The sequence below is a fragment of the Candidatus Omnitrophota bacterium genome, from assembly GCA_030695905.1.
GTDB lineage: Bacteria > Omnitrophota > Gorgyraeia > 2-01-FULL-45-10 > 2-01-FULL-45-10 > CAZHPY01.
The window spans coordinates 57672-173014 of record JAUYOL010000036.1 but is presented as its reverse complement, the minus strand read 5'-3'; the positions used below and the strand labels follow the sequence as shown (position 1 = coordinate 173014).

103 protein-coding genes and 1 pseudogene (2 of these 104 cut by a window edge) are annotated in these 115343 nt (G+C 42.9%); all 104 read left to right on the top strand.

Translation table 11 applies throughout. The annotated features are described in order from the left end of the window. Positions 1-86: the 3' portion of an asparagine synthase (glutamine-hydrolyzing) gene (gene asnB / locus Q8R38_06175; protein ID MDP3791610.1), read on the top strand. 1876 nt of this gene lie to the left of the window's left edge; the window shows 86 of its 1962 coding nt (coding positions 1877-1962); the start codon falls outside the window, past its left edge; the stop codon is at positions 84-86. A gap of 14 nt (positions 87-100) precedes the next feature. Then, positions 101-814, top strand: a complete 714-nt coding sequence (locus Q8R38_06170) for a hypothetical protein (GenBank protein ID MDP3791609.1) — start codon at positions 101-103, stop codon at positions 812-814. Continuing rightward, positions 811-1773 (top strand): GDP-L-fucose synthase, encoded by a 963-nt coding sequence (locus Q8R38_06165; protein ID MDP3791608.1) that lies wholly within the window; start codon positions 811-813, stop codon positions 1771-1773. Before Q8R38_06170 ends, Q8R38_06165 begins: the two co-directional genes overlap by 4 nt. Then, positions 1770-3095, top strand: coding sequence for a glycosyltransferase family 2 protein (locus Q8R38_06160; protein MDP3791607.1), 1326 nt, complete (start codon positions 1770-1772; stop codon positions 3093-3095). Before Q8R38_06165 ends, Q8R38_06160 begins: the two co-directional genes overlap by 4 nt. Positions 3096-3114: 19 nt before the next feature. After that, positions 3115-4578, top strand: a complete 1464-nt coding sequence (locus tag Q8R38_06155; GenBank protein ID MDP3791606.1) for a radical SAM protein — start codon at positions 3115-3117, stop codon at positions 4576-4578. A 47-nt stretch (positions 4579-4625) separates the two neighbouring features. Next, on the top strand, positions 4626-5354 hold the full coding sequence (locus Q8R38_06150) for a class I SAM-dependent methyltransferase (protein MDP3791605.1): 729 nt from the start codon (positions 4626-4628) through the stop codon (positions 5352-5354). Between the two features lie 6 nt (positions 5355-5360). Then, positions 5361-6047 carry a class I SAM-dependent methyltransferase gene (locus tag Q8R38_06145; GenBank protein ID MDP3791604.1) on the top strand — a complete coding sequence of 229 codons (687 nt, stop codon included), beginning with the start codon at positions 5361-5363 and terminating at the stop codon, positions 6045-6047. Further along, a complete protein-coding gene (locus Q8R38_06140) occupies positions 6022-7323 on the top strand; it encodes a glycosyltransferase family 39 protein (GenBank protein ID MDP3791603.1) in 1302 nt (433 codons plus the stop codon). Before Q8R38_06145 ends, Q8R38_06140 begins: the two co-directional genes overlap by 26 nt. Further along, the gene (locus Q8R38_06135) at positions 7320-9479 is read left to right on the top strand and encodes a hypothetical protein (protein MDP3791602.1); all 2160 of its coding nucleotides are present in this window, start codon (positions 7320-7322) and stop codon (positions 9477-9479) included. The genes Q8R38_06140 and Q8R38_06135 overlap by 4 nt, the downstream gene beginning before the upstream one ends. Next, positions 9476-10981: a radical SAM protein gene (locus tag Q8R38_06130; GenBank protein ID MDP3791601.1), complete on the top strand. Its 1506-nt coding sequence runs from the start codon at positions 9476-9478 to the stop codon at positions 10979-10981. Before Q8R38_06135 ends, Q8R38_06130 begins: the two co-directional genes overlap by 4 nt. Then, complete coding sequence (locus Q8R38_06125; GenBank protein ID MDP3791600.1) at positions 10978-11901, top strand: class I SAM-dependent methyltransferase; 924 nt, start codon at positions 10978-10980, stop codon at positions 11899-11901. Before Q8R38_06130 ends, Q8R38_06125 begins: the two co-directional genes overlap by 4 nt. A gap of 24 nt (positions 11902-11925) precedes the next feature. Further along, on the top strand, positions 11926-13029 hold the full coding sequence (locus Q8R38_06120) for a radical SAM protein (GenBank protein ID MDP3791599.1): 1104 nt from the start codon (positions 11926-11928) through the stop codon (positions 13027-13029). 26 nt (positions 13030-13055) lie between these two features. Continuing rightward, positions 13056-13949: a glycosyltransferase family 2 protein gene (locus Q8R38_06115; protein MDP3791598.1), complete on the top strand. Its 894-nt coding sequence runs from the start codon at positions 13056-13058 to the stop codon at positions 13947-13949. Between the two features lie 4 nt (positions 13950-13953). Continuing rightward, a complete protein-coding gene (locus Q8R38_06110) occupies positions 13954-14949 on the top strand; it encodes a hypothetical protein (GenBank protein ID MDP3791597.1) in 996 nt (331 codons plus the stop codon). A gap of 30 nt (positions 14950-14979) precedes the next feature. Next, entirely contained in the window at positions 14980-16224 is a 1245-nt protein-coding gene (locus tag Q8R38_06105; protein MDP3791596.1) for a DegT/DnrJ/EryC1/StrS aminotransferase family protein, read from the top strand. A gap of 1 nt (position 16225) precedes the next feature. Further along, positions 16226-17341 (top strand): radical SAM protein, encoded by a 1116-nt coding sequence (locus tag Q8R38_06100; protein MDP3791595.1) that lies wholly within the window; start codon positions 16226-16228, stop codon positions 17339-17341. Beyond that, the gene (locus Q8R38_06095) at positions 17338-19185 is read left to right on the top strand and encodes a hypothetical protein (GenBank protein MDP3791594.1); all 1848 of its coding nucleotides are present in this window, start codon (positions 17338-17340) and stop codon (positions 19183-19185) included. The genes Q8R38_06100 and Q8R38_06095 overlap by 4 nt, the downstream gene beginning before the upstream one ends. Positions 19186-19199: 14 nt before the next feature. Continuing rightward, positions 19200-21089 carry an asparagine synthase (glutamine-hydrolyzing) gene (asnB, locus tag Q8R38_06090; GenBank protein MDP3791593.1) on the top strand — a complete coding sequence of 630 codons (1890 nt, stop codon included), beginning with the start codon at positions 19200-19202 and terminating at the stop codon, positions 21087-21089. Then, positions 21086-22945, top strand: coding sequence for a methyltransferase domain-containing protein (locus tag Q8R38_06085; protein MDP3791592.1), 1860 nt, complete (start codon positions 21086-21088; stop codon positions 22943-22945). The genes asnB (Q8R38_06090) and Q8R38_06085 overlap by 4 nt, the downstream gene beginning before the upstream one ends. 6 nt (positions 22946-22951) lie before the next feature. Further along, on the top strand, positions 22952-24439 hold the full coding sequence (locus Q8R38_06080; GenBank protein ID MDP3791591.1) for a radical SAM protein: 1488 nt from the start codon (positions 22952-22954) through the stop codon (positions 24437-24439). Beyond that, positions 24436-25485, top strand: a complete 1050-nt coding sequence (locus tag Q8R38_06075) for an N-acetylneuraminate synthase family protein (protein ID MDP3791590.1) — start codon at positions 24436-24438, stop codon at positions 25483-25485. Before Q8R38_06080 ends, Q8R38_06075 begins: the two co-directional genes overlap by 4 nt. Continuing rightward, positions 25475-26647, top strand: coding sequence for a UDP-N-acetylglucosamine 2-epimerase (neuC, locus tag Q8R38_06070; protein MDP3791589.1), 1173 nt, complete (start codon positions 25475-25477; stop codon positions 26645-26647). Before Q8R38_06075 ends, neuC begins: the two co-directional genes overlap by 11 nt. A gap of 5 nt (positions 26648-26652) precedes the next feature. Continuing rightward, complete coding sequence (locus tag Q8R38_06065) at positions 26653-27351, top strand: acylneuraminate cytidylyltransferase family protein (GenBank protein ID MDP3791588.1); 699 nt, start codon at positions 26653-26655, stop codon at positions 27349-27351. Between the two features lie 5 nt (positions 27352-27356). Then, positions 27357-28478 (top strand): N-acetyl sugar amidotransferase, encoded by a 1122-nt coding sequence (locus Q8R38_06060; protein ID MDP3791587.1) that lies wholly within the window; start codon positions 27357-27359, stop codon positions 28476-28478. A 4-nt stretch (positions 28479-28482) separates the two neighbouring features. Further along, on the top strand, positions 28483-29601 hold the full coding sequence (locus tag Q8R38_06055) for an SPASM domain-containing protein (GenBank protein MDP3791586.1): 1119 nt from the start codon (positions 28483-28485) through the stop codon (positions 29599-29601). Then, positions 29573-30331: an SDR family oxidoreductase gene (locus tag Q8R38_06050; protein MDP3791585.1), complete on the top strand. Its 759-nt coding sequence runs from the start codon at positions 29573-29575 to the stop codon at positions 30329-30331. Before Q8R38_06055 ends, Q8R38_06050 begins: the two co-directional genes overlap by 29 nt. Positions 30332-30349: 18 nt before the next feature. Then, entirely contained in the window at positions 30350-31882 is a 1533-nt protein-coding gene (locus Q8R38_06045) for an oligosaccharide flippase family protein (protein MDP3791584.1), read from the top strand. After that, complete coding sequence (locus tag Q8R38_06040; protein ID MDP3791583.1) at positions 31873-33633, top strand: LIC12162 family protein; 1761 nt, start codon at positions 31873-31875, stop codon at positions 33631-33633. Before Q8R38_06045 ends, Q8R38_06040 begins: the two co-directional genes overlap by 10 nt. Further along, on the top strand, positions 33620-34636 hold the full coding sequence (locus tag Q8R38_06035; GenBank protein MDP3791582.1) for a class I SAM-dependent methyltransferase: 1017 nt from the start codon (positions 33620-33622) through the stop codon (positions 34634-34636). The genes Q8R38_06040 and Q8R38_06035 overlap by 14 nt, the downstream gene beginning before the upstream one ends. 5 nt (positions 34637-34641) lie before the next feature. Further along, entirely contained in the window at positions 34642-35379 is a 738-nt protein-coding gene (locus Q8R38_06030) for a hypothetical protein (protein ID MDP3791581.1), read from the top strand. Continuing rightward, positions 35376-36875, top strand: coding sequence for a radical SAM protein (locus Q8R38_06025; protein ID MDP3791580.1), 1500 nt, complete (start codon positions 35376-35378; stop codon positions 36873-36875). Before Q8R38_06030 ends, Q8R38_06025 begins: the two co-directional genes overlap by 4 nt. Next, on the top strand, positions 36872-37621 hold the full coding sequence (locus Q8R38_06020) for a class I SAM-dependent methyltransferase (protein ID MDP3791579.1): 750 nt from the start codon (positions 36872-36874) through the stop codon (positions 37619-37621). Before Q8R38_06025 ends, Q8R38_06020 begins: the two co-directional genes overlap by 4 nt. A 12-nt stretch (positions 37622-37633) precedes the next feature. Then, positions 37634-38749 (top strand): DegT/DnrJ/EryC1/StrS family aminotransferase, encoded by a 1116-nt coding sequence (locus tag Q8R38_06015; protein MDP3791578.1) that lies wholly within the window; start codon positions 37634-37636, stop codon positions 38747-38749. A gap of 59 nt (positions 38750-38808) precedes the next feature. After that, a complete protein-coding gene (gene rfbG, locus Q8R38_06010) occupies positions 38809-39933 on the top strand; it encodes a CDP-glucose 4,6-dehydratase (GenBank protein MDP3791577.1) in 1125 nt (374 codons plus the stop codon). A gap of 4 nt (positions 39934-39937) precedes the next feature. Beyond that, entirely contained in the window at positions 39938-40375 is a 438-nt protein-coding gene (locus Q8R38_06005) for a dTDP-4-dehydrorhamnose 3,5-epimerase family protein (protein MDP3791576.1), read from the top strand. A 4-nt stretch (positions 40376-40379) separates the two neighbouring features. Next, a complete protein-coding gene (locus tag Q8R38_06000) occupies positions 40380-41336 on the top strand; it encodes a glycosyltransferase (protein MDP3791575.1) in 957 nt (318 codons plus the stop codon). Beyond that, complete coding sequence (locus Q8R38_05995) at positions 41324-42742, top strand: hypothetical protein (protein MDP3791574.1); 1419 nt, start codon at positions 41324-41326, stop codon at positions 42740-42742. Before Q8R38_06000 ends, Q8R38_05995 begins: the two co-directional genes overlap by 13 nt. Then, complete coding sequence (locus Q8R38_05990; protein MDP3791573.1) at positions 42739-43857, top strand: glycosyltransferase family 4 protein; 1119 nt, start codon at positions 42739-42741, stop codon at positions 43855-43857. The genes Q8R38_05995 and Q8R38_05990 overlap by 4 nt, the downstream gene beginning before the upstream one ends. Positions 43858-43861: 4 nt before the next feature. Continuing rightward, entirely contained in the window at positions 43862-44803 is a 942-nt protein-coding gene (locus Q8R38_05985; protein MDP3791572.1) for an NAD-dependent epimerase/dehydratase family protein, read from the top strand. After that, positions 44800-46254 carry a radical SAM protein gene (locus tag Q8R38_05980; protein ID MDP3791571.1) on the top strand — a complete coding sequence of 485 codons (1455 nt, stop codon included), beginning with the start codon at positions 44800-44802 and terminating at the stop codon, positions 46252-46254. Before Q8R38_05985 ends, Q8R38_05980 begins: the two co-directional genes overlap by 4 nt. Further along, positions 46238-46798 carry a sugar transferase gene (locus Q8R38_05975; GenBank protein ID MDP3791570.1) on the top strand — a complete coding sequence of 187 codons (561 nt, stop codon included), beginning with the start codon at positions 46238-46240 and terminating at the stop codon, positions 46796-46798. The genes Q8R38_05980 and Q8R38_05975 overlap by 17 nt, the downstream gene beginning before the upstream one ends. A 54-nt stretch (positions 46799-46852) precedes the next feature. Continuing rightward, positions 46853-48712 carry a nucleoside-diphosphate sugar epimerase/dehydratase gene (locus tag Q8R38_05970; protein MDP3791569.1) on the top strand — a complete coding sequence of 620 codons (1860 nt, stop codon included), beginning with the start codon at positions 46853-46855 and terminating at the stop codon, positions 48710-48712. Further along, a complete protein-coding gene (locus Q8R38_05965) occupies positions 48699-50000 on the top strand; it encodes an O-antigen ligase family protein (protein MDP3791568.1) in 1302 nt (433 codons plus the stop codon). Before Q8R38_05970 ends, Q8R38_05965 begins: the two co-directional genes overlap by 14 nt. Next, positions 49993-50781, top strand: coding sequence for a C1 family peptidase (locus Q8R38_05960; GenBank protein MDP3791567.1), 789 nt, complete (start codon positions 49993-49995; stop codon positions 50779-50781). Before Q8R38_05965 ends, Q8R38_05960 begins: the two co-directional genes overlap by 8 nt. Before the next feature lie 30 nt (positions 50782-50811). Then, positions 50812-51765, top strand: coding sequence for an NAD(P)-dependent oxidoreductase (locus Q8R38_05955; protein MDP3791566.1), 954 nt, complete (start codon positions 50812-50814; stop codon positions 51763-51765). Then, positions 51755-52582, top strand: coding sequence for a transketolase (locus Q8R38_05950; protein MDP3791565.1), 828 nt, complete (start codon positions 51755-51757; stop codon positions 52580-52582). Before Q8R38_05955 ends, Q8R38_05950 begins: the two co-directional genes overlap by 11 nt. Further along, complete coding sequence (locus tag Q8R38_05945; protein ID MDP3791564.1) at positions 52579-53535, top strand: transketolase C-terminal domain-containing protein; 957 nt, start codon at positions 52579-52581, stop codon at positions 53533-53535. Before Q8R38_05950 ends, Q8R38_05945 begins: the two co-directional genes overlap by 4 nt. After that, the gene (locus tag Q8R38_05940) at positions 53535-55004 is read left to right on the top strand and encodes a radical SAM protein (GenBank protein ID MDP3791563.1); all 1470 of its coding nucleotides are present in this window, start codon (positions 53535-53537) and stop codon (positions 55002-55004) included. Before Q8R38_05945 ends, Q8R38_05940 begins: the two co-directional genes overlap by 1 nt. After that, positions 55001-55993: a kinase gene (locus Q8R38_05935; GenBank protein ID MDP3791562.1), complete on the top strand. Its 993-nt coding sequence runs from the start codon at positions 55001-55003 to the stop codon at positions 55991-55993. The genes Q8R38_05940 and Q8R38_05935 overlap by 4 nt, the downstream gene beginning before the upstream one ends. Continuing rightward, complete coding sequence (locus Q8R38_05930) at positions 55990-56724, top strand: sugar phosphate nucleotidyltransferase (protein MDP3791561.1); 735 nt, start codon at positions 55990-55992, stop codon at positions 56722-56724. The genes Q8R38_05935 and Q8R38_05930 overlap by 4 nt, the downstream gene beginning before the upstream one ends. Then, positions 56681-57877 carry a DegT/DnrJ/EryC1/StrS family aminotransferase gene (locus Q8R38_05925; protein MDP3791560.1) on the top strand — a complete coding sequence of 399 codons (1197 nt, stop codon included), beginning with the start codon at positions 56681-56683 and terminating at the stop codon, positions 57875-57877. Before Q8R38_05930 ends, Q8R38_05925 begins: the two co-directional genes overlap by 44 nt. 3 nt (positions 57878-57880) lie before the next feature. Continuing rightward, positions 57881-58810 (top strand): GDP-L-fucose synthase, encoded by a 930-nt coding sequence (locus tag Q8R38_05920; GenBank protein MDP3791559.1) that lies wholly within the window; start codon positions 57881-57883, stop codon positions 58808-58810. Continuing rightward, a pseudogene (locus Q8R38_05915) lies at positions 58803-60397 on the top strand (carbamoyltransferase). The gene Q8R38_05920 and the pseudogene Q8R38_05915 overlap by 8 nt, the downstream one beginning before the upstream one ends. Before the next feature lies 1 nt (position 60398). Then, on the top strand, positions 60399-62147 hold the full coding sequence (locus tag Q8R38_05910; protein MDP3791558.1) for a glycosyltransferase family 39 protein: 1749 nt from the start codon (positions 60399-60401) through the stop codon (positions 62145-62147). A 10-nt stretch (positions 62148-62157) separates the two neighbouring features. Continuing rightward, positions 62158-63492, top strand: coding sequence for a radical SAM protein (locus Q8R38_05905; GenBank protein ID MDP3791557.1), 1335 nt, complete (start codon positions 62158-62160; stop codon positions 63490-63492). 55 nt (positions 63493-63547) lie between these two features. Beyond that, positions 63548-64534 carry a GDP-mannose 4,6-dehydratase gene (locus Q8R38_05900; GenBank protein ID MDP3791556.1) on the top strand — a complete coding sequence of 329 codons (987 nt, stop codon included), beginning with the start codon at positions 63548-63550 and terminating at the stop codon, positions 64532-64534. A gap of 3 nt (positions 64535-64537) precedes the next feature. Further along, positions 64538-65236 (top strand): glycosyltransferase, encoded by a 699-nt coding sequence (locus Q8R38_05895; GenBank protein ID MDP3791555.1) that lies wholly within the window; start codon positions 64538-64540, stop codon positions 65234-65236. An 18-nt stretch (positions 65237-65254) separates the two neighbouring features. Then, entirely contained in the window at positions 65255-65671 is a 417-nt protein-coding gene (locus Q8R38_05890) for a hypothetical protein (protein ID MDP3791554.1), read from the top strand. Continuing rightward, positions 65668-66798: a DegT/DnrJ/EryC1/StrS family aminotransferase gene (locus Q8R38_05885; GenBank protein ID MDP3791553.1), complete on the top strand. Its 1131-nt coding sequence runs from the start codon at positions 65668-65670 to the stop codon at positions 66796-66798. The genes Q8R38_05890 and Q8R38_05885 overlap by 4 nt, the downstream gene beginning before the upstream one ends. Before the next feature lie 103 nt (positions 66799-66901). Next, a complete protein-coding gene (locus Q8R38_05880; GenBank protein ID MDP3791552.1) occupies positions 66902-68182 on the top strand; it encodes a glycosyltransferase family 87 protein in 1281 nt (426 codons plus the stop codon). Between the two features lie 7 nt (positions 68183-68189). Next, entirely contained in the window at positions 68190-69563 is a 1374-nt protein-coding gene (locus Q8R38_05875; GenBank protein ID MDP3791551.1) for a glycosyltransferase family 39 protein, read from the top strand. A 2-nt stretch (positions 69564-69565) separates the two neighbouring features. After that, entirely contained in the window at positions 69566-70279 is a 714-nt protein-coding gene (locus tag Q8R38_05870; GenBank protein ID MDP3791550.1) for a glycosyltransferase family 2 protein, read from the top strand. Then, entirely contained in the window at positions 70276-71961 is a 1686-nt protein-coding gene (locus tag Q8R38_05865) for a glycosyltransferase family 39 protein (GenBank protein MDP3791549.1), read from the top strand. Before Q8R38_05870 ends, Q8R38_05865 begins: the two co-directional genes overlap by 4 nt. Beyond that, entirely contained in the window at positions 71958-74141 is a 2184-nt protein-coding gene (locus Q8R38_05860; protein ID MDP3791548.1) for a YfhO family protein, read from the top strand. Before Q8R38_05865 ends, Q8R38_05860 begins: the two co-directional genes overlap by 4 nt. Then, positions 74138-75859, top strand: coding sequence for a glycosyltransferase family 39 protein (locus Q8R38_05855; GenBank protein ID MDP3791547.1), 1722 nt, complete (start codon positions 74138-74140; stop codon positions 75857-75859). Before Q8R38_05860 ends, Q8R38_05855 begins: the two co-directional genes overlap by 4 nt. After that, positions 75813-76544, top strand: a complete 732-nt coding sequence (locus Q8R38_05850; GenBank protein ID MDP3791546.1) for a glycosyltransferase family 2 protein — start codon at positions 75813-75815, stop codon at positions 76542-76544. Before Q8R38_05855 ends, Q8R38_05850 begins: the two co-directional genes overlap by 47 nt. Before the next feature lie 119 nt (positions 76545-76663). After that, a complete protein-coding gene (locus tag Q8R38_05845; GenBank protein MDP3791545.1) occupies positions 76664-76906 on the top strand; it encodes a helix-turn-helix domain-containing protein in 243 nt (80 codons plus the stop codon). 29 nt (positions 76907-76935) lie between these two features. Further along, positions 76936-77931 carry a UDP-N-acetylglucosamine 4,6-dehydratase (inverting) gene (gene pseB / locus Q8R38_05840; protein MDP3791544.1) on the top strand — a complete coding sequence of 332 codons (996 nt, stop codon included), beginning with the start codon at positions 76936-76938 and terminating at the stop codon, positions 77929-77931. Positions 77932-77933: 2 nt separating this feature from the next. Next, positions 77934-79100, top strand: a complete 1167-nt coding sequence (pseC, locus tag Q8R38_05835; GenBank protein MDP3791543.1) for a UDP-4-amino-4,6-dideoxy-N-acetyl-beta-L-altrosamine transaminase — start codon at positions 77934-77936, stop codon at positions 79098-79100. Beyond that, positions 79079-80041, top strand: a complete 963-nt coding sequence (locus tag Q8R38_05830) for an aldo/keto reductase (protein ID MDP3791542.1) — start codon at positions 79079-79081, stop codon at positions 80039-80041. The genes pseC and Q8R38_05830 overlap by 22 nt, the downstream gene beginning before the upstream one ends. After that, positions 80028-80831 carry an SDR family oxidoreductase gene (locus tag Q8R38_05825; protein MDP3791541.1) on the top strand — a complete coding sequence of 268 codons (804 nt, stop codon included), beginning with the start codon at positions 80028-80030 and terminating at the stop codon, positions 80829-80831. Before Q8R38_05830 ends, Q8R38_05825 begins: the two co-directional genes overlap by 14 nt. Further along, entirely contained in the window at positions 80825-81544 is a 720-nt protein-coding gene (locus tag Q8R38_05820) for an acylneuraminate cytidylyltransferase (protein ID MDP3791540.1), read from the top strand. The genes Q8R38_05825 and Q8R38_05820 overlap by 7 nt, the downstream gene beginning before the upstream one ends. After that, positions 81541-82773, top strand: a complete 1233-nt coding sequence (locus tag Q8R38_05815; GenBank protein ID MDP3791539.1) for a GNAT family N-acetyltransferase — start codon at positions 81541-81543, stop codon at positions 82771-82773. The genes Q8R38_05820 and Q8R38_05815 overlap by 4 nt, the downstream gene beginning before the upstream one ends. Then, the gene (gene pseI / locus Q8R38_05810; GenBank protein ID MDP3791538.1) at positions 82715-83782 is read left to right on the top strand and encodes a pseudaminic acid synthase; all 1068 of its coding nucleotides are present in this window, start codon (positions 82715-82717) and stop codon (positions 83780-83782) included. The genes Q8R38_05815 and pseI overlap by 59 nt, the downstream gene beginning before the upstream one ends. Continuing rightward, on the top strand, positions 83779-84405 hold the full coding sequence (gene hisH / locus Q8R38_05805; GenBank protein ID MDP3791537.1) for an imidazole glycerol phosphate synthase subunit HisH: 627 nt from the start codon (positions 83779-83781) through the stop codon (positions 84403-84405). Before pseI ends, hisH begins: the two co-directional genes overlap by 4 nt. Further along, entirely contained in the window at positions 84402-85226 is an 825-nt protein-coding gene (locus tag Q8R38_05800) for an imidazole glycerol phosphate synthase cyclase subunit (GenBank protein ID MDP3791536.1), read from the top strand. The genes hisH and Q8R38_05800 overlap by 4 nt, the downstream gene beginning before the upstream one ends. Then, entirely contained in the window at positions 85223-86371 is a 1149-nt protein-coding gene (locus tag Q8R38_05795; protein ID MDP3791535.1) for an N-acetyl sugar amidotransferase, read from the top strand. The genes Q8R38_05800 and Q8R38_05795 overlap by 4 nt, the downstream gene beginning before the upstream one ends. Beyond that, complete coding sequence (locus tag Q8R38_05790; protein ID MDP3791534.1) at positions 86361-88214, top strand: hypothetical protein; 1854 nt, start codon at positions 86361-86363, stop codon at positions 88212-88214. The genes Q8R38_05795 and Q8R38_05790 overlap by 11 nt, the downstream gene beginning before the upstream one ends. 2 nt (positions 88215-88216) lie before the next feature. Then, on the top strand, positions 88217-89692 hold the full coding sequence (locus tag Q8R38_05785; protein ID MDP3791533.1) for a polysaccharide biosynthesis C-terminal domain-containing protein: 1476 nt from the start codon (positions 88217-88219) through the stop codon (positions 89690-89692). Between the two features lie 64 nt (positions 89693-89756). Further along, entirely contained in the window at positions 89757-90962 is a 1206-nt protein-coding gene (locus tag Q8R38_05780; GenBank protein MDP3791532.1) for a hypothetical protein, read from the top strand. Between the two features lie 2 nt (positions 90963-90964). Then, entirely contained in the window at positions 90965-91726 is a 762-nt protein-coding gene (locus tag Q8R38_05775; GenBank protein MDP3791531.1) for an aldolase/citrate lyase family protein, read from the top strand. Continuing rightward, a complete protein-coding gene (locus Q8R38_05770; GenBank protein MDP3791530.1) occupies positions 91723-92481 on the top strand; it encodes a 3-deoxy-manno-octulosonate cytidylyltransferase in 759 nt (252 codons plus the stop codon). The genes Q8R38_05775 and Q8R38_05770 overlap by 4 nt, the downstream gene beginning before the upstream one ends. Then, positions 92478-93251, top strand: coding sequence for an SDR family oxidoreductase (locus Q8R38_05765; protein MDP3791529.1), 774 nt, complete (start codon positions 92478-92480; stop codon positions 93249-93251). Before Q8R38_05770 ends, Q8R38_05765 begins: the two co-directional genes overlap by 4 nt. A 17-nt stretch (positions 93252-93268) precedes the next feature. Continuing rightward, entirely contained in the window at positions 93269-95254 is a 1986-nt protein-coding gene (locus Q8R38_05760) for a pyruvate formate lyase family protein (GenBank protein ID MDP3791528.1), read from the top strand. Further along, positions 95251-96081 carry a glycyl-radical enzyme activating protein gene (locus Q8R38_05755; protein MDP3791527.1) on the top strand — a complete coding sequence of 277 codons (831 nt, stop codon included), beginning with the start codon at positions 95251-95253 and terminating at the stop codon, positions 96079-96081. The genes Q8R38_05760 and Q8R38_05755 overlap by 4 nt, the downstream gene beginning before the upstream one ends. Then, positions 96068-97564 (top strand): radical SAM protein, encoded by a 1497-nt coding sequence (locus Q8R38_05750; protein ID MDP3791526.1) that lies wholly within the window; start codon positions 96068-96070, stop codon positions 97562-97564. Before Q8R38_05755 ends, Q8R38_05750 begins: the two co-directional genes overlap by 14 nt. After that, positions 97561-98631, top strand: coding sequence for a Gfo/Idh/MocA family oxidoreductase (locus Q8R38_05745; protein MDP3791525.1), 1071 nt, complete (start codon positions 97561-97563; stop codon positions 98629-98631). Before Q8R38_05750 ends, Q8R38_05745 begins: the two co-directional genes overlap by 4 nt. Then, positions 98628-99635 carry a hypothetical protein gene (locus Q8R38_05740; GenBank protein MDP3791524.1) on the top strand — a complete coding sequence of 336 codons (1008 nt, stop codon included), beginning with the start codon at positions 98628-98630 and terminating at the stop codon, positions 99633-99635. Before Q8R38_05745 ends, Q8R38_05740 begins: the two co-directional genes overlap by 4 nt. 5 nt (positions 99636-99640) lie before the next feature. Further along, positions 99641-101170, top strand: a complete 1530-nt coding sequence (locus Q8R38_05735) for a radical SAM protein (protein ID MDP3791523.1) — start codon at positions 99641-99643, stop codon at positions 101168-101170. Positions 101171-101194: 24 nt separating this feature from the next. Beyond that, a complete protein-coding gene (locus tag Q8R38_05730) occupies positions 101195-101923 on the top strand; it encodes an FkbM family methyltransferase (protein ID MDP3791522.1) in 729 nt (242 codons plus the stop codon). Between the two features lie 15 nt (positions 101924-101938). Then, positions 101939-102550, top strand: coding sequence for an SIS domain-containing protein (locus Q8R38_05725; GenBank protein MDP3791521.1), 612 nt, complete (start codon positions 101939-101941; stop codon positions 102548-102550). Positions 102551-102557: 7 nt separating this feature from the next. Continuing rightward, positions 102558-103481, top strand: a complete 924-nt coding sequence (locus tag Q8R38_05720; GenBank protein MDP3791520.1) for a phosphoglycerate dehydrogenase — start codon at positions 102558-102560, stop codon at positions 103479-103481. Further along, positions 103481-104293, top strand: a complete 813-nt coding sequence (locus Q8R38_05715) for an inositol monophosphatase family protein (GenBank protein ID MDP3791519.1) — start codon at positions 103481-103483, stop codon at positions 104291-104293. Before Q8R38_05720 ends, Q8R38_05715 begins: the two co-directional genes overlap by 1 nt. Continuing rightward, positions 104260-105054: a class I SAM-dependent methyltransferase gene (locus Q8R38_05710; protein MDP3791518.1), complete on the top strand. Its 795-nt coding sequence runs from the start codon at positions 104260-104262 to the stop codon at positions 105052-105054. The genes Q8R38_05715 and Q8R38_05710 overlap by 34 nt, the downstream gene beginning before the upstream one ends. Before the next feature lie 23 nt (positions 105055-105077). Further along, on the top strand, positions 105078-106022 hold the full coding sequence (locus tag Q8R38_05705; GenBank protein ID MDP3791517.1) for a glycosyltransferase family 2 protein: 945 nt from the start codon (positions 105078-105080) through the stop codon (positions 106020-106022). Continuing rightward, positions 106023-107129, top strand: coding sequence for a glycosyltransferase family 4 protein (locus Q8R38_05700; GenBank protein MDP3791516.1), 1107 nt, complete (start codon positions 106023-106025; stop codon positions 107127-107129). It abuts the gene before it with no gap. Next, positions 107126-108610: a radical SAM protein gene (locus Q8R38_05695; GenBank protein ID MDP3791515.1), complete on the top strand. Its 1485-nt coding sequence runs from the start codon at positions 107126-107128 to the stop codon at positions 108608-108610. The genes Q8R38_05700 and Q8R38_05695 overlap by 4 nt, the downstream gene beginning before the upstream one ends. Continuing rightward, entirely contained in the window at positions 108607-109731 is a 1125-nt protein-coding gene (locus Q8R38_05690; GenBank protein ID MDP3791514.1) for a glycosyltransferase family 4 protein, read from the top strand. The genes Q8R38_05695 and Q8R38_05690 overlap by 4 nt, the downstream gene beginning before the upstream one ends. 7 nt (positions 109732-109738) lie before the next feature. After that, on the top strand, positions 109739-111226 hold the full coding sequence (locus Q8R38_05685; protein MDP3791513.1) for an RtcB family protein: 1488 nt from the start codon (positions 109739-109741) through the stop codon (positions 111224-111226). A 1-nt stretch (position 111227) separates the two neighbouring features. After that, a complete protein-coding gene (locus Q8R38_05680) occupies positions 111228-111857 on the top strand; it encodes a hypothetical protein (GenBank protein MDP3791512.1) in 630 nt (209 codons plus the stop codon). After that, positions 111850-112791 (top strand): lysylphosphatidylglycerol synthase transmembrane domain-containing protein, encoded by a 942-nt coding sequence (locus tag Q8R38_05675; protein MDP3791511.1) that lies wholly within the window; start codon positions 111850-111852, stop codon positions 112789-112791. Before Q8R38_05680 ends, Q8R38_05675 begins: the two co-directional genes overlap by 8 nt. Next, positions 112784-114346, top strand: a complete 1563-nt coding sequence (locus Q8R38_05670) for a glycosyltransferase family 39 protein (GenBank protein MDP3791510.1) — start codon at positions 112784-112786, stop codon at positions 114344-114346. Before Q8R38_05675 ends, Q8R38_05670 begins: the two co-directional genes overlap by 8 nt. A gap of 10 nt (positions 114347-114356) precedes the next feature. Further along, a complete protein-coding gene (locus Q8R38_05665; protein MDP3791509.1) occupies positions 114357-115277 on the top strand; it encodes a glycosyltransferase in 921 nt (306 codons plus the stop codon). Further along, positions 115274-115343 carry the 5' portion of a formyltransferase family protein gene (locus tag Q8R38_05660; GenBank protein ID MDP3791508.1) on the top strand. Its footprint extends 1652 nt past the window's final position, so 70 of the gene's 1722 nt are visible here — the first part of the coding sequence; the start codon lies at positions 115274-115276; its stop codon lies off the right edge, out of view. Before Q8R38_05665 ends, Q8R38_05660 begins: the two co-directional genes overlap by 4 nt.

Genomic DNA, 115343 nt, shown 5'->3' with positions numbered 1-115343 from the left:
TTTCCGGCAAACGAAATTGGCAGTATTTTCTATGGACCATCTTGATGTTTCAGGAGTGGTCTGAAAGAGCAGAAGCGACAGACTAAGGAGGCATTGACCGATGAATAAAGCCCGTACAAAACTATTATCAATCGCAACCGCGCTCATATTGATCATCTGCATCTTGAACATAAGCGTAGTCACCAAGCAGGGTGTTGACTGCCGGCTCCACGAAATAAAGCTACCATTATACCTTAAGATCCTGAATTTTGTAGACAGGCATTATAATTATAAGCATATAGTAAAAAGTATAACCGGTGACACAAAAGATGATAATGCCAAGGCAATTAAAATATTAAACTGGGTCTATACTAATGTGCGGAAAAGCCCGAAAGAGCTTCCTTCTATTGACGATCATCCGCTCCACGTATTAATCAGGGGTTATGGAGCGGGGGACCAGTTCGAGGATATCTTTACAATATTGTGTACATATGCGGGGATGGATGCTTTTTTTAAAATGTTTCTAAACAGTTCAAACCGCATTTACTACATATCGTTTGTAAAGATCCGCGGGAAATGGTGCCCTTTGTCGGCTTTTGATGGCGTTTATTTAACAAAAAACGGCTCTATCGCTTCTGTCAATGATATTTTGCTTGATAAAAAGCTTTTAGCGCCGTTTATATCGAATTTAGGTAATTTCGAAACGGATACTTTTTTGAGAGAGATTGATAATATAGATTTTAATGTATGGTCAGTCAGGGCAAAAGGTCAGAGCCCGGGGGGCAGGTTATTGTGCATTATAAGGAAATTTCTTTATCCTAATAGAGTGATATGAAAAATCGTAAGAATAGACGTATTATCGTGACCGGTGGAGCGGGCTTTTTAGGATCGCGTATCGTGGAAAAACTTCGTTTGCGGGGATATCGTAATATTTATGTCCCTTTGAGTAAAGACTATAATCTGGTCGAGATGTGTGCGATCAAAAAACTTTATACCGATGTTAAGCCGAAGATCGTGATGCATCTCGCCGCTAAAATAGGGGGAATTGGGGCTAATCTCCGGAATCCGGGGACATTCTTTTACGATAATCTGATTATGGGTGCGCAGCTTATGGAGGTCGGCCGGCAGGCAGGGATAGATAAGTTTGTCGCCATAGGCACTATCTGTTCCTATCCGAAACATGCTGTGGTTCCTTTTAAAGAAGAAGACCTATGGAATGGGTATCCTGAGGATACAAATGCTCCTTACGGATTGGCTAAGAAAATGTTACTGGTTCAATCCGTGGCATATCGTCAGCAATATGGATTCAATTCTATCTTTCTTATGCCTGTGAATTTATATGGACCCGGAGATAATTTTGACCCTGAATCATCTCATGTGATCCCAGCTTTGATCAGAAAGTGCCTTGATGCGATAAGAGAAGGAAGGAACGAGATCGTGGTTTGGGGGACAGGGAAACCGACCCGGGAGTTTCTATATGTCAATGACGCGGCGGAAGGAATAATCATGGCCATGGAAAAATATGACAAGCCGGATCCTGTAAATTTGGGCGCAGGTTTTGAGATATCCATAGAAAAACTGACTGGGATTGTCGCAAGGCTTACCGGTTTTAAGGGTAAGATAAGATGGGATAAAACCAAGCCGGATGGCCAGCCGCGAAGGCGATTAGATACTTCACGTGCTTATAAAGAATTTGGTTTTAAGGCAAAAACAAGATTTGAAGAAGGCCTTCTAGAGACAGTGAACTGGTATACGGTCGAATACGGTACGGCGGGAAAGCGCAGGAAGGCATGAAAAAACAACTAAAAGATTATTATTATAGTACCCTTTTCCGGTATTATTCGGTCTATGTCAGGCCGAATAATACCGTAGTAGAGGTAAACCCGGTATCGGACATGGCGATCAGATTTTTTAAGAACGTCCGTTTTTTATTTATAGGCAAAGATGCGCCCGCATCTTTAAGCAGGGAACATATATGTTCGATAGACCAGGCACGCAACAGCCCTCCGGATTATTTTCTTTTAAACAATATTCAGTATGAAGGTGACATACAAAAGCTTTTTTCGGAATTGCACGCAGCCTGTTCGCCCAGCACGCGCATATTGATAACATATTATAGCAGCATGTGGAAGCCGTTGATATGGCTGGCTACGATGCTGAAGTTGCGCGAAAAGACCTTTGAACAGAACTGGATTGCGCATGAAGACATGGCCAACTTCCTGCTGCTTACCGATTACGAGCCGGTATTAGTTAACACCAGAATAATCTGTCCTATGGGCATCCCTTTAGTCAGCGACCTTCTAAACCGATATTTTGCCGTCCTGCCGTTTTTTCGGTTGTTTTGCATCGCGAATATACTAATGGCACGGCCTCTGCTGAAACGGCACTCTAGCTCCTTATCGGTTTCGGTCATTGTGCCGGCAAGGAACGAAGCGGATAACATAGAAAGTGCCGTAAAAAGGATACCGCACATGGGGCCGGATGACGAGATTATCTTTGTGGAAGGACATTCTAAGGATGGTACATGGGACAGGATAATCGAAGCGCAGAAAAAATATTCAGCCGAAAGGAAGATAGCGGCCATAAAACAATCGGGCATAGGCAAGGCTGATGCGGTGCGTAAAGGATTGGAAGCAGCGTCAAAGGATGTGCTCATGATACTAGATGCGGATCTGTCGGTTGCGCCCGAGAGCCTCCGTTTATTTTATGACGCTATTGTTAAGGATAAGGGCGAGTTTGTGAATGGCAGCAGGCTAGTTTATCCGATGGATAAAAAGGCCATGCGTTTTTTAAACATAGTAGGAAACAAGTTTTTTGCGACGGCATTTTCCTATGTGCTGGGCCAAAGATTTAAAGATACCCTGTGCGGCACAAAAGTTCTTTTAAAGGAAAATTACCGCAAGATTGCCGAAACCAGGTCGTTTTTCGGCGAATTCGATCCTTTTGGCGATTTTGATCTTATATTCGGCGCGTCCCGCCTTGGTTTAAAGATCGTTGAGATACCGATTGTATACAAAGAGCGCTCATATGGTACAACAAATATACACAGATGGAGGCACGGGTTTCTTTTATTAAAAATGCTGCTTTATTCCGCCAGAAAGATAAAATTCGTTTGATGACTACGAAAGAAATAAAATGGCCAATGTCTGCTTAATCTATCCCAGGGATATAAATTTAAATTTTTTCCCTCTGGGGCTAGGGTACGTTGCTTCAAGCTTGATGAAGAACAATCATGACGTAATTTTCCTTGATATTACGGAGAAAGACCTTGGCCTTTTAAATAGGATTAGAGATCGTAAGCCAGATATCGTAGGCATAAGCGTAACTACGCCGCAGCTGAAACTGGCAAAAACCGTTATAGGGCTCATAAAAAACCTGATGCCTGGCGTTCCTATCGTAGCGGGTGGTATACATCCCTCTTATTTTAAAAGCAAGTTCATGGATGAGCTCGGAGTCGATTATATAATTTATGGGGAGGGAGAGGTTACAATGTGCGAACTGTGCGACTGTTTGAGGCACGGTTCCAGCGATCTTTCGAAAATACACGGCCTGATCTTCAGGGGCCGGGACGGCGGCATAACCGTCAACCCTCCGAGAAAACTAATAGAAGACTTGGATACACTCGCCTTCCCGGCCAGGGAGCTGGTAAACTACGAGACTTACCTGCAGCCGCCGGGTCTTATAAGAGGCGTCTGGACCAGAAGGTGTGCGAACATAACAACGAGCCGCGGGTGTCCCGGAAGATGCACGTATTGCGGCGTTAATTATCTATGGGGCAATACCTATCGGAGGAGAAGCGTCGATAACGTTTTGGAAGAGATCGATCTTATTGCATCAAAGTATAACGTAGACGGGCTCTATTTTATGGACGATACCTTTCTCATGGGTTCCAAGTGGGTTGAAGAATTTTCTGAGAAATTTATAACGAAAAAATACGATATTAAGTGGGCATGTTATAGCAGGGCTGATACTGTCAACGAACGCATGTTAAAAGCCATAAGACGGGCCGGTTGTGTTCAGGTGGAATACGGCATAGAAAGCTGCTCCGAAAGAGTGCTGAATAAAATTAAGAAAAGAACGAATTTCAAACAGGTCTCGGAATCTGTAAAGATGACCAGGGCTATCGGCATGAGAGCGCTGGGTTCATTCATATTCGGGTTTCCGGATGATTCTGCAGGGGATCTTAAGGAGACAATAAGCTCTTCTTCTAAAATGGATTTGGATTTTGTGACGTGTTATTTTGCTACACCATATCCGGGGTCGGAACTTTACGAACAGGCTGTTAAGGAGAACAGGATATTGGAGCGCGATATGTCCAATTGGTATGTCCGCAATAATAACATTTGGAAGGTCAGTTTGGATCAGAAAATCTTGTCTGACTACAGGAATACGTTTCTCAGGGCAAACAGGTATAAAAATATCCTGTTCTTTTTAAAAAACCCCGGCTTCCTCATAAAATTGGCCCTGTTCGTGATTAACAATTACAAAGCGCTGTTTAAATCGGTTGTACGGACAGTAAAAGGGAAATGTTTTGATGATTTTGGATATTATTTCTATACCTATCTATCGGCGGATCCAAATAGCAGGAATAGGCTATAGAAATACTTTTATCGTCATATCTTAACGGCAAAGGCGGATATTACATAATGCTGAAAGAGGATAGGCTGTTAAACGAAGTTAGACATGGAAAGTTTTTAGCAATGCGCGGGGCCGGATATATATGGAATTGGGACACGCCGGCCGGAAAAGAGCGTTGGAGCAGGCGCATAGGCATGCTTACGAAACACATAACTTCGTCAATGCATGTACTCGAAATAGGCTGCGGTACGGGGTACTTAACCAAGGAATTGGCAAAAACACGTGCCATGGTCACCGCAATCGACATATCTCCGGATCTTATAGATATAGCGAGATCGGCCGTTAATGAAATGAATGTCACATTCAAGATAGAAAACGCTCATTCCATTACTTTTCCAGAAAATACGTTCGACACGATTTTAGGCAGTTCCATCTTGCACCACCTGGATCCGAACGAGGCCATCAGGGAGCTGTACAGGGTGTTGAAGAAAGGCGGTTCGATATTTTTTACGGAGCCGAATATGATGAATCCCCAGGTCTTTATACAAAAAAACGTACCTCTTATAAAAAAGATGCTGGGAGATTCCGCACATGAAACAGCTTTTTTCAAATGGGACCTGAGAAAAAGATTGAGGACAGCGGGTTTTACTGATATAATCATTACTCCTTTTGATTTTCTGCACCCTCACATTCCCAAGTCTTTATTAGCATTTATTCGTCCCATATGCAACCTGGCTGAAAAAATTCCACTTGTATCGGAGATTTCAGGGTCGTTGTACATAAGAGCAAGGAAATAAATCAATATGAAGATAAAATGTCGGCTGAAGATGCTTCCCTCAGGCAGTTATATAAAAGCGGGCCCATCCGACCCGATAAAATTTTACAGATTACCGTTTATAGGCAGTCTTTACAGGAGAAGGATCGAGCTTTGTTTGTCCGAACTGACGGGCGGGAATAGGATTCTAGAGGTAGGGTTTGGTTCGGGCGTGACATTTTTAAATCTCAGCGAAAAATACGAAGAGATTCATGGGTTGGATTTAGATGCTGACATTGAGACAGTTTCCGGGGTATTCGAAAAATTAAAGATCAAAACGATCCTTAGGAACGGGAATGTCCTGAATATGCCTTATCAGGACGGCTATTTTGACAGTGTATTACTCATCTCAATACTTGAGCATCTGGGTCCGGACCAGCAAGAACAGGTGTTTAAAGAGATAGCGAGGGTAGTTAAAGACGGCGGGCAGGTCATATATGGCGCTCCGGTATACAGGCCGTTTATGAAATTTTTATTCTGGGTATTGGGTTATGATATCGGGAAGCTGCATCTTTCCACCGAAAAGCAGATTTTCGCAGCAGCGGAAAAGACGCTTAAAAAGGTTAAGATGGTAGAAATGAGGCCACCCTTGCTCAGCAGTTTATATGAGATAGGGCATTTTGTAAAATACAAAGTGTCCGGACCGTCAAATGATAGAGACTATGCTAAAAAATAATCCTATTTATAGTAAGGGTAAGGCACGCGGAGAGCTATTGGCGCTCTTCGGAATTATCTTTGTTGCGATAATCGTACGGGTCGGGTGCTTTTTATATTATCAGGCCAATTCGGAGATCCAGATATTTGAATATGAGCTTGTGGCGGAAAATATGATACTCGGGAAGGGCTTTATGTATGAAACCCTGAATACGGTCCAACGCGCAGGTGTCGCGCCTTTATATCCGGCGTTGTGCGCCCTGGCATATATTCTTTTCGGGCATCATCATGCCCTTACGATCATTCTTCAGATAGCTTTTAGTGCCGCAACCTGCGTCGTGCTATTCTTTCTGGCTAAAAGGTTTTGTGATTTGAAGTGTGCTTATCTTGCAACGACATTTGCGGCGCTGCACCCAGCTTCGATTGTATATTCTTCAACAAAGCTGCACCCGATCGCCTTCTACTCATTTCTTATTTGCAGTTCGGTTCTTCTGCTTGTTATATGCTCAGATGATTGCAAAATACGCTATAAAGTCTTACTGGGCCTGTGTACCGGTTTCTGTGTTCTGGAGAGGGCGATGTTCCTGCCATTCTTTATTCTTGCGTGGTTCTGGCTTTATTTCTTTTCCCGCAACAGGGAAGAGGCGAAAAAAATAATACTCATCAGTATAGTGTCGGTGGTCATCATAGTTTCGCCATGGGTCGTTCGCAATACGATCGTTTTTAAAAGGCCGGTCTTTATTCAATCGAACCAATGGTGGGGATTCTGGCTCGGGAATAACCCGCAAAGCTCAGGTACGGCCACTGTGGCTTTGGGAATGTCCGGGGTTGAAGCCAGTCCCGAGGCTTTTAGACAAAAGCTGCTCAGTCTTGATGAGGCAGGGCAGACAGACCTCTTCAGGGCAACGGCATTCGATTATATTCGACAGTATCCTTACCGGTTTATAGGCAGAACTGCGAAAAAATTTTATTACTTCTGGTGGTTTTCGCCTCAATCTGGATTGCGTTATCCGGCTTCTTATCTTAAGTGGTATAGGATGTATTATTCCATTATCCTTCCCGTGTCGATCATTGGTATTGTGCTGGCTATGGGTATCAGTAAATATCGGCCTATAGCGGTCCTGATGCTACTTCTTTTTTCGTCGTATTCGCTATTGCACAGTTTTTATTTTATTGATGGAAGACACCGTTGCAGCATAGAGCAGTTACTACTGGTATGTTTTTCGTTTGGCGTATTTCAGATCTTGTCAAGATTGCACATTTTGAGGCCAAAAAGCGTACAAGAGCATAAATTATGACACAACTATTATTCTTCTCAGCCGTATATTGGATTAACTTTACTATCCTGATTGCATTCAGGTGCATCGATCCATTTTCGGCAGCGTATTTTTATATTTTCCTTGTTTTCTTTGTATTTCCAATAGGCCATTCATGCTATAACCTATTGTTCGATAAAAGGTTACATATTGAAGAGACCTTCCTGTCTGTAGTCAAGATCTTACTGGCAATACCGGTAATCGCCATAGTCAATTTTATCTTTGGCATAAACTATGCAAGCAATGCTGCGCTGCTTCTTTTTTCATATGCTTACATTGCGCTGAGGCGGTCTTCGCCGGGTAAAATAGATATAAGTGGTTCAAAAGTAAGCTATGCTTTTGCGATCATCTTCTCAGGGCTCTTTACTATTATCTCCAAAAACAGCTTCAGGATCTACAGCTTCTTTTCGGACCATGTTATAATAGCTCCGTACCCTTCCGATTCGTCGCAATATTATGCCACTATTTCCAGCCTTGTCAGGCATGTCGGAAGTTTTATCCATGGTTATAAGATATCCCTGTACGGCGGGATAAACCTGTCCGCCCTTCCGTCACTATTGGAAATATTCGAAGGTATTTTTGTTAAATTCTCCGGAACGGATATCGTATTGTTCCACAGCGTGATCTTTCCCGTCTTCTTGATACTTATGTTGTTCTGTATCTCTCTTTTGCCCATTTTTAAAAGGGGAGTTCTCGCTAAAATCGAATTCACCGACCCCTGGAATACTATTTTTCTCGGTTTGATCATACTCGCGGTATTTTCCTATGCAAGGCAGCACAACTCGTTGTTAGGGAATAGTATTACCGCTCTGCATACATTTTTATCCTGGATATATCTTTTGACCGCCATGAAAATCTATTTTTCCGGCCAGACACTGTTAAAAAAAGATATTAACACCCGTTCATACATAACGCCGGTACTCCTCCTATGCCTTATCGGTTTCTCCCTGCATATCATCTCTGTAGGAATATTTTTATTATCTCTTCTCATCTGTCTCCTTTACTCCCGATTAGACCGAAGACGCAGGATATATTTCGTATCGATATGGGCATTTGCGGTCGCAGGCTCAATGGCCGTGCTGGCTACCGTATTCAAGGACTATGCGTTTGTTTTTGGAGAATTACGGATCTCAATACGCAGTTTTTACCCCAATGCGGTCGCTCTTCAGTCCTACATCAACGATCTGTCCTTCCTCAAGCTGATCTATAAGGCTGCCTCAACATTTATTCATTCCGACACTAATTTGGCAAGCATGGCAGGCGGTATTTACGCCTGTTCTTTCGTATCAAAGACAAAATCCAGGCCTTATTTTATGAATACCTTTTTGGGGATATGTGCAGCCCCTAGTATTTCCAGCAGGCCGGCCATAGCGGTGATGTGCATGCCCTACATGGTGCTTATCGCGATAGCAGGCAGCGCTTATGTTTCATTCTGTTTATTCGGATATTTTTCTATCATTCCCATTTATTATTTCTTTATATCAAAAAGCAGTTCCAAAGCTTATTTTGTGAGCGTCCTGACATGGATATACATGGCCCTGCTCCTGGTAAATTACTTTATTTCCCACAAGCCTGGCATTATAGCATTGTATATGCCTGTCGTGGCGCTTCTTGCGGTGGTCTTGATGGTGATCGACATTGTCCTATCGGGCGGGTATTTTCAATTTCAAAAAGTAAGCGCTTTATTAAAAAGTGCGACCATATCGTTCCTAACAATTATTGTGTTATGGTTCAACTATTCAATGTTTGCCGTGCCTTACGAGAAGCTTAATGTGGATAGAAAGCTCTATGACGTTATTGAGTATGTAAAGAAGGATACGCCATCCGGCTCTATGATATTGCACAACCTGGGAAGATCTCCGTATTACGCCTATTTTTCGGGGTTTGCGTATAGGGATGTAGTCATGGAAAGATATGCTTACGCGTTTGTATTTTTTAAAGATCATGACGAGAGATTTGACGATATTGTCACTTTTTATAAAAAGGACGCGCCTCCCGATTTAAGGCTGAAGATTATAGATAGATACTCCGCGACCCATATATTGTCATCGCCGGGTTGTCCGGTTGATCTACGGGGAAGGAATTTTAAGGCTGTATTTTCGAATGACGAATATACATTGTATGAGTACTTAAAATGAAGAAAATATTGCTGATATATCCGAAAATGGGTATGGCGGGGACGCTGGTTCAGCACATACCGTTAAGCCTGCTCTACGCTGCCATTGACTCGATAAAGGCGGGATTCGAGATCAATATCGTAGACGTGAGGCTGCATCCTAAAGGCTGGGAGGAAGCCATAGCTTCGAAGATCACTCCCGATACCATCCTTGCCGGTATCAGCGTTATGACCGGCGCCCCAATCAGAAGCGCCTTGGAGATAACCAGATGGATTAAAAGACGCTATCCGCGGATGAAGGTCGTCTGGGGAGGCCCGCACGCTACATTTAACGGCCGGGAGATAATGGGTGAAGAGGGTGTTGATTTCGCAATAAACGGTTATGGCTCCATGCCGTTGGCCTTGCTTGCCGGCAGCATTGCCAAGAACGGTTCGGCGGCCGAACTATCCGGTATCAAGGGGCTTGTATACAGAGACAATGACGCCGTTGTGGAGGTGCCGCCCGAAAACAACTTCGAGGCCTTTAGTTACAAAGAAATTCCATACGATTTGATAAGAAAAGATCTCGATCGTTACAGTCAGTTGGACAGTAAGGAGCGCATCTTCTCCATGTACAGCGTTATGGGCTGTCCGTATAAATGCGCCTTTTGTTCTTCGCCAGCGCAGTATAAAAATTTTAAGAAGAAATATGTTCCAATACCTTTAGATGAGATAGTCGGTCATATAGAGTACGTAAAGAATAAGTATGGCGCAACGTATATATATTTTATCGACGATGACTCATTCGTTGACCTCGATCACGTCGAAAACATCATAGATGAGATGAATAAAAGAGGTATTGTCATCCGCCTTGGATTCAGAGGCGCCAGGATAAATGAGATCAGCAAGATGAGCGACAAGTACCTAGATAAGTTGGCAGATGTCGGTACAAATATATTGCATATAGGGGCCGAATCGGGTTCCCAAAAGATCCTGGACCTTATTAATAAAAATTGCACTGTCCGAGATATAATAAACGTGAACAGGAAGATGGCAAGGCATCCCAAGATAAGAACGGCATACAATTGGATAATAGGTTTACCCGGAGAGACCCTTAATGATCTGCACGAGACCAGGAAGCTGATAATGAGGCTTATCGTGGATAACCCGAGCGCGCTCATATTTATGCCAAATAAATATCGGCCATTGCCGAGTACTGAACTATATGATCTTTCCCTGAAGTACGGATATGTTAAACCACAGAAGCTTGAAGGTTGGATTGAAATGGAATCAGAGGGAGATTATAGGCCGCCATGGTACACGAAAGAGTTGGCCGCTATGATCAATATGATGCAGATAGCATCGTTTTTTATAGACAAAAAAGTATACAAGGTAAACACGGGGGAAACGGCAAGATTTAAAATACTACGCCTTATTTCATTTTTTTACGGGCCCATAGCTAAGATTCGATTCGTGTTCGGTATAACAGCGATGCTGGTGGAATATAAACTATTTTACTGGTTTACTTCACGGTTTAGAGAATGAACCTTACATATTGTTGTAAAATATGCGGCGGAACTGATTTCATGGTCATTGTCAATAACATAAGGGACTGGGAGTACGGATTTGCCGGCTCTTACGATTACAGAAAATGCTCAAAATGTGCGTCTGTGCAAATTCATCCTTTTCCGTCAATTCAGGAATTGATGGAATCTTATGAAGTGGACTATCACGGTTTTGCCGTACCGGAACAAAAAGGCACTATCTATTCAATTTTTTACAAAATAAGCGAATGGGTTACGGCAAGAGAGATTAGGGGCATCGCAGATTATGGGTCGAGAGTGCTCGACGTGGGATGCGGTATCGGTTTATTGTTGAAAAAATTAAAGAGTATGGGTTTTTACAAGTTGGAAGGCATAGACTTTAGCGAAAAAGCGGTCAATGCTGTAAGTGAAGCAGGTATAGCCTGTCATAAAGGAGTTTTTACCGATCTTGAGAGAGAAAATCACGGCTATGATCTGATCTTTATGAATAATTATTTAGAGCATACACTGAATCCTTTAAATGAGCTGAAGAAAGCGAGGGCTCTTCTGAAAGATAAGGGAGCGCTGCTTGGCAAGGCGCCTAATTTTGATTCATTTGACAGGTTTCTGTTCGGCAGGTATTGGGGAGGGAATCATGTTCCGCGGCACACGTTTCAGTTTAATGCTTCGAATTTAAGGAGTCTGCTGAAAGAAGCCGGTTTTAAGACCATTAAAATTTTATATCCATTGGATACAAGTCATTTTGCATTGTCATTTCAAAATTTACTTCAGAGACATCGCACTGATTTAAAGAATAACACGAGTTTAGTCCATGGCCGAAATAAATACTATTCGCTATTTATGATGGGTCTCGTGCCGATCAATATGGTTTGCATGTTGCTAAAAAAAACCGGATTTGTACAATTTTATGCAATACCCTGAGTCGCTTAATCGTGGAGAAATAAAATGATGCCCCACGAATCGTTCGCTACTTTTAAAAAGGCGTGTGACAGCCCTATTGAGCGCAGGCGAATATTGTCAAGGATGAAGAGAAACAGGCTCAGACAGGGGCTGAAGATCGTAGTGAGAAATAGTTTTCTCCTTGATAGAGTGCTGAGAAATTATTTAATGAGCTTATGCGGCAAATTTCCTTTACGTTCACTTGAGATAGCAGTTGGTTATGAGTGTAACTTTTCATGCGAACAATGCTCATGCGCATTAAATAGGGATCGGGGAAGAAAAAGGCTCTCTTTGGAGCAATTTAAGGTAAGCATAGAGCAGGCTGTAGAGATGGGCGCCTTCCAGTTTAATTTAAATGGAGGCGAACCAATGTTGTATTTTGAGGAAGTAAGAGAGCTTTGTCAGTATATACGCGATAGGCGGTGCTATGTTCATATGGCAACGAATGGATTTTATTTTACACCGGAACGCATGAAGCTGATGAAAAACGCGGGTTTATCTTCGTTTGAAATGGGGCTCGACAGTTCAGTAGAATCTGTTCATGATGCCAACAGGGGGGTAGGATCATTTAAAAAAATAATGGAGAACACGAATGCCGCGAAGAAGCTCGGCCTCGTTGTTGCCTACAATACGGTGGGAAGCAGGGACAAGATATTGAGTGGAGATCTACTAAGGTTGGTTCGACTGAGTGAAGAGAAGGATGTCTTGTTAATGATTACCCCTCCTTGCGTAACTGGTCACTGGGCGGGGAAAATGGAAGTTTTATTGAATAAGGACGAGCAATGGTATATAAGGTGGGTATTAAGCACTCATGCTATGACAAGAATAGACAACTATAACGGCTTGAGAAGAATAAGCTGTCCCGCTGCCAGAGAAAAAATGGCCGTCAATCCTTATGGCGATGTTACCTCGTGCCCTCTCATACAGATCATATACGGCAATGTGTTATCAGATCGTCTCGTTGATATTCAAAAAAATATGCTTAAAGACCAATATTATTTAAAAGGCTTCAAGGATGGTTGCTTGCCAAGCCATAACCTTGAATTCATACGGGATCGTCTAATAAATTTTAGGGATTTAAAGATGAACAAGAAGCTTACCGAGAGTTAAACCTTACAGAAAGGAAAATAGCTGATATGGATAACATGCACGGGATATCGTACGTGGTTCCGGCTTATAACGAAGAGAACGGTATCGGCGAGACGACAGAGAGACTGCACAAAACTTTAAAGACGCTGGGTATATCGTATGAGATCATTGTCGTTAATGACGGCTCTCATGATAAGACCAGGGAAATCGCCGAGAGTTACAAAAACATCATCCTCGTCAATCATCCTATAAATGTCGGATACGGCAATTCATTGAAGTCCGGTATTCAACGCGCGCGCTATGACTGGATCGGGATCATCGACGCTGATGGAAGTTATCCGGTAGAGGAGATCCCGAATTTTGTTAAAGAGATGGATAGCGGATTTGACATGGTTATAGGGTCAAGAAAGAATACGGCCAAACTCGATAAACCCATCAAAAAGTTTTCCCGCTGGATATTCAAAAAGATCATCAAGATCGTCATAAAAGACGATATTGAGGATGCCAACAGCGGGTTCCGCATATTCAAGCGCGACCTTGCCATAAATTTTTTCCCGTTTTTATGCGGCACTTTTTCTTTTACGACAAGCCTGACCATTCTTGCAATGGGCAAGTCATACTTTATCAAGCATATTCCGATACAGTATAAATTTAGAAAAGGGAAGAGCAAGGTGATGCATGGCCGCGATTCTATTAGGACCATCAAATACATTGTCCAGGGAATAACCTTTTTTGACCCGATAAAGTTTTTCATAATCCTGTCGGCTTGCATGATCTTCGTTGTCTGTATCCCCGCCATGACCCTGGCCCTTTTCAGGATGCACACCCTCTCTTTATATTACATGATCTTTGGCGTAGTAGTTACGCTTTTACTGGCGATCGGCGTACTGGGAGATATCATCAGGATCTCTTCCAGCAGAAAAGAATGGTTAACGAGGTAGGCATATGAAAAAACACTTTAAATATTTTATTCAGGTTATCGCTTTTTTTCTCCCTGCTTTTCTGAAGATAGCGTTGTGGAGGTGCATGGGCTTTAAGATCGGCAAAAGAGTCAAGATAGGGGCTTTTAGTTTTATCATGGTAGATCAATTGAGTATCGGCGATGATGCCTGTATAGACCCTTTTACCATGATTGTCCTGCTAAAAGAGTTTAGGCTGGGCCAAAAGAGCAGGATCGCGGTTTTTACGAAAATTTACGGCAAAGGAACTTTTAAGTCTGAAAACAGGAATGTTGTTTCGGTGCAATGCCTTATTGAATGTTTCCCGAATTGCTCCATCACTATGAAGGATTATTCCTGTTTTGGCCCGAGAAATACTATCTATACGCACGGAGAATACCTACCGAGGGTCCAGGGATACCCCGCAAAGAAGGGCGATGTAATTATAGGAGAATGCTCCTGGACAGGTATGTCTACCGTGATATTGCCGTGTACCACGATAGGGCCGCATACGGTAATAACTCCGGGGGCGGTCTTGAGCGGTAATGTACCGGGAAACAGTTTTATCAGGGCTTCGGCCTATAAGTATGATTCAATGCCGATAGAAGAGAAGATCACAAAGCGGCTTTTGCAGGATATACTGCGCTACATAAACAACATCCTGGCCGTAATTACCGGAGGGGGGGATACCGCTTCCGGCGCTATGATGGACCGTGTCCTATCAGAGCCCGAATTGCTTTTTCAGGACCTGTCATTAAGCGCTCCCGGAAAGTATAGAGGGAAGGATATAGTGATCTACCGCGGGCAGGCCTTGTCGGCAATAACCAGAAATACGATTGTGGCGGGCTTTGGACTGCCGGCAGAGATCAGGAAAATGAAGAAAGTTTCATGGATGGATTTTAAAGACTATTTGGCCGGCCCGGAATCGGATAAGGTCCTGTTATTTTTAGTAAATCAGCTTTACTCAAAATTTATTTTGCGCTTTTTGTTCGTTAAGGACTAGGGCCGTTTAAAAGAAACGGTGGATATAATCATGAGCTCGATACCCAGGATTAGACCGACACTTCCTTTAAAGGATATTATTTCGTTCCTGGCAAATTTACTTGTATTTAAGCCGCGGCCTGAACAGCAAGGATCGGTCTCTGAATTTGAAAGCCGGTTCGGCCTGCGATACAATCTTCCTCCCGGAGTGTGTTTTTCAAAAGCTCGCGTGGCCTTCTACTTTTTGCTGAAGAACATGGGGCTTAAAGCCGGAGGAGAAGTTATTATATCGGCTATACATGTAGCGGATTTTGTCAATATGATACGTTTGGCGGGTTTTAATCCGGTGGTAGTAGACCTCCTGCCAAATGCCTATACAATCGATTGTGACGACCTTGAAAGAAAGGTTAATAGTAATACCGCGCTCATATTGATCACTCATTTGTGTGGATACGCAACGGATATGGATAAGGTCATGGAAATATCAAAACGGCGCGGCGTCCCTTTTATAGAGGATTGCTCTCAGGCGTTAAGCTCTCAATATAGTGGCCGCCCACTCGGAGTTTTTGGCCAGGCGGCTATCTTCAGCCTGAGCCTGTTGAAGCCTGTCTGCACCCTGTCAGGGGGGATGGTATTGTCGAAAGATACCGCGCTGTTGAACAGGCTGAAGGAGGAGAGTCTAAGGCTGCAACGGGCCAAAAAATTACCGCTTATACTGGAAGCGATAAAAAATATTATTATCAAGGCAGCCGTGAATCCGGCCCTGTTTCAGCGCATTGTTTTTCCTCTTATGCGCATGGCCATGCCTTTCGGAGATTATTTCTCCCTGTACCAGAAAACGAATAAGACCGTCATGTTGAGGGAATCGATGCCGGAAGACTTTCTCGTAAAATTTACATGGCAGCAGGCGGTAATGGGGTTAAGCCAGTTAACAACGCTGGAAGGCAGAGAGAAGGAACGTATAAGGCACGGTATTTATTTATACCGCAGTTTAAGATCTCATTCGAATGTTTTGCTTCCGCCCGTAACGGAGCATGCCTTAAATTCATTTTGGCTGTTTCCGCTGCTTGTTAAGGATACGGATAAATTAAAACGTTTTCTTGCCGGATACGGCATAGACAGCTCTAAAATTCTCTTAAGCCTTTTATGCGCCGAGAAGGCGTTCAGCCAATATAGTTTTGAATGTATGTCGGCGGCCCATGTTAAGGAGCAGACGCTTTTTGTCCCCATCTATTATGGTATGAGTGAGGGCCAGCTGGACTATATTGTCGGGGCAATTGAGAAGTATAATGGTTAAAATGAATTTTAAAAGAATATTTCCCGTACCGGTAAACATGAGCCTGGCGAGGGCCTTCATAACATTTGTCTACAGTATTGTCTTGACTAGGGTACTGAATCGTCCTTCGAAAAGGGGCCCGCTTTTCGTGACATGGCTTGTTACTTATGACTGTAACATGTATTGTAAATTTTGCTCGACTCACGGTTTGAAAAAACGGTTTCCGGAACAGGTCGGCGCTGAGCGCGCCAAAGAGATAGCGCGCCAAATAATCGACGCCAAAACATATTCTGTGGGGTTTACCGGGGGAGAGGTGTTGTTATGGCCGCATCTTTTTGATGTGATCAAGATCCTCAAAGAGCGCAATGTCATAGTGTATATTGTCACGAACGGGCTTTTGCTAAGAGAAAAGTCGGACGAGATCATAAAAAACAAGGTGGATTATATAGTTGTCAGTATCGACAGCGACAAACCCGATGAGCATGATAGCATCAGGAATTCGCCGGGTTTATATGAGAAACTGGAGAACGCGATAAAATATATAAAGTCAAAACGTAAAGGCAGGCGGCCGCTGATCAAGTCCACCACAGTTGTCCATAAAGGTAATATCCATAGGTTGGGCAGTATAGACGCGAGGCTGAAGTCGCTCGCGGATGTCACGAGTTTCCAGCCTATAGTCGGCGGCTATATATATGGGCCGCATAATAAAGAGGCGGAGGCAATGGAGCAATTTATGTTCAGGCCGGATGAACAAAAAAATGTAGAAAATATTTTTGATAGATTAACCGGCAAGAACAGCGAATTCAATAATGATTATTTCAGGCTTATACCGCGTTATTGGTTCAATAAGGAACAACTCGCCAGGGAGGTAAGGTGCTGGTCGCCGTTTTTACGGCTTCAGATATTGCCCAATGGCGACGTGTTTCATTGTACCGCAAATATTAATTATCCAAGCATGGGGAATATCAATAATTTATCAATACGGCAACTATGGAACAGCCCAGAAATGATCCGTCAGCGCGAAGAGATCCGCTTGCATAAAAATAATTGTATCTGTTGGGCGCAGGATACGTCTTTTAATATTTTACTGAACAGGGTGCCATGCTTCAAGATGATGCCCAGCCTGGATTTGAAATGAACAATAATACCTCTATATACAAACCTTTTGTGTTGGCCTATTTGCTGGCTGCCCTTATTATCCTTGCAATCTTATTTTTATCTTACAACCTTACGGCGGCAGCTTCTATGGCGTTATTATCACTGGTAGTATTTGCCGTTTTGGTAATAATATTAGGATTACTTCAACCGGGAAACAGGGCCCTGCCGTTAATTGCGGCTCTTGTAGCAGCGGTATCAATCATGTTCATTTCGATTTATACCAAATGCCAGGCTTACGATACATATAAATTCCTGATCATGATGTTTTTTTATTTCATGTTAGGTTATTTTCCGGCACTCCGTCTGTCCGGTGATCATTCGGGCAGCATCGTTACTATATTGGTTTCTATAATTACAGGCAGTCTTATTTTCAACGTACTGGCCGTTGCAACAGTAATATTGCTTGGCGTGACAAAAGGGGCTTTTACCGCGTTGCTGATATCGGTATTGTTTATCACGTGCTGTTATGTGTTATATAGAAGAAAAGGCGCTGATTTATGGCGGGCTGTCTGCGAGAGGCCGTCATCAGAAGAGCTGCAGGTAATCTCAGTGATACTTCTGTTGATTATCAATAACGCACTTTTCCTGAATGCCGAATATCCTCACGGCCAGCCGGACGCTTATTTTGATTTTGCCAGATTATTGTTGGCTAATGATTTCATATCTTTCGATAATCTTCCGGGCCACTCATCCGGCGGCGCGCATATCGTGTCGCTCATAGTGCCGCCCGCATGGGCCCGCCTTATTGATATAGACCTCGGGGCCTCGGTATATTTAGAGTTGCTGATAGGGCATGCGGGGTTGTATATATGCACGTATATATTTTCAAAGATGCTATTCAAAAAACATTCATACGCGCTGGGCTCTTTGATATTTGTTGCACTGCTCGGGGAGCTCTTTACTTATTTTAATGGCCTAAAACACCTTGTTATCAGCCATGGCCACATCAGGGATTTTTTCCCGCTGGATTTTAAATCATGGGCTATATTTACGATGCATTTAAGATCAAGGCTGTCTCCGCTTTATGTGCCTTGGGGGCTCACCACTTATATTGATAGCGTAAAGGGTTATGCGGCGCTTTTACTCAGCATGATCATAGTATTTACAAGGTTTAAGGATTTGCCGTTACTGATATTGGCATCATTGCTGATGATAGCGGCCGTGGGTAACGGAGAAGAATATCTGCTTTTTACATATACAGTGTTTCTGTTTTTCTACTTACTTATAGACCGGCAGAAATTGAAAATCAGAAATATAGTTATCGGCACTTCGATCGGCTTGCTTCTGGGACTGCCTATATACTTTTATTTATCTATGAGCAAGGGTGCGCTGAACCTGGTTTCTAACGGGACCGTCTATTTCAGAAGTTTAAACGATATAGGGCTGTGGCTGTACCCGGTGCGTAAAATATCGATGGATCTTACCGGATTCGGGTATCTCGTTTTGGAGTTCGCCGTGCCTGCCACGATATTTATGTTGCTGGCAGGTAAAAAATCTACATTTTGGAAAGACATGAATAGCAATGCCGAAATAAGCAAATTTTTATTCAGTTTCTTTATTGCCGCTTTAGTGATGGCATCCGCTACTCTATTTGTCGGCTCAACACGGACCACATACTGGAACCTCAATCGTTTTCTGAATCCGTTTGTTTTCTGGCTATATTTAGTCGGCGGTGCCGGATTTGTCTATCTGGTATCCAAAAGGTTTAAGGCGCATTTCGTGATCATAACGGTATTGATACTGTTGGCAATCTTTCCGACGATTCGCGTCGCATATTCATATTTCATTTCAAGCCATGAGAGGATAATCAGCGGCATAAAGTAATATAGGGCATATTTATGTGTGGAATCACAGGGATCTATTCTTATAATGACAGCCGGAGGAGCTGGTCGCAGCACGGCCTCGAAGCCATGGTTGACCGTCTCTCGTACAGGGGGCCGGATGATAAGGGAATGCACGTGGAGCCGGGTTTATTCCTGGGGCACACGCGTTTGTCCGTGCTTGATCTGACCTCGGCCGGACATCAGCCCATGTTTACTCCGGACAAAAGGTTTGTGATAAGTTATAACGGAGAGATCTATAACTTTATGGAGATTCGTAAGGAGCTCGAATCCAAGGGGCACCGTTTCGTATCAAATTCAGACACGGAGGTACTGCTCGCGGCCTGGCAGGAGTGGGGATGGGCATGCCTGGGAAAGATCGATGGTATTTTTGCTTTTGCCCTGTTTGACAGAAAGGACAAGAAGCTTTTTCTTGTCCGCGACCATTTCGGCGTAAAACCTCTTTTTTATACGGATTATCAGGGCCAGGTATTTTTTGCTTCGGAATTACCGGCGCTTTTCGGCGCATTGAACCCGTGCCCTGAATATAATCCGCAGGATCTCGATGTATATTTTACATTCAACTATCTGCCCGCGCCGAGATCGGGATTGAAGGGTGTATATCAACTTCCGCCCGGGTGCATGTTGACAGTGAGCGACGGACAGCCGAAATTAAGCTGTTATTGGAAGCCGGAATACGGTGCATGTGCGGAGCCGCTGTCATCTAAATTAACAGGCCGCTTCAATGAGTTACTTTTATCGGCAGTAAAACGGCAGCTCATTTCTGACGCGCCGCTAGGACTTTTTCTTTCGGGAGGGCTCGATTCGTATGCCGTAGCGCTGTCTGCCGTGGAGGCCGGAAAGCAACCCGCGACATTCACTCTCGGATTTAGAGATCGTAAGTTCAGCGAGATACCTGCCGCCGAACATTATGCAAGGCACCTTAAGGTGTCGAATGAATCATTGGTTTTTGCGTGGACCGAAAATGCGATAAACGAAACGCTCGGTGCTATGAAAGAACTTCTCGCGGACGCATCCTGTTTTCCGGTGTACCAGCTGTCAAAGTTTACACGCGCGAAAGTAACCGTTGCTCTTGCCGGGGACGGAGGCGATGAATTACTTGCCGGCTATGATACGTACATGGCCGGGGAGATCACGCCTTGTATGAGGATGTTACCCGGAATGATCAGAAGATCGATGAGGGCCTTATCGCGATATTTGCCGTCGGACAACAGCCGTTATGGCGCAAGAATGGCGGCAGAACGCCTTTTAGATGCTTCGGAAGAATGCGGCGGAAGGGATCACGCTACGTTTCGCCGCATCTTTTCTCCGGCTATGAAAAAACGTCTTTATGATCCTGATTTCTTCCGTGATGCGGAAAAACTCGATCCGGTGGGCGAATATGCCGAATTGATGAAAGAGGTGCCGTCCGAAAGGTCTTATCTGACCGCCCGCCAGCATGCCGACCTTAAGTTTCATCTTCCGAGTATTTTGGCAAAAGTGGACAGGATGAGCATGGCCAACGGCCTTGAGGTGCGAGTGCCTCTTCTAAACAAGCAGCTGGTGGAGTTTTGCCTGAACCTCCCGGACGAGGCAAAACGTTATCGGCTCAGGGGTAAGCGGATACTTCGCGAGGCGATCGCGGACAGGGCGCCTAAAGAATCATTTTCGAGGCCAAAGGCGGGGTTTTTACCTCCGGTCGATAAATGGTTCAGGGAAGCCGGGCCGATGAGCAATATTTTCGGGGATTATCTTTCCGGCGCTAAATCGTCGGTACCGTATCTAAAATGGGACGAAGTGAACAAGTTATGGGATGAGCATAAGCACGGGGCCGTTAACGCCGGGTTCATGCTTTTAGGGATACTCCAATTTATCAATTGGAGCCTGCAGTACAGGCGGTGCAAATGAAGCTTTCACATATATCAATGTTGGAATGTATGGAATGCGGCGGCGCCCTTAAGTTGGCTGACAATCGTATTTCACATGCAAGCGGCGACTTTATTGAAAACGGGGTTCTTCAATGCGAGCGTTGTGGCGAGTCCTATCCGGTCATTGACGGCATAGGTATATTTTTTAAAAATTCACTGCTTCCTCATTTTTTGAATGATCATGAAAAAATAATTTGTGATTCGATTAATTTTATTTTTAAGAAAACCGTCGGTAGTTTATTGGATGAATCTTTATTGACACAAAAGGCATCCAATGGTCTTGGTTACCAGCGGGGTGTTGGCGTAAAGTGGGATAAAAGTGAATTTGAAAAAGACGATTTTAACGGGCCTTCAAGCTTTAGGGAATTTATACGGATAGAACCTGAAGAGTACCGGGGCAGGAAAGTCGTTATCTGGTGCGGCGGAACCGGCCGTGAAGCATATCATGTATCAAAAAATAGTCCCGGCCTGGTTATAGTGACTGAAGCGGGCGATGAGATTTACCGAGTCAAAGAGCTCATAGATAAAAATATAGATCTTCTACTGGTCAGGTGTGATATATTGTGTAATCCGTTACGTAGCGGTATAGCCGATATTTCAATATGTGACCATGCGCTGCAACATGTTATTGATAAGCGCGGAGCTTTTTTTGCTCTCGCGAATGTTCTGGTTCAGGGAGGAACCGTCGCGGTATGTGTTTATAGCTATGAGAATAATTTCATTATGACACATGTCGTTGAGCCTCTGAAGGGCATAATTCGTCAGATACCGCTTGGTGGCCGGAAATTTATTTCTATTTTTCCGGCTATTTTTATATTTCTATTGATCAAATTGTTCTATTTGCCGGTGAATTTCCTGTTTCCCGAGCGCATCTGCAAAAAATTGCCGTTATTTGACCATATGATGTTATGGTCAAAAAGCAATTTCAAGCTTATAAAGTCATCCTGTTTCAGCCTGATAAAGTATGCGCCGGTTTCATATCATTTTAGTAGAGACGAAGTACGTAAACTCGCCGAACAGGCCGGATTATCTATCGACAAACTTGAAAATACTTATGGTACGACATGGAGCATGACAGCGAAAAGAACAAAGATGAATTTAACGGCGGGCTCAAGGCAGAAAAACTCCGAGGTGTTTTATGATTTTGCATGGCAAGAGTGGAGAGACATGGTCAAGCATTCTCCGGCGCCGCGCATGAGGAGAAAAAAGATCGTTTCATGGCTTTCTTCGGTATCGCCGGGTAGTATCCTTGACGTTGGCTGCGGAAACGCAGAATTATTGTTGGATGCGCACCGTTTAATGCCGGATGCCAGGCTGGTGGGCGCTGATATCTCTGATGCTGTCATAGCGTCAAACCGTGTTAATTTTCCGGGCATGAGTTTTTCGAAGATAGACCTCAATAAGGAAGCGCTTGGCGACAAATTCGATGCCGTGATATGTATGGAAGTCATAGAGCATTGCGACGATTACCGGGCCGCCGTCAAAAGTTTGGCATCAATGACAGGCAAGTGGCTTTTTATAACTGTTCCGTGCGGCCCTATGTTTGAAATCGACAGGCGAGTAGGGCATAAAAAGCATTTTAAACCGAAAGAGATAGAGGATGCGTTGAAGAACGAAGGCCTTGATGTGATCAGGCTCGAGGCGTGGGGCTTCCCGTTTTTTAATCTGTATAAACGCATGATTAATTTGCGTCCCGATAAAATACGTGAATCTTTTCTTTCTGGAAAAGAATACAGTTTTTCACAGAAGATACTGGCATCGGCCACGTATGCGGCATTTAATCTGTGCCTGCCTAAATGGGGCTTTCAGCTATTTGTAATGGCAGGCCGGAAATAGATAAATATGAAAAACGGCCAAAAATTAAAGACATTGTTACTTGAACCATTAAGCCCTGTTAAAGCGGCATGGGGAGACGTGTCATCCTTGCAGGGCCATCTTCCGCCGATGGGTGTTATCTCGATTTATTCCTGGCTCAAGAGCAAGAAGCACGATGTTGATTTTATTGATATGCAGTTCGGCGATTTTGTCGCCGATTCATTGAAACAATACTTAAAGAAGAGATCTTACGATGTTGTCGGATTATCTGTATATACTCCGACCGCGGATTATGCGTTCGAAACGGCAAAAATCGTTAAAGAAGCACTGCCGAGTTCAAAAGTCGTGATGGGCAATATTCATGTAACGATGCTACCGGAACTCAGCATGCAGCAGTGTCCGGAGTTGGATTTTATCATACGCCATGAAGGCGAACATGCGATGGATGAATTTTTGTCGGAACTGTCCGGAGGAAATGAATGGTCAAAGATAGCGGGATTGGTATATCGTGAAGGAGAAAAAATTATTATTAACGAACAGCGCCCGTTTGTCATGGACCTTGACAGCCTGCCGTTAGGTTTTTATTCGGACTTGGACCTCAAACGCTACGTGCCCCATATGACGCAGTATGTGGTGCTCCCGAATTATTCCGTGATGACGCAAAGGGGATGCCCATATAGCTGCACATATTGCGGCGCGTCAAAAATTCTCGGTAAAAAAATACGTTTTTACAGTCCGGAACGCATTGTAGAGGAATTGAAAATTTTAAAATTTGAGAAAAAGGCGCGCGGTGTATATTTCCAGGATTCCACTTTTACTATAAACCGTGAGTTTACGATGAAATTAATGAAAAAGATGGTTGAGGCGGATCTGGGGCTACTATGGTCATGTAATACGCGTGCCGACTGTGTTGACCCGGAGCTACTTAAAATGATGTACAAAGCCGGCGGAAGACAGATCGCCATAGGAGTAGAATCGGGCAATCAGGAGACGCTGGATTTTGTGAATAAAAATATAACTATAGACGAGCAGATGCGCGGTGTTCGATGGGTCCGCGAGGCCGGTTTCCGCTGCCTGAATAATTTCATAATCTGCCTTCCGAATGAGAACGAAGACATGGTCCGCCGCACGATCAGATGCGCGAAAAAGATGAAAGCGCCGATATCGGTATTCTGGCTGCCGGTCCCCTATCCGGGGACAGGATTAAATGAAAGCTGTAAGCGTACCGGAGGGCTGCGCAAGGTCGACAAGTGGCACGATTATCTTTCGTTGAATTTTGATAATCCCGTATATGTGAACCCCAATTTTGGACTTGATAAGATGCGTTATTGGCACAGGCGCGCGAACCTTGAATATTATTTGAGCCCTGCGATATGGTGGGAAAATATCAGGACGATACGTTCTGTTTGTGATATACGCAGGTTAATGCAGGGTGGCTGCGTAATATTCGAAATGTTTTATAAAGGCCTCGTAAAAGTATTTAAAAAAATAAAACAGGGAAATAAAAATACATGAAACCAAAAAAACCGGAAATTAATATTGCGGGCCGCAGGATCGGAGAAGATTACCCACCGCTCGTGATAGCCGAGATCGGAATTAATCACGAAGGCAGCGTCGCTAAAGCCAGGAAAATGGTCGACGATGCGGTGGCTGCAGGCTGTGAATGTGTTAAATTTCAGGCGCATGTAATAGAAGATGAAATGATCTATAACGGCGTGGTGCCAGCTAACGCAAAAGAATCGATCTGGAATATCATGGTCAGGTGCGCATTATCGGAAGAAGGGGATAAGGAACTAAAAGCATATACGGATAAAAAAGGTATGATTTATCTGTCTACGCCTTTTTCGCGCGAAGCAGCCGATCGTCTGAAGCGCATGAAGGTAGGCGCTTATAAAATCGGCTCCGGAGAATGCAATAATTATCCGCTTGTAGAATATATTGCCGGTTTCGGGAAGCCCGTGATATTAAGTACGGGCATGAACAATATCAATTCTATCAGAAAAAGCGTGAAAATTCTGGAGCAGAATAAAGTGCAGTATGCTCTCTTACATTGCACATCCATGTATCCCACACCTCCCGGCAAAATAAGGCTTGGCGCGCTGGCCGAACTCAAAAAGCATTTTCCGAATGCTGTGCTCGGGCTATCGGACCACTCATTTACCATATTTCCGTGTTTAGCGGCCGTAGCTTTGGGAGCCAGTATCCTTGAAAGACATTTTACATCCGATAAAGATTGGCCGGGGCCGGATATAGCTATCTCTATGGATCCCGGTGAACTCAGACAATTGATTACAGGCAGCCGTATAATACATTCGGCATCAGGTGGCAGCAAAACTATTTTAAAAGAGGAACAACCAACGATAGATTTTGCGTATGCCTGTGTGGTCGCGATACGTGATATCGATGCAGGAGAAAAACTGACTAAAGAAAACATCTGGGTTAAGCGCCCTGGAACAGGCGAGATAAAAGCAGGGCACTTAAGCGCGCTTCTCGGAAAAAAGGCGAAATGCTGCATTAAGAAGAACAGGCAGTTGAAATGGGAGCATGTCTATGAAAAGTAAAAAGATCATTTTTTTAACGGGTACGCGTGCCGATTTCGGCAAACTTAAGCCTTTGATGAAAGCGCTCGAACAGGAAAAGGCATTCGAAACCCATATATTCGCAACCGGCATGCACATGTTGCCTAAATACGGCAGCACTGTAGACGAAGTCATAAAAGCCGGCTTTAAAAATATATTTAGTTATTATAATCAGAAAACCGGCAATTCGATGGATGCCATACTCGGGAATACGATCCATGGCTTCGGTGATTATGTATCCGCGACGAGGCCGGACCTTATAATTGTCCATGGTGACCGCGTGGAGGCGCTTGCAGGTGCTGTTGTCGGAGCATTGAACAATATTATCGTAGGGCACATAGAGGGCGGCGAACTGTCTGGGACTATAGATGAATCAATAAGGCATTCGATATCGAAGCTTGCGCATGTACATTTCGTGTCGAATGAAGAAGCTAAGAAAAGGCTGCTTCAGATGGGCGAGAAGAAGTCAAACATATATGTGATAGGGTCCCCGGACATGGACCTTATGGATTCCGGCTACCTCCCGGCTTTATCGGCGGTCAAGAAGCACTACGAAATTGATTTTAAGGAATACGCGCTATTCATATATCATTCGGTAACTACGAATCTGCATGATTTATCCGATAATGTCCGGCAGGTCACAAAGGCGCTGGCGAGTTCCGGCAAAAAATATATAGTATTATACCCCAATAATGACAGCGGGTCAGATATTATAATAAGAGAACTCAAGCTTATGAGTAAAAACCGAAATTTCAGGATATTTCCTTCGATACGCTTCGAATCATTCCTTACGTTGCTTAAAAATTGTGAATTCATCATCGGCAATTCGAGCTCAGGTATCAGGGAGGCGCCGTATTACGGGATCCCGTCTATAAATATCGGGAACCGGCAAAGCGGGCGATTCGCTTATAAGACTATCATTAACGTCCGCGAGTCGGCAGCGGATATCACATCCGCTATAAATAAGATACCGGATGTCCCGAAGACCCCTACCACGCATTTTGGGGACGGTAAGAGCGTGAAGCGGTTCATTTCTATACTCAATGGATCCCAGATCTGGTGCACGGAAATTCAGAAGCAATTTTGCAGTGAATATCATACGGACAATAAAGGTATGTCCGGCAAAAAATATATTAGGAGATAGCGATTATGAAGATTATCGGGCTTATTACGGCACGTGGCGGTTCAAAATCCATACCGGGGAAGAACATAAAAATCCTTGCGGGCAAGCCGCTGATTGCATGGACGATAGAGGCGGCGTTGAAATGCAAGGGCTTAAGCCGTGTAATTGTATCTACTAACGACGAGAAAATCGCAAAGGTTTCGAAGCGACACGGCGCCGAAGTGCCGTTCAGGCGCCCCGGAGAACTTTCAAAAAATGAATCCCCACATATCTCAGTCGTGCTCCACGCGATCGATTGGCTGAAAAAACATGAGGCATGTTACCCGGACTATATAATGCTGCTTCAGCCGACATCTCCTTTCAGGACAACCGAAGATATGGAAAATGTCATTAAATTGGCCAAAAATCGTAATACACTCGCTGTTGTCAGTGTCTGTGAAATTATAAAATATCCTTATAAAACACACAGCATAAATAAAAAACGTTCATTGGAATATTTTATTCCTCCGAATGACGGATACATGTACAGGCAGGCGTTGCCGGAATTGTACGAACAAAATGGTGCGATCTATCTGAATACCTGCTCATCACTTCTGAAGCAACGTACTTTTGTGCCCAAGGGTGCGGTACCTTACATTATGCCGCAGGAAAGGTCGCTTGATATCGATACGGCATGGGATTTTCACGTCGCAGAGTTAGTTTTAAAAAATAAGAAAAGGAGATAATTTCGATGAAATACTGCAAAAGATGTTTGATGCCAGACACGAGGCCGGGGATAACCTTTCAAAAGGACGGTGTTTGCTCGCCGTGCCATAATTATGGCAAACAAAGAAAAACCGACTGGAATAAGCGCAAAAAAAAATTTGAAAAGGTATGCAGTAAGTACAGAGGAAAATACGGGAATAGTTATGATTGCGCGATTGCGGTATCGGGAGGGAAGGATTCTCACTTTCAGGTATGGTATATGAAAGAAGTCATGCGGATGAATCCCGTTCTTCTCGCGGTAGGCAATATAGACTGGACCGAGACCGGAAGAAAAAATCTCGCAAATTTATCCGATACATTCAATTGTGACATTATTTCGATAATACCGAATCATAATGTGACACGCATATTGGCGAAGAAGGCATTGATTGAAATCGGGTCGCCTACATGGTATGGAGATGCGTTGATTTATGCCTACCCTTACAGAATGGCGATGAAATTAGGGCTGCACCTGTTGATTTACGGCGAAAATGTGAATTATACATACGGAGGAAAATACAACGAAGAAACCCCATCGGCAAAATTGCAGTCGAAAAATGATGTAGTGAAACCGGCATGGAACCAATGGCTGAAGGACGGGGATCTGACCGAAAGAGACCTGGAATCAGCCAAACAGCCGACGCTTGAGGAATGTGAAGGGTATGGGCTCGACCCGATATATTTGAGCTATTTTGTACCATGGGACAGCCATCGAAATTATGAACTCGCGAAACGGTGGGGCTTCCGGCATCTTGCTCATGAGTATATAAGAGAAGGGACGGTAGAGCAATATAACCAGATCGACTCGATAGGATATCTGCTGAACCAGTATCTGAAATACCCAAAGTTCGGCCACGCTTCGGCCACCGAAATGGCATCGCGCTGGATCCGCGCAGGAATCGCGACACGCAAGGAAATGATACCTTATGTAAAAAAACACGACAAGATCCTTGATCAGGGTATTGTAGACGCATTCTTGAATTTTACGGGCATGAAGCCTGTTGAATTCTGGAGAATACTTGATAAATGGTACAATCCGAAACTTTTTCGTCAGGATCAATGGGGGCTCTGGCACGAGAAATTTGAAGTCGGAAAGGGGATAAAATAAACACATGTTCGATATATCCTTTTTTAGAACCACTTCGGAAATAAAAAAGAAGATCGTCGATATGAAATCCCATATCCGCCAGGCCGAAGTGTCGGCAATCCTTAGGAAGCATACAGATGAATATCCGTGTGTTTTTAATATCGAAACGACCAATGCTTGCAATATGAAATGCAAGATGTGCCCGCGTACAAGCCTGATGAGGCGTCCCGCGCAGGTTATGAAGATGGGGCTTTTTGAAAAAGTCATAAAACAGATAATGCCTCACAAAAAAGAGGCGATGGATAGCTTCTGGAAATTTATCGCAGATGAATATCGTATTCATCCATCGGATAAAAGTGAAAACGCGTTTTATTTTTATACGGTATCAAAGTCGCTGATCTTGCACGGTTATGGTGAGCCGCCGCTGGACCCTTATCTTGTAGAAAGAATTGCTTTATGTTCAAAATATAATATCCCGACCTATTTCTCCTGCGTGCCAGCAAATATAGATGTGGATAAATTTATAAAAATGATGGAAGCCGGAGTCGGAGTCATAAAATTCGCCATGGATGCGATCGACGACGAAAGCGCCAAGAAGATCAGGGGAAAGAGCAACGATTTTACGCGTTCGTATAAATTGATACGCGAGCTTATAAATGCAAAATCAAAGAACCCATCGCTTAAAACCAAGATAGTTATAACGATGCTCGACCTTTCTCGGTCAAAAAATTCCGTTAAGATGCACGATGACTTTATGGGCCTCTGGAAGGATAGGGATGTCTATGCTTATATAAAGAGCCAGGACAATCAATGGTATTATAAGGATGATGACGCGGGAAAACCAAGGTCTCATTACGAAACACAGTATTGCGAGTTTCCGTGGACATCGATGACTGTAATGGTTGACGGCTCTGTAGTCCCATGCACGCAGGATTATAATTGCGAGATGGTTTTAGGCAATGCCAACAGTCAGACCCTAAAAGAGATATGGAACAGTGTGGATTATAAAAATTTTAGAAGATGGCACATAAACGGTGATTTTCCCAAAGATCATAAATGCTATACGAGATGCGACCAAAAACTGATTTGTAAAAGGCTCAAAAAGGAGATAAATAATGAAAGATTTCCTCAATATGAAGGATAAGGTAGTTTGCGTAATAGGCGGGACCGGGCTGATCGGTACGGAGCTTGCAAATGCGTTTGACGGCTACGGCGCTAAAGTTTTTGTCGGTACCCGTGTTCCCGAGAATTTTCGGAATAAAAGTAATATAAATTATATAAAGATCGACATAACATCCTCTCAGTCTATTCGGAGATTTATATCCGATGTAATAGTTCATGATAAGAAGATAGACGTTTGGATAAACTGCGCCTGGCCCAGGCAGGACAATTCTAAGGGCAGAATCGAAGATGTGGATCCGGATATCGTAGGAAGGGATACCATGGATCATCTGTTAGGATTTTACAGATGTTGCAAAGAGATATTGATAAATATGAAAAAAGCTAAACACGGGGTGATTATAAATTTCAGTTCCACATACGGAGACTTGTCGCCGGACTTCAGGATATACAAAAATACAGAAATCGCAAGCCTCCCGTCATATCCATTAATAAAGGGCGGGATAAATACCTTTACCAAGTATCTGGCTTGTTATGCCGCTCCATTTAATATTAGAGTAAATGCCATCTGTCCGGGAGGGGTTTTGGATAAGCACAGCAGGTTATTTCAAGAACAATACAGTACAAGAGTACCATTGAGAAGAATGGCCGATAAAAAAGATATCGTAGGCCCTGTTTTGTTTCTGGCGTCCGAATCCGCCTCATATATTACCGGACATTTATTATATGTTGACGGCGGTTTGCACGCATGGTGACGGATCAGTAGAAGATATATGTCAAAAGCCAGAACGATAGGAAAGAATATAAGTTATATAGCGCTGAGCAGGTGCGTATATATGCTCATATCGTTCATGCTTTTTCCTTTTATAGTAGCGCATGTTGGCAAAGAGATATACGGTGTTTACCTTATCGTTTTGACAGTTACCGATTATTTTGGATTATTGGATTTTGGAATGATGTCCGCACTCACGAAATATGTATCTGAATATCATGGTAAAAAAGACTTTAAAGGGATAGGCCATATAATCAACGCATCCTTCACGTTCTATGTCATTATAGGCGTTTTGATTTCGTTAATGTTATTTTTAAGCTCAAAATATTTCATTTATTTTTTTAAGATCGACCCTGCAAATATTCGGGTTATGAGAGACCTCTTAATCGCGGCGGCATTATCATCATTGGTGGTATGGCCTATGGGTATATTCCGCAGGGCAATACAGGGGCTGAACATGTGGAACCTTGATGCCGCAATTAGCATAATCAATCAGATATTACTTGCGATAGTAACCTTTTTTATATTAATCAAGGGCTTCGGTATCCTGCAGCTTTTCATAGCCATGCAGATATTGAATTTTACTGCCGGCGCGGTCTTTTTTTGGTTCACGGTCAAACATGTCAATTTTCGCATAGTTTTTCCGCACAGGAACATTAATACTTTTAAATTTATATTTAATTTCAGTATCTTTATGTTTTTAAGTTCATTGTCAGCCATATTTTTATACCAGATACATAATATCATAATAGGCTATTTTGTTTCGGTGTCGGCGATATCTCTATACGCCGTGGCTTTTAACCTGCAGAATTATTTTCGCGTTATTAATTCAACGCTGGGAGGACCTGCATGGATAGCTGCGTCTGAGATGGAAGGGGCTCATGATTATGCCCGACAGAAGCAGCTTTTATTTAAAGGGACGAAATTGATGTCGGCCGTGCTTCTTCCTGCAGTGTTAATCGCCATCTTTTTCGCCAAACCTTTTATAATTCATTGGATGGGGGAAAGTTTCCGGGAAAGCATACTGCCCGCAAGAATAATAATGTCCCTCTGGCTCTTTAGCGGCACTTCAGAATTGGCGGTAGGGCTATTATCGGCAAAGGGCATAGTGCGAAGAACCTTCTTTATAATATTAGCTGCCGGGATCTCAAATCTCTTGGTAAGTCTTATTTTTGTTAAAAGCTTAGGTATTGTCGCCCTGGCCGCAGGCCTGGCTTTTTCCATGATCTTCGTCGCGTTTCCGCTGGAATTGGCCCTGTCGCTAAAGATGCTGAAAGTTACTTTTAAGGAATATTTCGATAAGAGCGTAAAGGTAAACCTGCTGCTATATTTATTAGTCGCCATTTTTTCTACGGTTGTTTTATTTTATTTATACCCATCTAATTTTATTGCTACTATTTTTGAGATGGCCGTAATATACGGCGTTTCGTTGGGCTTTTATTACTTTAAATTACTGAAACCCGCCGAAAAGGAAGAGGTGAAAAAAGCCATCGGTTTTGATATGAAATTTCAGAGGAATGTAAAATGGGCTTAGGCAGGCAATTTTTAGCTACGACGGGCATTTCTGACGCTTGGGATATCGACAGTGAGGTGCTGTTTCTCGGTCCGTGGTGCTTGGCGGATGAAAAAAATAGAAAGCTAATCGAGGGCAGGCCTTGTTCTATAGTTGTCTCTCCCTGGAAGCCTGCTTTTAAAATAGAAACCGCAGCCGGCCTGTGCCGTGAGATATATGAGGAGATACTAAGAGAATTGAGCGAGCAATTGAATCTTCTTCACGGCGTTTCTTACCCTCAAAGATACTGGAGGATACTTGTCGGGCCGTGGTTATCGCATTTCATAGAGATATTATATGAAAGATACAGAAGAATAGAAAATGCGTTTACTGTCCATCAGAATGCTTATACTTATATCCTGCCTGAATCTCTGTGCGAATTATTAACTGTGGATACCTATGATTTTGTATCTATAAGAGGAAAAGCCTCCGATGATTACTATAATCTGAAACTATTCAGCCTCATAGCGCGTTATTTTTTCCCTGGCAGGGTCGCAGAGAAGACGATAGTGCCCCAGACGGCGGGGAATAAAAATATTTATAGCAGCGGTTTTGCCAAAAAGATGTTCTATGGTTTGAAATATTTAAGTAATATTTTTTCCCAAAAAGAAATAATTTTGAGCGATATGTACCATGTTGATTGGCGGCAGATATTAATGTTAGAATCGGAATGCCGGTTTAATTCAGTCGTTTTCAAAAACTTTGATTCCCAGGGGCCCATGAATAAGAATTGCTATTCCCGGGCCAGAAGGCAAGGCCTGAAGATGGGGAAGACAGCCGATAAATTCCAAAATTTTCTTAAGGAACTAATCCCGGATGCAATCCCAATGTGCTATGTAGAGTACTTTAATAAATACAACAGTAAGGTAACGACAAAAAATGTAAAAGCCGTAGGATCGGTAACAGGCTGGCTGTTTAACGAAAAATTTAAATTCTTTGCCGCAAACTCAACCTTAACAGATACCGTGCTGCTCGATTTTCAGCATGGAGGCGGTTATGGTATGTTTTTATCGCTTGCCGAGACGATTTCGATGGAAAAGGATATATTTTATACCTGGGGATGGCGCTACGAAAACAATGACAAAACAGTTCCATTAAGCAGCCCGCACCTGTCCGTGCTAAAGGATTCTTATCAAAAAAACAATGATGGATTGTTATTATTCATTGGATCAGGTATACATAAATATCTATGTAGATTCCAGGCCGCATTTGCTCAGGATGATATGCCACAATATTTTTTAGACAAGAAAAGATTCGTCGACGGTTTGGATGAGCCCTTGCGGGATAGATTGTTGTACAGGCCTTATCAGGAGATAGGATGGGGTGAGATAGAAACGGTAAAGAAGATGATCCCGGGGATAAAGATTTTTTCCGATCAAGGCAGGGCAGTGAACCTGATCAAGAAAGCAAAGATCGTGGTCATAGATCATCTGAGTACATCAAATCTCGAGGTAATGGCAATAAACGCTCCAACTGTCTGGTTTTGGGATCATGACAATTATATTATTAGGCCGGAGGCCGAGACATATTTTGAACTTTTAAGAGATGTCGGTATTTTATATAAGAGCCCTGAGGATGCGGCGAAAAAAGTAAACGATATTTATGACAATCCCATGAAATGGTGGAGCGACATTAAGGTGCAAAGAGCGAGAAATGTTTTCTGTGAAAGATTTGCTGCCGCCAGTAATAATTGGCGTGATGAATGGATCGAGGCTTTAAATGAGCATAGATAGTGTTGTGTCAGGACAGCTGGAAAACCGGGAAGGTATATGGTTCGGGCCCAGCGGAGGGTACTGGTCCAATCTGGATAAGAACGAAAATGACAGGTACGTATCAGACCTTTCAGGTCTTGGTTCGAGGAAAACGGTTCAGTGTCACTTCCCGCAATATTTCGACGTAATATTTTCTGATAAGCGGGCCGGAGGGCTGCTGTTATTGGATCCGAGACCTGGGGATATTGTTGTGGACGCAGGCTGCATGTGGGGAGCATTGACAGTGCCGCTTGCAAGAGCGGGATGCAATGTTATAGCCGTTGACCAGACCCGGGAATCTCTTCTATTATTGAAGCGGCGCCTGACAGAGGAAGGCCTGACAAAAGCAGACTTAGTATGTGCGGATCTGAGAAAGCTCAAGTATAAAAACTGTTCCGTTGATAAATTTTTGGTCAATGGGGTGCTCGAATGGATCCCCGAAGAAGGTACGGTGGAGTTAAAGAAGTATTATGGAAAAAGACTAGCTAAGAAATACGAACGCACCGCCAGGCCATGTCATATTCAGACGGGATTTCTTAAGACCATTTATGATGGCCTCAAGAACGGTGGCCAGCTCTATCTTGCCATAGAAAATCGGTTTGATATATTTAATTTTCTTGGGCTGCCTGACCCTCATTGCAATATAAGATTTATCACTTTTTTGCCCAGGATTGTTCAGGATCTTGTCTCGAAAGCCGTCCTGGGCAGGCCGTATGTAAACTGGACATATTCCAGGAAGTCTTTAAGGAAGATGCTTATCAGTGCGGGGTTTAAAGACGTAAGAATCTTTTACGCTTTTCCGGATTATAGGTTTCCGGAATATATATTGACGGATAACGGGATGAGGTATTATAGGCCATGCATGTATAAGAAGGGGAGGAATATTATTGCAAAAGCAGTATGCTATGCAATAGAGGATATCGTCTTTAGAAGGCTAAGGCTAGGATTTTTCTCCCAAAGCTTTGTTGTGCTGGCCAGGAAATGAACTCAATGGAATTAATACGCAATTGTTCCCATGATAGTTCTGTTCAAGTGGCGGTGGACCTGGATGAGCGCGCGGTTCCGGTCGGCATAGTCAAGACCGCTTTTAATGCTGACGGGGCCAGGTCTATCAAGAGAGAGCATGACGGCCTAACCTGGTACGGCCAAAGATTGAATCTGGCCTGCAATCCTGTATTGTCATTCAGGGCTTATAAAGATACATTCTTTCAGCTGAGATTGTCGTACAAAGACGGCATCCCTGGGGACCTTGGGCTGCCTATTACGAAGAATTATAGAAAGATACGCAATGCCCTGAGCCATTACATGGACATATTCAGGATAGATGATACCAATTTCAGCCACGGCGATTATTCAATTGATAACATACTCTTTATGGACGATGGTGTTGCATGGGTCATGGATTGGGAGAATTTCAACGACAAACTGCCCCTCGAATTTGATATTATTTATTGTATTATAGAGGCCTGTTATTTTTGTTATAAAAGGCGCGGTGTCTTTACAGTAGGCGATGCAGACGCGGCCATAGATTTGATTAAATACGGGGTAGGGAAGTTGGATATGGCGTGTGGGCAGATTTTAGGAAGCCCTGCCGCCTATATACGTAAGCTGTTTATGGAAAATAGAGCTGTTTTTGGTCCGCAAATAATGAAATACCCGATGATGAATTGTCCGCACGGAGATATTATGGCTATCGATGCCTTTTTTGGTAAAAGGATGAAGATATGAAGAAGATAAAAAAGGCCCTTTTGTTTATCCCCCCGGCAGTTACATTTAAGGACAGGATTGATATTAATCCGATGCCCCCGCTTGGGCTTGGGTACCTGGCAGCCGTTTTAGAGAGAGAAGGTATAGAAACAAAAATAGTAGACTGTTTGATAGACGGTTGGAGTGACCATGCTGAAATATCAGATAAGATGATAAGAATAGGGCTTTCTTTCAAGGAGATAGAGAAGATTATAGAATCTTACGGTCCTGATATCGTGGGCGTGAACAACCTTTTTACGATTCAGCGTCAGAACGCGCATGAGATATATAAAATAGCAAAAAAAGTAAATAATATGATTATTACGGTTGCAGGCGGAGCGCATCCAACGGTTATGCCGGAACTTGTCCTCTCCGACCCCAACACAGATTATGTGGTCCTTGGCGAGGGAGAACGCACAATCATAGACCTGGTGCATTTATTGGAGGGCAGATGTGATCTTTCAGGGCTAGATGGGTTTGGATACCGAAAAGACAGCCGGATTAAAGTGCTCCCAAAAAAAAGGTTTATAGATGATTTGGATTCATTGCCTTTTCCTGCCAGGCATCTGTTGAATATGGACAAGTATTTTGGGTTAAGATCTTCCCATGGAGACAGGAGGAAAAGGCGTTTTTCTCCTGTAATAACTTCGAGAGGGTGCCCGGCGAGATGTTCGTTTTGTTCCGCATATGCGGTATGGGGTCGGTCTTTCAGGCCCCGTTCTTGCGAGAATGTAATAAAAGAACTGAAACAGATAAAAGCGGAATACGGTATAGAGGAGATAATGTTTGAGGATGACAATTTAACGCTGGATTCGAAAAGAGCCGAGGCGATATTTGACGGCATGGTGCAGAGTAGGCTGGATATGGAATGGGACACTCCTAACGGCATAGCCGCATGGACCTTAAGCGAATGTCTTATAGATAAGATGAAGAAGAGCGGTTGCCGCACAATAAACTTTGCAGTAGAATCCGGAAATAAGGATGTCCTCGACAGGTTGATAAAAAAACCATTAAATCTTGATAAGGTAAAGCCGCTGGTTAAATACGCAAAGAGCATCGGTTTAAACGTAGGCCTTTTCCTTGTCATCGGTATGCCCGGTGAGACGGAGGATCAGATGTGGGACAGTTTTAGCCTTTCCAGAGAGCTCGGCGTCTTCACGCCGCATATTTCTATAGCAACTCCTTATCCTGGCTCGGAACTTTATGATATATGCAAAAAGCAAAATTATCTTTGCAGTGATTTTACTCTTGACGATCTGCATATCAGGAGTTTTGCTGTCTCTACGCCGGAATTTGATGGTAAAAAATTGAAAAAAATACTCGCAGAAGGCGAAAAATATCTTTTAAGGAGTTTTTTCATAAATTCTCCGATGCTTTTTTTGAAAAAATGTTTATGGAAATTACTGGGCGATCCCATTTACTTTATCAAAAAGGTTTCCATATTTATACGCCAAAAGTCCGGAGAAGGATTAAGATGAGAAAGATTTTCCAGAACGAATGGCACGGTATCCGTTTCAAGGATTTTATCGCCGTTTCTCCCGTCCGCATTGCGGCTGCTGATTTTTATAAAGAGTATTACAAAAAGCTGTTGGGAAGATACAGGGATTGGGATGAGCTTGATCCGGAATGGGTCGAATTAAAAATACAGACCGCTGAGTTTTTGCGGGATGGATTTTCAGGTTTGGGAGATATCAGGATATTATCAGTTGGATGCGGCATAGGCATGATAGAAAAAGCGCTGCTGGGTATAGGTCCGTTTAATCTCAGCATAGCGGAGGGGTCGGGAGAATCGCTTGCATGGATAAGGAAACATATGCCGGAAGAGAAAATATTTGTGGGAACTTTCCCGGGATGTATCCCTCCGGATATTGGTTTTGATGTGATCTATCTTGCGGGAGTTGAATATTGTCTGGATCAGGAGCAATTAACAGCGCTTCTTAAAAATGTCAGATTTCGTCTATTAAAAGGTGGAAGGTGTATCCTGATCAGTTGGTCTTTTGAACCATCGGCCTTTTTTGACATACTGTTAAATGAATTGAAAAATATATCGAGACGATTTTTGGAAACGCTGGGCCTGAAGGAAAGGGGTCAGCTCTGGGGATATTCAAGGAATAGAAATGAATTTTTTAATGCCATGAGATCGGCCGGATTCCGCGTTATCCAGGACGGCATGTTTAAAAAGAAGACCAGATGGGATACTTATTGGGTTGAGGCCAAGGCATAGAAAGATCGTGAGATGAAAAAAATACGGCTATCTAAATCGATAGTGGGAGACCTTGAGAAGAAGGCATTAGGCAGGGTTATCGACGATTCTTATCTGGGGATGGGAAAATATGTCAATGAGTTTGAAAAGGCGCTAGAAGGTTACGTCGGAGGCGGGAAAGTCATTTGTGTAAATTCGGGCACGGCGGCTCTTCATCTTGCATTGAGGGGGATCGGTCTCGTCCCGGGCGATGAAGTGTTGGTGCAATCGCTTACCTTTGTGGGATGTTTTCAGGCCATAACAGCTGTGGGAGCTCGTCCTGTGCCATGTGAGATAATGCCTGAAACATGCACTATAGATCTAAGAGATGCCGGGAAGCGGTTGACTAAAAGGACCAGGGCCATAATGCCGGTCCATTATGCCGGATGGCCGGGTAACCTCGATGAAGTATATAAATTTGCGAAAAAAAACGGACTCAGGGTAGTGGAGGACGCGGCCCATGCTTTTGGGACCGTTTATAGTGATAAAAAAATAGGTTCTTTTGGGGATGTGGTATGTTTCAGTTTCGACGGGATAAAGAATATAACCTCCGGAGAGGGCGGCGCAGTGGTGACAAACGATCCCACGGTGATCCGGTTCGTTATGGACGCCAGGCTTTTGGGTATTCATAAAGATACTGAAAAGAGATATAAGGGTCAGAGAAGCTGGGAATTCAATGTCTTTCATCAGGGGTACCGGTATCATATGAGTAATCTGTTTGCGGCAATAGGTATTACCCAACTTGCCAGGTTTGAAAAAGAATTCAAACCTTGCAGGCAAGAATTGGCCAAAAGATATTGTAGTGAGTTGGGAGATCTTTCCGGCATATCTTTATTTCCATGCGATTATGATAAAGTGGTGCCGCATATATTTCCGATAAAGGTAAAAAAAGACAAGAGGGACAGCTTGAGACAGCATTTGATAGACAGCGGTATAGAATGCGGTATTCATTATTATCCCAACCATCTTTTAAAGTATTATGAAAAAGGCAACGTTCATTTGCCGATAACGGAGAAAATGCATAGCGAACTGCTTAGTATTCCCTTACATCCGGACGTTACCAAAAAGGATCAGGCCTATATAGTAAAGAGAATAAAAGTTTTTTACTGATAGATAAAATTGACTTGTTCGTTCTAATCATAACTAATATAATATAACCGGGAGATGATATGAGTAGACTTAAAAATAAAGCGGATCTTAAAAATGCCTACAAAGGAAAGACGGTATTAGTTACCGGAGACACGGGTTTTAAGGGGTCGTGGCTTTCTGTATGGTTAAATTTATTAGGCGCTAAAGTAATAGGATATTCATCATATTTGCCGTCTAATCCATGTTTATTCTCGGTTTGCAGGATTAATAAATTTATCGAGCACATAAAAGGGGATGTGCGGGACTACGACTTTCTGAAAAAAGTATTCGTAAAACATAGACCCGATTTTGTATTTCACTTGGCTGCCCAACCTATTGTAAACAAGGCCTACCTTGATCCGAAAACGACTTTTGAGACTAATGTCCTGGGTACCGTCAATGTCCTGGAGTGTATGCGCCACATGCAGACTAAAATTGTAGGCGTAATGATAACAAGCGACAAATGTTATAAGAACATGGAATGGGAATGGGGATACAGGGAGACAGATGAGCTCGGCGGAAACGATCCCTACGGTACTTCGAAGGCGTGTGCCGAACTGGTCTGTCATTCATACGTTAAATCTTTTTTCAGCAGACCTTATAATAATTGTAAAATGGTTACAGCCAGGGCAGGGAACGTGATAGGGGGAGGGGATTGGGCCGCCGATAGATTGGTGCCGGACTGTGTCAGGGCATGGAGCGCTGACAGACAGGTGCTTATCAGAAATCCTAAAGCAACGAGGCCATGGCAGCACGTTCTCGAACCATTAAGCGGATATTTATGGTTGGGGGCAAGAGTCTGCGAATCCAATAAACTATGCGGCGAGTCATTTAATTTCGGCCCGAGCCATGAGATGGGCAAATCGGTGAGAGAGCTTATTAAGCTGTTTTCGGGGTATTTCGGCGGAAATAATAAATGGAAGTATTTAAGCGAGAAAAAAATATCACGGGAAAGCATGTTTTTAAAAGTATCCAGCGACAAGGCCCTAAGACTACTTGGTTGGCACGCGATACTGTCTTTTCCCGATACCATAAAGATGGCAGCCGAATGGTATGAGAAATATTATAAGGACAAGAGTAAGAGCATGTTAGATTTTACGGCGCAGCAGATAGATTATTATGTTTCAGAGGCACGAACCCATAATCTTAATTGGGCGAAGGATTAGAGATATGATAGGCGGCGTTTTGACAGAGAAGTTGCAAAAGATAGAAGATAACCGCGGCAAGGTTATGCACATGATCAGGCGGGACTCGCCCCTTTTTACGGCATTCGGAGAAATATATTTTTCTTCCGTAAATAGCGGCGTAGTGAAGGCATGGAGAAAGCATTTGAAGATGACGCAGTGTTTTGCAGTCCCGGTAGGCAAGGTTAAATTAGTCATATTCGATGACAGGGAGGGTTCTTCAACCAAGGGTGAAATGCTGGAAATGGAGATAGGGGAGGACAATTACTGTTTAGTAAAAATACCACCTATGTTATGGTACGGTTTTAAAGGAATGTCCGATATCCCGGCACTTATAGCAAATTGTGCTGACATGCCCCATGATCCGAACGAGATCAAAAGGGCTGGCCCTACCGATGCAGCAATCCCATATGCCTGGAAATAGAGTCATGGATAAAGCGAGTGTTGCCAATCCTCTCGTAAGTGTAATAATGAACTGCAGGAACGGTGAGGAGTATTTACGAGAAGCTCTCGGCAGTATATATGCACAAAGTTATACCGATTGGGAGATCATCTTTTGGGATAATGCGTCTACCGATGGGAGCGCCGGTATTGCGAAAAGCTATGGCCCAAAGCTGCGTTATTTTAAAAGCGATCAATGTTTCGTGCTTGGCAAGGCCAGGAATCTTGCTATGGCCGAAGCTAGAGGGCAGTATCTGGCATTTTTAGATTGCGATGATAAATGGCTGCCAAGAACTCTTGAAAAGCAGGTAGGCGCATTAAACAATAGAAGTGATATCGATTTTGTTTACGGCAACTACTTTAGGTTAATAATGCCAAAAACAGGCAATTTAATACCCGCTTTGAGCGGACAGCAGCCGGAAGGAAATGTTTTCGGGAGTTTCTTGTATAATTATCCGGTTGCTTTGCAGACTGCAATGCTCAGGATGAGCGCTGTCAAGAGACTTGATGAGAAATTTGACGAAAAACTTGGTCTGTCAGAAGAATTTGATTTTTTTATGAGAATTCTTTTAAAATTACAAGCATTATATATCGACGAGCCGCTTGCAATTTATCGTATCCATGGGGATATGAGTAGCAAAAAACTTCATCATATGCATCCAATGGAAATGAGGTACATATTAAATAAGTTAAAAAAAATTGACGATTCGATAGAACTAAAATATGCTTCCGAGATCAGGTATTATGAGGCAAAGCTGGCATATTGGCAGGCGAAAGTACACGTGGAAAAACATGATCCGAAATCTGCCAGGTCCGAACTGGCGCCATACAGATTTGCTGCCTCCGTATTTTTTGTATTGTATATTTTGACGTACCTACCGTATACGGCATGGAAATGGTTGCATGACCGTAAAATAGAAGGCAAGTTTCGATGGATAAAATAAATAATCTAAAATTATGGTGCATCTTTTTCTTTTATACATTCTGTGTTTCCGCTTTTGTGCAGTTTGTGTTATTACCGTATGTCTTCCCAGGTTTGCATGCCGGCAGCGGACTGCTTATTTGTTCTTTCGATAGCATTGGTTTTCATAAATTAGCCTTGGAATCGGCCAATAAAATTCACGCCCAAGGCTGGTCGGCATGGCAATTAAAGCCGGAAGGCCATGTTGTATCCGGTATAGCATCTATATTTTATGTTTTTTTACCGAATGCCAGGATACTCATCCCTCTAAATGCCGCCTTGCATGCAAGCGCCGCGCTGGTCTTGGTTAACCTTCTGGATTTATTTATAAACAATAAGTTCAAATCGATCCTTTGTGCTTTACCTTTTTTAGTCTTTCCATCAAACCTGCAGTGGACCGCTCAATTACATAAAGATATCTTTAGCGTATTAGGCGTAGTAATGCTTTTGTACGGCCTAGTTTCATTAGTCAAATTAGCGAGCAATAAAGCCGTTAGTTGGTTTTCTATCAGTTTTTATTCAATTATCTTTTGTATTTGCGGTTTTATTCTACTGTGGCTTGTGCGTTCTTATATGTTAATGATTGTAATGCCGTTTGTAATTTCATTTTTTTCCATACTTTTTTTAGTACTCTTTATCAGGGCATTTAAAAAAGATATATCATGGCATAAAACAGCGCTCATTTTATTGGATATGCTATTTATACTTTTAATATCAGCGCAGTTACACCCAGCCGATTTAAAAAAAAGTGTTGTAAGCGCTCAGTTCCACGCCGAAAAATCCTCAGTACAGAATATATCCTCTACAATTGAAAGCCCCATAGTTGTAGAAGCTGATGCAGGAACAATAATTGAAAAGAATAATATTGATATGTGCTGGAAAAGGTCGTCCTGGCTCCCTTTATTTATTGACCGCAATGCATGCCACCTGGCTATAATAAGGCGGGGTTTTCGCGGGAGCGCCCCTGAAGCCAGGAGCAATATTGATTGTGATATCGGATTTGGCAACGCTAAAGACATGCTAATCTATTTACCCCGAGCGGCCCAGATCGCCTTCCTGGCGCCTTTTCCGACTCAGTGGTTTAGCGAGGGCACATATCGGGGGAGTTATTTGATGCGCAGGGTAGCTTCTTATGAAATGATGGTCGTGTATTTTGCTTTGCTATTTTTGCCGTGTGCGATCTGGCGCTGGCGTAAACGGGCTGAGATTTGGACAATTTTTGCGTTTTGTGTTTATATGATGCTTATCTATGGGCTGACAATCAGTAATATCGGGACATTATATCGTATGAGATACCCGTATATTACAACCTTGGTGGCTTTGGGCATAGCGGGTTTTACGGTTTTTCTCGATAGCCTGAAGATCAAAAAGAAACAAAAGGCCGAATGAAAGCAATAATCGTATCCAACACGACTTTGACCATCCGCAACTTTCGGGTCGGCTTGATGAAGGGCTTGAAATCCAAAGGTTATGATGTGATATTCTGCGCCCAGGATAATGGCTACGCGGATGAAGTGACAAGCAAGGGCTTTAGCTTCATTCCTTTGGTTATTGACCGGAAGGGCATGAACCTGTTTACGGATCTGAAGCAGACCATCGCTCTTTACAGGATATATCGAAAAGAAAGGCCCGATATAGCCGTGCACTACACTCCAAAGCCGAATATCTATGGCGCCGTGGCAGCCGCTTTGGCGGGCGTGCCATGTATCGATAATATATCGGGTTTAGGGTATCTCTTTATTAAGAAAAGCCCGGTTTATCAATTGATAAAATTCCTTTATAAGATAGGGTGCCATTTTGCAAGGACTACTTTTTTTCAGAATAAGGACGATCTGAACCTGTTCGTAAGAAAAGGCATTATAAAGAGGAATAAGGCAGTACTCGTGAACGGATCCGGAGTGAATACAAATTTTTTCAGTCCGGATTTTTGCGGTTCTTTAAAAAGAGGCGACGACTCATTCGTTTTTCTATTTACGGGAAGGTTTTTATGGGATAAGGGGCTGAAAGAATTTGTTGAAGCCGCCAGACTTACGAGACAAAAATACCCGAAAACACAGTTTTGGCTGGTGGGTATAATAGACCCGGGTAATCCAGCGGCGGTCGGCATGGAAATAATAAAGAGTTGGGAAAAGGAAGGTATTATTGTTTACCACGGTGAAGTTAAGGATGTCAGGCCGTTTATCTGCGGGTCGGATTGTGTGGTATTGCCGTCCTACCGCGAGGGAATCCCGAAGTCTCTCTTAGAGGCATTAGCCATGGAGAAACCGATAATCACAACTGACGCGATCGGCTGCCGCGAGGTGGTAGATGAAGGGATCGATGGTTTTTCCGTGCCCGTCAAAGACACTCAGGCGTTAGCCGATTCATTCGGCAAGATGATAGAACTGAGACCCGAGGAGCGCTTAAGGATGGGTAAGGCCGGCCGCGATAAAGTAAAAAGAAAATTTGAAGAAGCCATGGTTGTAGACGCATATCTTAAAGAAATACAAAGGATTTTGAGTTGATTTTATGTCAGTAGTTCTCGTAACAGGCGCAACGGGATTTATAGGGCGCAATCTGTGCGCTCTTTTGAAAGAAAAAGGCTATTCTGTCCGTGTGGCTATACGCAATAATGTACGGTATATTTCCGGGGTTGATGAATATATTAAAGTGGGAGATATAAACGAGTCAACGGATTGGCAGCAAGTTTTAGCTAAAGTGGATACGGTCATCCATTTAGCAGCGCGCGCCCATATTACTAAAGAGTCTGCCGTGGATTCACTTGAAGTTTTTCGTAAAGTTAATGTTCGGGGCACGGAGCGTTTGGCGCGTATGGCTGCAAGGGCGGGAATTAACAAATTTATCTTTATCAGTTCAGTCAAAGTAAATGGCGAGGGATCTAGGCGGTCGTATACTGAAAACGATCCTCCTGAGCCAAAAGATGCTTATGGTATCAGTAAGCGGGAAGCTGAAGATTCCTTGGCTCGCGTAGCCGCTGAAACCGGCCTTCAAGTAGTTGTTCTGCGGCTTCCCTTGGTTTATGGGCCGGGGGTGAAGGCTAATTTTAAGAATTTAATTAAAATTGTAGGCATTGGCCTGCCATTACCGCTTAAAAGTATCAACAATCGGCGCAGCTTTCTTTACATCGGTAATTTGATGGATGCCATTATTACTTGTATTAGTCATCCGCTGGCGGCAGGCGAGACTTTTATGGTAAGCGATTGCGACGATGTGTCTACACCGGATCTAATAAAGATGCTCGCTCGCGCTATGGGTAAGAAGGCGGTTTTATTTTCTTTATATCCCGGAATTTTAAAGGCGCTATCCAAAATCATAGGCAGGAATGAAGAGTTAGAGAAGCTAGCAGGGGCCCTTACCGTTGATAGCGGCAAAATAAGCAATTTACTGGGCTGGAAACCGCCGTTTACTATGGAAGAGGGTATTAGCAGGACAATAAAGGGTAGCAGATGAGAGTATTATTTATTTATCTAAAACCAAGCGCAGACATCAGAGATCCGTTAGGATTATTATATCTCATCTCTGTCGCCAAAAACGAAGGCCATGAAACATCGTTGCTCATACCGAACCTGGATAGAAAATATTTAAACAAAGCGGTTGCATTCCGTCCGGATGTCATTTGCTATTCAGTGACTACCGGCACCGAAAAGAGATACCTTAAGATTAATACTTTGCTGAAAAAAAGAATCTCTTTTTTATCTGTGTTCGGCGGCCCGCATCCCACTTTTTACCCGGAATTTATTAAAGAACCAGGCGTAGATATTATCTGTAGGGGCGAAGGAGAAGATGCTTTTATGGAATTACTGCGTAATATCAATGATCGCAAAGATTTTTCCCGGATCCCGAACCTTTGCGTTAAGGTCAATGATCAGATCATAAAAAATGAGATAAGGCCGCTTGCCGATATTAACAACATAGCCTTTCCCGACAGGAGCCTGATCAATGAATATTATGAGTACAAAAATTACGGGGTATTGGACGTTATATCCGGCAGGGGCTGCCCTTATAGCTGTACCTATTGTTTTAATAAGGAGCTTAAAGATTACTACAGTGGCAAGGGAACGTATGTACGAAAACGGAACATAGATAATATGATGGCGGAGCTGAAGATGATAAGAGCCCGGTACAAGATAAAAGCGGTCCGTTTTGTAGATGATATATTCATAATTGATAAAAGATGGTTCTCTGAGTTTGTTGAAAGATATAAGAAAGATGTGAATTTACCGTATTGCTGTCACGTCAGAGTTGATCTGGTGACAGAAAGCATAGCCAAAGGACTGAAGGACAGCGGATGCTTTCTTGTTGTTATCGGCATAGAATCAGGCAGCGAAAGGTTGAGGAGGGATGTGCTGAAAAGGCCCATGAGCAATGAACAGATCATTAAAGCCTGTGCTTTGCTTAAGAAATATAATATCAAATTCGAAACATTTAATATGATAGGCTTGCCTAAGGAGACATTATCAGATGCTTTTGAAACGGTAGAATTGAACGTAAAATGCAAGCCTGCTTATAGCTGGATCTCTATAATCCAGCCTTATCCCGGGACAGAGCTGTACAGACTTGCGGCCGATAATGGCCTTTTGGATATCGATTATCGTATAGAGCCGGATTATCATTCTTCCACGCCGCTTAAATTAGTACATAAGAATGAAATTATCAACCTGCATGATCTGTTTGCAATCGCCGTGCAGTTTCCTTTTCTTATCCCTATAATAAAAAAGCTGATACGGCTCCCGCGTAATAGGCTTTTTAAAGCAATGTTTAATGCCTATAAGTTCTATAGCTACATAAAAGTGGACTGGGTGCAGTTGAATTATTTTTTCGTAAAGCACATGACAAGCATGTTTATCTCCTCTAAATGCTTGTCGCGACAATTAAAAAGGCATAATGAAACGCGTTTTTGATTTTATAATGGCGGGTTTTTTATTAGTTATTTTAAGCATCCCAATGCTCATTATCGGTTTGGTGATCAAGCTTACCTCTAAAGGGCCTGCTTTATATTGGTCGGATAGGGTAGGTATTGATAATAAAATATTTAAGATGCCAAAGTTTCGCACTATGCGTCTTGGCGCACCGACTGTCGCAACTCATCTCTTTCAAAATCCGGATAACTATATTACGCCGTTCGGTGAATTTTTGCGTAAATTTAGTCTAGACGAGCTTCCGCAGTTGTTCAATATAATATCTGGGGACATGACTTTTGTAGGCCCCCGCCCGGCATTATTTAACCAGTACGATTTGATAGAGTTAAGGACTAAAAAAAATATACATAAGCTTTCCCCGGGGGTTACGGGATGGGCGCAGGTTAACGGAAGAGATAGCCTCCCCATACCGGTTAAGGTCGAATTTGATGAGTATTATCTGAAAAACAAATCTCTTCTATTGGATGGCAAGATTTTAGTTATGACTATTATCAAATCAATTCAGGGAGAAGGCGTGCACCACTGATATATTGTAGTGCTATAATTGACTATTTAGCTGATAAAGGATATAATCTCCAAAATGCATAATATAGAAGATATATTCGATAGATTACGAATACCAATAATGCTGGCCGTCGATCTGGTGTTAGTGAATTTGTCGATGTTCTTAGCCTTTGCGATCAGATTTGACTGGCGACTCACCGCCATTATTGTATCTCCATGCCTGTATTTTATGATGTGGGCAACCATTCTCAGGATTATTCTACTTGCTATCTTTGGGATGTATCAATGGTCATTTCGCTATGCGAGCATAAGCGAAGCAATAAATATATTAAAATCTGTGACGATGGGCAGCTTATCGCTTATTGCGGTAGCATTTTTTACGCAACGCATAGAGATGAGCCGGTCAGTACTATTGATCGATTATCTGATATGCCTCTTTTTCATTGGTAGCTCAAGATTTTCTCCTAGAGTTTTGATTAAATTCAGGCAACTTAAATCCCATAATCTCAAAAGAGTTCTTATAATAGGAGCCGGCGCATCAGGTGAAATGGTTGTTCGTGAGATGATTAATGCAAAAAAAAGAATATATCAGCCGGTAGGTTTTATCGACGACAACCCAAGTAAGCTAAATTCTCGCATACACGGCGTAAAAGTCTTAGGTAAGATCGATGATATAAAAGATACCATCAAAAACCACAATATATCAGAAGTGATCATTTCCATGCCTTCCGCTAGCGGTAGAACAATAAGAGATATCGTCTCAAGATGCGAAAAGACAGAAGTGAAGATCAAGACCATGCCGGAAATTCATAAGATATTAACCGGAGAGGTAACGATAAAACATATAAGAGATGTAAGACCTGAAGATCTCTTGGGCAGGGAAACTGTCAATATAAATACACAGGATATAAGCTTTCTATTAAAGAACAAAGTTGTTTTAATAACAGGCGCTGCCGGCACTATAGGGTCAGAATTGTCGCGGCAAATAGCAAAGTTTAATCCCGGCCGATTAATATTATATGATTTAAACGAGAACGATTTATATTTTTTAGAGATGGAGCTTAAGGCAAATTATCCCCATATGTCATTTAAAACTATTATCGGTGACATAAAAGACATAGGGCTATTGAAGAGCGTATTTTCTAAATATAGGCCTAATATAGTTTTTCATTCCGCTGCGCATAAACATGTGCCGCTCATGGAAGGGAATCCCATCGCGGCCATAAAAAACAATATCATTGGAACAAGAAATCTTGTTTATGCATCAGAGCATTACGGAGTGGAGAAGTTTGTAATGATATCTACGGATAAGGCGGTAAATCCTACAAGCACCATGGGGGCCTCAAAACGGATAGCCGAGATGATGATACAGTCAAAGGCCAAGACCGCGAGGACAAAGTTCATGGCTGTAAGGTTCGGTAATGTAATCGGCTCCAGCGGCAGCGTGGTACCTATATTCAAGCAGCAGATAGCGGCCGGGAAACCGCTTACAGTAACGCATCCCGATGTTAAAAGATTTTTTATGACGGCAAGTGAAGCCGCTCAGCTTGTTATGCAGGCAGGCGCTATCGGTAAGGGCGGCGAAGTGCTCATCCTTGACATGGGCGAACAGATAAAAATAGCGGATCTTGCAAGAAATCTTATAACGTTGTCCGGGCTGGAGCCAGACAAGGATATAGAGATTAAATTTATCGGTTTAAGGCCCGGAGAAAAGATGATGGAGGAAATGCTTTTGGACATTGAGCATAACAAGGCTACAAAACACGATAAGATTTATATTGCGCAACCAAATAATTTCGACGCTCTTCAATTGCGCAAAGACATGAAGACACTGGAAAGACTGGCTAATTTAATGGACGAAGAAAAGGTCTTAGCCAAAATAAAAGAGATGGTGCCTACTTACAAGCCGAACGGAAAATATAATGGCGATAGTTAGAGAATGGGTTAGCTGGCTGACAGTGTTAGCTTTATCGGTAATGATATTTACTCTGCCATTTTCAAAATCAGCGGTAGAGATATGCATTGCGGTTGCTTTTGCATTATGGATTTTAAATAGGGCGCTATCTTATGATTCGCGGAGTTCGTTGATACGAATATTTAAACCGGTTGATACAAAATTAAATCTCCCGGTATATTTATTTATAATAGCAGCATTTCTATCGGTGCTTCTTAGCACCTCTATTTCTTTAAGCCTAAGAGGATTTTTCTCTAAGCTACTCAAGGGAGTGGTGTTGTATTTTATAGTAGCAGAGATTATAAACGATAGAAAAAAGCTGAATGCAGTGATGGTTACCATGGTCTTGTCTATGCTGCTTATAGGCGCAGACGGCATTTTTCAATATGTGACAACAGTGGGGGATTTTTTAAGAAAATATCCGCAAGCCGGCAGGATTACAGCCTCCTTTTCCAGTGCCAACGGTTTTGGTGCGTGGCTCATAGTAATGTTGCCGTTATTGTACGGCATCTTTTATGCGCTGATAATCAATAAACCGAAGAAAGCCATACCTGTTATATTGTGGTTTTTAGCCGGTGTATTGATAATATGCCTATCGAGCGCATTAATGGCGTGTCTTGTACTGACGCGGTCAAGGGGTGCCTGGACGGGGCTTGCTTTTGCAGCGATATTTTTCATGATAGTTAACATGGTGGTTAAAAAAAATAGAATATTTTTAATCAGCATAGTTTTTATATTGCTGGCATCGCTTATCGCTATCCCGTTTTTTATACATATGACTATCGAAGGACAGGACCCTGTATTTGCTATAAAGCAGAGTCTCGTCCTGATAATGCAAAATATGGACATTGTCAGGACCAATCTATGGCGGGAGGCACTATTGATCATCAGGGACTTTCCCGTTTTTGGTTGCGGGTTAAACGCATATTCTATCGTAGCGCCTCGTTATAAAAGCGGCCTATTAGAGGCTGGGATCTATCCCCACAATTCCTATCTTCAAATGGCGGCTGAGACAGGGATCGTTGGATTACTTTCTTTCATTTTTGTCATAGTAAGTTTGTTCAAGGCCTCTATTACAAATGTGAGAAAAATTAAAGATACATTTTACGGCTGCATCCTGGCAGGGTTATTAACGGGATTATTCGCATTTTTAGTGCATAGCTTTTTCGATGTTAATTTTTACGCCTTACAATTAGCGAATTTAATGTGGTTTATGATGGGTTTGATCATAGCGGTTCAAAAGACAGCCCTTAAGGAGGAAGGTGCGTAGGTTAGGCTGTTTAAAAGATCCCCGCGATTTGCGTGATATTCCGATGGGCTTGGTCCTGCCGCCGATTCCACTGCCGCCCAACATCGATTATACTGAAAACATGACACCTGTTAGAAGTCAAGGGGACGAAGGCACTTGCGTGGCGTTCGCGAGTGTGGTCGGCATGAAAGAATATCAGGATACAAAAGAATACAAGAATTTAATTTCGCTTTCACCTAGATATCTTTACCAGCTATGCAAAAAATATGATGGCAGCCCTGAAGAGGATGGTACGTATCCGAGGGTGGCCATGAAAATATTATTGAATTACGGCACGCCGCCTGAAAATTACTGGCCGTACCGGCCGCATCAGTCAGATAAGCCGAAAACAGGCTCTGGTAAGGCAGCGGTAAAATATAAGATAATGGCCTATGCCCGCTTAAAGACCATGCCGGATATGAAAAGAAGCCTTGTGATCAATGGCCCATTTTTGGCAGGGGTCGACGTCTATGAATCGTGGTTTACAAAAAAGGCCGCCAAAACAGGGCTGATTCCTATGCCAAAGAAAAAAGAGATATATCAGGGTGGTCATGCCATATGCGTTATCGGATATGATGATCCAAAGAAGCTGTTTAAATTCAAGAATTCATGGGGCGACAGGTGGGGAGATGGCGGTTATGGATATTTTAACTACGATTATATGAAACAATATTGCGTTGATGCCTGGAGCGCCACGGATCTGATAGAAAACCCAAAGGCGCTGGTTAAAAGAAGAGAAGATGTTCTTGTCAGATATACTTAAAAGCAAAACAACCAAACGGAGAATTATTCCATGGTGAAGGAAACCGGAAAAAGTATTTTAGTTACAGGCGGCGCAGGTTACATCGGATCAGCTTTGATTCCAGAGCTGCTAAAGTCAGGATATAAGATTACGGTGTTGGATAATTTCATGTATGGCCAAAACTCGCTACTGGATTGCTGTACTTATAAAGGCTTTGATGTCGTAAGAGGGGACGCCAGAGACGAAGCCGTGTTAAAACCGCTTCTTAAAGATGCCGATTATATTATTCCGCTTGCAGCTTTGGTCGGCGCACCGTTATGTAACAGGGATAAGACCGGAGCCGTGACAATAAACAGAGATGCCATAGGCCTGATCGCAAAACTTGCATCCAAAGAGCAAAGAATAATCATGCCTACTACGAACAGCGGCTACGGCATCGGCCAGAAGGATATACATTGTACGGAAAAAAGCCCGTTAAACCCGCTTACCCTGTATGGCAGGGTGAAGATGGAGGCTGAAAAGATAATCCTTGATAGGGGAAATTCAATAAGTTTTCGCCTCGCTACTGTTTTTGGCGTATCGCCAAGGATGAGGATCGACTTACTGGTAAATGATTTTACCTACAGAGCGGTAAATGACAGGTTTGTAGTTGTATTTGAGGGCCATTTTAGGAGAAACTACATTCATGTGCGCGATGTGGCGCGCGTTTTTATGCATGCAATGGAAAAGTTTTCTGAAATGAAGAATGAGGCTTATAATGTCGGCCTGTCCGATGCGAATCTTTCAAAGTTAGAACTATGCGCAAAGATAAAAGAACATATCCCTGATTTTGTATATATGGAATCTCAGGTCGGGCAGGATCCCGATAAGCGGGATTATATCGTATCAAATGAGAAAATAGAAAAGGCAGGTTTTAAACCGGTCCATTCCCTCGATATGGGAATAAGAGAGCTGATAAAGGGGTATAAAATTATCTCCAACAACATATATGGCAATGTCAGATAAATATAGTAAATTGAAATTTTTGAAAGAAAAATCCGAATGGGTCAGGAAAGAAACGCTGAAGATCCATAAGGTTGCCCAGGAGACAAGGCTTGCTTCTTCGCTTTCAGCAGTTGAAATATTCGCCGTGCTGTATTATGGCAAGGTAATAAGTTTTGATCCCAAGAATGTTTCGTGGGAAGGCAGGGACAGGTTTATAATCAGCAAGGGCCATGGCGCGGTTTCTTTTTATCCCGTACTGGCGGATTTAGGATTTTTTCCTAAGGAATACCTGAATAATGTCTGTAAGGCCGGATGCATTTTAGGAGGCATACCGGATGCTATCATACCCGGATTTGAAACTGTCAATGGTTCTCTTGGCCATGGTTTAGGCGTCGGCTGCGGCATGGCCCTGGGCCTGAAAAGAAAGAAACGTAAAGAGAAAGTATTTGTGTTGGTCGGAGATGGAGAACTCTATGAAGGTTCGATATGGGAAGCGGTAATGTTCGCATCGGAGCATGAGCTGGATAATCTGGTACTTATCGTGGATGATAATAAAGTATGCATGCTGGATTATTGCAAAAATATAATTGACCTGGCTCCGCTGGAAAAGAAGTTCGAGGCCTTTGGCTGGATCGCTAAAAAAGTAAATGGCCATGATGTGGGGGAGCTTTGTAATGCTCTGCGGCATTTTAAAGAAACGGATAATAAGAGGCCAAAGGTTTTGATCGCTAATACCGTTAAGGGTAAGGGCGTGGCCAGGCTTGAAACAGATTCTTTAAGCCATATTAAAAATCTTTCGGCCGATGAGGTCGATACGTTGGTATCCGGGTTAGAATGAAAAAAGAAAATTTAAAGACAATGCGGGACGTTTTTATTGAAGAACTCTCTAGCCGCATGGAGAGTGACAAAAGCATATTTTTTGTTTGTGCTGATTTTGGCTCTCCAAAACTCGACAGGTTAAGAAGCTCTTTTAAAGACAGGTTTATCAATGTAGGCATTGCCGAGCAGGACCTTGTCAATATTTCAACAGGATTAGCGTTGGAGGGATTTACGGTATATGCCTATGCCATAGCGCCATTTCTGACAATGCGCCCCTATGAACAGATCAGGATCAATCTGTCGATGCAGTCGCAGCTTAAAGATGTAAATGTTAATCTGGTCGGGGTGGGGGCTGGCTTAAGTTACGATGTTTCGGGCCCGACGCACCATTGCCTCGAGGATATTTCTATAATGAGGGTATTGCCGAACATAGAAATATTCTCTCCAAGCGACTGGGTGCTAACTGAAAGATTTGTGGACTATTCGATAAAGGTGAAAAAGCCAAAGTATCTCAGGTTTGACGGTAAACCGCTTCCTTCAATTTATAAAAAGGCCGATATCGAAAGCGGATTCAGTGAATTAAAAAAGAGTACAGATTTATGTCTTGTTTCTACGGGATATATGACCCATAAAGCATTGCGGGTAGTAGAAAAATTGAGCCAGGAAGACATAGATATCGGGCTCATAGATATTTTCATGCTGAAACCTTTAAATGAAGGCCCGCTCTTTAATGCGTTAAAAAATTATAGATATGTTTTAACTCTTGAGGAAGGGTTTATTAACAAGGCCGGGCTTGACAGCATTATTTTGCACTTATTAAATAAAAACAATTCTCCGATAAGGTTAAAAAATATCGGCTTTAACGATTCCTATGTTTTTGATATCGGAAGCAGGGATTACCTGCACGAACTGAACAAGCTGGGTGAAAATAGTATCGCAAAAGATGTTAAAGCGTTATTGGGACAACACTAATGCCTGATAGAATTGATATTGTATTGATAAATCCAGGCGATAGGAAACAGGTCTATCAGGATATGGGGCAGGACTATTCCGCGATCGAGCCTCCGTTTTGGGCCGCTGTAATAGCCGCCTATTTAAGGAACAATAAGCACACGATCGCGATAATTGATGCTAATGCCGAGAATATTACCCCAGAAGAAACGGCGGCAAGAGTCAAAAAGCTAAATCCTTTATTAGCTGCCGTAATTGTATATGGCTCGCAGCCATCAGCGTCTACTCAGAACATGACCATTGCCGGCAGGATCTGTAAGGCGATAAAGGACAATACAGCTGTCAAAGTGGCTATCGGCGGGCTTCATCCGACCGCATTGCCCAAGCAGACATTGGAAGAAGAGAGCGTAGATTTTGCTATTGAAGGGGAAGGGCCGCTTACATTAGAGATCCTGATAGGTGTTTTGAAATCAGGAAAAAATGAGTTTTCGCATGTTCCCGGCCTATGGTTTTCTGAAGGGGGCATGATAAGAAATAATCAGAGAGCGGCGCTGATCAAGAATCTGGATATCGGAATTCCGATCGCGGCATGGGATCTGCTCCCGATGAATCTTTACCGAGCGCATAATTGGCATTGTTTTGACGATATCGGACGCCGGGCGCCGTACGCGGCTATATATACCAGTCTTGGCTGTCCGTATGATTGTATCTTTTGTTGTATAAACGCGCTTTTCGGGAAGCCCGGCATACGATACAGAAGCCCGCATATGGTTGTTGATGAGATAGGTATTTTGGTACAAGAATACAGCGTCAGGAATATCAAGATTGTTGATGAATTATTTGTGCTGGATGAACGCCATTATATGAAGATCGTAGACTTGCTTTTAGAAAGACGCTACGATTTAAATATTTGGGCATACGCGCGCGTTGATACGGTGAAACCCGAAAATTTAGAAAAAATGAAAAAAGCGGGGATAAACTGGATTGCCCTTGGCATTGAGTCTGCAAACGCTGATATAAGGGACAGTTCCTCTAAGAAGATGAGGGTGAAGGATGTGAAAAATGTTGTCCGGATTATTCAGGATGAAGGCATCAGGGTTATCGGGAACTATATCTTTGGTTTGCCTGATGACACCATGGAGACGATGCAGGAAACGCTCGATATGGCAATGGATCTTAGTTGTGAATTTGCCAATTTTTATTGCGCCATGGCATATCCGGGCTCTAAGTTGTACGGCATTGCAAAGAAAGAGGAATGGGAACTTCCCGAAGAATGGCATGGTTTTTCACAACATTCATATGAGACGTTACCCTTACCTACCAAACATGTCAGCGCTAAAGAAGTTTTAAAATTTAGAGATGATGCGTTCCATAGATATTTTAGTAATCCGGCTTATTTAAGTATGCTTGAGAAAAAATTTGGGCCAGCAGTAAGGACTAATGTAGAGAAAATGTCAGAAACAAGATTGGGGAGAAAGGTACTGAAATGATAATAAGCAAAACTCCTTTTAGGATTTCTTTTTTTGGCGGCGGCACAGATTATCCCGCCTGGTTTGAAAAATGCGGAGGCGCCGTGCTATCCACTACCATAGATAAATATTGCTATATAAACATACGTTACCTGCCTCCGTTTTTTGAACATAAACACAGGATCGTTTATTCTATAGTAGAGAACATAAAATCATCCGCAGACATTAAGCATCCGGTAGTCAGGGCGTTGTTGGAATATTTTAAAATTGATAAAGGGGTAGAGGTGCATCATGACGGGGATCTGCCTGCCAGGTCGGGATTGGGGTCAAGCTCATCCTTTACGGTAGGTATGCTTAATTCTCTTTATGCCTTGAAAGGCAAAATAGTCTCTAAGGAGCAATTGGCAAAGGAAGCGATCCACATAGAAAGGGTCGTGCTCAAGGAAAATGTAGGTTCGCAGGATCAGATCGCCGTTGCGCACGGGGGGTTCAATAAGATAATTTTTCACAATGACCATAATTTCAGAGTAGAGGCGATGACTTTACCTAAAGAAAAAATCGGTCATTTGCAAGACCATCTTATGTTGATATTCACTGGATTTTCGCGTTTTGCCTCAGAGATCGCCGCGGAGCAGATCAGAAATACCCCGGAGAAAGAAAAAGAGCTGAATAAGATGCGTCAGATGGTTGACCGCGCTGTTGATGTCCTGAACAGCAACCAGGACATCTCGGAGTTCGGAAAACTGCTTCATGAATCCTGGCAGATCAAGAAGCAATTTTCGAAAAGAATATCGAACCCCCAGATAGATAGCTTGTATGAAAAGGCCCAAAAGTCCGGTGCTGTCGGAGGAAAACTTTTGGGCGCGGGCGGCGGGGGTTTTATGCTTTTATTCGTGAAGCCGGAGAACCGGCAAAAGGTTTCAAAGGCCCTGGAAGATTTCCTGGAAGTAAAATTTAATTTTGAGAACGAGGGAAGCCAGATAATCTACTATAATCCACAGGAAATATGATCAAAGATATCGATGTTTTTATTCTTTGCGGCGGCTTGGGAAAGAGATTAAGGGCGATTTCTCGTAATAATCCCAAGCCCATGGTGGAGATAGGCGGCAAGCCGTTTCTTGACCTGATCCTGAATTATATGGCAGGTTTCGGATTCAGGCGTTTTATTCTAGGTACGGGGTACAAGGCGGGAGCTATAAAAGAACATTATACCCGTAACAAAAAAACCGGATTGAATATTTTATTTTCCCGAGAAAGAAGCCCTCTTGATACGGGAGGCGCGGTAAAGAATGCAAGAAAGAAAATAAGGAGCAGATATTTTTTTGTTTTGAACGGAGATTCGTATTGTAAGTTCAACCCCTTAGATTTCGTAAAATTTCATAATAAGAATAAGGCCGTTGTTTCGATATTATTAGGGCAGGTTTCCGATGGCAGGGAATACGGAATTGTTGAGCTGGATAGATCTTTATGTATAAAAAGTTTTAATGAAAAAAGGAGCAAGGCAAAAAAATGCCTGGTCAATGTCGGCGTCTATATATTTGACAGGCAGGTCTTTGATCTAATGCCGCAAAGAAAAAGATTTTCTTTAGAACGCGATTTTTTTCCGTCATTGACCGGAGGCAAGACTTTCGGGTATCCGAAATCAAGTTTTTTTATCGATATTGGAACCCCGGAAAGATATATAAAGGCGAAAAAGCATGAAGATTCCATTTGGAACGATAGACATTACGCAAAAATCTAAAGATCTTATTGGCAAAGCCCTTAACTCAAAAAGGGTTTCCAGCGGCAAATATGTCCGTGAGTTTGAGAAAAAATTTGCCAAGCTTGTAAACGCGAAGGAAGCGGTTGCTGTCAGCAGCGGGACCGACGCCGATGTATTGGCATTGGCGGTGCTTTATGATTTTGGCGCGAAGCGCGGTGATGAAATAATCATCCCTGCCCTATCCTTCGTTGCTACAGGTAATGCTGTTTTACATGCCGGATTTAAGCCGGTATTTGTGGATATCGAGAGAGCTACATTAAATATAGATGCGAATCTTATAGAAAAAACTATCACTAAAAAAACACGCGCTATCATGCCGGTACACCTTATGGGCAAACCGGCTGAAATGGATATTATTAATAAAATAGCCAAAAGGAACAATCTGTATGTAATAGAAGATGCCGCTGAGGCGCATGGAGCGGCCTATAAAGGTAAGAAAGTAGGAGAATGGGGGGATATGGCCGCGTATAGCCTTTACCTCGCGCATATTATCACTACCATAGAGGGCGGCATTGTTACTGCCAATAAAGAGAAATTTGCTGATATATTAAGGTCGCTCCGTTGCCATGGCCGCGCCTGTAAATGTAATATATGTATAGTCAACACGGCTTCCGATTATTGTAAAAAGAGGTTTCAATACGGCAAGGACATAAGGTTTATCTTTGAAAGGGTAGGATATTCTTCCAAGATGAATGAATTAGAGGCCGCCGTTGGCTTGGGCAGTCTGGAAATATACGATAAGATCATAGATAAAAGAAGGCATAATCTTTTGACGATGATAAAACGCCTCAAGAAATTTGATGATTATTTGACTACGATACAGGAAGACAAAGACGAGAAGATCGGGCCCCATGCTTTCCCCATCATTGTTAAGGAGGGCTCGCCTTTTAGCCGGGACAGATTTGTGGATTATCTGGAGAAAAATGGCATTGATACGCGGGATCTCTTTTCTTCAATGCCCACCCAATGCCCCGGGTTTGCTTATCTGGGCTATAAATTAGGAGATTTTCCCAACGCAGAGTTTATGGGTAATAACGGCCTGCATATAGGAGTTCATCAGGATCTAGGCGATGAGCATATCGATTATATCATGAATGTGATAGAAAAATTTATAACCGCTAACGCGAAATAAAATATGAATAAAAATTCCCGTATTTATGTTGCCGGCCACACCGGATTCATTGGTTCAGCATTGGTAAGAAAGTTAAAGGCGGACGGCTATAAGAACCTGATATTAAGGACCCATAAAGAACTGGACCTGACCGATTGCATCAAGATCGATAAATTATTTAAAGATTCACGTCCGGAATATGTCTTTCTTATGGCGGCTAAGGTTGGAGGAATATATGCAAACAATACCTATCCCGCTGACTTTATCTGTCAGAACATCGCTATTCAGACGAACGTAATACACTCAGCGTATAAATATGGAATAAAAAAACTGCTTTTTCCGGGTAGCGCATGCATATACCCTAAGCATTGCCCTCAGCCCATGAAGGAAAAGTACCTGCTCTCAGGCTCAATAGAGCCGACGAGTGAATCGTTTGCAGTTGCCAAGATAGCGGGTATAAAGATGTGCCAGTCTTATAATAGGCAGCATAAGACCGATTTTATTTGTGTTGTACCGGCAACTGTCTATGGCCCGGGCGACCACTTTGGGAGAGAAGGGCACGTAGTAGCAGGGCTGATAGAACGGGCCAATTTGGCAGCCATTGATCCCGGCCGTAATAAATTTACGGTATGGGGGACCGGCGCCCCTAAAAGAGAGTTTATGTTTATAGATGATGCCGCAGAAGGGTTTATTTTTCTCATGAATAAATATGACAAGAGCGAGCTTGTGCACATGGGGGTTGGGAAAGAAACCTCTGTCAGGGTGCTGGCGGAAAAGGTGAGGAACGTGATCGGATATAATGGTAAAATAATATTCCAGAAAGATAAACCTGACGGAACCCCTCGTAGATTGCTTGATTCTTCAAAGATATTTTCCCTCGGGTGGAGGCCCAAGGTCTCGCTTGACGATGGCCTGAGGCGTACATGCGAATGTTGCAGGGTAAAATATGTCTAATTATATTTTAGGAATATCGGCGTTTTATCGTGATGCGGCAGCGGCCCTTCTTAAAGACGGCCAGATCATAATGGCGGCACAGGAAGAGCGTTTTACGCGCAAAAAACACGATTCGAGTTTCCCTGAAAATGCCATACACTATTGCCTGCGCGAAGCCGGAATCAAAAAGAGCGATATCGATCTAGTGGTATTTCACGATGATGTTTATAAAGAAGTTGTAAAAAAAAACTAAATTTTGATGCAAAGATCATATTTTCCAGGCATCATCTTACTCATTCCGCAAGCGCCTTTTACCCATCACCATTTAAGGAAGCCGCCATACTTACAGTTGACGGGGCGGAAAACGGTATAGCGGCGACCCTTGGTAGCGGGGCGGGTAATTCTACAAAAATTCACTCCCTCACAAGGTTTCCCGATTCAATAGGTTTGTTGTATTCGGCATTTACATATTATTGCGGGTTTATTCCAAACTCTGATGAATATAAATTGATGGGGTTGGCCCCGTATGGCGATCCGGTTTATACCGATATTATTTTAGAAAAAGTGATCGAACTAAAAGAAAATGGCACATTTAAATTAAACCCGTCATATTTTAATTATCGTTCCGGACATAAAATAACCGGTAAGAATTTTAATGATCTTTTCGGCGGGCCTCCTAGAGGAAAAGAAGAGGAAATAAAAAAAAGGCACAGGGATTTGGCCTGTTCGGTGCAAGCGGTCGCAGAAATGGCCTTGATGAACATGGTAAGGCGCCTTCACAGAAAAGCCGGTTTGGAAAGCTTGTGTATGGCGGGAGAAGTCGCGCTTAATTGCGTGGCAAACGGAAAAATATTACGGGAGGGACCATTTAAGAAAGTCTGGATTCAGCCTTCTTCTTCAGATGCGGGCTGCGCATTAGGGGCGGCATTTATAGGTTGGCATGAATACATGGGCAAGCCCCGAAAAGTTAGCAGAAATAGGGATCGGCAGAAAGCGAGTCTTCTGGGCCCATTGTTCTCTGATGAAGAAATAGAAGGCTATTTAAAAGAAAATAATATAAAATATAAGAAACTGGAAAGAAAGACTTTGCTTAAAATAGTTTCCGGTTTTCTGGCCGATCAAAGAATAATCGGTTGGTTTCAGGGTAGAATGGAATTTGGGCCGCGCTCTCTGGGAAACCGCAGTATTCTGGCGGACCCGCGCTCAAAATATATGCGCGGCATGATTAATTCAAAGGTAAAATTTAGAGAAGCGTTCAGGCCATTCGCTCCCAGCGTACTTTTAGAAAAATCGCAAGCTTATTTTGACCTCAAATGCGAAAGCCCCTACATGCTTTTTGTGTCGGCGGTTAAAAAATCCGGTTTTCCGGCCATAACACATGTTGACGGCTCAGCGAGGGTACAGACGGTCAAGCGCGAAGACAACCCTCTTTTTTACGATTTAATAAGGCAGTTTTATAAAGACCATGGATGCCCTATGATTATCAATACATCTTTTAACAGGATGGGCGAGCCGATCGTTTGTACACCCGAAGACGCTTACAGATGTTTTATACAAACTGAAATCGATTATTTGGTTATGGGCTCATTTATTATTGGGAAGGCTTAGTATGAAAACAACAGAAAAAATATCTGTAGCGATTTTGCTATTATTTTTTTTAATGAGCGGATTGTATTATGCCGCTACTAATTCCATAACATCCGACGAAAAAACGCATATCACGGTCGGTTATATAAATCTTAAGTTTCATGACTATAGATTCAACATAGAACATCCGCCTTTCGTAAAACAACTGGCGGCACTTCCTCTTTTGTTTGTAAAATTAAATTTTCCTTTTGAAATTTACCGCACTTCAGTCCCGGACGATATTGTCAAGATCCAGAACGATTTTCTTTACAACCGCGGCAATGACCTGGAGCTACTACTTTTACTTTCTCGAGCGGTGGATATTATTATTGCCGCACTCTTGGGATTATTCATATACCTGTACTCTAAAAGGCTCAACGGCGCATTTGCGGGCTTTATTTCTTTATCGCTATTTGTATTATCCCCCTTATTTTTAGGCCATTCTTCATTGGTTACCATGGATACCACAATAAGCTGTTTCTATTTTGCAGCCATTTATTATCTGATGAGATATTTCGAAACAGAGAAGACAGGGGTTCTTATTGCCGTGGCCGCCTTCACGGGCCTAAGTTTTATTTCAAAATTCAGCGGACTGCTTTTAATGCCGGTATCGCATTTTCTTATTTTTCTGAGGGGGTTTTACCCGGTTCACGCACCTAAGAAAGCGACTTTAAAAAAATGGATGACACATGCGGCCCTATTTCTGCCTTTTTTGATATTCGCCGTTTCTTATAAAAAATCCTTTAGATTGATAATGCCGGCCTTGGCTGTATACGCGATCTCTTACCTTTTTTATAACAAAAAGACGATTTTCTCAAAAATAAACTTTGTGGGCAGGTCACTGCTCATTATCATGACGGCCGCATTCGTAATAGTTATACTCGATTATACCAAGTACTCCTGGTTTCCTTTTCACAGCGCAACCATGCCGTATTTCAAAGGTTTTGCCTATTTTGAGGGCCATGCGCAATATGGTCAGGATTCGTATCTATTAGGGGTTAATTCAAAGTCAGGGGGGTGGTGGTATTATTTCCCTCTTGCTATATTTTTTAAAGAGCCTTTTGTTACATTGTTATTCTTCTTGTTGGGGGCAATCGGGCTATGCATGAAAAAAGAAAAGATGTTAATGAAGGTGGTTCTTATAATGCCGGCATTTATTTATCTTTTTATCGCCATGTTTATAAACAAATTGAATATAGGTATTCGTCATATATTGCCGGTCTATCCGTTTTTATTTGTCATGGCCGGCTATAGCGTGTTCATAGTAAGAAACTCTAAGGTGATGAAGTATCCCTTATCTGCCTTGATAATAATACTATCAGCGGATGTCCTCAGTTCATACCCGGCGCATCTTTCATATTTTAATAGGATGGTCGGAGGTTTTAAGAACGGTTATAAGTACCTTGGCGATTCTAACATTGCCTGGGGCCAGGACTGGAAGAGGCTGAAAGAATATCTTGAAAAGAATAATATAAACAAGATAACGATAGATGCGGTATTTAGTTGCGATAAAGTATGTGATTACTATCGCATACCATATACGCTGATAACGAATGAAGAGGTACTGATCCCTAATAAAGGATTTTATGTCATTGAGACTACTGCTTTTCCGGCAAAAAGAATAAAATGGCTGGATAAAATAAAACCTGTTGAATGGGTGGGTGGGTCTCTGCTAATATATAATATTACAAAAGATGATATTGATTTTCTGAAAAGTTCGCACCAAAAATAAGGAATATCGCATGAAGGTCTGTCTTATACATCCGCCTCAACCCAATTCGCTTGATGACAGGCTGGATATCCCGCTTGGACAGTTGTACTTAGCCACTGTGCTGCGCAAGGCAGGGTATGAAACCAGGGTTCTCGATTTATCGTCCATACCGATGAAACGCTGGGCCGATCTAATTGGCTGGGCAGACGTATATGGCTTCACGATATACACTCCCTCATATTATATATGTAAAGAAATGTTAAAACTTGCCAAGCAGAATAATCCCGGAGCCATAAGTGTTGCGGGGGGAGCGCATCCTTCCGCTTTGCCTGAAGAAACCCTTAAAGATTTTGATTATGTAGTCATTGGCGAAGGGGAGTATGCCCTGCGCGATTTAGTAACGAACCTGGCTAGCGGCAAGCCGCCGGAATCCAGGATCATCAGGTGCCCGCTTATTTCAAATTTAGACGAATTACCATGTCCGGATCTTGGATTAATAGACATACACTCATATAACAGAAAGGTAGATGGCCAGCTAAGCCTAAGTTTTGTTACCAGCAGGGGTTGTCCCAATACATGTGCATTTTGCTGTAATTTCATGTTTGGTAAAAAGATCAGGTTCCGGCATCTCGATAATGTTATTAATGAGCTGTCATTGATAAAATCAAAATACGGTGTCAGGAATTTTATTTTTTATGACGATACGATGACCTTGGACAGGGTCAGGGTAAGAGAGATGTCCAAACGGTTTAAGCAGTTGGACATACGCTTTCGCGCGAACGGCACTGTAAGGGTGAATGACCCGGAGGTCTATGAAGACCTTTACGCGGCAGGCTGCAGGAACATTGCCTTTGGTGTAGAGACCGGTTCTCAGGAATTGCTGCGCAAGATGAAGAAGCATACAACGGTAGAGCAGATAAAAAAAGCGATTAAAAACGCCAAGGCGGCCGGGCTTATAGTTAAGGTTTTTCTTATAGTCGGTTTTCCAGGAGAGACATATCAGACGATACAGGATACCGCCGATCTTATGCTGGAGTGCCGCCCTCATCAATACACGCTTTTTAACTTTGTTCCTTTTCCGGGTTGTGATGTTTGGAACAATCCGCAGAACTATGGTATAATTTATTTTGAGAAGAACTATGAGCAGTACTTCAATATAGCGGGATACCAGGAGGGAGGGCTCACAGTTGAAACCGAGAATATGAAGAGGGCAGATGTCAAAAAAATGAGAGAAAAACTGCTCGAATCACTATGCCAGCTGGACTGGTCCGGCGACGTACAGAATTATCAGTACAAGTTACAACCCAAATACACCCCCCACGCTCCTCAATCCCCTCAAAATCCTTTAAAACAAAATAATCCGTAGAAATACACCCGCCTATAATGATATAATAGTAGGCTATAAAAGGAAGGTGGAAAGTATGAAGAGAGCCATTATAACAGGAATAACCGGCCAGGACGGTTCGTACATGGCAGAATTTTTATTAAAAAAAGGCTATGAGGTCCACGGACTGGTCAGGCGCGTTGCGCTGGAAGATCCCGAGCACAGGCTGTGGAGGGTAAGGCACCTTTTGGGCAAGATCAAGATACACGCGGCTTCGCTCGAAAGTTATGCAAGCCTATTTAACATAATAGAAAAAATACGGCCGCACGAATGCTATCATCTGGCCGCGCAGACGTTTGTGAGTTATTCTTTCGAAGACGAATTCTCCACTATAAATACCAATATAAACGGCACCCATTACGTGCTGTCGGCCATAAAGCAAAAAGCGCCTAAATGCAAATTCTACTTCGCCGCATCAAGCGAGATGTTCGGCAGCGTGAAGAAAACGCCGCAAAGCGAGTCTACGCCTTTTCATCCGCGTTCTCCGTATGGTATTTCCAAACTCGCCGGATTTGAACTGACCAGGAATTACCGCGAGGCCTATGGCCTGTTCGCCTGCAACGGTATATGTTTTAACCATGAAAGCCCTACCAGAGGTTTTGAGTTTGTTTCAAGAAAGATCTCTTATGCTGTAGCAGAGATAAAGCTGGGTTTATCTAAAAAACTGCCGTTGGGGAACCTTGAAGCCAAGAGGGACTGGGGCTTTGCGGGCGATTATGTAAAAGCCATGTGGCTCATGCTGCAGAACGATAAAGCCGATGATTATGTTATCGCGACAGGCGAAACGCATTCGGTCAGAGAATTTGCGGAACTTGCGTTCGATCATTTAAAGCTTGACTGGAGAAAATACGTGGTTATAGACAGGGAGCTATACAGGCCAGCCGAGGTGAATATCCTTGAGGGAGATTATAGTAAGGCAAGGAGAAAATTAGGGTGGAAGCCCGCGGTCAAATTTTCGGACCTGGTCAGGATGATGGTGGATGCGGATTTGAAGCGGTTAAAAAGTAAACGGGGAATAGTATAAGGCATGGTCTCCATAATATTGCCGACCTACAATGAAAGTGAAAACATAATAACTCTCATCAATGCGTTATTCGGCAGTATTAAGGGGCCTCTCGAAGTGGTTGTTGTAGATGATGATTCTCCTGATATGACATGGAAAATCGTCCAGGAGTGTAAGAGGCCCGGGGTAAAGGTTATACGACGCAACGAAAGAGGCCTGCCCTCCGCCATCGATAGGGGCCTAAAAGAATCCGAAGGAGATATAGTGGGCTGGATGGATGCCGATATGAGCATGCCGCCATCCGCGCTGCCGGAAATGCTGAAGAGTCTCGACCGGTTTGATATTGTAATAGGGTCACGGTATGTCCGCGGCGGTAAAGACGCCAGATCTCTTTTCAGGGTAATCACGAGCAGGATCATAAATTGGTTTGCCCAGGCCCTGCTGGGATTTGACATAAAAGATTACGATAGCGGCTTTATTGTTTTTAAAAAAAATGTATTGCAAAAAGTCCCGTTCCCGTCAAAAAAGGGTTATGGGGATTATTTTATAGAGTTTGTTTTTAAATGCAAGAAAGCCGGCTTTAGAATAAAGGAGATTCCTTATGTTTTCCAGGATAGAAAAAAAGGAACGTCTAAAACCACCGCCAGTCTTTCAGGATTTTTTTCGCTGGGATTCGGCTATTTAAAACGAATAGTCTGTATAAGATTCGCCGGGCCAAAATAATTCAAGGAGATCCTAATCATGGTTGAATATATAAAATCAAAAAGGGGCAGTCTGATAGCTATAATCCTGCCAAGCCGCATAGATACAAAAGGCGCTACATTTTTTACTCCACCGGAGTTTTCCCAGCAGGTGGGCCTCTTAAGGCATCGGAAGGGGGCGCAGGTAAAACCCCATGTCCATAAACTGGTAAAAAGGAGGATAGAGAGAACCCAGGAAGTCCTGCATGTTAAAAAAGGCAAGGTGGCGGTTTATTTATATGATGAGAAAGAAAGATGCCTCGGAACCCGCATACTAAAGAAAGGCGATACTATACTTCTGGCAAGCGGAGGCCATGGCGTAGAAGTATTGAAAGATAGCTTGATGCTGGAAATTAAACAAGGGCCTTATGCCGGCGTGGACGATAAGGAATACTTCAAAGAAAAGAATGGTCGATGATCCCCGTAAACGAGCCTTTAATGGGTAAGAAAGAGCTTCAATATATAACTGATTGCGTGAAGTCCGGTTGGATATCCTCAAAAGGTAAGTATATAAAAAGTTTTGAAGAGGAGTTTGCCAAATTTTGCGGTGTCCGATACGGTATTTCTACGACAAACGGGACAGCGGCGCTTCATCTTGCCCTTGCCTGCCTGGGCATTAAGAAGGGCGACGAAGTCATTATGCCGACCTTTACTATGATCGCGACCGCTTACGCTGTCCTGTATCTGGGGGCAAAGCCTGTATTTATTGATAGTGAAGACAGGACATGGAATATGGATGTCTCCGATATCGAGGAAGCGGTGAACTCAAAAACCAGGGTATTGCTGCCTGTACATATATACGGGCACCCCGTTAATATGGATCCTATTATCAAGCTTTCAAAAAAATACGGCATTTTTATAGTTGAGGATGCCGCCGAGGCGCACGGCGCAAGATATAAGAATAAGCTATGTGGCTCCATGGGAGATATCAATTCTTTTTCATTCTACGCGAATAAGATTATCACAACGGGCGAGGGCGGGATGGTCGTTACTAATAATAGAAAACTGGCAGAACGAGCGCGCCTGCTTAAAGACCTTTCCCATTCTCCGGGTCAGCGTTTCCTGCATACGGAGTTGGCGTATAACTACAGGATGACAAACATGCAGGCGGCAATAGGCCTTGCCCAGATAGAAAATGCGAATAGTCTTATAGCCAGGAAAAGGCGCATAGCCGGATTATATTATGAAAACCTTAAAGATGTCGAAGGCTTGAGATTGCCGTTAGAAGAGAAATGGGCAAAAAGCGTGTACTGGATGTATTCAGTTTTGGTCGAAGAGGATTTTGGCCTGACGAGGGACAGGTTCAGGACCGAACTTCTAAAAGAGGGGATCGAAACACGTTCTTTTTTCATTCCCATGCACAGGCAGCCGGTAATACAAAAGCTGGGGCTCGTAGATAAAAAGAAGAGATACCCCGTTTCCGACTATATTTCAGACCACGGCCTTTATCTTCCTACCGGGCTTGCGCTCAAAGATAAGAATATTTTATTTATCTGCGAGGCAATAAGAAAGATACAGAGGAGACATGCGTCCAGAACGCGATAAAATAAATTTTATACTTTCACACCTCATATTTCTTTTATCGCTGATCGTAATATATCATATCCCGCGCATATATCCCCTAATCCATGAAAAATTCCTTCCTCCCATGGATAGATTCTTGCGGTTTTATATCATAGGGGTATTCTCAATAACCTTTCTTGCGTATTATCTATGCATTTATTTTTATAAAAAATCCGGGATATCGGTTTTTAAATCCGGTAATCTGTCTTTATATTTCTGGGCAAGCACGATAATTATATTTTTGATACTCTGCAATTCTTCGGCCCTCTTGTCTCACGACTTGTTCGAATATTCCGTAAGAGGGCGCATGCTCAGTATCTATAAGTTAAATCCATATCTTCATGTGCCAATGGAGATAAAGAATGATATCTTCTTTCCTCTGATATTCTGGAAAAGCACACCAGAGTGTTATGGGCCGCTATGGGTGGCGATAGGGGCAGTTCATACGTTATTTTTTAAAAACAATGTAGCTCTGACCTCATTCATGCACAAGCTGGTGCTCCTGGCTTTTTTAGGCATGACCCCATCTGTTTTTTACAAATTGTGTAAAGATAATATTCCCGAGGATGCAGGAGCTACAACTTTAGCTTTATTGTTAAATCCCTTGGTCATAGTAATGACGCTGATAGACGGCCATAATGAGATTGTCATGGTTTTCTTTATACTTTGCGCTTTTTATTTTCTGCTAAAATCGAAACATGTGCTTTCATACGCGTTTCTTGCGCTTGCCATAGCCGTTAAATTTGTTTACGTATTGTTCATTCCCGTATTTATCCTATATGCCAAAAAGACGCATAGCGTCAGGGAAAGGGTTTATGGCGTTATAATAGGGGGCGCGATATTTATATTTACCACGGTAGTTGCATGGCTTCCTTTCGGCCGGGAGAGCGTTAAGGCGATTATTTATTACTATACCGAATTAAGCAAAAATTTCTGGGTCGATTCCATTCCATCCGCGATATATTTTATTTCGGACAAGGCGGGTATTGCAATTTCGAAAAATCTACTCGCGAATGTTTTCCTTACCCTGTTTGCCATAGCATACTTTTGCATACTGGGCTACCTCGTAAGGAATGCCCAAAAGAACAGGGGTTCATTATTTACAGCAGCCGCATTGATATTGCTTGCGCTCCTCTTCACTAATTCTACGCCATTTCAGGCATGGTATCTGCTATGGGTTATTCCCTTTATTTTCTTAAGCAATATACGCTTAAAATTTCAGCTCGTTTTTCTTCTGTCCTATTTTCTGATAATGACCTTTTGGAAACGCATGTGTGTGTTGGCCGTGCCGATGCTGATCGTATATTCTTTCATACTCCTGCGCTGCAAAAATACGGCAAAGGAGACCGGGTATAAAAATACGTGAGACTATTATGAAAGACAATATATTCTGGCTGCTTCTTATATTTGCCTCTGTTTATATTCTGGGCAACATAGGCACGGGGAGCCTTTCAACATTTGATGAAGCGATTTATGCCAACATATCGAGGAATATCGTCAAGACAGGCGATTGGCTGGTAATGCGCCAGGGTGAAAAGCTGTGGTTTGACAAGCCGCCTCTATACATGTGGTGCACGGCTGTTTTTTATAAGATATTCGGAGTGAGTGAATTTTCCACGAGGTTGACCTCCGGCATTTTGGGCGTAGCATCTGTTTTACTACTGTATCTTTTCGGGAAGAAGCTCGCGGATAAAATGACGGGGCTTTTATCGGCCCTTATACTTCTGGCATTCCCTCATTATATCCATTTTTCCAAGATGGGGATGATGGATGTGCCGGTGGCTTTCTTTACCCTGCTGACACTTTATCTTTTTTGGCTGGGAGCCCAGAAGGAAAAGTATCTGTTTTATTCCGGGGCGATACTCTGTGTTTCGTATTTGCTGAAAGGCTTCGCGGCATTTTTACCTTTATTGGTGATTATTGTTTATGCCGTATTGTCTAAAGATATTCGCCTGGTACTCAGGCGGCAGTTCCTGCTTGGCACAGCGGTCGCTTTTTCAGTTATTTTTATATGGCACCTGGCGCAATTTCTACTGACAGGGCCCGCTGCCCTAAAGGGATATTTTGGTTTTCATATATTTCAGAGGGCGACTTCCGTGCTCGAAGGCCACAAAGGAGGGCTTGATTACTATATAAGGGTAATCTTTAAGAAAAACATGCCGTGGTCGATAATGATATTTGCGTCTGTTTTTTACGCGGCTTATGGATGTTTTAAAGACAGGGACAAAAGGCTGGTATTTTTATTAAGCTGGGTGCTTGTTACGTTATTTCTGTACAGCGCGGTAAGGACTAAGTTGCAATGGTATATAATGCCTATATATCCGGCCCTTGCGTTACTGTCCGCTTTTTTACTGAAGAGATTTTTAACAAAGAAGCTGCTATATGTAGCGCTTATTGTCATCCTTGCAGGGATGTTGGCCCAGATCCCGCTATCGTGGGCATTTAAGCTGGAATATACTCCTGATATAAAAAAAGTTTCAGCGCTGGGCATGGAGCTGCATAAAGCCGGGAATGATATATATATGATCAGCGGAAACGATTCTGAAATATTTTATTATGACTTCACCAGGGAGTTGGACAAAAGCGTATATCAGTCTCTTATATCACAGGGCAAAAAGGAGATTTATTGTATAATACTGCCGGACATATTTAAGGAGAAAAAAGAAGAATATAATTTCGATTACGAGCCTATTTATGAGTCAGAAAGAACATTGTTTTACAAAATAACATTTAAGGACAGGAAATAAGAATGTCTGTTTATTTATCGGTAATAATACCGGCTTATAACGAAGAGGGCAGGATAGGGCCGACTCTTTCTAAGGTCTATGAATTTTTGAGAACAAAAGATTACGACTGGGAAGTTATCCTTGTAGATGATGGAAGCAGCGATAATACCGTTATTCGGGCGCAGGATAGCGAACTCGCCAAGATCGCCAAATTAAAGATAATCAATAACGGCACAAATAAAGGTAAGGGGTTTTCCGTAAAGAACGGTATTCTGAACAGTTCCGGAGAATATATACTTTTCAGCGACGCCGATCTATCCACGCCAATCGAAGAGGCCGATAAGCTTTTTAGCTATATCAAAAAGGGGTGTGACATAGTGATCGGTTCGCGCAGCATAGCCGGAGCCGACGTAAAAGTTCATCAGCCTTTTTATAGGGAGTGGATGGGCAGAATATTTAATTTCCTGGTCAATATGTTGTTGATAAAGGGGTTCAATGACACTCAGTGTGGTTTTAAGCTTTTTAAGGGTAATGTAGCAAGAGAGCTGGGGAAAGAGCTTACAGTAAACGGTTTTTGTTTCGATGTTGAGATGCTTTATCTTGCCGGGAAAAAAGGCTATCGTATAGCGGAAACTGGAATTATCTGGGAGAACTCGCCACAAAGCAAGGTACGGGTTATTAATAGTTCTCTTGCGATGTTTATCGATCTTTTTAAGATTAAGAGACGGAACGGATGAAAAAATATTTTCCGTTATTGATTATCATAGGCATAGGCACTATTCTCCGTCTTTGGGGATTAAATTTTGGCCTTCCGTATCAATTCCACCAGGACGAGCCGATAATAGTTAATCATGCGCTTGCCTATGGTACCGGTGACCTGAACCCGCATTTTTTTATAATCCCTCCGATTGCCTCCTATATTTTGTTCGGCTGTTATATAATTTATTTTTTAGCGGGCAGCGCCTGCGGTATATTCAAAGGAGCGGAAAGTTTTGCCCTCAGTTTTTTCAACGACCCGACGATATTTTATATCATAGGAAGGGTGGTCCTGGGGACATTACCAGGTATCTTGTGTATATATCTTACTTACAGGCTGGCCGCGAGATTATTTTCAAACAGAGTAGCTATTTACGCGGCGTTCGTAATGGCCCTGGCGTTCCTGAACGTCGTCAACGCTCATTACGCCTATACCGATAATCTTTTGGCACTCTTTATATTGGCCGCGTATCTTCAGTTGGAGAGGCTTATAAGCGATCCGCGTAGGATGAATTATATTATCGCCGGGGTGCTTATAGGGATAGCAACGGCCACTAAATATAATGCCGTATTGCTTGGGGCGCCTTTTTTGGCCGCTCATTTTATAAGACGGCGCGCGCCGGAACGCGCAAGTTCCGCTGTCCCCGACCTTGCTTTATTCGCCGCCGCGGCAATAGCAACTTTTATCATATGCAACCCGTACTCTGTCCTGGATAGCAGGTTCTTTCTGGAGTCCTTGACACACAGGATCAGGGGCGGGTACAGGGGCCTTAGTTACCATCTTACATATTCATTATTCGAAGGACTGGGCGTGATTCCTACTATTTTAGGGGTTGCTGGGTTAGTGTGGTTTTTGAAGAAAGATTTTAAAAAAGCGGTTTTTCTTCTTTCCTTTCCGGCGTTTTTCTACATACATCTTGTTTTCAAGAGCCAGCCTTTTCCGAGGTACGCCTTGCCGATAATTCCTTTTCTGGCAATAGGCCTATCTTTTTTACTATTCGGATCATACGAAAAGATAAGAACGAAGGCATTAAAGGCCGCCATCGTCGCGGCCTCATTGGCGCTGATAATACCGACAACGGCCAAGTCTATCAAGGCAGACCTGCTTTTTACAAGTAAGGATACGCGCATAGAGGCAAAGGAATGGATAGAAAAGAATATAGAAGCGGGTACGCGCATAGCCCTTGCCCACACCTTCTTCAGCCCTCCGCTGCAACAGATAACGGAGCAGCTGATAGAAAAAGAGGGCATAGTTTCCGGACAGCCCGAGCTGAAGGAATTGAAGCGCAGAAAACTGGAGCTTCTTATAAAGGGCCGTAAAGCCCCCAAGACATATCGGGTATATTATTTAAGGGGCGATAACGAGGCGCCAGGCCAATTCTTGAATTTATGGCCGATGGTAGAGAATTCGATGGACGATATAAAGAAAAACGACATCGGTTATATAGTGTTCAATAATATGGATCCATCCGAAGCGATAAAGGGGCTGCATGATGAAGCAGACGGCATATTAAAGGTGGTTGCCGTATTCAGTCCTTATAAAGATGATAAATTCAGGCTTCCATATGATACGACAGAGTTGACATGCGTGCCCGCGGGCACAAGAGAGCTTTTCTCAAGGCGCGCCGCAGGGCCATATCTGGTAATATACAGTGCAAGATGAGAATACTTAAAAACCACTTAGGATTTATCGCGTTTTTTTCTTTCACGATAGCGGTATTTTTGTATCCTCTAATAACCATGCGGGGAGGATTTATATGGGGAGATTCATTTGTTCAATTCTACCCCTGGTCGAAGTGCTATGCGGAATCAATAAAATCCTTTTCGTTCCCTTATTGGATAAAGGCAATGGGCAGCGGATTTCCTCTTATGGCCGAAGGGCAGGTGGGCGGTTTTTATCCGCTCAATATAGTGCTATTTTTTGCCCTGCCGTTCAAGATCGCATATAATTATTCGGTAATCCTACACTTCATAATGGGAGGTATTTTTACCTATCTATACAGCCGCAAATTGGGCACGGATCAATCCGGAGGCAGCCTCGCAGCCTTACTTTTCTGTTTTGGGAGCGCTTATACCGGGTGTTTCTACAATATAGTCACGCTACGGACCCTGGCGTGGTTTCCGCTGGTTCTGCTGTTCATAGAGAACCATTTTGATAAAAAAGAACTGAAATATTTATTTTTAGGCGGCGTAATACTGGGGCTGCAGTTTCTCGCGGGATTCGTGCAGATGGCCGCATACAGCGCTTTTTTCTATCTGGCGTATTTTATTTATAAGGCGATGATAGAGAAAAAAGGTGCGGTAAGGATCACAGCCTCTTTAGCCGGATTTTTTGCTACAGCTATTTTGATAGCGTTGCCTCAGCTTGTACTTACTTACCAATTGGCCGGATTATCCAATAGAGAGGGCGCAACGGCGGCCTTTGCGCTATGGGGCTCGGTCTTTCCTTCGGGGCTGCTGGGGACCGTATTTCCTTATTCCTTCGCCTTTAAAGGCGATCTTTATGTGGGGATATTGAGCCTTCTATTTGTCGTATCCTGTCTTTATTCGTTGAAAAAAGACAGGTCAGCAAGGCCGCTTGTATTGCTCCTGATATTATCAGTGTTCCTGGCTCTCGGGAGATATAATCCTGTATATTTTGCATTGATCAAGATCACGAAGTTATACATCTTCAGGAACCCGTCCAAATTCTTGTTCTTCGGGTCTTTTTCCTTGGCGGTCCTGGCCGGGATAGGGCTGACCCGGTACTTTAACGATGATGACACCGCAGCCAGGCGAAAAACCAATTTTGTATTTTTACTGGTGTTATCCGCGGCGGGATGCGCATTTTTTGCAGTAAAATTTTTATTGGCCCTGTTCAAGACCAACATTATTAGTTTCGGGGATTATTTTGTGCGCAATTTTATCTACAATAAGCCGCATCACCGTTACGGCCTGGAATACTATATAGATAAGTTTAAGATTTCATATGACGCGGTTTTGGGCGGTTTTTCTTTCTCAAGCATTTTTGTTATTTTGTCATGGGCGATCCTTATAGCGGCATTATTGTTCTGCCTGATGCCTTTACGTAAAAGGTCGAAATATATAGCTGTTGCTTTGATATTTGTCGATATATTTATATTCAGTTTTTACGGAAAAGGCTTCAGCCAGAACATAAAGCCGTTTTTGAGCCTGGCACCGGATAATAACGGCCTTCTGGAATACCTTAAGAAGGATCGCGATATTTACAGGATCCTTCCATTTGATTCTAGGCCAGGGAAATTACCTAACTGGTCTATAGCCAACGCGAATATCGCATATGGCATAGACAGCGTTGCGTGCTACACCCCGCTCGTGACCAAGGTGTATAGGGATAAGTTTCTCGCTCTGGGGGCTATAGATGATTCTCTCGGTTATGCGGATGCCGCAGACGACGCGATAAAGACCGGTGCGGACACGTTGCGGCTGCTTAACGTTAAATACATAATAGCGCAAAAAGAACTGGAGGACCGGGGGCTGGAAAAAGTTTATACGGATAACGGCGTATTTCTTTACAGGATGAGGGATTTTTTCCCGCGGCTGTTCTTTACCGCAAGCATAGTCTCAGACGTAAGACAGTCGCCTTTAGCGGCCGTTAAAATATTAACATACAAAAACGGATATATCGAAGCTGAGGTCACGGCATATGACGATGGGTTTGTTGTATTTTCTGAAAATTACTATCCCGGATGGCACGCATTTGTCGACGGTATAGAGAAGGATATGGTAAGAGTTAAGGATATCCTGCAGGCCGTTGCTGTAGGCAAGGGGCATCATAAAGTTATTTTTGTGTACAAACCACAATTTTCTTTATTTAAAAGATGAAGACAAAAATACCTGTAATAATTCTACTTTTGGTATTTGCTGTTTTAACTATATCAAGTATGCGGCAGAATTCCGCAACATGCGATGAGATCGCCCATCATATACCCGTGGGGTATGTTTTATTGACAAAGGCCGATTTCAAGATGGATACATCGCAGCCGCCGCTGCCGCGATACATAGTGGCATTGCCCCTGAAGTTATTCATGAATATAGACATGCCTGACGACAAGGCTGTATGGCGAGCGGCGGATCGTTCTGTTTTCGGCAGGGATTTTTTCTATAAGTACAATGCAGGACAGGTCGCGATCGTATGGGCCGCCAGGCTGCCAGTGGTGCTTGTGGGTGTATTATGCGGCCTATTATTGTTCGTGTGGGCAAAGGCGCTTTGGGGTGAGAAGGCGGCTTTATTGAGCCTGTTCCTCTACTCCTCATCTCCTGAGATGCTGGCGCATTCCGGTCTTGCCACTACGGATATGATAGCCGCTTTCTTTATCCTGCTATCGTGTTATACATTCTGGCTATTTTTGAAAGAGCCCTCCATGAAGAACGCTGTATTGGCGGGCCTTGCCCTTGGCCTGGCGCAATTGTCCAAGTATACGGCCATCCTGCTCTATCCGGTATTTCTATTAATTCCACTTCTTGAATTATTCGGGATTGCTGAAAAACTGTCATTGCGAGGAGCGAAACGACGAAGCAATCTCGCTCTTTTAAACTTCTTTATTATAGTTCTATTGTCTTTAATAGTTATTTGGGCCGGGTACGGCTTTGAGTTTCAGCCATTATTGAAGGATGCGATGCGAGTAGACGAAAAGCTCCAGATCGCGCACAGTATCGCCAAGAAGATATTCCCGGCCGCGGGACCCGAGGCCATTCGCAGACTGGACGATATTTTACTGAAAGTTCCGGTGCCATTGCCGTCACACATGCTCGGTATAATAGGGGTCCTGCGCCACGGCCAGGAGGGCCACAATACTTTTTTCCTGGGAAGATGGTCGGCCCACGGAAGCCCGCTATATTTTGTCACGGCGTTCCTGATAAAGACGCCCATCGCGGCAATAATACTATTATTGGCCGGCCTTATGGCATTATTAAGGCGCAGGCTCGGCATGGGCGAAAGGTTTATCCTTATCTTTACTGTCATATTCCTGGCAGTATCGTCTCTAAGCGGATTGAAGCTGGGGTTGCGGCACATATTGCCGGTATATCCTTTCTGTTTTATGATAGCGGGCAGAAGCGTGGAGTTCCTGAAGAATAAAGCCGCGGTTATTGCCATGGCGCTATTGATTGTCTGGTACGCCTTTTCGGCCTTCACGGCATGGCCGCATTATCTGGGCTACTTTAATGAAGCTGTTGGAGGCCCGGCAAACGGATATAAATATATTAGAGATTCAAATGTTGATTGGGGACAGGACCTGCCGTCGCTATCACGGTATATGGAAAAAAATAGTGTAAAAGAGGTAGTGTTAGAATATTTCGGCCAGGCAGACCCGGCTGTTTATGGCGTTCATTATCGAAAGTTTACGCCCGACGAATTTGAGGTACCGGGAAATAATATATATGCGATAAGCGCCCAATATTTAGAGCATGCTAAGTGGGCGAAGGAACATAAACCGACCGCAACAGCCGGTCATTCCATATTTATCTATGATTTTACAAAAAAGGAGGCGCAAAGTGAACCAGGACATTCTTTTAACAGTCGTCATACCTGCATACAATGAAGAGAAAAATATCCGGACGACGCTTGAAGAGATATCGGGTTATTTAAATAAAAAAAAATTTTCATATGAAATAATTGTCATAGACGACGGATCCAAGGACAAGACTTTTGAAAATACTCAAACTTGCTCGAATCTTTTCAGCGATTTCAAAGTCCTTAAGAACGACGCCAATAAAGGTAAGGGGTATTCAGTAAAGAGGGGGATTCTTTTCGCTAAAGGAGAGTACGCGCTATTCATGGATGCCGACAATTCTACATCTATTTATGAATTTGACAAATTCCTGCCTTATCTTAAAGAGGGATATGATGCCGTCATAGCATCGAGAAGGCTTAAAACTTCCAATGTGGAAGAGCCGCAGCCTTTTTTTAGGGCAAAGATGGGCCAATTTTATATTTTTCTGGCGCGGCTCATACTTGGATTAAACTTAAGCGATTTTAATTGCGGATTTAAGGTTTATAACACAAGAACCACCTACCGTATATTCGAGTTACAAAAAATGAATGACTGGAGCTTTGATGTTGAGCTGCTGTTTTTGTTAAATAAATACGGCCTTAAGATAAAAGAGGTACCCGTTAGATGGATCCACAAGAGCGAGTCTAAAGTAAAGCCAGTAAAGGATGCAATAAAATCCTTCATAAGCATACTGATAATAAAGCTAACCGCCTTATCTCGCAAATACAGCTGAAAACACCCAAAAGAGCACAGCTTTTTGACTACCAATGACTACCAATGACTACTATAGATTGCTGTTGACTTTTTCCGTTTAATCGGTATAATTGGTATCAATACATAAGGAGAAAAAATATGGAGATAAAGGATAACGAAATATACACAACAGAAGAAGTGCAACAGCTTTTAAAGATAAGTCCGAGCACCACGATGCGTCTGATCAAAAAAGGTATTATTAAGACTGCTAAAGTGGGCAAGCAGTACCGCATACTTGGTAAAGAGATCTTGCGTTTAGTCTCGCCCAAACTGGAAGATAAGGTCGGAAAAGCCTACAATAAAGCGCGCAGATGGGTTCATGAAGACGTCGATAAAGCTTAATATTAAAAGCTTAAAAGGAGATGCGTAAAATGAAGAATGCGGATATTTTTAAAGATAAGATTGTTCTAATCACGGGAGGCACCGGTTCGTTCGGTCAGAAATTCACCGAAATAGTGCTGAAATACCACAAGCCGTGTAAGCTGATAATATTCAGCCGGGATGAGATGAAGCAGTTCGAAATGAGCAAGATATACAGTCAGGAAAAATATCCGAATATAAGATATTTCCTGGGAGATGTGCGTGACCCTGACAGGTTACACAGGGCTTTTTATAACGTGGATATAGTCGTACATGCTGCGGCTTTAAAGATCGTACCATACGCAGAATTTAATCCTTTCGAGGCTGTCAAAACGAATATTATGGGCGCAGAAAACGTTATCAATATAGCGATAGATAACGGCGTAAAAAAAGTGATCGCGCTTAGTACCGATAAAGCGGCAAACCCAGTCAATCTATATGGAGCTACAAAATTGTGTGCAGAAAAGATGTTTATAGCAGCAAATAACTACCGTACGGGTAAACCGTTTTTCAGCGTGGTGCGGTACGGCAACGTTCTCGGATCAAGGGGAAGCGCCGTGCCGTTTTTTAAGGAATGCAGAAAAAGTGGCGTAGTTCCGATTACGGACCCAAGGATGACCAGGTTCTTCATAACGCTCGAAGAGGGTGTTAATTTTGTTATAAGCAGTATAAAAGAGATGAAAGGTGGAGAGATATTTATTCCTAAGATGCGTAGCATTAAAATAACCGACCTTGCCAGATCGGTTTGCCCCGGCTGCAGGCAAAAAACAATAGGTATACGACCGGGCGAAAAGCTGCATGAGATATTAGTGCCTAAGGATGACGGTATTTACACTTATGAGTATAAAGACAAGTTCGTGACATATCCGTATATAATTGTGCGTAAAAACGGAAAAGACAGCGGTCGTGCACTGGGTTTCGGATTCGATGGTTACAGCAGCGATACTAATAAAGACTGGTATTCGATAGAGGATATGAGAAAAATGATCAATAAGGAAGTCGTATAAAGATGCGTTTTATACCCTACGGAAAGCAGAATATAGATAATAATGACATACGGGAGGTAATCAAGGCTCTGAAGTCGGATCTTATCACGCAGGGTCCTATGGTGCAAAAATTTGAGAAGCGAGTTGCGGAATACTGCCGTGTGAAATACGCTCTTGCAGTCTCAAGCGGCACCGCGGCACTTCACCTGGCATGTCTGGCGGCGGGTCTAAAAAAAGGAGACGAGGCTATAACTTCACCGATTACGTTCGTGGCCACGTCGAATGCGGTGTTGTATACAGGCGCCAGGCCAGTATTCGTTGATATCGATTATGAAACCATGAATATAAGCGCCGGCAAAATAAAAGAGAAGATCACTGCCACCACAAAAGCCATATTGTCGGTAAATTTTGCGGGCCTTCCGTGCGATATGTTCGAAATATATAATATTGCAAGAAGGCATGGCCTAATTGTAATAGAAGATTCCTGCCATGCTCTGGGTTCCGAATATAACGAGTCCCGCACGGGGTCATGTAGATATTCCGATATGAGTATTTTTAGTTTTCATCCGGTTAAGCACGTAACAACCGGAGAAGGCGGTATGGTTACGACTAACTCGAAAAGATTTTATGAAAAAATGCTTGCTTTGCGCAGCCATGGTATCTATAAGAGAAAAGAGGCTCTTAGAAAAAATGGCGGCTGGTATTATGAAATGCTTGATATCGGATTTAATTACAGGATGACAGAACTACAGGCCGCGTTAGGATATAGCCAGATGAATAAGCTTCCGGAATTCCTTGTGCGTCGCAGCGCAATAGCAAGCATGTACGACAAGGCATTTAATGAAAATCTGGGAGACCTTGTAAAATTGCCGGCCGTAGATTTTCCGGACAGGACGCACGCATGGCACCTTTATGTATTGAGGTTAAATGAAAAAAGGTGCCGTATATCCAGGAGAGGGCTGTATCAGAGGTTGCATGATAAAGGCATAGGCGCTCAGGTTCATTATATACCCGTGACAAGCCATCCATACTATAGGTCTAAAGGATACAAGACGTCGGAATTTTGTAACGCTCAGAGATTTTATAACAATACCATCTCGCTTCCACTTCATCCGGGAATGTCGGATAAAGAAGTCCTGTACGTCGCAAAAACGGTCATAGGTGTTCTATGTTCAAGAAGCGTGCAATAGAAGAAGATATCACGGCACTGACTCTGGGGACTACCCAGCTCGGGTCGCATTATGGAATTGCAAACCGAACGGGATGCCCAGGAGAAAAAGAAGCCTACAGGATACTCGAAGTTTCTTTCGATAACGGCATACATAGCTTTGATACCGCAAGCGCTTATGGTAAGAGCGAAGATATCTTAGGGCGTTTTATAGGCAGTAATAAGTGCAAGCCTTTTATAATCTCTAAGCTTCCCGGTGTCGGGAAATTAAAATACGCCGGCCGTGATCTGATATATGAGAATATCAGGAAAAGTGTCCTGGGATCGTTAAAACGCTTAAAAAAGGATAAGATTAACGCTTATCTATTACATGACGCATCGGATATAGGATCAAACGGGAAAAAAATTATTGAGGCCTTATCGAGGATAAAAAAAGATGGGCTAATAGGTATGATAGGCGCCTCCTGCTATTACGCCCATGAAGTCGAAGCTGCTTTGTCGATGGATGAAATAGGGGCAATACAGGTGCCTATAAATCTTTTTGACCATAGATTTATCGAGCCGCGCCTTTTGGCACGTATCAAGAAAAGCGGAAAGATACTTTTTGCGCGAAGCGTATTTTTGCAGGGATTGTTTTTTCTGGACCCGGACCGGATGCCGCGCGGAATGGAATTCTACGCAAAATATTTAAAGAGGCTGCGCGAGTTCTTGCGTGGTGAGGGCGTCGGTATTCATGATCTCGCGCTTGGTTTCCTAAAAAGTATTCCGGAGATATCCAGCGTTATTATAGGAGCGGAGTCAAGCGATCAGATACTGGAAGATATAAATATTTTTAGAAAGGCACGGATAGGCAAAGACGTAAAAAAAAGATTGTTTCGGTATTTTTCGGACATTCCTTTGAGACTGAAGATTCCGTCTCTTTGGTTTAGTAAAACTAAAAAGGGTGGCTATGAAAAAGAATAGCATTTTCGGGCTTAAGAATAAAGTTGCGGTAGTTACAGGAGGTGCGGGTCATCTCGGGTCATCGATGTCCGATTGCCTTGCACAGGCAGGCGCACGCGTTGTAGTGGCCGGAAGGGATATTAAAAAATGCGGATCGGCGGCGACAACACTAATGAGGAAGTATAAAACCATATCCTTAGGCATAGAGATCGATATATCATCCGCTGAAAGCGTAAAAGAAACAATGTCGCTAATCAGCAGAAAGATGGGTGGGGTAGATATATTAGTAAATAACGCATATTTTGGGCACAGGGGCAGTTTTAAATGTGACATGATGTCTATGTCGGAAGATATGTGGAACTGCGGCATTGACGGAACGGCAGGCGGAGTTTTTAGATGTACCCAAGCCGTTATACCATATATGCAGAAGCGAGGCAGCGGTTCGATAATCAATATTTCTTCTATTTACGGCATTGTTTCGCCGTATTCGGGTATATACGGAAAATCCGAATTAAATAATCCTCCCGCATATGGGGCAGGAAAGGCAGCAATCCTACAATTCACACGATATGCGGCTTGTCACCTTGCGTCTAAGCATATAAGGGTCAATTCAATAACTCCGGGCGCATTTCCGAGCAGGGATATCCAAAAAAATAAGGGATTCATGTCAAATCTTAAAAACAAAATTCCGCTGGGAAGGATAGGTAACCCTGAAGATCTGAAGGGGGCCTTGCTTTTTTTGGCATCAGACGCATCAAGTTATGTTACGGGCTCCAATATCGTAGTTGACGGGGGTTGGACGGCATGGTAAGCGGCAGACAAAAAGTGTCGGTTATTATACAGGCGCGCTTGGGTTCGACGAGACTTCCGGGCAAGGCCATGATGGATCTTTGCGGCAAGACAGTTCTCGCGAGGGCCATAAATGCCGCCAAGCGCGCGAAGACGGTCGATTCTGTATGTGTAGCTACGTCGACCGGAGAAGCGGGCGAAATCATTTCGGCCGAGGCCAGTAAAAATAAAGTAATCTCCTTTAAAGGAAGCGAAGAAGATGTGCTGGATAGATATGCGAAGGCAGCTTTAAGGCTTGGATCGGATGTTATTGTGCGCGTAACGGCTGATAATCCTTTGACGGAAACATCTTTTATAGATCTATGTGTTAACAAAATCACCAGTACGAGATGCGACCTAGTGACAATGAAAAATATACCTTACGGGTCCGGCGTTGAGGTGGTTCGTAGAGATACGCTTATTGCGGTTTCAAGGGCCGCAAGACGGGCGCATGATAGAGAGCATGTTACGACCTATATTTATAAAAACACTGAAATTTTTAATGTGTGTTATCTTGAGCCCATCCCGAAGCTCAGGAGGCCTGACATACGCGTAACGCTGGATACCATGGATGACTATTGTGCACTATATAAGATATTCAACAAATTTTCCGGTATCAGTGCAGATAAAAAAAGATTAGAACGGGTAATTAAATTTATCGATGCATTGAAGATAAGCGAGCGAGGGCGGTCGTGAAGATAGGGCTAAAGCTATGGTCTGACAACAGTTGCTATATCAAATCCGCCGCAAGGATGTATAGCGGCGGGAATTACGATTTCATAGAACTTTACGCGGTCCCGCGCACTATCTCACGTTATATCAAATTATGGAAAAGTTTAGATGTTCCCTATATAGTACACGCACCTCATTATGCACACGGATTCAACCTGGCTGACAAAGACAAGAGGGGGCGCAATAGGCGCCTTTTTAAAGAAGCACAATGTTTCGCGGATGAGTTGAATGCCAGGTACATAGTCGTGCACTGTGGCGTATTAGGACAGCGACCCGAAGCCGAGGAGCAGCTCGCGATTCTTGGCGATGAACGGATATTGATAGAGAATAAACCGGTGCACGGGCTTAAGAACACTATCTGCGTGGGCAGTTCACCGCGGGAGATAGAACGTTATAAAAAAACAGCAAATGTTGGATTCTGTTTTGACGTAAATCACGCAGTTGGTTACGCGTATAGTTCGCACAAAGAACGTATTAAAGTCATCAATGATTTTTTAAGGTTAAAGCCGGAGATAATGCATATCGCGGGGATAAGTTACAATTCGGGGGCCAATGACCACCTTTGCTTAAATCGGAGCGAGTGCGATCTAGGCGCTATAATGGAGACGATCAAAAAAAACGGAAGCAGCATCAAACTCTGTACGCTGGAGACCCCGAAGGACCCTGCAAAAGACTTGACTGATTTTAAAGAAGATATAGACTTTTTCAAAGCATTGACTGGGAAAGAGAAGAGTTTTATTTTAAGGACTGCGACCCGGGACGACTGCAAGGACCTGTGGAAATGGAGGAACAGGCCCGAAATCAGAAAGAACAGTTTTAATGATAAGCCCGTACCATGGTGTACGCATAAGAAATGGTTTGACTGTAAGATGCAGGATAATAATTCCAGAATATATATATGCCAGCAGGGGCAGGACAAGGCGGGCGTCATAAGGTTCGAGGTAAGGGGAAGATCAGTAATAGTGAGCGTTAATACGAATCCGGTTTTTTTTAACAGAGGCTTTGGTACAGGTATGGTGAAGCTCGGGACGAAAAAAGCTTTTTCTGAATTTGGGAGCTCCAAGCCGATATTTGCCGAGATCAAAAAAGAAAATCAGGTATCGCGCAAGGTATTTTTAAAGGCAGGATACAAATATGCCGGACATAATGATAAAGGCATTATTTATAAGGCAAGGTGCCCAGATGGCTGGTAGAAAAGACCGTGTTTTTATAATAGCCGAAATCTCGGCAAATCATGGCCAAAAATTTGCGCGCGCTGTAGAGATGATAAGGGCCGCAAAACGATGTGGCGCAGACGCGGTAAAATTTCAGGCTTACAATCCGGATATTATAACGATAGACGCGAATAGCAAATATTTCAGGATCAAGCACCCTAGCTGGGGCAACCAGACGCTTTACGAATTGTATCGGCAGTCTTATACTCCATGGAACTGGTTTAAGAGGTTAAAAAGAGTAGCGGACGGATTGGGTCTGGTATTTTTTGCTTCCGCGTTTGACAGGACTTCGGTGGATTTTCTGGAAGAGATAGGAGTGAGCTGCCACAAAATATCATCATTTGAATTAATAGACCTGCCGTTGATAGAATATGCGGCTAAGACTAAAAAACCGATCATATTGTCAACGGGCATGGCGACCATTCTTGAGATAAAAGATGCGGTATCTGCCGCAAAAAAAGCCGGAGCAAAAGATATCACTCTGATGAAATGTGTTAGCGGATATCCGGCAGTTCCGGAAGAGATGAATATAAGGACGATACCCGATATGGCAAAAAGGTTCGATCTTCCGATTGGGCTGTCGGATCATACTTGCGGGACCAGCGTTGCCGTTGCCGCTGTCAGCCTTGGCGCCATTATGGTGGAAAAGCATTTTATCTTGTCACGCAGATTGAAGACGCCGGATAGTTTTTTCTCCGTAGAGCCGCATGAATTTGCCGCGCTCGTTTCCTGTATACGAACCGCAGAAAAGGCACTGGGAAAAGTCCACTACGGGCTTACTAAAGGCGAAAGGGATAACCGTATCTTCAGGCGATCTATTTTTGCTGTTCGTGACATTGTTAAAGGGTCAAAGCTTACTCAGGATAATGTGAAATCTATCAGGCCGGCATATGGAATTGCACCTAAGTATTACAAGAAAGTCTTAGGGAAAAATGCCGCGCGGAACATCAGAAAGGGCACCCCATTAACGTGGGATGTTTTGATATGACCTCAGGAAAATCTAACGTATGTATAATAGACTATGGATTTGGAAATGTAAATTCAGTCTATAATGCATTTAAAAGTTTTCACGATTCAGTAATGGTATCTAATGATGCCAAAGACATGGAAAAGGCTACTCATCTGGTGTTGCCGGGCGTAGGCGCATTTAAAGCAGCTATTGATAAGATAAAAAAAATGCCGACATTTGAGCTGCTAGAATACAGTGTTTTGAATAAGAAGAAGATGTTTCTGGGCATATGTGTCGGTATGCAAGTATTGGCCGATGTCGGGCACGAGCACGGTTCCTGCGATGGGCTGGGATGGATCCCCGGTGCCGTGAAGAGAATAAATGCCCCGAACTTATCATTGCCGCATGTGGGGTGGAATAATATCAGGGTTGTAAGAAAAAGTCCTTTACTGGAAGGCATGAGTGATAATACTGATTTTTACTATGTTCATAGCTATCATCTTGAGCCGCTAAACTCGGAAGAGATGATGGCATCGTCAAATTACGGGGAAGAATTTGCAGCCATAGTTAATAGGGATAATATATATGGAGTACAATTTCACCCGGAAAAAAGTCAGAAAGCCGGTATAATGCTTCTTAAGAATTTTATGAGCCTAAAATGAAGAAGAAAAGACTGATACCGGTTTTATTGCTAAAAAACGGTTTTCTTGTGCAGAGCAAAGGATTCTGCCGCTATCAAAATATTGGTAATCCGATAACCGCTGTGCGGCGTATGAGCGACTGGGCTTCAGACGAACTGATCTATCTCGACATAACAAGCGACGATATTTACGATATCCGGAGAGAGGACCTGCGCTACCCTAATAGGGGAAATATAATAGATATTCTTAATGATGTATCCAAAGAATGCTACATGCCGATTACTGTTGGAGGCAAAATCCGATCGTTGGACGATATAAGTATCAGGCTGAAGAGTGGAGCTGATAAGATAGCGATCAATACCAAGGCACTGGAGGACCCGTCATTTATCACCCAGGCTGCGAAAGAGTTCGGCTCGCAATGCATAATAGTGTCTATCGATGCAAAGCTATCCTGCGGTAGTCATATGGTGATGTCACGCGGCGGAAAGACGCCTACGGGATACGATGCTTCCAGTTGGGCGAAGAAAGTCGAAGATTGCGGAGCCGGCGAAATACTGATAAATTCGATAGATCGCGACGGAATGCGCAGCGGATATGACATAGATCTTATTGGTGCCATCAGCAAGGCAGTGCGCATACCTGTTATAGCATGCGGAGGCGTAGGCGAATGGGAACATTTGGCGCAGGCACTAAATACTACCGCGGTGGATGCTGTTGCTGCCGCGAATATATTTCATTACATAGATCAGAGTGTTTATCTGGCGAAGAAATATCTATATGAAAAAGGTTGTAATGTAAGGAATTCAGAACTTTTCCAAAATAAAGAAGAGATAATCGTATGAAATACTGTAAGCACTGCCTTTATCCCCAAATTGCGGTAAATCTGTACGTTGACGAAGAAGGAGTATGCAGCTCATGCCGTGTGTTTGAAAAACTGATGAGCATGAATGGCGATTTTTGGGAACAGCGCAAAAAAAGGTTCGACAGGATAATAGCAGAAGCGCGAGCTTCAAATAAATCTAATTATGACTGCATAGTTCCTGTCAGCGGAGGAAAAGACAGCTATTATCAGACGCATATAATAGTTGACGAGTACAAGCTTAAGCCACTTTTAGTTACTTATCATGGGAATAATTATCTTCCGGAAGGCGATTATAACAGGGACCGGATGCGTCATGTATTTGATGCGGACCATGTCGTGGTCGGGCCTAGCGTAGATACGCTTAAGAAAATGAACAGGCTTTGTTTTCGAAAAATGGGTGACATGAACTGGCACGCACATTGCGGTATTTTTACAGTTCCGATACAGATGGCCGTGAGATTCAAAACACCGCTTATAATATGGGGAGAAATCGCCTGGGACATATCCGGAATGTATGATCCCGATGATTATGTCGAATTCAGCGCCAGGGTTAGGCATGAACATGGGTTGCGCGGCTTTGAATGGTATGACATGTTAAACGACCCGGTCGAAAAGCTTAGCGAAAAAGACCTTTTGTGGGCGAAATACCCTAGCGACGAGGAGATCCTCAGCGTAGGTGTAAGGGGTCTTTATATAGGCAATTTTTTCAAATGGGACCCTAATGAACACGCAAAGATGGTGCAGCAGAAATACAATTGGAAGCCGAGTCAAACGCCTTTTGAGAGGACCTACAGGAAAATATCGAATCTTGATGACAGGTATGAAAACGGGATTCACGACCTTATGAAATATATTAAATTTGGTTATGGCCGGGCAACAGATCATGCGTCAAAAGACATACGCATGGGATATATGACGAGGGATGAAGGCATTGAAATGGTCAGGAAATACGATCATGTCGTCTCCAGTGATCTGTATTATTGGTTAGAATACGTGGGTATGTCCGAAGATGAGTTTTGGAAAGTTGCGGATTCATTCAGAGACCCCAGAGTTTGGAGAAAAGAGAACGGTAAGTGGGTAAAAGATAATATTTGGGACAAAGGCTATAATAATCGTGATAAATAATTTTAAAAGCGGTAAGAAATGTTATTTGGTCGAAGACCATCTTCCAGATGTGGATTATGGAAATAATATGGTTATAGCCCTGACTCCGGAAGCCTGTTATGATTTAGGGCGTACGGGCATTCAGTATAAGTTAATAGAAGATTATTATAGTGTTGACGATTTGAAAACAGAAGAAGATGCATATTTCAATGACCAGTTGCAATGGTTCAATTATTTTGATGAGATCCTCAAACAGAATATAACTTATTGCAGAGAGCATAACATAGGCTTATCAAAGGCGCACTTTTATCAGCTAAAATATTTTATTGATTCCATTATTATACAGGCCCGCGTGTTGAGGGAGGTTCTTTTTAATATAAAGCCCGATTCGATCGTTTACGTCTGCTTAAAGAAAAAAGATAATGCAGTGGATGATTTCTACGATCTTAGCAATAATAAAAGAACATTTTTTAAGAAATTAGTCACTTTGGTATGCGAAAAATACGGTACGCCGCTATCTATAAAGTGCGGCGCGCAGGAAAATATTCCTGCCAATCAATTGCACTGTTTGGTGAAAGAAATAAAGAAAATTTTAAAAAGACTGCGCTGTAAATCCGTCTATTACTTTTTTAAATACGGTAAGATCAATAAATTTATCCAAAAGCCGGCAGACAGGGCGCGCCTGAGCTTATTTGTACTTCATGCCGGATGGCTGGGCATAGATATGATAATAAAGGATAGTATAGCGCGCGGTAACCGGGTATTTTTCAAGGATCAAAACAGGGTTGTTCTCATCAGTGATATTATTCAAAAAGATGTGCTAAAACTATCATGCAATACGGACGGACAAAAAGATATTACAAGTGATTGCGTTAAGGCGTTCAGTGATATACGCATGAAAAAAGACGTGATTGGCTGGATAAGTGGTAAATGTGGCCTGGATATTTCTTCGGTTATCACGCCGTATTTTAAGCACTTTATTGAACATGTTTGTTTGCGCAACTTGACAGAAATATTATTATTAAAAAATTTTTACAAAAAAGAGAACATTGATTATGTTGTTGCGCGTTCCAGCTCTGAAGAGGATTCGATAGGCGCTTTTTTGGCGGCTGCGGATCATAATAAAAGGGTAGTTTTTCAGCATGGGATAACGTATGACACAAAAGTTGCGGGGGTCACGGAGCTGGATCTTGTAGATCACTATTTTGCGATGGATAGTATTTCGGAAAGGTACTTCAAAGACTGTATTCGGCCTGGTTTTCCGGCTAAATGCAACATATCTCGATCGTCACATTATCTTGGCGCGATTAAAAGTAGGTATAAGAACAGGCGGTGTCAGAATAACGTTATAATGTATGTGCCTACAAAAGTATTTACAGGCGTTAATGTATATAATGTAAATTTCTATACGCTTCCATGGTATTATGAAATGCAAAAATCGATTATAGACTATTTTGCGGCTATAGAAGATAGGCATTTTATATACAAGTACGCGTCCGGCCAGAGCTGGCAGCATCGATCCCTGCTTTCTTATATCAAAGATAAAAAATACAGCAATATCTCCGTAAAGACGAGGCCGTTGGCGAAGTGTCTCCATGGTCCGGAACGGATTATATTTGACTACCCGTCAACCGGGTTATTTGAAGCCGCAGTATCCGGGATACCAGTGATGTCGCTATGGCATAAGACATTTAAGATCGACGAAAGTATCGAATCTTTTTTTGGAAGTTCTCTTAAGATATTTAACACAATACCGGAGGCGATCAGCGTTATAGCTAATTTTATCGATGCGCCGGCGAGGGATTTCGTGCTCGAAATACCTTTACCCGATCGCAGTGCGATTGACTATTTTGATAAGGATTGATAATGAGCGAAACAAAAAAATCCATAATAAAGGCGACGTTTGAACTCACTTTTGCCCGTTATGTTTCGCAGGGAATAGGATTTTTTACTTCTATTGCAATGCGCCGTTTCCTGGGGCCGTTTTACACAGGCATCTGGAGCATTTTAAAGATTATCTCTGATTATTCATCGTATATATCCATGGGTGTCGCGGAAGGCGCCGGTTACGAGATACCTTTTAATCTGGGCCGGGACAACCGCGCAAAAGCAGAGCGCGTAAAAGATCTAGCGTTCAGCCTTATATTTTTGGCCTCTTTGGCGGCCAGCCTTATGTTGTTGGTCAGCGCGATAGTTTTCCGGAATAGGTATCCCGCGGAGGTCGTGGCAGGGCTTCTTATCCTGTCAGTATACATTATACTGGACCGGCTTTGCGGGTATTATATGCTGCTTCTACGTGCTAGGAATAATTTTAACGCTTTGAGCAAGTCGATCATTTTTGATGCGGCGATAAATTTGATCTTAGTCATGCTATTGGTCAGGAATTACAATATTTACGGCTTGTACATGGCGATAATGGCCGTGTCGGCGTTGAATATAATTTTTATGCATATGCTTGTGAAATATAAAGTCAGCCTGAGCATGGATTTTAGAGGCCTGCCCGAGCTGATCAAGGTAGGTTTTCCGATCACGGTCATTGGATTCCTGGACGGTATTTTGATAAGTGTGGACAGGATCATGATAGCTAAGATGATAGGCGTTGTTTTTGTTGGATATTACAGTATCTCTATAATGGCCAAAAATTACATAGCCAAGCTTTCCAGTTTCGGCACGGTGCTCTATCCTTACATTCTTAAGGACTATGGCAAGCGGCAGAATATGGAAGATATAAAGAAATATGCGATAATACCGCCAAAGGTAAATGCTTACATCCTGCCATTGCTGCTTGGCCTGATATTTTTTATTGCGCCGGTTTTCATAAAACTGGTTTTGCCTAAATTTACGCCTGGGATCCTTGCAATACAGATATTGCTGATAGATATGTTTTTCCGCTCCTGCTCGCCGCAGGCGGTGCATTTTCTGATAGTAATCAAGGACTATAAAAAAATTGTTGGCGTGATATTGGTATGTATAATTGTGAGCGTGATCGGTAATTACATCCTGATTAGGAAGGGTTTTGGTATATATGGCGTGGCCTGGGCAACTTCCATAGCATCTTTAATCTATTTCTCGCTCTTACAGGTTTACGCTCTACGCTATTTCATGAAACCGAAGGAGATCGTTTTATTTTTTATAGAGATAACCACGCCTTTTATTTATTCCTCGATAGTTATTCTTTTGCTGGAATTTTTTGTCAAGGTGCCCAATATATATGGTTGCGTACTGGTAAAAAGCGTCCTTTTAAGTATTGCTATGCTGCCATTTCTGATATATATTAATGCAAGGACGAACATAATTTATCATATGCTTCGCATATACGAGAGAAAAACAAGTGCAAAATAAACAAAAATGTGATTTTGTTTTTTGGTCCCATGTAAGCAACGGGATCGAGAGGTGCCTGCCCCTTATGGTAAGCTTGAAAGAGAAGGGCGCAAGGCCGCTTATGTTTTACCAGAATTATAATTATAGAGACGGACTTTCCAGGGCGCAGATGAAGATCATCCGGGCCTATGGACTTAATGTCATGGATTATTCCTTTTTCATGAGAAAAGATCTAATTTTAAGAACCATAAGCCTCTTTGTGGAATTTTTTAAATATTTAAAATGCGCGTTCCTCCGAAACAAATGCATAGGCCTGCGATCGAAATTATTGAAGCTCAAGATGACAGAAAAATTCATAAGGGAAATGTTGACAGGGCTGTCGCCCGCCATTGGATTTTTTGATACCATAAGCCTTGTGAAGTATGTCGATTATCCCTATGGAAGTTATTATATAAAGAAAATATCGGACGAATTGGGTATTAAAAGCTTTGATATATTCAACGGGTTGCCCTGTTATCCGCTGGAGCTTGAGCAAAAACAGCTGAATTTTGACAGGTACTATGTCCCGCATGAACATGAAAGGCAGAAATATTGCGCCGAACATATCGAGAAGGATACGCCGATACTTGTCTTCGGCGATCCGCGTTATGACATAAACTGGAAAAAAAGCATTAAGAGAGTTTTTTTGGAAGATGTCAGAAAGAACATTGGGCAGATGGGTGTATCGTCCAAAACCAGGATATTATATATCTGCCCGAACCTGGAAACAGGCAGGGCTGACGCTGAAAAATACAGGAATATCTCCGATGTCGTAAGGGCCGTTAAAGAGCTGGGAAATGCGGCGCTTCTGATCAAACCGCACCCCAGGTACCGATATGAGGATAAGATAAGGCGTGTAATGAGAGAAGTCGGGTTTAATGATTTTTACATCCTGGAGGACGACCCTCTGGTCTGCTATTTAGAGCACGTAGATTTCATAATATCGATGATTACAAGCGCGTTTTTTGACTTCTTGCCGGAAGGACACAGAAAGATCGTTATATATGATATCGGGGATTTCTGGCAATCCGCCGGTATAGTTGTAAATATATTTAAAGACGGATTTAATTGCTGTAATAAATATGAGGATCTTCTGGCTTTTTTAAAGGCAAGAGGGGAAAAAAGCTGCGCACACAAAGATATAAGCCAATTCTGCAGGAAATGGGTTGCCGGCGGAAACGAACCGGATACGATAATAGAAAACATGGCAAACGATATTTTGAATGAGTTTAAAAAACTAAGAAAGGGATAGATATGGATCTGAAGAACAGGCTCGCCAAAGGCGCCGTGACGATAGGCACATGGATTACTCTCGCGGACTGCGCGGTTGCCGAGATCATGGCCAAGTTAGGTTTTGACTGGTTGGTCGTAGACACTGAGCATAGCCAGCTTTCTTTTGCCCAGGCTGCTGAACTGATCAGGGTGGTCGAACTTTGCGGGGTAACCCCACTGGTGCGGGTCAGGCAGAATGATCATGATATTATTAAAAGATTTATGGATGCCGGAGCCCACGGTGTTTTGGTGCCGCTTGTTAATTCAAAGGCTGACGCCCAAAAGTGTGTCAATGCTGTGAAATATCCCCCTATTGGCACAAGAGGGGCAGGGCTCACCCGTGCGCAGGGTTATAGCCTTGATTTTAAAAAGTACAGGGACTGGAACCAGAAAAAAAGCATTGTTATTGTACAGGTGGAGCATATTAAAGCCGTTGAAAATCTTGAAGAGATCATGAGCGTTGAAGGCGTGGATGGTTTTATCATAGGGCTGTATGACCTTTCCGCTTCGCTGGGCTGTCCTGGGGATTTTTCCGATACCAGAGTGAAGTCTGCGCTTAAAGAGATCCATCGGAAATCAAAAAAGTTTGGTTATCTTATGGGCCAGCATGTTGTGGAGCCGCGGCCCGTCTTGGTCAAGGAGAGGGTAAAGGAGGGGGTTAAGTTTATAGGTTTTGGGGTGGATTTTCTCTTTTTGGGCGAATATACCAAAAAATGTTTAAGGGAGATTAGGAGTTGTCTATGAAAATTATTGCTATGATCCCCGCCCGCATGGGATCAAGCCGTTTCCCGGGGAAACCTCTTGCGGATATCTGCGGCAAGACCATGATAGAGCATGTTTGGCGGCGGGCGAGGCTTAATAAAAATATCAGCGATATTTATATAGCTACTTGTGATACCGAGATAAAAGAAAAGGCCTTGGCGTTTGGCGCAAAGGTGATCATGACAAGTTCCAAACATACGCGCTGCACGGATCGCATTGCCGAAGCCTGTCAGAAACTGGATAAGGCCGGCATTGCTTTTGACGTTGTTTTGAACATACAGGGCGATGAGCCCATGCTTGACCCGGATACGCTGGATTTACTGGTAAAACCATTTCTTGAAGAGAAAGACATTTTCTGCGTTAACCTTATTGAAATCTTGGAAGGCGAGGAGGAGATAAATAGTTACAACAATGTTAAGGTGGTTTTTGATCAAAACGGGTTTGCTCTATATTTCTCGCGCCTGCCCATCCCTTACGGGAAGGCGCGCGGGCATTACAAGCAGCTGGGACTTTATGGCTTGTCCAGGGAGATAGCGCTGAAGTATTTAACCATGAAAGAAACGCCTCTGGAGATCGCCGAGTCCGATGACATGATGCGGTTTATAGAAACCGGGATCAAGGTTAAGGTGATCTTGTCTCCCAATAAGACTAAGGGGATCGATACTCCGCAGGATCGCGAGGCGGTCTCGAAGATCATGGAGAACGATCCTTTTTTTAGGAGCTACGGGAACCTATGAAAAATAAGTTGCTGGATAAATTTGGTTTGAAGGGGAAAGTCGTTTTGATAACCGGTACCTCAAAAGGGTTGGGGCGGTCAATTGCCGAAGGGTTGCTTGAGGCCGGGGCCGATGTCGTTGCCCTGGATCGCTCGGAAAACGACTATTTGCCTAAACTGGGAAAAAGGCTTGGCGTTGTTTTCGAACGGATCAAGGTCGACCTTTTGCAGGCATCCGAGAAAGACCTCGAGAAGGTTGTAAATCAGGTGAAAAAAGAATTTTCCCGTTTAGATATACTTATTAATAGCGCGGGCATAAGCCGCCGCGGTGAAGTAGAGGATTTCAGCGACACCGACTGGCAGGATGTTCTGAAGATAAATTTAACCGTCCCGTTTTATTTATCCAGGGTGGCAGCTAAGATATTTATTAAACAGAGATCCGGAAAGATTATCAATCTGGCCTCCATGCTTTCTTTTCAGGGCGGTTTAAGAGTGCCGTCTTATGTCGCGTCGAAACACGGGATTATCGGCTTGACTAAAAGCTTCGCCAACGGACTGGGCAAATACGGCATCAATGTTAACGCTGTAGCTCCGGGCTTTATGGCTACGGATTTGACATTGCCCCTGCAGCAGGATCAAAAACGCAACGCCGCGATCTTGCAAAGAATATCGCTGGGACGCTGGGGGAAGGGCGAGGATCTAAAAGGTATTGTAATATTCTTATCTTCGCCGATGTCCGACTATCTCAACGGTGCCGTAATACCGGTTGACGGCGGATACCTTTGTGCTTAATTAGTAATCGGAATATTATGCCTATAACAAATACTGTCATCCAAACTATTAAAAAGGATAATGAGATGTATCTCGACTGGCTTAATAAGATCGGGATAGACGTCGGCCCAGATTCTTATCTGGCCGGTCCATTTGTTTCTCCCCCTTATCCGGTCTGGCCGCGCAACCATGATAACTTTCATTACCCGCTGGGCATGCGCAGGCTTCTTTCTCTGGGATTTGCCGGAATTAAAAAAGAGGCTTTAGACAATGCCCAAAAATTCAATGGCAATGAGAAGGAATACCTGTTGCTTATAGCACAGGTTTATTCGGCCGTGATCGAGATCGTGAAAAAATTCTCTTTGGCTGCGCAAAAACTCGGGTTAAAAGAAATCCATAAGACTTGTGTTGCTTTGACTGAAAGGGCCCCACAGACGTTCCTCGAGGCATGTCAGCTTTACTGGTTTGCCGTGATCTTCCGGATAGGAACTTCTACTGTCGGGCGCACAGATCAGCATCTTTTCCATTTTTATAAGAATGACGTCGGAAGAAATATCCTTACCTGCCACGAAGCAAAAAAGATCGTGGATGAACTTTTGTTTCGTTTTGAAAAACGCGGATCGGGGGTAGGCGACACCTTACAGAATATTATGCTTTCAGGGCAGGATGCAGATGGCAACGACCAGACTAATGACATCAGCTACATCATTCTGGAATCCATGATCATCAACAAATACATCGAGCCAAAAATTAATGTTCGTTTACACAAGAATAGTACGCCGAGACTGCTGGAACTTGTTGCTCGCCTGCAGCTTACCGGCAGGGGCATATGTACCGTATTTAACGACGACTTTATTATTAAGGGATTAAAGCTATGCGGCCGTCCTGAGAAAATCGCTTATAACTATTGTAACGACGGCTGTTCTGAAATAATCCTCGACGGGTGCGGAGAGACCTGGTTTCGTTACATAGATTGCGTTAAAGCCGTCGAACATGTTCTGTTTAATGGTGCGGAGAATATTCCCGATAAAAAGAAGATGCAGTATTATTCTTCGATGCAGGATTCAATTGATGTAGGATCGCCTATTAGAAAAGGGCTGAGCACAGGCGATTTTTTAAAAATGGAAAGCTTCGATGAATTCTATGAGGCTTATTTAAAACAGATAAAATATCAGATAAGGGTCATGCTTAAAGACCCTTATAACAGCGATGCTTACCCCATGCGTTTATTCACCGCCGCAACAATGCCTGATGTTCTGGAAAATGCCACGGAACCATATAGAAACCCGTCCTGTTATCACACTTACGGGCTTTTCATAGGTTCATTGGGTACGGCCGTAAATAGCTTAGCGGCGGTCAAATATTTAATCTATGACAAAAAGAATATTTGCCGGGAAGACCTTCTTTCGGCCCTGCGTAATAATTTTCAGGATTATCGCGTTTTGCAGGGTCTTTGCAAGGGCGCCCCTAAGTTCGGTAATGATGACGATTTCGTGGATAAACTGGCAGTTGATATCGCCGGAAAATTCGCTTTATGGGTGCAGGAGCATAAGGATCGCACGGGACGGCCAATCTTGCCGGGGCTTTATAATCATTTATTCAATCATACGGCGTATAGCGTCGGCGCAACGCCTGACGGTCGCGAATTCGGCTCTTTGGTGGGGGAGCATATATCACCTACTCCCGGTACGGCTCTTAAAGGTCCGACCGCTGTGATAAATTCCGTTTGTAAATTAAATTTAAGTGAACAGGTATTTGGGTCGACTTTACATTTAAATCTGCCGCTTACGGTTTTCAAAGAGATCGAGCATCCTGAGAGCATCCTGATATCTCTGGTTAAAGTGTTTTGCCAAAAAGGGGGGTGTGTTTTAAATATTAATATTTTGGATAAACAAAAGCTTTTAGACGCGCAAAAGCATCCCGATAGATACAAAGACCTTATCGTCCGCGTCTGGGGTTTTTCTTACTACTTTGTCTTGTTAAGCAAAGAAATGCAGGACCATGTGATAGCGAGGGCGCAATGAGCGCAAAAGGTTTTATTACCAGGGTACAAAAGTTTTCCCTGCATGACGGGCCGGGCATCCGTACCACGATTTTTTTAAAAGGCTGCCCCCTTAATTGTGTCTGGTGCCATAATCCGGAAAATATCCCGCGGTTTTCCGAGGTCTTGTTTTTGCGCGAGCGTTGCGCAGGGTGCCGCAGATGCGTGGAGCTTTGTTCGAAAAAATGTTTTGACTGGCAGGATAAGATTGTTTTTAAAAGCGATGATTGCGATCGTTGCGGTTTGTGTGTCAATAATTGCAGTTTGAAAGCGCTTTTATGGTCAGGCATGGAATTGCCAGCCGAGGAGATTATTCATCAGGCGCTTAGCGATAAAAGTTATTATGAGATGTCCGGAGGAGGGGTAACGATTTCCGGGGGCGAACCGCTGTTTCAGATAGACTTTTCCTGTGAATTGGCAAGTCTTGCGGAGAAAAACGGAATAAACGTGGCCTTGGATACCAGCGGTTATTCCGAGCCCGAAGCCTTCATGAAAATTTTGCCTTTTGTCGATCTTTTCCTGTTTGATCTGAAATTTATCGATCCCGAGCTTCATGAAAAATATACAGGCAGGTCAAACGGATGTATTTTGGATAATTTTAGGCGTTTGCATGAGGCAAAGAAACATGTATCCGTAAGGGTGCCCCTGATTCCAAAAGTCACTGATACTCCCGGTAATCTGGCCCAAATACACGAGTTTGTAAGGTCGGTCGATCCGGTTATAGATATAATACATATACCTTTTAACGTCCTGATGCCGGAGAAATACGGCATGCTGGGTAAAACCAACTTAAAATATGAAACCTTTTAAAGCTTTGCTTTTATATCCCAACGGTAAACTTTTAAATCCGCCGCCGATCTCTATCGGCATATTTACAGCTTTACTCAAGCAAAATGGTTTTGAAGCGGACTTGTTTGATACTACTTTTTATGCCGACAAAAAAGAGAGGGGATCGGATGATGCCAAGCAGGAAAATCTTCAGGTCCGTCCTTTTGATTATGGAGAAAGAGACGTAAGGCTTAATGAAGGGCTCTTTGAAGACGATCTTGTCAAAAAAGTGCAGGATTTTAAGCCGGACCTGATTACCATTTCTATCCTGGAATGCACATATCCGATCGCTCTTCGCATGATAAAAGCCATTGAAAGATTTGATATCCCTGTTCTTGCCGGCGGGGTATTCGCTACTTTTGCGCCGGAAATTATCCTGTCAAACAAAAATATTAGCATGGTATGCCGCGGTGAAGGAGAAGACGCCCTGATTGAGGTGTGCAAGCGTTTGTCGGAAGGCAAAGATTGTTTTGGCGTAGAGAACCTGGTCATCAAAAAAGACGGCAGGATAATAGTCAATAAATTAAAAAAGCCCATAGATCTGAACGGGCTGCCAATTCCCGATTACGACTTATTTGAGAAGCAGAGATTTTTCCGCCCCATGGCAGGCAAGGTATATTTGACAATACCGATAGAAACTAACAGGGGATGTCCGTATTCCTGCACTTTTTGTAATTCTCCGTCGACTTCACAGCTGTATCGTGACAGTGATGCCGGAGTATTTTTCAGGAAAAAATCCATGAAGAAGATCAAGGAAGAAGTGCAGTATTTGGTAAAGAAATGGAATGCTGAATATGTTTATTTTGCTTCCGATACTTTTTTAACTCTTACCGATGATGAGTTTGAAGAATTTATCGATTTTTATGCGGATATAAAACTGCCTTTTTGGATGCAGTCACGAGTCGAGGTGATTACTAAATACAAGATAAAAAAACTTAAAGAGGTGGGGTGCCACCGCATGTCCATGGGGCTCGAGCACGGCAATGATGAGTTTCGGAAGAAGGTGCTAAAGAAAAGATTCGATAATGATAAGATGATAAAGGCATCGAAGATAATAGCCGACGTCGGAATACCCTTAACGGTTAATAATATAATAGGATTCCCCGGTGAAACCCGGGAGCTGATTTTTGATACTATTGGATTGAACCGTCAGCTTGTTTTTGATACTGTAAATGCCGCTACTTTCGCCCCTTTTCACGGCACACCCTTGTATAAACTTTGTGTTGAAAAGGGCTTTATATCTGAGGGTTTTACCCCCGGCTCTATCAACGTAGACGTGTCATTGGATATGCCTCAATTATCCAAAGAAGAGGTAAGGGGACTGCAAAGGACGTTTGCTTTATATGCCCGCATGCCGAAGGAATATTGGCAGCAGATAAAGAGAGCTGAAAAGTTTGACGATGAGGGCAACCGCATGTTCAATATGCTTAAGAAGATTTATCAGGATAAATATTTTACAAAATGACGACGAACAGATTGAAAAAAAAGTATAAGGTCGGGATTATCGGCTACGGCAAGGTGGGAAAGATACGCCATGAATGCGTCGATCGCCATCCCGCCCTTGAATTGACGGGCGTGTGCGATATCAACCCCGGTGTGTGGCAGCAGCCGGGCGTGCCGTTTTTCGATGATTTTAGAAAAGTTTTGGATAAAAAACCGGATATCGTGTTCATATGTTCTTATAACCGGCACATACCGGAGATTGCCGTTGAGGCTATATCGCGCGGGATTCACGTGTTCAGCGAGAAACCGCCAGGCTGTACCCTGGAAGATGTAAAGGCGATTCAGCGCTCATCCGTCAACAATCCTTCGGTAAAGGTAAAATTCGGTTTTAACCACCGTTATCACGAAGGTGTTAAAGAGGCCAGGTCAATTGTAAAGAGCGCCAGATTAGGGAATATAATGTGGATGCGTGGCATATATGGCAAAGCCGGAGGAGCCGGTTATGATTTAGATTGGCGCAATAAGAAAGCGCTGTCCGGAGGGGGTATATTGATAGACCAGGGGATCCACATGCTCGACCTCTTCCGTTATTTTTGCGGAGAATTTGATGAGGTTAAAAGCTTTGTCGGTAATTCGTACTGGAAGGTGGAAGTCGAGGATAATGTCTTCGCGTTGCTGCGCAACGCCGGGACCGGGCAGACCGCGATGATTCATTCTTCGGCAACACAGTGGAGGCATAAATTTCTGCTGGAGATATATATGGAAAAAGGGTATTTGGAGATAGACGGGATCCTTTCCTCAACGCGGACATATGGCAGGGAGACATTAAAGATAGCCAGGTGTATTTTTGACAAAAATAATTACCCCATGCCTAATCCTCAGGAAAATATGGTTTATTATGATGACGACGACTCCTGGATAGCTGAGATCAGCGAGTTTGTAGAGTGCGTGGCAGAGGATAAGCCGATCACTAATGGCGGGGTGGATGACGCGATAAAGACAATGGACCTGGTCCAGAGGATATATGCCGATGATAAGAACATAAATGCCGGCGGTGTTTCAGATCTTTGCGGAAGGGGGAAAATATGAGAAATGTAGTATTTTTAGATGATTTAAAAGAATCGGAGATTCGGCCAGAGCATATCTACAATGAGTACAAGAAGCTGGTTGTTAAGGACATAAAACAATATTTTTCTGATAAATCGCTGTTGACGGATATTAAATGCCCGGGTTGCCTGTCTAAAAAAGAGGAGAGGCATTTTGTTAAAAATGGTTTTACCTATCATGTATGCGGTATCTGCGGTTCCTGGTATGCTTCTCCGCGTCCCAGCGAAGAAGCGCTGAGGAATTTCTATAAAGATTCCAGTTCCGGAAAATTCCTTAGGGAAGTTTTTTTCAAAAAAACTTCGGAAACGCGCGCACAAAATGTCTTTTCTTATCGTACCCAGTGGCTTATCGATTTGGTCGGAGAGTATCTTTCCAAGAAAGGGATATTTTTAGATTACGGCACCAGGTATCCGGATTTTCTAAAAGAACTTAATGAATCCGGTGTCTTTTCTTCGTCCATTTCATTGATGCCGCAGTGCTATGAACAAGAAGATCTGTTGTTAAAGAACGCAAAAATTTTAAAAAACACCGGAGAATTCGCCGGTAAGGTGGACATTTTCGCTGCCTTTGAAATAATAGAAAGGGTTTTTTCGCCTAAGGATCTGTTTGATTTAGCATATCGTTCCTGCGCAAAGAACGGCCTGTTTATCATTACGTCCGTTACTGCAAGCGGGTTTGAATATCAAGTCTTGAGGGATATCTCTCCTAACGTTATAGTCCCCGACAGGTTAAACATATTGTCGCTGGAGGCCATGATCTCCGGGATAAAAAACGCCGGTTTTGAAATAATCGAAGTGAGCACTCCGGGCAGGTTTGACGTTGAGACTGTCAAGAGGGAGTACGAGAAAGATCGTGGTATATCTATCGACGGTTTTTGGAAATATATTTTTGATAATAGAGGCAAAGAGTCTCTGCGCTCGCTTCAGGAGTATTTGCAGCATTTTCAATTAAGTTCACATGTGAGGATCGCGGCAATAAAAAAGTAAGGATTATGAAGATTTTACTTATATATCCCAATAAAACGATGACGACCCGCATGCCGCTGGGGGTAGGATATCTAATCTCTTATCTTAAGGCCGCCGGGCATCAGGTGGATGTTTTTGACACGACTTTTGTGAAATGCGGTAGCGGCGTCAGCGATGATCAATTAAGGGCATATTCTCTGCAGGTGCGTAATCCCGACTTCTCTGAATACAATATTATTGAGCAGGAGGCGGATGTTATCGGCGAACTTTTTAAAAAAATAGAAAAGTGCGTTCCGGATGTCGTCGGTATCAGCGTCGTTGACCCTAATTACCGTTTTGGTTTAGAGCTTGCGAGGGCGATAAAGAGGGACTATAAGAATATCTTTGTTTTGTTCGGCGGACCTACGGTCACTTTTTCTCCCGAGGAAGTTATCGCTGAAGATTGCGTGGATGCTATCTGCGTCGGAGAAGGCGAAGAAGCCGTTCCGGAATTGTGCTCAAAATTCGCTGAAGGCAAAGACATCCTAAACGTCGGCAATATATGGATAAAACACAATGGGAAAGTCTATCGTAATGATGTGCGGTCGCTCATCGATCTGGATTCTTTGCTGCAACCTGACTGGAGCTTGTTTGACGAGCGCCATTTAATACGTCCCCTGGGGGGTAAGATGTACCGCATGGGTATATTTTCTCTCACGCGCGGTTGTCTTTTCCGCTGTACTTATTGCGCCAATTTTGCCCTGTCCAATATCTATAAAAACAAGGGTGCGCTATATCGTATAAAACGCCCGGATCTGGCGGTTAAAGAGATAGCGGAATGCAAGGAAAAATATAATCTTAATTTTGCGTTCTTTGTAGATGATATTTTTCCTCTGCACAAAGAGGATGTTTTGGACGAGTTCTGTCGTCTTTATAAAAAGAACGTAAAGATCCCTTTCAATGTAAGTTTACACGCAGAGCTGGTCCGAGAGAAACAGTTTGCCAAACTTGTTGACGCCGGCTGCCGCAATATTTGCGTCGGGCTCGAGTCCGGTAATCCAAAAATAAGGGAAGAGATTTTTGAGCGTCGTTGTTCCGATGAGCATATTATCAATGTTTTTAAATTGGCGCATAAATATAAAGTGCGCAGCTCATCTTTCAATATCATAGGTATACCGCATGAGACCAGGAAAAATATATTTGAAACCATTGAATTAAACCGGAAGGCCAACCCTACGACTACCACGCTTACCTTTTTACATCCCTATCGCGGCACAAAGGTTAGAGGCCTGTGTGTTCAAGAAAATATTTTTGATATATCAAAAGAAAGAGAGTTCGAGGACGGTTACAGGACAGACTCCTGCCTTAACTTAAAAGACGTGTCCAGAAAAGAGCTGAACGGTATTTTCAAAACTTTTCAGATGTATTTAAAATTACCCAAAATATTTTATCCATTGATTGGTCTGGCAGAAAATGATAGCGTGTTTTCCCGCAGGCTTTATAGTCTTTTGAGGAAAATCTTTTACTTTATCACCAGAAAAGAGGCAGTTTGGGATTTTACCAAAGAGAAGGCATAGTAACTTGCTTAGGAGGATATCTGAATGAAGCTATCGTGGAATTCTTTAAAAAACAGGTCAAAATCTATTGTAGCGGACACAATCAAAAAGATTAAAATCATTCATAAATTAGATTACGCGAAATTCGATATCCTGATGTGTGATAATCTGCGCCTTAATTCATGCGCCAAGGAACCGGGGACCATAAAATGGATAGAAACGTTCGGGAAAAATGACGTTTTTGTTGATATCGGGGCCAACGTAGGCGCGTACTCTTTGGTAGCATCCAGATACTGCAGGCTTGTTTATGCCTTTGAGCCGTCCATTTTTAATTTTTATATGCTGGAGAAAAACATACTAGCAAACAGGTTTACCAGTATTATTCCGTTTAATATCGCCTTGTACAGCGATAAGCGCATAAACGCTTTTTCATATAATCAGACGTCCGAAGGCGGATCTTGCAATACTATTGTAAATACAGTAATAGGCGATAACTGGATCCAGCACGTTCTTTCTTACTCGCTGGATGATTTTGCGGAGGAATTCAACTTGCCGCAGATAGATCATATAAAACTTGATGTTGATGGTAATGAATATGAGATATTGCAGGGGGCCGTGAAATTACTCCCCAGAGTAAAAAGTATATTGATTGAATCCGATACGGAGCGGTATAGTAAAATAACAAATTTCCTGACAGCCATCGGGTTTGAAAAATCTCAACAGCACCGTCTTGACGATAAGTATTCAAATCTTATCTTTATAAGGCAAAAATGAAAGGCGAAGAGGATTATGGAAAATATAGAAACTCTTTTTAATAACTCGGCCGATATACACCAGTTCAGCAAGGGTTATTTCAGGTATCTGTGCGGCCTGATGGACCGGCTTGACATGGGTGTGATAGAAGGTATCGTCAGGGAATTTGACAAGGCGCATAAAAATCGCAATACCGTGTTTTTCATAGGCAACGGCGGCTCTGCATCAACGGCTTCGCACATGGCAAACGATTTTGGATTAGGGACGCGCAAGGATGAGAAGCTGCCGTTTCGCGCAATATCTCTTACCGACAATGTTTCATCCATAACTGCCATTGCAAACGATTCCGGTTATGACAATATTTTTATCAGACAGCTCAATCTCTATTACAAGCGGGGCGATAAGCTTGTAGCCATTTCGGCAAGCGGCAATTCCCCTAATGTTGTAAATGCCGCAAGATGGGTCAAAAAACGAGGAGGCAGAGTTATAGGCCTTGTCGGCTTTGACGGAGGTAAATTAAAGGAAATAAGCGATATCTGCGTACATGTGAATACGCCGAAAGGCGAATATGGGCCCGTTGAGGATATCCACATGATAATGGACCATCTTATCTATACCTGGATGTGGTTTAAAAAACGAAAAGGATAATGTTTGTATGAAGCAATTTTTCGGAGAAAAGATACTTATAAGCACCTCATCTTTTGCAGCTACTGACACGGAACCCTTAGATATGCTTAAAAATGCAGGGTGTGAAGTAATGGATAATCCTTATAAGCGCCGGCTAACAAAACCTGAACTGTTAGGATTATTGTCAAAGGGCATAACAGGTTTGATTGCAGGATTAGAAATTCTAGACAAAGAAATAATGTCTAAATCCAGATTAAAGGTTATATCCAGATGTGGTTCCGGGATGTCTAATGTGGATCTTGCGGCAGCCGAGGAATTAGGAATTACAGTATGTTCAACTCCGGACGCTCCAGTAAATTCTGTTGCCGAACTTACACTGGCAGCCATACTGAGTCTTATAAGGGCCGTGCCTTTTATGGACAATGAACTTCATAAAGGCAGATGGGCCAAGCGGATAGGCTTCCTGCTTGAAGGGAAGACAGTGGTAATCGTAGGTTTTGGGCGCATAGGCAGAAGATTAAGCCAGCTGCTTATACCTTTTAGAGTAAGGGTATTGGTAGTAGACCCGCTTATAAAGAATAGCGATGCTAATGTAACAACCCTATCGCTTGAGAAGGCATTGTCAGAAGCCGATATTATCAGTATACATTCCAGTGGGAACAATTGTATTATTGGAAAGAATGAATTGCGGAAGATAAAAAAAGGCGCATTTATCCTTAATGCGGCACGCGGCGGAGCTGTAAATGAAGACGCTCTCGTAAAGGCGCTGGAGGAAAAACGCATTGCAGGGGCATGGCTTGATGTATTTGAAGAGGAGCCATATGCTGGGCCGTTGATAAAATATCCGCAAGTTATGCTTACCCCCCACGTTGGTTCTTACACGGTTGAGTGTAGAAAGCGGATGGAAATGGAAGCGGTCAAAAACCTTATCGAAGCTTTAAGGAAATATTAATGACTAGGGAAATGCATGAGCTAGAGAAATGGTTATTTATCGCTGAAAAGGCGGCGCGCGGCGCCGGCGCGTTTTTGTCTCGGACGAAAATAAAAGACAATAAAATCCTGGCCGATCTCGGGAAAGATGTAAAGATCTCCGCTGATTTACATTCAGAAAAGATCATCGTAAATATGTTAAGAGCCAAATCTGAATTTGATATTCTTACAGAAGAAAGAGGGTTTCTGCCGGGAAATTCTGAAAAGCGTTTTCTTTGGATTATTGACCCGCTTGATGGAACTATGAATTTTTTACGCGGGATTCCTATAAGCTGCGTTTCTGTAGGTCTGTGGAGGGGCGAGGAGCCTTTGTTGGGAGTAATTTACGACTTCAATAAAAATGAACTTTTTTCCGGCATAGCCGGTAAAATTGCGTTCTTGAACCAAAGACGGATAAGAGTGAGCGCTGTTTCCAAAGAAGCAAACGCCGTACTTTGTACGGGTTTTCCAGTGAGCGCCGATTTTTCATCCGGCGGTATATTAAAATTTACCAAGCAAATTCAAAGCTATAAAAAAGTCCGTTTGATCGGGTCCGCTGCTTTGTCGCTAGCCTATGTCGCGGCAGGCAGAGCGGATGTTTACCGTGAAAATAATATAATGCTATGGGACGTCGCCGCTGGGGTTGCAATTGTTACCGGGGCTGGCGGAAAGGTTCAGATGCTGCCTCTGGCAAAAGAAAACACTTTTTCAGTATACGCCTCTAACAGGCGGTTATTCAGACAGAATTTGAAAGATAAAAAATGGATATTCAAAGAGAGCTCTGTAAGAAAATAGAATCAGATACCAAGAAGTCGTGGGAACTTAATTGGAGCAAGGTGGACCTTAAATCCATCAATGAAATATTCGATTATCCTAGAGTCAAAAAGATAATCGACGTATATCTCAATTATCTTCCGAAAAAGGGATTAGTGCTGGAAGCAGGATGCGGCCTGGGGCAGTGGGTGGGATATCTTCGTTCCAAAGGTTACAATATAATAGGTATCGATTACAACGAACCTACTATAAGGCAGGCGAAAAGTTACAACCCCGATATTCGTTTAGCCACAGCCGACGTCAGGACATTGCCGTTTCAGGACGAAAGTTTAGATACATATATCTCATTCGGGGTGATTGAGCATTTCATAGAAGGTCCGAATGCTGCCTTAAGGGAAGCGTATAGGGTGCTTAAAAAAGGGGGGACAGCGCTTGTAACGGTTCCTCACAGAAATATTTTTACTATCATTAAGAGCCCGATTGTATGGCTGAAGAGATCTCCATTTTTAAGGAGTATTTTTTCAAAAGAAAAGAAGGTGTATTATTATCAGAAATATTTTGCCCCGAAAAAATTAATGGCAAAATTTAATGAAGCAGGGTATAGGGTAGTCCTTCATAAGCCGATAGATCATACATTTTCTTTGGTGGAATTTTCATCTTTCTTTAGAGACAAAAATACGTATGACGGCGAAAGCAAGCTTGCAGTTAAATGGGGTAATATTTTAGAAAAGTTTTTTCCATATATTTGCGCTGGAAGTAATTTGTTTATTTTAGAAAAATGATTTACTAAATTGAGAGGTGAAAGATGAAACTCGTAGTTCAGATACCGTGTTATAACGAAGAGAATACTTTACCGGTAGTTATAAACAGCATACCAAGAAGGATAAAAGGTATCGACGATATTAAAATATTAGTCATAAATGACGGGAGCGGCGATGCTACCGTTGAAACCGCAAAAAAACTGGGCGTTGATTATATAGTAGACATGCCTTCGCATAGGGGGTTGGCCGAGGCATTCAGGAGAGGCTTGGAAAAGAGCCTAGCTCTTGGCGCAGATATAATAGTGAATACGGATGGCGATAATCAGTACAAGGGCGAGGATATTCCGCGGCTTATAGGGCCTATATTAAACGGCAAGGCAGAGATTACCATAGGCTGCAGGGACATGTTCGCGATACAGCATTTTTCGTTGCTGAAAAAAGTCTTGCAGCAGCTCGGAAGCTGGGTGGTCAGGAAGTTCTCGAATACCGCTATCCCCGATGTGACAAGCGGATTCAGGGCTTATACGAGAGAAGCTGCATTGCGGTTAAATGTATTTTCTACTTACACCTATACTTTGGAAACGGTGATTCAGGCGGGGAGGAAGGAAATCCCTGTGGCGCATATAGATATAAAAGCAAACCCAAAGCTGCGGGAATCGCGATTGATTAAAAATACCGCCTCATATATTCTGAGGTCCATTGCAACGATATTGCGCATATATCTTATGTATGAGCCGATGAAGTTCTTTGTTAAGATAGGGTCGTTATTCTTAGGCGGTGCAGCCATATTAGGTGGCAGATACCTGTATTTCTTCTTTTTCGGAGTAAAGAGGGGCGGGCACGTGCAATCTCTTATCCTGGCGCTGATCCTGACCATAATAGGAGCTCAGCTGATATTTACAGGTCTTCTGGCTGATATTATTGCCGCTAACAGGAAACTATCGGAAGAGATCCTGTATAGGCAGAGAAAGGAGCAGTCTAAGCCTTAAATGAACATTTTATATATAACGCGTAAATTTCCACCCAGCATAGGCGGGATGCAGACCCAAAGCAGGCAATTTTATGACAGTATTGCCGCAGGTAATAAGGTGTATTTGATAGCATGGGGGCACTCGCAGCTCTTTCTACCGCTTTTTATGGCATACGCCTTTATGGTATCGGTTTTATTGGTAATTACAAATAAGGTGGATGTTATTCAGCTAGGCGACCTGGTGCTTTCTCCTCTCGGATTTTTACTCAAGATATTATTCAATAAGCCCGTTCTGTCTGTATCGCACGGAAGGGATTCGGCGTATGCGGGTATTTTGTACGATCTTTTAGTATTGTGTCCGGCAAAAAAGCTCGATAGGATAATTTGTGTAAGCAATTATATAAAAGAAAGGCTGGCCGCGCGGGGCATTCCGGAGAATAAGCTTGCGGTCATACCCAATGGCATTGATATAAAGGGCCGTATTAATAACTGTTTGGACAAAGATATTGCCCGTAGGGCAATAGCGGCGCATTTTGGGATTATGTTAACAGATAAAAAGATTATTCTTTCTGTTTCCAGGCTCGTGCCAAAAAAGGGCATAAAAGAGTTTATTGAAGAGGGGATGCCGAGGATCAATGAAAAAAACAAAGATATACTTTTTTTGGTGGCAGGCGATGGTCCGCAGGCGCCCGAGATAGATAATGCCATTAGAAGGTCGGGATTCTTCGGAAAGGCGCACAGGCTGGGATACGTTGAACATGACAGCGGTCTTTATAATGCATTATTTACGGCAAGCGATGTTTTTGTAATGCCTAATATTAAGGTAAAGGATGACGCTGAAGGTTTTGGTTTGGTTGTGCTTGAGGCCGGGATGAATGCTCTGCCTGTTGTAGCGTATGAAGTGGATGGTATCGCGGAAGCCCTGCATAACAATAAAAACGGGATTCTTATAAAGGAAGGCGATTACAATGCTTTTGCCGAAACCGTGAGTTCATTGCTTTCCAGGCCGGATTTAAGGCTGGACCTGGCAAAAAAATCCAGAGAATATGTCATGTATAATTTCAGCTGGGACAGGATAGCGGGCGACTATCTTGCTCAGTATGCACAGCTCATGGAGAAGCGATGAAGCCTTTAAATGCTTATAAAAGAGTATTGCTGATACGGCCGAACTATAAGCAGTCGCATTATGAATATGTGGGGCTGCCGGCAGGCCTGGGCTATATTTCCGAATCGTTAAAGAAAGGAAAAATAGCGCATAAGGTCTTTGACATGTCCCTTGGTTATAGCAATAGGGATCTTCTTGAGTCCATAAGCTCGTTCAATCCGGACCTTATCGGCATAAGTATGATGAGCTTCAAATATAGGGATCATTATGCGCTTGCCGATTTTATAAAAGATAGCTTTAAAAATATAAAGATAGTGGCAGGCGGGCCGCACATATCCACTTTTAGGGCGCGGACCCTTGAAGAATGCATTTCAATAGATTATGGCGTTGCGCTTGAAGGCGAAGATACTATATTGGAACTATGCAGCGGTATGAAAAATCCGGAAGAGATAAAGGGGTTGCTTTACAGGGAAGGCGGCAAGGTTCTGTATTCCGGAGACAGGGATTTCAAGATCGATCTTGATAACATAGGCTTCCCAAAGTACGAATATTTAGAAAAGGATAAGTACCCACGCTTCATACCGCTTTTGACAAGCAGAGGTTGCCCTTATAGCTGCATATTTTGTCCGGTTAAGGTCACGATAGGGAGAAAGTTAAGGACAAGGTCGCCGTCTTCGGTCGTCGACGAAATTGAGTACTGGTATAAAAAAGACGGTATGAGGATATTCAACATAGTGGATGACAACTTTTCTTTTCAGAAACAGAGGGTATTGGATATATGCGCTGATATCAAAAAAAGAAAACTCTCCGGGCTCATACTAAGCTGCAGAAATGGGATAAGAGCAGATACAATAGACAAACAAACTCTTATCGCAATGAAGGAAGCGGGTTTTAATTACCTGGCTTTTGGCGTAGAGAGCGGCAGCGAAAAGATGCTGAGCATTATTAAGAAGGGCGAAAAGCTTTCAGACGTGGAAAAGGCCATAAGCGACGCATGTGGCCTTGGTTATATGGTCACTTTGTTTTTTATATTGGGCCTGCCTCATGAGACCGAAAAAGACGCCTATGAATCTTTGCAATTGGCCGTTAAATATCCGGTATTTGATATAAGATTTTATAACCCCATACCGTTTCCCGGAACCGAGCTTTATGAATGGGTCAAACAGAACAAATATTTCAGAGAGAAAGAAGAAACATATCTTAATCATTCTTCGCACTGGGTCAATAACCCTGTGTTTGAGACCCCTGAAATGTCAGCCGGCTTAAGAAAAAAATTATATAATGAATTTAATAAAAAAGCGAAAAAACATACCCTGAAAACAAAACTTAAATTTTCAGCTGAGATGGAAAACATATTCAGTGGCATAGGGCTGCCGGTTTTTATCAGCAAGATCCTTGCGCGGCTTTACTACACGGAAATATTTCAAAAGGTGATAGTCGAATCAGGTATCGCATCAAGATTAAAGGACGTATTTATCAGTCCAAAGGCGCGGAAAAAGTGAAGATATTTACGATAACAATGGCCCCTATCAGTCCGCCTTACAATGATGGCGCGAAAAATATTGTCATGGGTATTGCGCAGCGCATAAAAAAGCATTTATTTTATTTTGTGTCATCGCTTGGAAATAAATTTGCTCCGGAAACAAACATAGCATTTATTCCTTCGCTTTTCCAGAAGCCGGGCAGGCACAGCATGTCGATTCTGCAGAAGCTTTATGTGCTATTTATAACAGTCTTAATCGCTAAAAAAATAGACGTGTTCCAATTTTTTATCACTCCGCAGCCGTATTTTTCCGGCTTTTACAGTAGATTCGTAAAAAAGAATGGAAAGAAATCGGTGCAGATATTAACTTCGATACATACTTTATTTAATAAGAACGCTAACGTGCCGATATCGTCTTTATTCTTTGCCGACCGTGTAGTGGTGCACTCCGATTACGCTAAAGAAAAACTTACCGCACTCGGCGTGAAAAATGTAATCAGGGTCTATCCGGGAGTCGAGACGCAGCGGTTTGGCGCGCCGCGCGGTTCCGATTTAAAACACGCGCCTTTACCACGCGTAATATATCCGGGCACATATAAGATATTAAATGACTCCTACTCATTTTCTGAGCTACTGAAAATAGCTTTACTGGTTACGAAAAAAATACGAAATGCCGAATTCGTGATGGCATGCCGCGTGAGGACGAAAGAAGACGCGAAGCTAAAGAAAGAGTTTGCCGTATTGCTGAAAAATAATGGCGTAGAAAACTTTACGTTGCTGGATACTGTTGAGGATATGCCCGCGCTTTTTAATAGTTGCGCGGCAGGCATCATGCCTGTAAGGCGCCCGATGGTAGGAATTTTAGAGATACCGCTTGTTTTACTCGAATTAGCCGTATTAGGCAAGCCTGTAATATACGGCAATATCGCGCCGTTGGACGAGCTTGAAAGGCACGGCATCGGCATTAAAATAAGCGGAGATGGCGCGGATGCATATGCTGAAAACCTGATAAGATGTCTTAAGGACGCAAAGTTTTACTCGGATGTCGCAAATAAATCTCAGGATGGTGTTAAGAGATGTTTTACAATGGACGCAATGGCGGCCGAGTACGATAAGATATACTCTGAGATCGGGGGATGATTTAACGATGAGCAGCAATGTCAGGATATTTACACACCCGGATTACGGTATAGACGAAAATACGTCTACTATACTTGAGAAGATGGCCGGGACCGAGGGCGTTGTCAGGCCGATAGTGGCCCTGCCGGATGTTCATTTCAAATATTCCTACCATACGCCTACGGGCGTAGTCGTTCTTTCAAAGGACAGGATATTTCCGAAGTTCGTGAACGCGAACTGCGCAATGTCTTTTATTAAGACGGAATTTTCGTCAGGTGATATAAACGAAAACGCGCTGGATTCTATATTCGGATATTTGCAGAAGAACATCTCGGTCTCCATGAGAAATGCTCCTATAATTTCGCATGACGATCTTAAGCATATCATAAAAGAAGGCGCGGGCTGGGCCGTAGAAAAACATGGCATTGATCCGTCGGACCTGATGAATTTTGAGAACAACGGGTCTCTTTTTAAGAATGATAAAACGGATATAACTGAAATAATGTCCTATGTGCCGAAGGCGTGTCAGAACATAGGCCTTTTCAGCATAGGGGTCCTGGGTTATGGCAATCACTTTATAGAACTTCAGGTAATCGACGATATAATCAATAAAGATGTAGCCGGCCTTTTCGGCATTAAAAAGAGCCAGGTTTGCTTCATGATACACAGCGATTCAAGAGATTTTGGACAGTCGATCTTCGATTTCTATTCTCAGAAAGCAAAAAAGCTTTTCGGCGCACAGCAGATATATAAAAAGCTTTATTACAGCATGTTCGGGTCATCATATATTCTCAGGGATTTCTTGAGGTCAGTTAATAAAAATTTAAACAGGATCAAATCAACTGTATACTGGAAGGTGGATAAGTGGAACAAAAAAAAGAATTTTATATTCGAAGGGATAGACGCAAATAACGAAGAAGGGCGTTCGTACCTTATAAGTACTTATTGCGCTATTAATTTTGGTTACGCGAACAGGGCGTATATGGCCTCTGTCATACAGCGCGCACTGCAAAAGACGTTTGGCAAGGACGGCGGTTGCCTGAATATCCTGTATGACGGTAACCACGATGCATTACAGAAAGAACGGATAGACGGAGAGGAATATTATGTGCACAGGAACGGCGCCTGCAGGGCATATCCGCCGCGCTATTTCAGCGGCCATCCTGTTTTTTCGAAGACAGGGCAGCCGGTCCTTTTACCCAGTTCTTTGGGGCGGCATTCCTTTTTATGCGCTGCCACAAAAGGATGCGCCGGCTCCTATTATTCGACATGCCATGGCACGGGAAGGCTGGTGGATAGAGGTGCGGCAAGGCAAATTTTTGACGCAAAGAATGTGATCGATGAAGTGCGCGGAAACAATGTCAAGATTTACGATTATGGCAATGGTTATATCGCGGAAGAAGCGCCTAAGGCATTTAAGGATGTAGATAAAATATTGGATGTTATCTCAAAAAATAATATAGCAGAGCCGGTGGCCAGGCTACGGCCGTTAGCGGACCTTAAAGGGTGGAGATAAAGTGATAATAGCTTTTTCGGGGATCGATGGTTCAGGCAAAACTACAGCTGCTGAATTTGTCTTGGATTATTTAAGAAAAAGAAATATTACGGCAGAATATTCGCATATTATACGGGATTCCTTTTATCATAAGATACTCCATAAGGTTATCGGGAAAGTTTCAAAAAACGCACAACGCTCTCTGGAAGAAAATCTCAGAAAGAAAAAAGGCGGTATATCTATTTTTATTTCGAAATGCATGAAAAAGATGGTTCTGTTCATCAATCTTTTGTGTTTTAACTTGCAGTATCACAGATATAAAAATAATATACAGCATAACATAGTTACGGACAGATATTTTTATGACGATATCGTGCAGGGCGTGTATTTGGGCATTATGAGAAAAGGTTTCCTTGTCATGTTTAAGAAATGTATAATACAGCCGGACATAGTATTTTTTCTAAGGTCGGAGCCGGCCCTGGCTTATGACAGAAAAAGGGAATACGATAAGGAATACTTCATAGTCAAGAGCGTTCTGTATGACGATATGTACAGGGCAGTGCCTAATGTGAGGATAGCCGAAGGCAGTATGGACAATATCAAAGGTGTGGTAAAAAATTATTTGGAAAAGGCCATCGGAAAATATGTCTAAAAAAAACATAGCACAACTAGTGCTGATTATTATTATAACGGCAGCGTTTGCCTTTTATATAAAGAAGAACTTTAATCAGATCAAAGAGGCGGTCTCAATAAAGCCGTATTTCCTTGTTTTGCTGGTGCTGCTTAATATTGCTAATAAAGTATGCCTTGGGCTTAAGACCAAGAAGATACTGGAGTCGTTCAATATAAGGCTTTTATTTAAGGAATGGTTCGGCATGTCATGCGTAAATAATTTCTATAATTATCTCGCCCCAAAAAGCGGCACTGCGGCCTGCGGCCTGTATTTAAAAAACAAGTATGATCTGGATTATAATAAATACATGGGTATATTGATCACAACAGGATTGATCACGATCCTTGCTTCGGGATTGGTTGGTTTCGCTTTCAGTTTATGCTCCGGTCTGCCGCACCGCATAGATAAAATAATTTTTCTAGTGCTATTTTTTGGCATGATCGCAGGGTCTCTGGTGCTTTTTTTAATGCCGAGGATTAAACTCCCCGAGAAGGGCCTCTTTGTAAAGATAAATGAATTTTTTGAAGGATGGGAAGTGCTTCGTAAAGACGCCAGGACAATCACGATCCTTTCTTTCTGGGATCTCCTGATAATATTGTCTATGGCGGCGCGTTATTTTGTGCTATTCAGGATATTTTCTTTGCCCGTTACATTCACTTCCTGCGTGCTTATAGCTCCATTTAATATCATAACGCATTTCATGAGCATAGTCCCGGGCGCCTACGGGATCAAAGAAGCTGCGGTAGGAGCTGTCTCTACATTGACCGATGTCTCATTCGCATCCGGCGCGCTCGCGACTCTTACCGACAGAATAATAACGATGACATTGACGTTCATATTGGGGCCTGTATTCAGTTTTATCTTATTGAGGCACGGTTTTGATAAGAAAAAAGGAGCTCTTTCGCATGAATAATCAAAGAATGTGCGCCATAGCCATAGCGGTATTCTTTATGTCTTTGTATTGTTTATTTTCAATCGGTCATTACGGCGGAGACGGTTATGAGGATTACCTTACCGCAAAAAGCATCGTGCTAAATCATAGCCTGGCATTTAATGACAGCCCTACCGATATAGATGGGTTTGGCTATATGAAAAAGTCGGGCATTGAGGGAAGTGGCGGAAATACATACAGCTCCAGAGGAGGTCTGGCCGTGCCTGTTATCCTTTCGGTATTTTTTTACACAGGTCATATAACCGCGCATTTTTTTAAAAACATCCCGCATGATTTCATAACAATGTTCTTTGTTTCTTTTTCCAACCCTCTTGTATCGGCAATAAATTGTCTGCTGATATTTATTATTTCCACAAATCTTTTTTTTTCAAGGCGTATTTCTATTATCCTGGCCTTCATCTACGGTCTGGCAACAATGGCCCCCGCATATTCGAGGACCGGGTTTGAGGAGCCGGTCATGATATTATTCATGCTTTTCGCTTTTTATTTTATCTTGAAGTACAAAAATTCCGCTGAAATAAAATATCTATTATTAGCAGGAACTGCGATAGGGCTATCGGTCTTTACAAAGTCAACCGCAATAATTTTCCTGCCGGCCTTTACTATTTATGCGTGTTGCCTGATATTCAGCGGAGCGCGGGCCAAGGCGGAGATTCTTAAGGATGCCTCTGTATTGTTAACGGTTTTAGCCGTATTCCTTGTTTTGATAACAGCATATAATTATGTTATTTACGGAAAATTATTAAAATTCGGGAGTAGGGAAGCGCTCGCGGTCACCGGGCGCGTGGCGGAAGCGCCACATGTGCTAAAGGGCTTATATTATTATCTGATAAGCACGGGAAAAGGATTTTTTATCTTTAATCTTCCCATTATCCTGTCTTTTATAGGCTTGGCAGGAATTTCCGGGAAAAGAAAAAAAGAGGCGGTCCTTTTTCTGCTTATCTTCATATCCAGCCTTATATTTTTTGCCATGTCTTTCAGGCGCGGGTCCCTCTTTGCCTGGGGGCCGCGCTATCTCTTGCCGTCTGTCGCATTTCTGATATTCTTGATAGGCGATTTTCTGGAAAATAATAAAAATTTAACCGCAAAATCAGCGGCGTGGGTTTTGTCTATTGCCGGTTTTTTCATCATGCTTCCGTGCATGCTTATAAATCAGTCAAAATTTTATTTCTTTGTCAAAGAAAAGCTTGGCATCCCGGAATACATGGTAAATTTTATTCCGGATCTTTCACCCATCCTGGGAGGATGGAAGATGGTTATTACCCGTATAATATTTATTACAAAGGGGTTAGACATTCCGTTTGTATATAATCCCGACTATAGACTTATCTCTCCTGTGAGAGGTAGTATGTCTGGTTATAATAATTTTGATTTTTGGTTTTTAAAGGTGCTTGGTATAAGGTCCGAATATAATATGCAGGTCTTTGGCCTGTTATTGCTACTTGTCATAGCCGTCGCATTTTCGCTTACCTATATAGTACGGAGCACTTATTCAAAAGCAGCGGTAAAGGACTAAGGTATTAGAGATGGATGCTCATATAGTAATATTGAATTATAACGGCGTAGATATATTGAAGGAGTATCTACCGCTTGTCGTGAAAGAAGCGGGGAACTCATCTCATAATGTTAAAGTTACGGTCCTTGACAATAAGAGCAGCGACAATAGCGTCGCTTTTATAAAAGAGAACTTTCCTTCAGTTAATGTTGTGGTTGCAAAGGTCAACCGTATTGTGGCATCATACAATGATTTTTTGGGAACGATACCCGAAAAGATAATACTTCTTTTGAATAACGATGCTTACATGGCGCCGGGCTGCATAGATCGCCTGATAGAGAGATTGAATGATGATAAGGTTTTCGTGGCTGCGCCAAAGATCCTGGATAAGGAGGGTGTGAACATAACCGGCGGATGTATGGATTTTTCAGTTAGAACGGGATTGTTCAGGAATAAGTTAAAGAATATGAATAAAAATGATTATACCTTTTTCGTGGGAAGCACTGCCGCGTATGACAGAGAAAAATTCATGGCACTGGGAGGCTATGACCCAATATACCTGCCGGGCACATACGAAGACATGGACCTGTGCTATAGGGCATGGCAGAGGGGATGGCTGTGTGTTTATGAGGAGAGCGCAGTAGCGTATCATGAAGATTCCGCATCTTTCAAGAAGGTCTATGGCGAGAGGAGGCGGCAGAAGATGGCGGCGCGAAACGCGTATCTATTTGTATGGAAAAATATACATGACCCGGCGATTCTTTTTTCCAATATATTCTTATATCCACTCCTGATCATTTACAATGTCTTACGCATGCGTTCTGACCTGGTTGCCGGCAGCCTGTGGGCGCTTTCCATGTTGCCCAGGGTCATCCGCCGTAGAAGAGATGTCTTGCGGGCAATAGCGGTATCCGACAAAAAGATAAGACAGATATTTGAGGCGGAAAAATGAAGCTGGCTATATTAACAAGCGATATTATAGACGGCAGGATAGTGGCCGAAGAACTTTTAAGGATGG

What these genes read in the sequence shown, in the direction of transcription:
- Q8R38_06170 (MDP3791609.1), top strand. Translation starts at nt 101, where the DNA reads ATGAATAAAGCCCGTACAAAACTATTATCAATCGCAACCGCGCTCATA.
- Q8R38_06165 (MDP3791608.1), top strand. Translation starts at nt 811, where the DNA reads ATGAAAAATCGTAAGAATAGACGTATTATCGTGACCGGTGGAGCGGGC.
- Q8R38_06160 (MDP3791607.1), top strand. Translation starts at nt 1,770, where the DNA reads ATGAAAAAACAACTAAAAGATTATTATTATAGTACCCTTTTCCGGTAT.
- Q8R38_06155 (MDP3791606.1), top strand. Translation starts at nt 3,115, where the DNA reads ATGGCCAATGTCTGCTTAATCTATCCCAGGGATATAAATTTAAATTTT.
- Q8R38_06150 (MDP3791605.1), top strand. Translation starts at nt 4,626, where the DNA reads ATGCTGAAAGAGGATAGGCTGTTAAACGAAGTTAGACATGGAAAGTTT.
- Q8R38_06145 (MDP3791604.1), top strand. Translation starts at nt 5,361, where the DNA reads ATGAAGATAAAATGTCGGCTGAAGATGCTTCCCTCAGGCAGTTATATA.
- Q8R38_06140 (MDP3791603.1), top strand. Translation starts at nt 6,022, where the DNA reads ATGATAGAGACTATGCTAAAAAATAATCCTATTTATAGTAAGGGTAAG.
- Q8R38_06135 (MDP3791602.1), top strand. Translation starts at nt 7,320, where the DNA reads ATGACACAACTATTATTCTTCTCAGCCGTATATTGGATTAACTTTACT.
- Q8R38_06130 (MDP3791601.1), top strand. Translation starts at nt 9,476, where the DNA reads ATGAAGAAAATATTGCTGATATATCCGAAAATGGGTATGGCGGGGACG.
- Q8R38_06125 (MDP3791600.1), top strand. Translation starts at nt 10,978, where the DNA reads ATGAACCTTACATATTGTTGTAAAATATGCGGCGGAACTGATTTCATG.
- Q8R38_06120 (MDP3791599.1), top strand. Translation starts at nt 11,926, where the DNA reads ATGATGCCCCACGAATCGTTCGCTACTTTTAAAAAGGCGTGTGACAGC.
- Q8R38_06115 (MDP3791598.1), top strand. Translation starts at nt 13,056, where the DNA reads ATGGATAACATGCACGGGATATCGTACGTGGTTCCGGCTTATAACGAA.
- Q8R38_06110 (MDP3791597.1), top strand. Translation starts at nt 13,954, where the DNA reads ATGAAAAAACACTTTAAATATTTTATTCAGGTTATCGCTTTTTTTCTC.
- Q8R38_06105 (MDP3791596.1), top strand. Translation starts at nt 14,980, where the DNA reads ATGAGCTCGATACCCAGGATTAGACCGACACTTCCTTTAAAGGATATT.
- Q8R38_06100 (MDP3791595.1), top strand. Translation starts at nt 16,226, where the DNA reads ATGAATTTTAAAAGAATATTTCCCGTACCGGTAAACATGAGCCTGGCG.
- Q8R38_06095 (MDP3791594.1), top strand. Translation starts at nt 17,338, where the DNA reads ATGAACAATAATACCTCTATATACAAACCTTTTGTGTTGGCCTATTTG.
- asnB (MDP3791593.1), top strand. Translation starts at nt 19,200, where the DNA reads ATGTGTGGAATCACAGGGATCTATTCTTATAATGACAGCCGGAGGAGC.
- Q8R38_06085 (MDP3791592.1), top strand. Translation starts at nt 21,086, where the DNA reads ATGAAGCTTTCACATATATCAATGTTGGAATGTATGGAATGCGGCGGC.
- Q8R38_06080 (MDP3791591.1), top strand. Translation starts at nt 22,952, where the DNA reads ATGAAAAACGGCCAAAAATTAAAGACATTGTTACTTGAACCATTAAGC.
- Q8R38_06075 (MDP3791590.1), top strand. Translation starts at nt 24,436, where the DNA reads ATGAAACCAAAAAAACCGGAAATTAATATTGCGGGCCGCAGGATCGGA.
- neuC (MDP3791589.1), top strand. Translation starts at nt 25,475, where the DNA reads ATGAAAAGTAAAAAGATCATTTTTTTAACGGGTACGCGTGCCGATTTC.
- Q8R38_06065 (MDP3791588.1), top strand. Translation starts at nt 26,653, where the DNA reads ATGAAGATTATCGGGCTTATTACGGCACGTGGCGGTTCAAAATCCATA.
- Q8R38_06060 (MDP3791587.1), top strand. Translation starts at nt 27,357, where the DNA reads ATGAAATACTGCAAAAGATGTTTGATGCCAGACACGAGGCCGGGGATA.
- Q8R38_06055 (MDP3791586.1), top strand. Translation starts at nt 28,483, where the DNA reads ATGTTCGATATATCCTTTTTTAGAACCACTTCGGAAATAAAAAAGAAG.
- Q8R38_06050 (MDP3791585.1), top strand. Translation starts at nt 29,573, where the DNA reads ATGAAAGATTTCCTCAATATGAAGGATAAGGTAGTTTGCGTAATAGGC.
- Q8R38_06045 (MDP3791584.1), top strand. Translation starts at nt 30,350, where the DNA reads ATGTCAAAAGCCAGAACGATAGGAAAGAATATAAGTTATATAGCGCTG.
- Q8R38_06040 (MDP3791583.1), top strand. Translation starts at nt 31,873, where the DNA reads ATGGGCTTAGGCAGGCAATTTTTAGCTACGACGGGCATTTCTGACGCT.
- Q8R38_06035 (MDP3791582.1), top strand. Translation starts at nt 33,620, where the DNA reads ATGAGCATAGATAGTGTTGTGTCAGGACAGCTGGAAAACCGGGAAGGT.
- Q8R38_06030 (MDP3791581.1), top strand. Translation starts at nt 34,642, where the DNA reads ATGGAATTAATACGCAATTGTTCCCATGATAGTTCTGTTCAAGTGGCG.
- Q8R38_06025 (MDP3791580.1), top strand. Translation starts at nt 35,376, where the DNA reads ATGAAGAAGATAAAAAAGGCCCTTTTGTTTATCCCCCCGGCAGTTACA.
- Q8R38_06020 (MDP3791579.1), top strand. Translation starts at nt 36,872, where the DNA reads ATGAGAAAGATTTTCCAGAACGAATGGCACGGTATCCGTTTCAAGGAT.
- Q8R38_06015 (MDP3791578.1), top strand. Translation starts at nt 37,634, where the DNA reads ATGAAAAAAATACGGCTATCTAAATCGATAGTGGGAGACCTTGAGAAG.
- rfbG (MDP3791577.1), top strand. Translation starts at nt 38,809, where the DNA reads ATGAGTAGACTTAAAAATAAAGCGGATCTTAAAAATGCCTACAAAGGA.
- Q8R38_06005 (MDP3791576.1), top strand. Translation starts at nt 39,938, where the DNA reads ATGATAGGCGGCGTTTTGACAGAGAAGTTGCAAAAGATAGAAGATAAC.
- Q8R38_06000 (MDP3791575.1), top strand. Translation starts at nt 40,380, where the DNA reads ATGGATAAAGCGAGTGTTGCCAATCCTCTCGTAAGTGTAATAATGAAC.
- Q8R38_05995 (MDP3791574.1), top strand. Translation starts at nt 41,324, where the DNA reads ATGGATAAAATAAATAATCTAAAATTATGGTGCATCTTTTTCTTTTAT.
- Q8R38_05990 (MDP3791573.1), top strand. Translation starts at nt 42,739, where the DNA reads ATGAAAGCAATAATCGTATCCAACACGACTTTGACCATCCGCAACTTT.
- Q8R38_05985 (MDP3791572.1), top strand. Translation starts at nt 43,862, where the DNA reads ATGTCAGTAGTTCTCGTAACAGGCGCAACGGGATTTATAGGGCGCAAT.
- Q8R38_05980 (MDP3791571.1), top strand. Translation starts at nt 44,800, where the DNA reads ATGAGAGTATTATTTATTTATCTAAAACCAAGCGCAGACATCAGAGAT.
- Q8R38_05975 (MDP3791570.1), top strand. Translation starts at nt 46,238, where the DNA reads ATGAAACGCGTTTTTGATTTTATAATGGCGGGTTTTTTATTAGTTATT.
- Q8R38_05970 (MDP3791569.1), top strand. Translation starts at nt 46,853, where the DNA reads ATGCATAATATAGAAGATATATTCGATAGATTACGAATACCAATAATG.
- Q8R38_05965 (MDP3791568.1), top strand. Translation starts at nt 48,699, where the DNA reads ATGGCGATAGTTAGAGAATGGGTTAGCTGGCTGACAGTGTTAGCTTTA.
- Q8R38_05955 (MDP3791566.1), top strand. Translation starts at nt 50,812, where the DNA reads ATGGTGAAGGAAACCGGAAAAAGTATTTTAGTTACAGGCGGCGCAGGT.
- Q8R38_05950 (MDP3791565.1), top strand. Translation starts at nt 51,755, where the DNA reads ATGTCAGATAAATATAGTAAATTGAAATTTTTGAAAGAAAAATCCGAA.
- Q8R38_05945 (MDP3791564.1), top strand. Translation starts at nt 52,579, where the DNA reads ATGAAAAAAGAAAATTTAAAGACAATGCGGGACGTTTTTATTGAAGAA.
- Q8R38_05940 (MDP3791563.1), top strand. Translation starts at nt 53,535, where the DNA reads ATGCCTGATAGAATTGATATTGTATTGATAAATCCAGGCGATAGGAAA.
- Q8R38_05935 (MDP3791562.1), top strand. Translation starts at nt 55,001, where the DNA reads ATGATAATAAGCAAAACTCCTTTTAGGATTTCTTTTTTTGGCGGCGGC.
- Q8R38_05930 (MDP3791561.1), top strand. Translation starts at nt 55,990, where the DNA reads ATGATCAAAGATATCGATGTTTTTATTCTTTGCGGCGGCTTGGGAAAG.
- Q8R38_05925 (MDP3791560.1), top strand. Translation starts at nt 56,681, where the DNA reads ATGAAGATTCCATTTGGAACGATAGACATTACGCAAAAATCTAAAGAT.
- Q8R38_05920 (MDP3791559.1), top strand. Translation starts at nt 57,881, where the DNA reads ATGAATAAAAATTCCCGTATTTATGTTGCCGGCCACACCGGATTCATT.
- Q8R38_05910 (MDP3791558.1), top strand. Translation starts at nt 60,399, where the DNA reads ATGAAAACAACAGAAAAAATATCTGTAGCGATTTTGCTATTATTTTTT.
- Q8R38_05905 (MDP3791557.1), top strand. Translation starts at nt 62,158, where the DNA reads ATGAAGGTCTGTCTTATACATCCGCCTCAACCCAATTCGCTTGATGAC.
- Q8R38_05900 (MDP3791556.1), top strand. Translation starts at nt 63,548, where the DNA reads ATGAAGAGAGCCATTATAACAGGAATAACCGGCCAGGACGGTTCGTAC.
- Q8R38_05895 (MDP3791555.1), top strand. Translation starts at nt 64,538, where the DNA reads ATGGTCTCCATAATATTGCCGACCTACAATGAAAGTGAAAACATAATA.
- Q8R38_05890 (MDP3791554.1), top strand. Translation starts at nt 65,255, where the DNA reads ATGGTTGAATATATAAAATCAAAAAGGGGCAGTCTGATAGCTATAATC.
- Q8R38_05885 (MDP3791553.1), top strand. Translation starts at nt 65,668, where the DNA reads ATGATCCCCGTAAACGAGCCTTTAATGGGTAAGAAAGAGCTTCAATAT.
- Q8R38_05880 (MDP3791552.1), top strand. Translation starts at nt 66,902, where the DNA reads ATGGATAGATTCTTGCGGTTTTATATCATAGGGGTATTCTCAATAACC.
- Q8R38_05875 (MDP3791551.1), top strand. Translation starts at nt 68,190, where the DNA reads ATGAAAGACAATATATTCTGGCTGCTTCTTATATTTGCCTCTGTTTAT.
- Q8R38_05870 (MDP3791550.1), top strand. Translation starts at nt 69,566, where the DNA reads ATGTCTGTTTATTTATCGGTAATAATACCGGCTTATAACGAAGAGGGC.
- Q8R38_05865 (MDP3791549.1), top strand. Translation starts at nt 70,276, where the DNA reads ATGAAAAAATATTTTCCGTTATTGATTATCATAGGCATAGGCACTATT.
- Q8R38_05860 (MDP3791548.1), top strand. Translation starts at nt 71,958, where the DNA reads ATGAGAATACTTAAAAACCACTTAGGATTTATCGCGTTTTTTTCTTTC.
- Q8R38_05855 (MDP3791547.1), top strand. Translation starts at nt 74,138, where the DNA reads ATGAAGACAAAAATACCTGTAATAATTCTACTTTTGGTATTTGCTGTT.
- Q8R38_05845 (MDP3791545.1), top strand. Translation starts at nt 76,664, where the DNA reads ATGGAGATAAAGGATAACGAAATATACACAACAGAAGAAGTGCAACAG.
- pseB (MDP3791544.1), top strand. Translation starts at nt 76,936, where the DNA reads ATGAAGAATGCGGATATTTTTAAAGATAAGATTGTTCTAATCACGGGA.
- pseC (MDP3791543.1), top strand. Translation starts at nt 77,934, where the DNA reads ATGCGTTTTATACCCTACGGAAAGCAGAATATAGATAATAATGACATA.
- Q8R38_05830 (MDP3791542.1), top strand. Translation starts at nt 79,079, where the DNA reads ATGTTCAAGAAGCGTGCAATAGAAGAAGATATCACGGCACTGACTCTG.
- Q8R38_05825 (MDP3791541.1), top strand. Translation starts at nt 80,028, where the DNA reads ATGAAAAAGAATAGCATTTTCGGGCTTAAGAATAAAGTTGCGGTAGTT.
- Q8R38_05820 (MDP3791540.1), top strand. Translation starts at nt 80,825, where the DNA reads ATGGTAAGCGGCAGACAAAAAGTGTCGGTTATTATACAGGCGCGCTTG.
- pseI (MDP3791538.1), top strand. Translation starts at nt 82,715, where the DNA reads ATGCCGGACATAATGATAAAGGCATTATTTATAAGGCAAGGTGCCCAG.
- hisH (MDP3791537.1), top strand. Translation starts at nt 83,779, where the DNA reads ATGACCTCAGGAAAATCTAACGTATGTATAATAGACTATGGATTTGGA.
- Q8R38_05800 (MDP3791536.1), top strand. Translation starts at nt 84,402, where the DNA reads ATGAAGAAGAAAAGACTGATACCGGTTTTATTGCTAAAAAACGGTTTT.
- Q8R38_05795 (MDP3791535.1), top strand. Translation starts at nt 85,223, where the DNA reads ATGAAATACTGTAAGCACTGCCTTTATCCCCAAATTGCGGTAAATCTG.
- Q8R38_05785 (MDP3791533.1), top strand. Translation starts at nt 88,217, where the DNA reads ATGAGCGAAACAAAAAAATCCATAATAAAGGCGACGTTTGAACTCACT.
- Q8R38_05780 (MDP3791532.1), top strand. Translation starts at nt 89,757, where the DNA reads ATGGTAAGCTTGAAAGAGAAGGGCGCAAGGCCGCTTATGTTTTACCAG.
- Q8R38_05775 (MDP3791531.1), top strand. Translation starts at nt 90,965, where the DNA reads ATGGATCTGAAGAACAGGCTCGCCAAAGGCGCCGTGACGATAGGCACA.
- Q8R38_05770 (MDP3791530.1), top strand. Translation starts at nt 91,723, where the DNA reads ATGAAAATTATTGCTATGATCCCCGCCCGCATGGGATCAAGCCGTTTC.
- Q8R38_05765 (MDP3791529.1), top strand. Translation starts at nt 92,478, where the DNA reads ATGAAAAATAAGTTGCTGGATAAATTTGGTTTGAAGGGGAAAGTCGTT.
- Q8R38_05760 (MDP3791528.1), top strand. Translation starts at nt 93,269, where the DNA reads ATGCCTATAACAAATACTGTCATCCAAACTATTAAAAAGGATAATGAG.
- Q8R38_05755 (MDP3791527.1), top strand. Translation starts at nt 95,251, where the DNA reads ATGAGCGCAAAAGGTTTTATTACCAGGGTACAAAAGTTTTCCCTGCAT.
- Q8R38_05750 (MDP3791526.1), top strand. Translation starts at nt 96,068, where the DNA reads ATGAAACCTTTTAAAGCTTTGCTTTTATATCCCAACGGTAAACTTTTA.
- Q8R38_05745 (MDP3791525.1), top strand. Translation starts at nt 97,561, where the DNA reads ATGACGACGAACAGATTGAAAAAAAAGTATAAGGTCGGGATTATCGGC.
- Q8R38_05740 (MDP3791524.1), top strand. Translation starts at nt 98,628, where the DNA reads ATGAGAAATGTAGTATTTTTAGATGATTTAAAAGAATCGGAGATTCGG.
- Q8R38_05735 (MDP3791523.1), top strand. Translation starts at nt 99,641, where the DNA reads ATGAAGATTTTACTTATATATCCCAATAAAACGATGACGACCCGCATG.
- Q8R38_05730 (MDP3791522.1), top strand. Translation starts at nt 101,195, where the DNA reads ATGAAGCTATCGTGGAATTCTTTAAAAAACAGGTCAAAATCTATTGTA.
- Q8R38_05725 (MDP3791521.1), top strand. Translation starts at nt 101,939, where the DNA reads ATGGAAAATATAGAAACTCTTTTTAATAACTCGGCCGATATACACCAG.
- Q8R38_05720 (MDP3791520.1), top strand. Translation starts at nt 102,558, where the DNA reads ATGAAGCAATTTTTCGGAGAAAAGATACTTATAAGCACCTCATCTTTT.
- Q8R38_05715 (MDP3791519.1), top strand. Translation starts at nt 103,481, where the DNA reads ATGACTAGGGAAATGCATGAGCTAGAGAAATGGTTATTTATCGCTGAA.
- Q8R38_05710 (MDP3791518.1), top strand. Translation starts at nt 104,260, where the DNA reads ATGGATATTCAAAGAGAGCTCTGTAAGAAAATAGAATCAGATACCAAG.
- Q8R38_05705 (MDP3791517.1), top strand. Translation starts at nt 105,078, where the DNA reads ATGAAACTCGTAGTTCAGATACCGTGTTATAACGAAGAGAATACTTTA.
- Q8R38_05700 (MDP3791516.1), top strand. Translation starts at nt 106,023, where the DNA reads ATGAACATTTTATATATAACGCGTAAATTTCCACCCAGCATAGGCGGG.
- Q8R38_05695 (MDP3791515.1), top strand. Translation starts at nt 107,126, where the DNA reads ATGAAGCCTTTAAATGCTTATAAAAGAGTATTGCTGATACGGCCGAAC.
- Q8R38_05685 (MDP3791513.1), top strand. Translation starts at nt 109,739, where the DNA reads ATGAGCAGCAATGTCAGGATATTTACACACCCGGATTACGGTATAGAC.
- Q8R38_05675 (MDP3791511.1), top strand. Translation starts at nt 111,850, where the DNA reads ATGTCTAAAAAAAACATAGCACAACTAGTGCTGATTATTATTATAACG.
- Q8R38_05670 (MDP3791510.1), top strand. Translation starts at nt 112,784, where the DNA reads ATGAATAATCAAAGAATGTGCGCCATAGCCATAGCGGTATTCTTTATG.
- Q8R38_05665 (MDP3791509.1), top strand. Translation starts at nt 114,357, where the DNA reads ATGGATGCTCATATAGTAATATTGAATTATAACGGCGTAGATATATTG.